Source organism: Pectobacterium versatile (assembly GCF_020166435.1).
Classification (GTDB): Bacteria; Pseudomonadota; Gammaproteobacteria; order Enterobacterales; family Enterobacteriaceae; genus Pectobacterium; species Pectobacterium versatile.
In genome coordinates this window covers 1-86,409 of the sequence record NZ_JAINZP010000016.1, presented here as the reverse complement: position 1 = coordinate 86,409, position 86,409 = coordinate 1, and the positions used below count along the sequence as shown (strand labels likewise).

General features: G+C 50.0%; 80 protein-coding genes and 4 pseudogenes. 37 read left to right on the top strand and 47 right to left on the bottom strand.

What is annotated here, in order from left to right:
- Positions 1 to 139 precede the first annotated feature (139 nt).
- Positions 140 to 1,060 (bottom strand): 5'-nucleotidase, encoded by a 921-nt coding sequence (locus tag K7X24_RS16500; protein WP_127157652.1) that lies wholly within the window; start codon positions 1,058 to 1,060, stop codon positions 140 to 142.
- Positions 1,061 to 1,356: 296 nt separating this feature from the next.
- The gene (locus K7X24_RS16495; protein WP_116165064.1) at positions 1,357 to 1,548 is read right to left on the bottom strand and encodes a YlcI/YnfO family protein; all 192 of its coding nucleotides are present in this window, start codon (positions 1,546 to 1,548) and stop codon (positions 1,357 to 1,359) included.
- A 185-nt stretch (positions 1,549 to 1,733) separates the two neighbouring features.
- Between K7X24_RS16495 and K7X24_RS16490 the strand changes: the two genes are divergently transcribed.
- The gene (locus tag K7X24_RS16490) at positions 1,734 to 2,075 is read left to right on the top strand and encodes a hypothetical protein (RefSeq protein WP_224555887.1); all 342 of its coding nucleotides are present in this window, start codon (positions 1,734 to 1,736) and stop codon (positions 2,073 to 2,075) included.
- Positions 2,076 to 2,530: 455 nt separating this feature from the next.
- Here K7X24_RS16490 and K7X24_RS16485 read toward each other — a convergent pair whose 3' ends face one another.
- On the bottom strand, positions 2,531 to 2,854 hold the full coding sequence (locus K7X24_RS16485) for a hypothetical protein (protein ID WP_224555885.1): 324 nt from the start codon (positions 2,852 to 2,854) through the stop codon (positions 2,531 to 2,533).
- A gap of 118 nt (positions 2,855 to 2,972) precedes the next feature.
- Between K7X24_RS16485 and mobC the strand changes: the two genes are divergently transcribed.
- From mobC to K7X24_RS16465, 4 genes are all read left to right on the top strand, one after another.
- On the top strand, positions 2,973 to 3,716 hold the full coding sequence (mobC, locus tag K7X24_RS16480; protein WP_224555884.1) for a MobC family replication-relaxation protein: 744 nt from the start codon (positions 2,973 to 2,975) through the stop codon (positions 3,714 to 3,716).
- 58 nt (positions 3,717 to 3,774) lie between these two features.
- Positions 3,775 to 3,993 (top strand): type II toxin-antitoxin system antitoxin CcdA, encoded by a 219-nt coding sequence (gene ccdA, locus K7X24_RS16475; RefSeq protein WP_224555882.1) that lies wholly within the window; start codon positions 3,775 to 3,777, stop codon positions 3,991 to 3,993.
- A 2-nt stretch (positions 3,994 to 3,995) separates the two neighbouring features.
- A complete protein-coding gene (gene ccdB, locus K7X24_RS16470) occupies positions 3,996 to 4,301 on the top strand; it encodes a type II toxin-antitoxin system toxin CcdB (protein ID WP_224555880.1) in 306 nt (101 codons plus the stop codon).
- Between the two features lie 650 nt (positions 4,302 to 4,951).
- Positions 4,952 to 6,418 (top strand): hypothetical protein, encoded by a 1,467-nt coding sequence (locus tag K7X24_RS16465; RefSeq protein ID WP_224555875.1) that lies wholly within the window; start codon positions 4,952 to 4,954, stop codon positions 6,416 to 6,418.
- Between the two features lie 325 nt (positions 6,419 to 6,743).
- Here K7X24_RS16465 and K7X24_RS16460 read toward each other — a convergent pair whose 3' ends face one another.
- The 3 genes from K7X24_RS16460 to K7X24_RS16450 all read right to left on the bottom strand — a co-directional run bounded on the left by K7X24_RS16460 (position 6,744) and on the right by K7X24_RS16450 (position 8,109).
- Positions 6,744 to 7,238 carry a GNAT family N-acetyltransferase gene (locus K7X24_RS16460; protein ID WP_224555873.1) on the bottom strand — a complete coding sequence of 165 codons (495 nt, stop codon included), beginning with the start codon at positions 7,236 to 7,238 and terminating at the stop codon, positions 6,744 to 6,746.
- Positions 7,235 to 7,528: a DUF1778 domain-containing protein gene (locus K7X24_RS16455; protein ID WP_100683471.1), complete on the bottom strand. Its 294-nt coding sequence runs from the start codon at positions 7,526 to 7,528 to the stop codon at positions 7,235 to 7,237. The genes K7X24_RS16460 and K7X24_RS16455 overlap by 4 nt, the downstream gene beginning before the upstream one ends.
- Before the next feature lie 338 nt (positions 7,529 to 7,866).
- The gene (locus K7X24_RS16450; RefSeq protein WP_224555871.1) at positions 7,867 to 8,109 is read right to left on the bottom strand and encodes a helix-turn-helix domain-containing protein; all 243 of its coding nucleotides are present in this window, start codon (positions 8,107 to 8,109) and stop codon (positions 7,867 to 7,869) included.
- 70 nt (positions 8,110 to 8,179) lie between these two features.
- Here K7X24_RS16450 and K7X24_RS16445 point away from each other — a divergent pair, with 70 nt between their 5' ends.
- The 3 genes from K7X24_RS16445 (at position 8,180) to ccdA (K7X24_RS16435) (ending at position 9,000) form a co-directional block, all read left to right on the top strand.
- A complete protein-coding gene (locus K7X24_RS16445) occupies positions 8,180 to 8,434 on the top strand; it encodes a helix-turn-helix domain-containing protein (protein WP_039497362.1) in 255 nt (84 codons plus the stop codon).
- A gap of 84 nt (positions 8,435 to 8,518) precedes the next feature.
- Complete coding sequence (locus tag K7X24_RS16440) at positions 8,519 to 8,767, top strand: helix-turn-helix domain-containing protein (RefSeq protein WP_010299606.1); 249 nt, start codon at positions 8,519 to 8,521, stop codon at positions 8,765 to 8,767.
- Positions 8,768 to 8,781: 14 nt separating this feature from the next.
- On the top strand, positions 8,782 to 9,000 hold the full coding sequence (ccdA, locus tag K7X24_RS16435) for a type II toxin-antitoxin system antitoxin CcdA (RefSeq protein WP_180744385.1): 219 nt from the start codon (positions 8,782 to 8,784) through the stop codon (positions 8,998 to 9,000).
- A 120-nt stretch (positions 9,001 to 9,120) separates the two neighbouring features.
- On the opposite strand, the pseudogene K7X24_RS16430 reads toward ccdA (K7X24_RS16435), so the two are convergent.
- The 13 genes and pseudogenes from K7X24_RS16430 to K7X24_RS16370 form a co-directional block, all read right to left on the bottom strand.
- A pseudogene (locus K7X24_RS16430) lies at positions 9,121 to 9,414 on the bottom strand (DUF1778 domain-containing protein).
- A gap of 206 nt (positions 9,415 to 9,620) precedes the next feature.
- A complete protein-coding gene (locus tag K7X24_RS16425; RefSeq protein ID WP_039461785.1) occupies positions 9,621 to 10,121 on the bottom strand; it encodes a serine acetyltransferase in 501 nt (166 codons plus the stop codon).
- Between the two features lie 26 nt (positions 10,122 to 10,147).
- Positions 10,148 to 11,542, bottom strand: a complete 1,395-nt coding sequence (locus K7X24_RS16420) for a DUF4832 domain-containing protein (RefSeq protein WP_224555869.1) — start codon at positions 11,540 to 11,542, stop codon at positions 10,148 to 10,150.
- Positions 11,543 to 11,580: 38 nt separating this feature from the next.
- A complete protein-coding gene (locus K7X24_RS16415) occupies positions 11,581 to 11,988 on the bottom strand; it encodes a hypothetical protein (RefSeq protein ID WP_039490298.1) in 408 nt (135 codons plus the stop codon).
- Positions 11,989 to 11,990: 2 nt separating this feature from the next.
- Positions 11,991 to 13,103, bottom strand: coding sequence for a glycosyltransferase family 4 protein (locus K7X24_RS16410; protein ID WP_180830153.1), 1,113 nt, complete (start codon positions 13,101 to 13,103; stop codon positions 11,991 to 11,993).
- A gap of 1 nt (position 13,104) precedes the next feature.
- Positions 13,105 to 14,316: a glycosyltransferase family 4 protein gene (locus K7X24_RS16405; protein WP_103861689.1), complete on the bottom strand. Its 1,212-nt coding sequence runs from the start codon at positions 14,314 to 14,316 to the stop codon at positions 13,105 to 13,107.
- Between the two features lie 9 nt (positions 14,317 to 14,325).
- Positions 14,326 to 15,315 (bottom strand): glycosyltransferase family 2 protein, encoded by a 990-nt coding sequence (locus K7X24_RS16400; RefSeq protein ID WP_109225477.1) that lies wholly within the window; start codon positions 15,313 to 15,315, stop codon positions 14,326 to 14,328.
- Entirely contained in the window at positions 15,308 to 16,690 is a 1,383-nt protein-coding gene (locus K7X24_RS16395; RefSeq protein ID WP_039490292.1) for a hypothetical protein, read from the bottom strand. Before K7X24_RS16395 ends, K7X24_RS16400 begins: the two co-directional genes overlap by 8 nt.
- Positions 16,687 to 17,898, bottom strand: a complete 1,212-nt coding sequence (locus tag K7X24_RS16390; RefSeq protein ID WP_224555866.1) for a lipopolysaccharide biosynthesis protein — start codon at positions 17,896 to 17,898, stop codon at positions 16,687 to 16,689. Before K7X24_RS16390 ends, K7X24_RS16395 begins: the two co-directional genes overlap by 4 nt.
- Before the next feature lie 13 nt (positions 17,899 to 17,911).
- Positions 17,912 to 20,044 (bottom strand): GumC family protein, encoded by a 2,133-nt coding sequence (locus K7X24_RS16385; RefSeq protein ID WP_224555865.1) that lies wholly within the window; start codon positions 20,042 to 20,044, stop codon positions 17,912 to 17,914.
- A gap of 2 nt (positions 20,045 to 20,046) precedes the next feature.
- Positions 20,047 to 20,604, bottom strand: a complete 558-nt coding sequence (locus tag K7X24_RS16380; protein WP_224555863.1) for a polysaccharide biosynthesis/export family protein — start codon at positions 20,602 to 20,604, stop codon at positions 20,047 to 20,049.
- Positions 20,605 to 21,891 carry an outer membrane beta-barrel protein gene (locus K7X24_RS16375; protein WP_224555861.1) on the bottom strand — a complete coding sequence of 429 codons (1,287 nt, stop codon included), beginning with the start codon at positions 21,889 to 21,891 and terminating at the stop codon, positions 20,605 to 20,607.
- Positions 21,881 to 23,287, bottom strand: coding sequence for an undecaprenyl-phosphate glucose phosphotransferase (locus K7X24_RS16370; RefSeq protein WP_411961350.1), 1,407 nt, complete (start codon positions 23,285 to 23,287; stop codon positions 21,881 to 21,883). The genes K7X24_RS16375 and K7X24_RS16370 overlap by 11 nt, the downstream gene beginning before the upstream one ends.
- A gap of 411 nt (positions 23,288 to 23,698) precedes the next feature.
- Here K7X24_RS16370 and K7X24_RS16365 point away from each other — a divergent pair.
- A pseudogene (locus K7X24_RS16365) lies at positions 23,699 to 23,842 on the top strand (Arm DNA-binding domain-containing protein); the annotation flags it as partial.
- A 196-nt stretch (positions 23,843 to 24,038) separates the two neighbouring features.
- Here K7X24_RS16365 and K7X24_RS16360 read toward each other — a convergent pair.
- The 6 genes and pseudogenes from K7X24_RS16360 to K7X24_RS16335 all read right to left on the bottom strand — a co-directional run.
- A pseudogene (locus K7X24_RS16360) lies at positions 24,039 to 24,638 on the bottom strand (transposase); the annotation flags it as partial.
- A gap of 341 nt (positions 24,639 to 24,979) precedes the next feature.
- Entirely contained in the window at positions 24,980 to 25,201 is a 222-nt protein-coding gene (locus K7X24_RS16355) for a DUF3820 family protein (protein ID WP_039465978.1), read from the bottom strand.
- 4 nt (positions 25,202 to 25,205) lie between these two features.
- A complete protein-coding gene (gene ligA, locus K7X24_RS16350) occupies positions 25,206 to 27,260 on the bottom strand; it encodes an NAD-dependent DNA ligase LigA (protein WP_224555859.1) in 2,055 nt (684 codons plus the stop codon).
- A 136-nt stretch (positions 27,261 to 27,396) separates the two neighbouring features.
- Positions 27,397 to 28,833 (bottom strand): bifunctional D-glycero-beta-D-manno-heptose-7-phosphate kinase/D-glycero-beta-D-manno-heptose 1-phosphate adenylyltransferase HldE, encoded by a 1,437-nt coding sequence (hldE, locus tag K7X24_RS16345; RefSeq protein WP_161529764.1) that lies wholly within the window; start codon positions 28,831 to 28,833, stop codon positions 27,397 to 27,399.
- A gap of 119 nt (positions 28,834 to 28,952) precedes the next feature.
- Positions 28,953 to 31,808, bottom strand: a complete 2,856-nt coding sequence (gene glnE, locus K7X24_RS16340) for a bifunctional [glutamate--ammonia ligase]-adenylyl-L-tyrosine phosphorylase/[glutamate--ammonia-ligase] adenylyltransferase (protein ID WP_116361683.1) — start codon at positions 31,806 to 31,808, stop codon at positions 28,953 to 28,955.
- Positions 31,809 to 31,860: 52 nt separating this feature from the next.
- Positions 31,861 to 33,198: an inorganic triphosphatase gene (locus K7X24_RS16335; protein WP_103971933.1), complete on the bottom strand. Its 1,338-nt coding sequence runs from the start codon at positions 33,196 to 33,198 to the stop codon at positions 31,861 to 31,863.
- A gap of 322 nt (positions 33,199 to 33,520) precedes the next feature.
- Between K7X24_RS16335 and K7X24_RS16330 the strand changes: the two genes are divergently transcribed.
- Together K7X24_RS16330 and K7X24_RS16325 are read left to right on the top strand one after the other, a co-directional pair.
- Positions 33,521 to 34,141, top strand: coding sequence for a TIGR04211 family SH3 domain-containing protein (locus K7X24_RS16330; RefSeq protein ID WP_161529767.1), 621 nt, complete (start codon positions 33,521 to 33,523; stop codon positions 34,139 to 34,141).
- 108 nt (positions 34,142 to 34,249) lie between these two features.
- On the top strand, positions 34,250 to 35,494 hold the full coding sequence (locus K7X24_RS16325) for a multifunctional CCA addition/repair protein (RefSeq protein ID WP_224555856.1): 1,245 nt from the start codon (positions 34,250 to 34,252) through the stop codon (positions 35,492 to 35,494).
- Positions 35,495 to 35,565: 71 nt separating this feature from the next.
- Here the strand turns inward: K7X24_RS16325 and bacA are convergent, their stop codons facing one another.
- Positions 35,566 to 36,384, bottom strand: coding sequence for an undecaprenyl-diphosphate phosphatase (gene bacA, locus K7X24_RS16320; protein ID WP_224555847.1), 819 nt, complete (start codon positions 36,382 to 36,384; stop codon positions 35,566 to 35,568).
- 351 nt (positions 36,385 to 36,735) lie between these two features.
- The gene (gene folB, locus K7X24_RS16315) at positions 36,736 to 37,089 is read right to left on the bottom strand and encodes a bifunctional dihydroneopterin aldolase/7,8-dihydroneopterin epimerase (protein ID WP_224555845.1); all 354 of its coding nucleotides are present in this window, start codon (positions 37,087 to 37,089) and stop codon (positions 36,736 to 36,738) included.
- Between the two features lie 128 nt (positions 37,090 to 37,217).
- Here folB and plsY point away from each other — a divergent pair, with 128 nt between their 5' ends.
- On the top strand, positions 37,218 to 37,853 hold the full coding sequence (gene plsY / locus K7X24_RS16310) for a glycerol-3-phosphate 1-O-acyltransferase PlsY (protein WP_224555843.1): 636 nt from the start codon (positions 37,218 to 37,220) through the stop codon (positions 37,851 to 37,853).
- A gap of 46 nt (positions 37,854 to 37,899) precedes the next feature.
- Here plsY and K7X24_RS16305 read toward each other — a convergent pair whose 3' ends face one another.
- Positions 37,900 to 39,486 (bottom strand): methyl-accepting chemotaxis protein, encoded by a 1,587-nt coding sequence (locus K7X24_RS16305; protein WP_224555832.1) that lies wholly within the window; start codon positions 39,484 to 39,486, stop codon positions 37,900 to 37,902.
- Positions 39,487 to 39,735: 249 nt separating this feature from the next.
- Between K7X24_RS16305 and ppa the strand changes: the two genes are divergently transcribed.
- Complete coding sequence (gene ppa / locus K7X24_RS16300; protein ID WP_224555829.1) at positions 39,736 to 40,266, top strand: inorganic diphosphatase; 531 nt, start codon at positions 39,736 to 39,738, stop codon at positions 40,264 to 40,266.
- Between the two features lie 115 nt (positions 40,267 to 40,381).
- Here ppa and K7X24_RS16295 read toward each other — a convergent pair whose 3' ends face one another.
- From K7X24_RS16295 to K7X24_RS16285, 3 genes are read right to left on the bottom strand one after another with little or no spacing between them, the layout of a single operon-like run.
- A complete protein-coding gene (locus K7X24_RS16295) occupies positions 40,382 to 40,741 on the bottom strand; it encodes a gamma-glutamylcyclotransferase (RefSeq protein ID WP_039470221.1) in 360 nt (119 codons plus the stop codon).
- A gap of 2 nt (positions 40,742 to 40,743) precedes the next feature.
- Positions 40,744 to 44,781 (bottom strand): translocation/assembly module TamB domain-containing protein, encoded by a 4,038-nt coding sequence (locus K7X24_RS16290; RefSeq protein WP_224555827.1) that lies wholly within the window; start codon positions 44,779 to 44,781, stop codon positions 40,744 to 40,746.
- Positions 44,778 to 46,493 (bottom strand): autotransporter assembly complex protein TamA, encoded by a 1,716-nt coding sequence (locus K7X24_RS16285; protein WP_224555902.1) that lies wholly within the window; start codon positions 46,491 to 46,493, stop codon positions 44,778 to 44,780. The genes K7X24_RS16290 and K7X24_RS16285 overlap by 4 nt, the downstream gene beginning before the upstream one ends.
- Before the next feature lie 458 nt (positions 46,494 to 46,951).
- Here K7X24_RS16285 and msrA point away from each other — a divergent pair, with 458 nt between their 5' ends.
- The gene (gene msrA, locus K7X24_RS16280; RefSeq protein ID WP_224555900.1) at positions 46,952 to 47,590 is read left to right on the top strand and encodes a peptide-methionine (S)-S-oxide reductase MsrA; all 639 of its coding nucleotides are present in this window, start codon (positions 46,952 to 46,954) and stop codon (positions 47,588 to 47,590) included.
- A gap of 171 nt (positions 47,591 to 47,761) precedes the next feature.
- Positions 47,762 to 49,087 carry a hemolysin family protein gene (locus K7X24_RS16275; protein WP_224555825.1) on the top strand — a complete coding sequence of 442 codons (1,326 nt, stop codon included), beginning with the start codon at positions 47,762 to 47,764 and terminating at the stop codon, positions 49,085 to 49,087.
- Positions 49,088 to 49,151: 64 nt separating this feature from the next.
- Here the strand turns inward: K7X24_RS16275 and K7X24_RS16270 are convergent, their stop codons facing one another.
- Entirely contained in the window at positions 49,152 to 49,358 is a 207-nt protein-coding gene (locus K7X24_RS16270; RefSeq protein ID WP_005974755.1) for a DUF1107 domain-containing protein, read from the bottom strand.
- 348 nt (positions 49,359 to 49,706) lie between these two features.
- Here K7X24_RS16270 and K7X24_RS16265 point away from each other — a divergent pair, with 348 nt between their 5' ends.
- Positions 49,707 to 50,276 carry a YtfJ family protein gene (locus tag K7X24_RS16265; protein ID WP_224555823.1) on the top strand — a complete coding sequence of 190 codons (570 nt, stop codon included), beginning with the start codon at positions 49,707 to 49,709 and terminating at the stop codon, positions 50,274 to 50,276.
- Between the two features lie 11 nt (positions 50,277 to 50,287).
- Here the strand turns inward: K7X24_RS16265 and cysQ are convergent, their stop codons facing one another.
- Entirely contained in the window at positions 50,288 to 51,028 is a 741-nt protein-coding gene (cysQ, locus tag K7X24_RS16260; protein WP_224555821.1) for a 3'(2'),5'-bisphosphate nucleotidase CysQ, read from the bottom strand.
- Between the two features lie 213 nt (positions 51,029 to 51,241).
- Here cysQ and K7X24_RS16255 point away from each other — a divergent pair, with 213 nt between their 5' ends.
- Entirely contained in the window at positions 51,242 to 53,194 is a 1,953-nt protein-coding gene (locus K7X24_RS16255; protein ID WP_224555820.1) for a bifunctional 2',3'-cyclic-nucleotide 2'-phosphodiesterase/3'-nucleotidase, read from the top strand.
- Positions 53,195 to 53,247: 53 nt separating this feature from the next.
- On the opposite strand, the gene K7X24_RS16250 is transcribed toward K7X24_RS16255, so the two are convergent.
- The gene (locus K7X24_RS16250) at positions 53,248 to 53,670 is read right to left on the bottom strand and encodes a DUF2502 domain-containing protein (RefSeq protein WP_318013145.1); all 423 of its coding nucleotides are present in this window, start codon (positions 53,668 to 53,670) and stop codon (positions 53,248 to 53,250) included.
- Between the two features lie 295 nt (positions 53,671 to 53,965).
- On the opposite strand from K7X24_RS16250, the gene K7X24_RS16245 reads away from it, so the two are divergent.
- From K7X24_RS16245 to ytfE, 4 genes and pseudogenes are all read left to right on the top strand, one after another.
- On the top strand, positions 53,966 to 54,103 hold the full coding sequence (locus K7X24_RS16245; protein WP_224555817.1) for a thiamine pyrophosphate-binding protein: 138 nt from the start codon (positions 53,966 to 53,968) through the stop codon (positions 54,101 to 54,103).
- Positions 54,104 to 54,152: 49 nt separating this feature from the next.
- A pseudogene (locus K7X24_RS16240) lies at positions 54,153 to 54,275 on the top strand (hypothetical protein); the annotation flags it as partial.
- Positions 54,276 to 54,388: 113 nt separating this feature from the next.
- Positions 54,389 to 54,667, top strand: a complete 279-nt coding sequence (locus tag K7X24_RS16235) for a hypothetical protein (RefSeq protein WP_224555906.1) — start codon at positions 54,389 to 54,391, stop codon at positions 54,665 to 54,667.
- 399 nt (positions 54,668 to 55,066) lie between these two features.
- Complete coding sequence (ytfE, locus tag K7X24_RS16230; protein WP_205540970.1) at positions 55,067 to 55,732, top strand: iron-sulfur cluster repair protein YtfE; 666 nt, start codon at positions 55,067 to 55,069, stop codon at positions 55,730 to 55,732.
- Between the two features lie 102 nt (positions 55,733 to 55,834).
- Here the strand turns inward: ytfE and fklB are convergent, their stop codons facing one another.
- Positions 55,835 to 56,455, bottom strand: a complete 621-nt coding sequence (gene fklB, locus K7X24_RS16225) for an FKBP-type peptidyl-prolyl cis-trans isomerase (protein ID WP_224555814.1) — start codon at positions 56,453 to 56,455, stop codon at positions 55,835 to 55,837.
- Positions 56,456 to 56,847: 392 nt separating this feature from the next.
- Here fklB and K7X24_RS16220 point away from each other — a divergent pair, with 392 nt between their 5' ends.
- The gene (locus tag K7X24_RS16220; RefSeq protein ID WP_224555812.1) at positions 56,848 to 57,561 is read left to right on the top strand and encodes a LysM-like peptidoglycan-binding domain-containing protein; all 714 of its coding nucleotides are present in this window, start codon (positions 56,848 to 56,850) and stop codon (positions 57,559 to 57,561) included.
- Here the strand turns inward: K7X24_RS16220 and K7X24_RS16215 are convergent.
- From K7X24_RS16215 to yjfP, 6 genes are all read right to left on the bottom strand, one after another.
- Entirely contained in the window at positions 57,558 to 57,920 is a 363-nt protein-coding gene (locus K7X24_RS16215) for a DUF488 domain-containing protein (protein WP_224555811.1), read from the bottom strand. The two genes, K7X24_RS16220 and K7X24_RS16215, sit on opposite strands and share 4 nt — an antisense overlap.
- Before the next feature lie 254 nt (positions 57,921 to 58,174).
- Complete coding sequence (rplI, locus tag K7X24_RS16210; protein ID WP_039486279.1) at positions 58,175 to 58,627, bottom strand: 50S ribosomal protein L9; 453 nt, start codon at positions 58,625 to 58,627, stop codon at positions 58,175 to 58,177.
- A gap of 41 nt (positions 58,628 to 58,668) precedes the next feature.
- Entirely contained in the window at positions 58,669 to 58,896 is a 228-nt protein-coding gene (gene rpsR, locus K7X24_RS16205) for a 30S ribosomal protein S18 (protein ID WP_005974788.1), read from the bottom strand.
- Positions 58,897 to 58,900: 4 nt separating this feature from the next.
- Positions 58,901 to 59,221 carry a primosomal replication protein N gene (gene priB, locus K7X24_RS16200; protein ID WP_015841576.1) on the bottom strand — a complete coding sequence of 107 codons (321 nt, stop codon included), beginning with the start codon at positions 59,219 to 59,221 and terminating at the stop codon, positions 58,901 to 58,903.
- Positions 59,222 to 59,226: 5 nt separating this feature from the next.
- Positions 59,227 to 59,619, bottom strand: a complete 393-nt coding sequence (rpsF, locus tag K7X24_RS16195) for a 30S ribosomal protein S6 (RefSeq protein ID WP_005974793.1) — start codon at positions 59,617 to 59,619, stop codon at positions 59,227 to 59,229.
- 181 nt (positions 59,620 to 59,800) lie between these two features.
- The gene (gene yjfP, locus K7X24_RS16190; protein ID WP_224555810.1) at positions 59,801 to 60,553 is read right to left on the bottom strand and encodes an esterase; all 753 of its coding nucleotides are present in this window, start codon (positions 60,551 to 60,553) and stop codon (positions 59,801 to 59,803) included.
- 295 nt (positions 60,554 to 60,848) lie between these two features.
- On the opposite strand from yjfP, the gene K7X24_RS16185 reads away from it, so the two are divergent.
- The 4 genes from K7X24_RS16185 to bsmA all read left to right on the top strand — a co-directional run bounded on the left by K7X24_RS16185 (position 60,849) and on the right by bsmA (position 65,315).
- Positions 60,849 to 62,789: a methyl-accepting chemotaxis protein gene (locus K7X24_RS16185; protein WP_224555809.1), complete on the top strand. Its 1,941-nt coding sequence runs from the start codon at positions 60,849 to 60,851 to the stop codon at positions 62,787 to 62,789.
- A 361-nt stretch (positions 62,790 to 63,150) separates the two neighbouring features.
- Positions 63,151 to 64,272 (top strand): RNA ligase RtcB family protein, encoded by a 1,122-nt coding sequence (locus K7X24_RS16180; protein ID WP_224555808.1) that lies wholly within the window; start codon positions 63,151 to 63,153, stop codon positions 64,270 to 64,272.
- Complete coding sequence (gene prfH / locus K7X24_RS16175) at positions 64,269 to 64,892, top strand: peptide chain release factor H (RefSeq protein WP_224555807.1); 624 nt, start codon at positions 64,269 to 64,271, stop codon at positions 64,890 to 64,892. The genes K7X24_RS16180 and prfH overlap by 4 nt, the downstream gene beginning before the upstream one ends.
- Positions 64,893 to 65,006: 114 nt before the next feature.
- Positions 65,007 to 65,315, top strand: a complete 309-nt coding sequence (gene bsmA, locus K7X24_RS16170; RefSeq protein ID WP_224555806.1) for a biofilm peroxide resistance protein BsmA — start codon at positions 65,007 to 65,009, stop codon at positions 65,313 to 65,315.
- A 63-nt stretch (positions 65,316 to 65,378) separates the two neighbouring features.
- On the opposite strand, the gene K7X24_RS16165 is transcribed toward bsmA, so the two are convergent.
- Both K7X24_RS16165 and K7X24_RS22020 read right to left on the bottom strand, forming a co-directional pair.
- On the bottom strand, positions 65,379 to 65,777 hold the full coding sequence (locus tag K7X24_RS16165; protein WP_040032595.1) for a DUF350 domain-containing protein: 399 nt from the start codon (positions 65,775 to 65,777) through the stop codon (positions 65,379 to 65,381).
- A 104-nt stretch (positions 65,778 to 65,881) separates the two neighbouring features.
- Positions 65,882 to 66,007, bottom strand: a complete 126-nt coding sequence (locus K7X24_RS22020; RefSeq protein ID WP_263485498.1) for a hypothetical protein — start codon at positions 66,005 to 66,007, stop codon at positions 65,882 to 65,884.
- 98 nt (positions 66,008 to 66,105) lie between these two features.
- Here K7X24_RS22020 and K7X24_RS16160 point away from each other — a divergent pair, with 98 nt between their 5' ends.
- Positions 66,106 to 67,641: a methyl-accepting chemotaxis protein gene (locus tag K7X24_RS16160; RefSeq protein ID WP_224555805.1), complete on the top strand. Its 1,536-nt coding sequence runs from the start codon at positions 66,106 to 66,108 to the stop codon at positions 67,639 to 67,641.
- A gap of 78 nt (positions 67,642 to 67,719) precedes the next feature.
- Here the strand turns inward: K7X24_RS16160 and rlmB are convergent, their stop codons facing one another.
- From rlmB to nsrR, 3 genes are all read right to left on the bottom strand, one after another.
- Positions 67,720 to 68,451, bottom strand: a complete 732-nt coding sequence (rlmB, locus tag K7X24_RS16155) for a 23S rRNA (guanosine(2251)-2'-O)-methyltransferase RlmB (protein ID WP_040032596.1) — start codon at positions 68,449 to 68,451, stop codon at positions 67,720 to 67,722.
- Between the two features lie 86 nt (positions 68,452 to 68,537).
- On the bottom strand, positions 68,538 to 70,994 hold the full coding sequence (rnr, locus tag K7X24_RS16150) for a ribonuclease R (RefSeq protein ID WP_224555804.1): 2,457 nt from the start codon (positions 70,992 to 70,994) through the stop codon (positions 68,538 to 68,540).
- A gap of 41 nt (positions 70,995 to 71,035) precedes the next feature.
- Positions 71,036 to 71,461 (bottom strand): nitric oxide-sensing transcriptional repressor NsrR, encoded by a 426-nt coding sequence (gene nsrR / locus K7X24_RS16145; protein WP_010279087.1) that lies wholly within the window; start codon positions 71,459 to 71,461, stop codon positions 71,036 to 71,038.
- 312 nt (positions 71,462 to 71,773) lie between these two features.
- Between nsrR and K7X24_RS16140 the strand changes: the two genes are divergently transcribed.
- Positions 71,774 to 73,345, top strand: a complete 1,572-nt coding sequence (locus tag K7X24_RS16140; RefSeq protein ID WP_224555802.1) for a methyl-accepting chemotaxis protein — start codon at positions 71,774 to 71,776, stop codon at positions 73,343 to 73,345.
- A gap of 534 nt (positions 73,346 to 73,879) precedes the next feature.
- Complete coding sequence (locus K7X24_RS16135) at positions 73,880 to 75,712, top strand: diguanylate cyclase (RefSeq protein WP_224555801.1); 1,833 nt, start codon at positions 73,880 to 73,882, stop codon at positions 75,710 to 75,712.
- Here K7X24_RS16135 and K7X24_RS16130 read toward each other — a convergent pair.
- Positions 75,681 to 76,697 (bottom strand): type IV pilus twitching motility protein PilT, encoded by a 1,017-nt coding sequence (locus K7X24_RS16130; protein ID WP_224555800.1) that lies wholly within the window; start codon positions 76,695 to 76,697, stop codon positions 75,681 to 75,683. The two genes, K7X24_RS16135 and K7X24_RS16130, sit on opposite strands and share 32 nt — an antisense overlap.
- 21 nt (positions 76,698 to 76,718) lie before the next feature.
- On the opposite strand from K7X24_RS16130, the gene K7X24_RS16125 reads away from it, so the two are divergent.
- From K7X24_RS16125 to K7X24_RS16090, 8 genes are all read left to right on the top strand, one after another.
- The gene (locus K7X24_RS16125; RefSeq protein ID WP_224555799.1) at positions 76,719 to 77,432 is read left to right on the top strand and encodes a YggS family pyridoxal phosphate-dependent enzyme; all 714 of its coding nucleotides are present in this window, start codon (positions 76,719 to 76,721) and stop codon (positions 77,430 to 77,432) included.
- A gap of 97 nt (positions 77,433 to 77,529) precedes the next feature.
- Positions 77,530 to 78,351, top strand: a complete 822-nt coding sequence (gene proC, locus K7X24_RS16120; RefSeq protein ID WP_224555894.1) for a pyrroline-5-carboxylate reductase — start codon at positions 77,530 to 77,532, stop codon at positions 78,349 to 78,351.
- A gap of 49 nt (positions 78,352 to 78,400) precedes the next feature.
- On the top strand, positions 78,401 to 78,955 hold the full coding sequence (locus tag K7X24_RS16115; RefSeq protein WP_010295003.1) for a YggT family protein: 555 nt from the start codon (positions 78,401 to 78,403) through the stop codon (positions 78,953 to 78,955).
- Positions 78,952 to 79,242, top strand: coding sequence for a DUF167 family protein YggU (gene yggU / locus K7X24_RS16110; protein WP_010295005.1), 291 nt, complete (start codon positions 78,952 to 78,954; stop codon positions 79,240 to 79,242). The genes K7X24_RS16115 and yggU overlap by 4 nt, the downstream gene beginning before the upstream one ends.
- Before the next feature lie 31 nt (positions 79,243 to 79,273).
- Positions 79,274 to 79,867, top strand: a complete 594-nt coding sequence (gene rdgB, locus K7X24_RS16105) for an RdgB/HAM1 family non-canonical purine NTP pyrophosphatase (protein ID WP_224555798.1) — start codon at positions 79,274 to 79,276, stop codon at positions 79,865 to 79,867.
- The gene (gene hemW / locus K7X24_RS16100) at positions 79,860 to 80,999 is read left to right on the top strand and encodes a radical SAM family heme chaperone HemW (RefSeq protein WP_224555797.1); all 1,140 of its coding nucleotides are present in this window, start codon (positions 79,860 to 79,862) and stop codon (positions 80,997 to 80,999) included. Before rdgB ends, hemW begins: the two co-directional genes overlap by 8 nt.
- Before the next feature lie 906 nt (positions 81,000 to 81,905).
- On the top strand, positions 81,906 to 84,176 hold the full coding sequence (locus tag K7X24_RS16095; protein ID WP_224555796.1) for a hypothetical protein: 2,271 nt from the start codon (positions 81,906 to 81,908) through the stop codon (positions 84,174 to 84,176).
- Between the two features lie 253 nt (positions 84,177 to 84,429).
- The coding region (locus tag K7X24_RS16090) for an inverse autotransporter beta domain-containing protein (RefSeq protein ID WP_224555795.1) at positions 84,430 to 86,409 on the top strand (1,980 nt) is incomplete at its 3' end.

Below are 86,409 nucleotides of genomic sequence, written 5' to 3'. Positions count from 1 at the left end.
TCGAGTATCTTTTAGCACCTAAGCATTCTGCCAAAGCCTTCTTATGAATCGAAGACGAGTTACCCAATTTTCTAGCAGAAAATATCATGATATTATGAAAAAAATTTTATATATCACGATTAAAATACGAAGATATATTTTATTGGTTCGTTATTCCAAATGGGATATGTACTGAAGGAACTACGGAACTAGCAAGTTGCAGATGGCTAGACTGATCATCGAAAAAAATATGAGGTTTTAAAATACTAAGCACCTTTCTCTTCTCTATTCCTCCTAAGAAAAATGCATCATTCGTCATAACTCCCCATTTCTTAAGTGTATTCAAAGCTCTTTCGTGTGAAGGAGCATTCCTTGCAGTTACTATAGATATTCTGAGGCGATTCTCATACTCTGGATGAGATATTTTATATTTCTCTTCCACAGATTGAATCTTTGAAACTCTGACCAAAAACTCCTTAAGGGGGCCAGGAGTATGAGGCTCCATAACATTTTTCACTTCATTAGCATGGAATTCATCAAGCCCCGATGCCTGCATAACAGATTCGGAAGCGTCATCAGCAAGAACACCATCAAAGTCGAATGCGATTCGAAGAGAGTTATCAGTCTCATCATCAATGAATTTTGAGTCAAGAACTCTGCCTGCTGGAAATCCTGATTTAATTGCAACATCAACATCTTCTTTATTTCCCGATAGAAATAAAGAAATATTTAATGCTGGTATATATTCATAGGGAGACTTGCCTTGCATAAATATCGCACGGGTTATATTTAAACCATAATGCTCAATTGTTTTCATGACCCTAAGACCTGTATCTGGATCATTTTTTGAAAGTAATACAACTTCAACTAAAGTGTCATCACTTAAATCATTTAAAGCAAGTAATCTCTTTATAAAAGGGTATGCAATTCCTGTTGGCAAAGGATTATTCAAATTTGATTCTTGAAATTTCCGATACTCTTCCTCCCCTTTACTTTTGAATACCTCGTCTGATTCGGTCAAATCAAATACTGCGCTGGATGCTACACCGATGACTAAGCGACTTTCAAGATCGTATGCCATAAACTCATTATCCTTAAAATAAATATTTATAACGCCAATGGGTTTTTCTATCAGATGAAAAAAATTCAACCGTGATCAATTTCACTATTCTTCAGAGGGACTATCAATTAAAAATAGTAGACCTATATATTCGATTCCCCCGATATTGGGAACTTGCTAATATTTACGCAGCCTGCACAGAGAGTGTAAACGAAGTTTTCGTCTCCGATTAATCTACACCGTAAGCTTTTCACTCACAAGATTCATCGCATCCTTCCTTTTCAATATCTTACAATGCAGATTAAAGATACAGACTATTATTTAATAGGCTTATCGCCTTTTAGCGCTGCCAACTTTCTGTTACAAGCATCCAGAACCCAGGCTGAAAAATTAGCATCGGGATCTTCCGCTTTCTCCTGCGCAACGCTGGCATTGATTTCTTCGATAAGCTCATGTGGGAAGCGAATTCCCTTTGTGGTTGAACGCTTGTTTTTAGAACCTGTAGGCATGCCATTTTCCTTTCTCGCTGAACGCACACTATACAAGGAAAAATATTTTTAAACACGTTGACGTGTATGTGCACCTAGCGTTAAGGTGTATGAACACCAAGAACGAATTCATGGTGAAAAACGAAACCCGGCAGTGCGCCAACACTAACCGGGCTTCTGACCACAACATTATGAGGACTAATGCTATGGCTGACACCGATAGTAACACGGGCGCGTCTTATCAATCACTGCCGGATTATGAGAACCATTACTCCGCCATGAGTGCCGCGCTGGCTCGTCTGGACTTTTCACACATGGACAATGACGAACTCTCGCGGGTCACTGAGTATTGCGTCGAAACGCAGGCCGGACTTTGCCATTGCCTGAATTTCATTGGCGATGCGCTGATTACTTTTGCCGATAATGACGTGTGCGAATCGACGCCAGAAAGCTTGTGCCAGTTGGGGCATGGGTTAACTGCAATTAGTTTACTCATCCCTGCCCTTTCCGATATGCACAAACGCGCACATTCACTCACCGCCAGATAGCCATCTGAATATGTTCTGCCCGATTAAAGCTCTGCCGTTAGGTCAGAGCTTTTTTGCTTTCGTGGCTGAATAATCATAATTCTTCCTAACCGATATTGAGTTGTTTGCAGGCAAAACCGCCCTTTCCCGATAGCCTTCCCTACTGGCTAATTCCAGCATGGGAGAATACATGCCAACACGTTTTATTTTCGCAACGCTGACCGCGCTCAACAGACCATCCAGCCACGACGCAGAACGCGACGGAGTTAGGCGGTTGAATGCCTGCGCCTCGCGGGCACTCAACCGTGGCGTGAGGCGAGTAAATTCAATTTCACAGAAATTGCTAATTTGCGTCGCCCGAACCCATCGGCGAGCGTTTCTCCCAGGGGAAACCGAGCAGGCTGGGGGGAGCCGAATAAATTTTGCCGCCCCAGCGAGCAAAAAGACGCGCCCACGCGTCGGTTTATTTGGGGGCTTCAGCCCCGCACACCGTCGCGGCTAAGTCTCCGGCCACAAGCCGGTAGCGAGGCGCGACTACCCGCTTTGAAGGCGTTTTCCCATTTTTTTGCTGACCGGAACGGGCAAAAGAAAAAGTGGGCTAAAAACGGCGTCTCAAAGGGGGTAGTCGCGCGTAGCGTGCGACGGTGTGCCGCTGTTGACGTTGGGGGTTTTGGCGTGGCGTCCAGCCGCGACATTACCCCCATGCGACAGGCAATAAGGGCGTCCAGCCCGCATGAACTGGCGCACGCCGTTTTGTGCCGGGAAATGTATTTTCCGGCGCATGGCTGCAAAGCTGCCACCGCATTCGCCTCATGCTGTCGGCACATCGCATGGGCGCATGTCATTCACGGAAATATGAGCCGAGGCCATGAGGCGAGAAAGGCGGAAAAAAAAGCAGCCAGAGACAAAGGAGGATCAATGCTAATTTCTGATTACCGTGAACGCCGCGAACGTCATTGCGAAAAGATCCAGATACTGCTCAACTTCCTGAAAGAAGAAACCTACAGCGACTTTAAAACGCTGATGCTGCTTTTTGATTATAAAAATCACAAGCCGCTTTATCTGCTGCTGGCAAAGGCCATCGACATGGGATTCATTCAAAAGCAGACGTTTTGCACAAGGATGGAGAAAATCTCACTGTGGGGGATCACCAACGACGGATTGGCCGCGGTAGTCACGCCAGATGATGACGGCTTTCCTGCACGCTTTGAGCCTGCCAAAATCACGGGCTGGACGCTGGAGCACCACCTTGATAACCAGCTCGCCCGGCTTATTCTGGAGAAGCAAGGCGCTTACGGGTGGCTTCACGGCAACCGCCCAACATTTCGCAGCCGTTATCAGGTAAAACACCGCCCGGATGGGGTGATAACGCTCCCGAACGGAACGGTCATCGCAGTAGAGACTGAGCGCCGTCTGAAAACCAAAGCCCGCTACCAGTCGATTATCACCAATCATTTACTGGCTCGCACTCAAAAACACTGGATGTACGCTTTCTATATCGTGCCGGATCCACAGAAAAAGCGAGCTATTGAACGGATGTTCAATAGTGTGAAATACGCCATCGTCAACCATCAGCACATCCCGCTGGAAGCGAAGCACCGCCATGTTTTTCGGGTTTATACGTTTGAGGAACTTAAACGGTTAGCATTAAATTTTGACTAATTGCTGAACAACAACGCGGAGTATATACTCAAAGTATGCACACGAGAGGATCACTATCATGAAACACCGCGTCAGCGTTACCGTGGACAAAGACAATTATCAGGTTCTGAGTGCTGCCGGAGTCAATATTTCCGGACTGGTGAATGACGCCATTGGCAAAGAAGCCCGCCGCATAAAGGCAGAGGAGTGGAAGAAGGATAACCGCGAAGGGATGGAAGAAGTCGCCCGATTTATCGCACAGCATGGCTCGTTCGCAGATGAAAACAGGAACTGGTGATCATGCAATTCATTGTTTATCAATACAAACGAGCCAGCCACTACAAAATGTTTGTCGATGTGCAGAGTGATATTGTCGAGACACCAAAGCGACGTATGGTCATTCCGCTTATCGAATCACATCACCTGTCTGAGAAAGTGAATAAAACGCTGTTCCCCCAGATCCGCATCGACGACGAAGATTATCGACTGATGACCACTGAACTATCGAGCGTTCCCGTTGAAGTCATTGGTGAAGTGATTGTGGATCTTGGCGACTACGCGGATGAGATCAAGGATGCTATCAATCTTATGTTTTGGGGGATTTAAGAGAGATTCAGTGTGTTCATATTGAGCCTTATAAATAACGTTCTTTAAGCTGAATAAAATCAGTATGCCAGAAATCTATGGAAGTGAATGGTTCGGTTTATCGGGATTATTACAAGTGGCCAAACTCATTAAACCACTATAATGTGATATATTAAAGGTCGGAGAGCGGTCATCTCCGACCTTAGCTATGTTTATATTATCAGTTCAGATAACGTATCAGCTCTAATAGCATAATTAACGCTCTGAGAGCGACGATTATTTTGTCAATCACCTGTTTACTCCATTAAAATAAAGCGAAGCCCCACGGCTTACTCTTAGGCTGCCTGTCCCCGTGGGTGTTCTGTATGTTAGATGCAGACTGCTTCACTCCAGCCAGAGCACTAAAACCGCTAGCACGCGTCATTTCAGTCAGGACTTAGGATTGGCCAATCCTTGTAGAACAGGTCGTTGATGCTTTTTCCTACTATCTAGACGTGCTGCATCGGATCTATAGTAGGTTGCCCTTAAGCAGCATGTCTCATGACAGCAAACGGCAGGTGTAGCTGTATTAGGTGTAGCTACTTAGCAAGAACTGGCTCACTGCTCTAGGTATCGATGCTAAAACAAGCCTGCGATCCAAAAAGCAGAAAAAATTAATAAGTGAGAATTTCATGAGTTCAACGAACAAAGAAAAGCTGTGTGTTACGAACAAAGATGAGTTACGTCGCAGACACAGTGGAAACTATCAACCTGTGGGAAACGGGGAAATCTATCTCTTACCATATGAAGTCTTATTACGCTCGAAACCCCAATCATTTTTTTCGTCCCTATCAGACTATGACTATCTAAAAACAGCTACTAAGGTTGGGCAGCTAAGTCTCAAAGAGCTTAGAAAAGAATTATGGCCACTGAATGAAGATAAAAATCAAAATGACTTTTGGAAGAACTTCAACGATTCAGCACTCAAAATGCACTTAAATACCATTTTGGGTACAACTAAGGAAATGAATCAGAATAAAGATTGGCGTAGAATCTATTTAAAGCAAGCCAAAGAAACAGATGTCGATAAACCGCACCACGAAGATATGCTCAAATGCCTTTATCTTCTAGCGCATTTACATAAAGCAAGTCCTACCTTTATTCGGCAATTGTCAACAGTCAATGATGCATGGTCTACCGATTTAAGAGTATATTACCCACGTAAAGGCTTTGCATTCAGTGACGAATACGGCAGCTATCTCGCGGAACTGTACAGCAACATTCTTTATCATCAACCTGAAGCCATTCGTAAAGTGGTAAAAAATCTTGACCTCTTAATTGATAAAATGGTCAAGTATCATAATGGGATGTTTGCTAGTATATTGGAACGACGTAGTGAAGATATTGATAGCCCCGGGCTCAAGATCCTAAAATACAACCAAATTGCGTCTATCACACATACTCAAGCTTTACAAAATATATTGATTGATAAAATCACAGGTTCTTTCCATGATGACTCTTTTATGCAACTGACAAAAAGAACACATCAAGGACTGGCGAATGCGGATCATTATTGGTTAGTGGCAGCTCAAAGCCTGAAGTTTAAAATTCAATCCCCCATGACCAAGAAAGGACAGTACTGGTACTTGGATAAAAAGAACTCTATATCGCAAAAGGAAGTGGATCAGCTCATTAATCTATACGCAAATGCATTGGCCGCTGATGCTTTAAACGGCTTAACATTCGAAAGTATAGGCTCTAAAAGCGGTCAAAAAGACACATCTCTGTCTGCTGCGATCAGACAAATGGCTGAGCAAAATCCACAAACAGTAGATAAGATCTTAGAGTCCCGCGCTCTGAATGTCGCGAATATCCCAGAACTCTATACCAAATATGTTCAATACCGAACCCAATATGCCGAATATTATTTAGATGGAAATCATGATAATTTACTCACGAGCATGAGAGATAATAAAAAAATAGAACGAGTACTTGATTATATTAGAGGCAACAACCTTGGTCAAATCCATGCTGACATCGATGAAATTGAGAGAGAAATAAAAATGATGAATCTTCTTGAAGGAAATATAGATAACATAGAAAATGTCACAATAGTTTTTGAGTATGGCATACATGAATTACCTATACGAAACAAATAGAAACATAGAAAACGTATATATTAACACTCCCAGTATTAGCTACATTTTTGTTATTTTTTCAGAAGCAGATAACGGCTCAGATCAAGTAGGGTAGTTAACGCTCCGAATGAGTGATTGTTTTGTTAATCATCCATTCGGAGCAAGATTCCATATGTCCCCGTGGATTTTCTGTATGTTAGATGCAGGCTGTCTCCTCTTGTCAGAATATTAAAATCGCTAGCACGTGTTACTTCAGCTAAGGCTTATAATTTATACCTGATACGATGTAAGCATCCAGCTACAACAAACTATTCATTTTTGATGATGCACAGGCAAAACATCAATTTCAAATTGATAAACTCCCCACCAAATCCCCCAACGTCACCATCAGCATCATCGGATCTATCGGTGAAGGCTCAAATCCCACACGCAGGTAAAACTCCCGCGCTTCATCAGACAGCGCATGAACCAACATCCCGCGAATGCCGATAGTATCAGCGACCTGAATCACCCGCAGCCCAGCATCCCGTACCAACGCCCGGCCAACGCCCTGACCATGTAATGATTTATCTACCACCAGACGACCCAGTACTACGACCGGAATAGGATCGGGCATATTGCGGCGAAAACGTCCGGGAGCGGCATTCGTTGCCACGGCGCTGGAAGCCAATGAGTAATACGCCAGCACTTTTGAATCATCGCAACTGACGAAAGTTCGTGATGCTCCAGTGACCTGATTTTTCATCGCCCGTAGTTTTAGCCAGTTATCCATAGACTCCACACCGCAACAGAACGAGGAAAGTGCATGTTCGGCGTGGAGTGGCTCAGGAGCAGAGATCATTTTTTCTGTTCCCACGGTGCAGGTGTTTGCATAGTTTTGCGCAACGCGGCATTCGGTGAAGGAGCCTGATCCAAACGAGCAAGAAATTCCTGATAAGCATCGGGATCTGCCATGATGATGCGTTGATCGATCAACGCTTCCTCAGCAGCGGCGCGGGCAGCCTCAAGAACAAAATCAGTGCGATTTTTCCCTCTAGCCTTCGCCGCACGGTCGATAAGGTCGCGTTCAGCTGGCTTGATGCGTAAATTCAATGTTTCACGTTTGACAGAAACGCTGTTCGTCACTGGCATGATGTTATCCTCCGACCTACTCTCTGGACACTAATCATACAGCAAGCGTAACGCTAATGTCATTACGATTTATAGACATCACAAGGAATCGAACCAAAGGAGCAAACCGAGAATTTTTTATCATCTGTGACCCATCATTCTGATCTATCTATAAAAACACGGGTCAACCTACGGGTCTTGACAACAGTCACGGTTAAAATTTATGCTGTATTTTAACTTAATAGAAAGCTGAATGATCCCGAGTCCGGGCACCACTAATTTAAAGAAACCAGCCTAACGGCTGGTTTCTTGCTTTTGGGGAATGGGTCCTGAATAGGGTTCGATTCTCTACAAGAGTGTTATCCCGCCTCCCCTTCCCCATGATTCATGCTCGTGCCTTGATAGCGTGACGGCCAGATCTCCTCCGGCAGCTTTCCTAATGCGCAGGCAATTAATCTCTCACCTTTGGGCCAATGTCTCGTTAAAGCATTAGCGAGTGTTGAAGACGCTAATCCTGATGCTCTTGATACCGCCGCCAACGTTGTTCCTTTCTTTCTTAAGCCAGCAATAATGTCTGCTGGATGCCAATCGTGCTTATCCATTTCTCTCACCTCTCCCTATGATAAACCAGCTCAATTATCCCATTTTGGGATATTAATCAAGGTCACCAAAATGGCATCGATTTATTCAGATGAATATCAATCAGTTATAAAAATCCTACGAGAGGCCAGAATCGAAAAAGGCATGACCCAAGAAAATTTGGCGAACGCTTTAGGTCGACCTCAGTCTTTTGTAGCCAAAATCGAGAATGGGGAACGTAGGCTGGATGTTGTTGAATTTGTCCACATCGCTCATCTGCTATCTGTAGATGCTTCCACAGTTTTAGAAAGAATAGCGCATAAAATACAGACAGATAGCATTAAATAATCAACACAAAAAACACCTTATCCCGTTTTGGGATAAAACAGTGTGCGACTGATATTTGATCCCAAATTTTATGGGGTTGAATCGATGGCTTCTGTTTACTCTGATGAATATCAAATCGTTATCAAGGCATTACGTGAAGCACGCATTGCCAAAGGGATCACGCAGGGAAACCTGGCACTAGCACTGGATCGTCCCCAATCGTTTATCGCCAAGGTTGAGAACGGAGAAAGAAGGTTAGACATCGTAGAATTTATCCATATCGCCCGTTTACTTTCTCTAGACCCCGCCAGCATTATTGCTAAGATCCCTGCAAAATATAAAGCGCTTGGTTAAAGAGGAATACGGCAATGAAAAACCGGACTAGTATTGCAGTAGACAAAGATGACTATCAGGTTCAGAGCGCTGCCGGAGTTAATATTTCTGGGCTGGTGAATGACGCTATTGGCAAAGAAGCCCGCCGTATAAAGTCTGAGGAATGGAAGAAAGAAAACCGCGAAGGGATGGAAAACGTCGCCAGATTTATCGCAAAGCATGGTTCTTTTGCTGATGAAAATAAGAACTGGTGATCGTGTAATTCGTTGTTGATCTGTAATACGCCAGCACATTGACATCATAGTAGTTAGACTCCACGCCACAACAGAATGAGGATAATGTATGTTTGACCTAGATAAGCTCTGGGGTGGAGATCATTTTTTCTGTTCCCACGGAGCGGGCGTTTGCATGGTTTTACGCAATGCAGCATTCGGTGAGGGGGCCTGATCCAAGCGGGCGAGGAATTTCTGATAAGTGTCAGGATCAGCCATGATGATGCGCAGCTCGATCAACGCTTCTTCTGCGGCAGCGCGGGTAGCCTCAAGAACAAAATCAGTGCGATTTTTTCCTCAGGCCTTCGCAGCTTGAGCGATAAGGTCGCGTTCGGCAGGCTTGATGCGTAAATTCAATGTTTCGCGTTTCGCTGAAACGCTGTTCGTCGCTAGCATGATGTTATCCTCTGGCACACGCTTTGGATATTAATCATATAGATAACGTAACGCTAATGTCATTACGACTTATCGATGTCGCAGGAAATTGCGACCGAAGGAACGAACCGAGTATTTCTTTATTGTATGTGGCCCATCATTTTAGTAGACAGCAAGAATGGCAACCCGCTGTCACATGACATTCGCATAGAAATGAGCATACACTCTCAATTCAATTCCCTGGTTCCATACCCCACGACCACCTTTCCGGCAGCAAGGCTTTTTGTTACCACGGTTCCGGCGCCGACTTTTACGTTATCACCTAATGTAATGTCGCCTAGCAGAATGGCATTGGCACCAAGCTCCACCTGATTACCCAGCACCGGGCTTTTGGTGACATGGCCTTCACGGTTTATCACGCTACCAATGGTGACTCCCTGCCGTAATGTACAGTTCGCCCCGATGATTACATCGGAATTCACCACAATACAGTGCGGATGATATATTTTCAGCCCAAAACCGATTTGAGTTCTGTGCGGAATTTCCACACAGAACAGCCACTCATTAATCACTTTATTCAGGACAACAAAAGGAACGCTGATAATTTTCAGCAGCGCATTTGATGACTGGTAAATGGTTGAAAGGCGAAACAGCAATATGACTAGTTTAGCTTTAATACTGCCCGCCGCTTTTATTTCACACCATACATGGCCTATATTTTTCAGCATATGAATATCTATTCTTAATTCCGTGCTCAGCGCACCGTTACCGTGGAAATTCGATACCAACCGTCAGCTTGCTTGCCCTCGTTGGCGAGATTAATTCGCGATACTCCCTTTGCGTCCAGCATCGCCATTTCAATATTATACTGCCCGGCTGGCAGCGTTTCCGGCATCGCCAATTGGTAGACGAAGGTATGCTGCCCTGGCAACCAAGTGCGGATGTCATCAGCCATTTTTCCCATACTCATTACGGTGTTGTCATTATTCACCACACGATAGGCCACATCATATTTCAGATAAATGGGCGCTACGCCGTCGTTAAACCACTGCTGGTTTAACGTCAGGCTCTGCCCTTGTGCCAGTTCAGACTCATGAGTTAGCGAGGCCAGGCGAAAACGATAGCCGAGTTTGGTCAGCGCGTTATCCACAATGTCCCGATATTCCGTCGGCACGCTGCGCGACTTCAGATTAATGGTGCTAGCATGCTGTGCCAGCGCCCAGTCAAAGGCCACCTGCACTTGCGCACGAGTATAGTGCTGCACGCTCTGCCACTCCGACATATGACCACAGATTTCCAGACTCACCGGCGCACGTTGCCACGCAGAGCTAAAATTTGGATAAAGCGCCTCCGCGTTTTGCAGTCGCTGCGGGTAATCATCTTGCATGTGGCTCCATGTGGTCGCAAAATTATGCCAGTCCCCCCAGCAATCCGCGCGCCATCCAGCACCTTGCTTCACTGCGCTGGCCAACGTGTCGCCGCCGTTAATGAGCATAATCTTTGGGCTGTTGGGAAACGCGGCAAAATACATTTCCATGTACTTATCCAACTGGGCTGATGTGTAGCGTTCAATCAGCGGCGTAATGGTCGGGAAATTGATGTTGTGCCACTCGCCCCATGACCCCACCAACCCAATATCGATATAAGCCAAATTCGAATTACCGTCATAGCGTAGCCCAAAAGCATTAAGCAAACGCTGGCTGTATTCGATAAACACCGGGTCGTCCAGATCCGGCACAAAGGTTTTTTTGTCCGGCGTCCATTCGCCCTTGATGCCTTTTTGGATCAGCCAGTCAGGAATCTTCGAACCACTGGCAGGCTCATCAAGCGCCATAAAGCGCAACCCCACGTTCATCGGCGGTTGATGCTGGCTAGCCAGTTCGAAAATAGCGTCCACGGCTTGAAAATTATATTGGCCTTCTGCTGGTTCGAGTTCATTCCAGTACAAACGATCATATTCAATGCCGGTGTCGGGATAATCAGCCAGCGACAACGTTGTACCATTACCCTTGTTAAAGCTGGCGACGCCAGTACCTGGGTTCGTTAGCGGGCCAGTTAGCCCTCTGGGGGTGGCGGTCGTCATCACGCCATTGGCCACACCCAATACAGAAAATAGCAAACCTCCTACAGCGATAATTTTACAATGCACTTATGACTCCTTATTTCCACATCAGCAGAAACCGGAGGTCAGTGATCCTTCAGGCTGAGCCACCAATCCCAAATTCCTAAGTGGAAATGTGGGAAAATATCAATACCCAAGGCAGACTTAATCATGTAAAGCATCAATAGCGCCGCAAGCATGCAGGAAAAGCCAGTAAACAGGATCAACGCAGTCAGCAGTATGCGAAATAGCGTTGACTCTTTGCGTGGACGCTTGCGGTGATCCAGACCGAACAAAAAAACGAAGTAATAGCGCTTGTTAAAAAAAGGGAAACTCTTACGCACGTCGACCCAATGCATTGAAGATGCCGTAATCGACAGCACCGCCTGCTCAACGGCCAGCCGCTGTTCCGAGGTCAGTTCTGTATCGGTTTTTCCATCAAGGGCTTCATAGAAGCGCTCAATGACTAACGGGCGTTTATTCGATTCATTCACTATTAACCTATTGATTTATTTATTGCGGTGTAAACGGCCATCGTTTGTTCCGCGATTTGTTGCCAATTATACCTTTGTAAATATTCAGAGTAATCAACAGATAACGATTTAGAACGCAACGTGATTTTTTCGGATAAATCCGCCACATCTCCTACATTGAAATAAGTTTCTGGCGCTAATTTCACCTCCAGATTGGCTGGGATATTGCTGACCACGGCAGGCAATGAGAATGACATAGCCTCCAGCAACGCAATGGGTAACCCTTCATGATATGACGACATCACAAAGAGTTTAGCCTGTGAGAAAACAGTTTGTAGTTCCTGGCCGTTTAAAAATCCGGTCAGGATCACATTCGGGGTTTCATGGGCTAACTGTTTTAATCGCATGCTATACGCAGTGGGGTGATCGGCATCGCCAACCAAAACCAGTGGCATCGTGACACCCGATTGCCGATAGGCCGCGATAAGATCATGCAGGCCTTTTTCTTCCACGAAACGGCCAACCGCAACCAAATAGTGTTGTGGCTGAAGAGAAAAACGCGCCAATATTTGATTGATAACGTCCGCAGTGAGTCGCTGGGGTAGATTCACACCGTTATAGATAAGATGGGCATCATCGCGGCCATATTTCTGCTTGATCATATTATTAATCACTTCGGAGATCACAATCACTTCATTGGCATATTTCACTGCGACCTTTTCACCCAGCATTAAAATCTTCTTTGCTAGGAATCCCCATTTATGGCGGTCATAGTCTGGGCCATGATGAGTAAAAACCACTTTTTTACCCAGCAAACGTAAAAGCGGCACCACCAGGCCCGGACCAATAGCGTGAACATGCACCACCGTGGACTGATCAAAGCAGGTGATAAATGCCGCCAGCACCGAATGAACGATAGCCTCTAATGAACGCTTTTTCGGCGACAGTAAAGCGCGAGTCATCACGCCTCGATATTGTGATTTTTTATAATTGACATAAGGCGAACGTGCGAGAACGCAAATATCTACGTCGAATTGCTGTTTAATCGTCGGATATAAATTTTGGCAATGTGTTTCCACACCACCCAACACGTTTGGAATACCACGTGTTCCCAGAACGGTAATTTTCGTAGTCATATTACTTTTCGATTAATATTTCCCGATAAAGCGCCAATAGAGATTCTGTGTGTTTACGTAATGAATATTTTTCGCGAAGACGTTGGCGCGCATTTAATCCCATTTCTCTGGCTTTTTGCGGATTCAACGTCAGGTCATCCAGCACATCGGCTAATGCCTGCACATTGCCGGGTTCGAATAAAATGCCGTCTATCTTATCGCGAATTTGTTCAGGTATACCGCCAATACGCCCACCTACCACCGGTTTAGCGAATGCCATCGACTCCAGCACCGACATTGAACAGTTTTCATAGTATTCGGAAGGAACCACCACCGCGCGTGCGTATTTAATCAGCCGGTTAAGTTCTTCGCCCTGCTGTTTATAACCCAGGAATTCCGCATGCGGAAATTGCGCGACCAAATCGTTATACAGCGGCCCGCTGCCCGCAATTTTTAACGGAATTTTATTCCGCATTTGCTGATGCGCCCTAGCAAGCGTAGCAACGCCTTTCTCCCTACTCAGGCGACCAATAAACAGCAAATAACCGTCGTCTTTAACATCCTCCGCCGGCAGGCTGTCATTAATGCCGTTCACAATCACGTCAATGCGAACATTCGGCAGCTTGCGCATTAATTGGTTACGCAGAAATTCGCTGGGCGAAACGATCACATCCAGTGCCTGATAGTTTTTGGCAATATTCTGCCAGGCACCTTCTAACGAAAGCAGCAGACTTTTCGATGTAGAACCTTGCTGGCACCGATATTTAAAAGCGTTAAATACCGAACCAGTTAAACAAGCGTCACAGACTTTGCCATCGCGCAGCATGGTGTACGAAGGGCAGATAATCTTGTAGTCATGAGCCGTTAACACGGTTTTACACCCAAATTGACGGGCAATTTTAATCAACGACGGCGTGAGTTGGTGGTAGATATTGTGAAAATGAACAATATCCGGTTTTTCTTTACGCAATAACACCAGCAATTTCTTACATGCCTCAGCATTATGAATAAAGTTAACCGCGGTTTTAATTGCCCCAATCGCACTGCTGTTTTGATGATAATCCACATTACCGACAAAATAGGGCGCGTAGTCTGACGGGAAGTTATTTTCATGCTGCATAGAGAAAGCGATAACGTCAACGCCAGCCTTTTTCAACATATCAATCTCTTGAAAATAAACCGTTTCAGCGCCGCCCTTAATATAGAAAAATTTATTGACCAATAAAACTTTCATCATACCTGCCTATTCATGAATAACCTTGCTGCTTGGTGGTGTCATAGGGTCGCGCACGGGTCTGGTTAATCCTTTTATCAATCCCGCAGAAAACACAGCCAGGTTCATCACACCCTGCACCCCGTTCAGCAGTGAACGGTTCTTAATCGTTTTTAATGCCACAAAAGCGAGTAACGGCAGCAACGCAGCACCAATAACAGTGGCGTTAAACGTCAATAAACTCATCAACAGCACCAGCAGATAAACCGCAAAAACTGCCTCGTTTTTAACGATATGCAATGCCTCACGGAAATAAGGCATCCCCCATGCGCTGCGTAAAAGCTCGCCCGGTGCCCAGAGAAAACCGTTCCGCCAACGATATTGCAGCATTTTATATGTTGGCATGGTGTACGACGTGTGACGGAAATAAGGCACATTAAGTCGATGTAATTTATAGTGGGCATAGCGCAGACGAATGCCTAATTCAGCCTCTTCATAACCATGCAAGCTGCGGTTGGTGAGATAACCTATTTTTTCAATTGCCGAGCGGCGGTATAAACCCCCACCACCTAAATGACCGCAGTCGCCCAACGGATATATTTTATGAAGGCGCTGTTTACGTGATATAAACTCATAGTTCGCCGCGCCATCCATCTCTACCGTTCCAGCCACGCCAGCGTAATCAGGGTGTGCGGTTAAAAATGCGATGCCCTGCTCAATAAAGCCATCTTCCAGCTCCATATCGCCGTCCATTAGCAGCAAATAATCCCCCTGACTGTACAGGTAACCAAGCTGATGCCCCACACCGCAGCAGCGTTCGGACGGTTCAGTCAGCGACACCACGGTAATGCCTTTGGCGCTGGCAAGCTGCTGAGTGTTGTCGGTTGATAAGCTATCGGCAACAATGATTTTATGGGGGTAATCCACAATATGGCGACGAATACTGTCGATGGTTTTTTCGATGCATTCCGCTTCATTGAATGTCTTAATACTCACTGAAATAAAAGGTTTATCACTCATACAGTTTTCCGATATAACGACGGACAGAATGGCGAATCACCAGACTTGAGCCCAGAGATAAATAAAATAGGAATTGCAACATGGGAATAATCATCAGGATCTGGCTATAAGGCAGACTCAACAGGCACCCAACCACAAAAACGTTAAAGGCCGGAGAAAAACTCAGCAGTTTCAGGTCCTGTTGGTCTAATTTATTACGATCTAGTCCCGGCTTTGGCTGCGTAATGACTAAGATATAAATAATTAGCCCGATGAAAAATAACGTTCCAACCACGCCGACTTCCCATAGCAGCACACTTAATGAGGTTGAATCGATGATCAGGTTATAGATAATATTCAAAAAACCGGGAGAGACAGCGCTGCCGCTATTTGTCGCATTTAATCCATAGCCAAACAACGTGCCGGAGATCCCCCACATATCGTGATTTTTCAGCCAGAAAAATAGCGTAGTAAGACGCCCAAGTTCACCGGATTCCATAATGTAGCTGGTATCAAAAATATAATTCAATGAATCCAGAAATACGCTCATCGCGCTTTTCGTCGGGTCGCCACCAAACGCCGAGGAGTAACCCGAGGCCAAAATGGTAATCGCCACGGTAATCAGCAACGCCATGCCAGTGAAAATCAGCAAAATTGCTTTCAGGTTTACGCTATTCATGCCTTTGATGTAGCTCGGCATTAACCAAACCCAGGCCAGTAATAATGGTGAAATCAGGATCACAAATTTCACTTCCCCCAGGATACACAAGCTAAATCCCAAAACGATATGCAGCGCCGTGGATTTAAACGACGTCAAACCATGTTTAAATTCCGAGACTTTCAGCAACATAATCAACAGGCAGAACAACCCCATCGCCGCGGTATTTCCCCCGCCCATCGGGTCGCCGCCGAAAGTGCCGACTACCGAGTCCCATTTTTCGTCTTCTCCCCGCAATGCTGCCCGCCGCGGTAAAACAAACAACACCTGATAAATCACCACCGGGAACTGCGCGTAGAACACCCAATACAAACTGCGGGTCACGCGATAAATCTGTGATTCGCGGCAAAATCCCAGCAGCAGGCAAAACATCATCAGCGATAATGCAACCTCGTTTTTAAACCCAACGATAGTGACGGTTATTCCGCCCTGTAACAGGGTAGATAATCCCGCCATCGCCAGAAAAGAGAGGTAAAGCGTGAGAACCATCAATTCCTGCGTATCCAAATGCAATCTATCGTAGCGAGTCTGCATAATCAGCAACCCCACCATGTTCAGCGCCAAAATAAATGGTAACCACAGTACCGCCAGAAAACCGGTGAAATACTGCGTCAGTCCGCAGAATACCAGCGTGATAACAACATAAATCTGTAGGTAAAGGCCGGTATTCAAGCTCATGATTCTGTCATCATATTTTTCAGTCCATTAGCACGTTTGTTTACTTTGAGATAAATAAACGCGTAGCGTACAAATGTAAGCACAGAAAAAAGAATCATTGATGTGGCATAGTGATTATAAAAAAAAGGCACAATCACAAATGCGATTAATACCACGCTCAACTGCTCTAATTGAATACGCAAAAAATAGCGATGAGAGCCAAATATTAATTCGATCACCGTCAGCGGACACACCGCCAGCGCCGGAAATAAATAAGGCAACATATAGCGAGAGGTTGGAATGGAGTTAATCCACTCCTCGCTAAAAAAAAGATGCATCACCAACGGATAGAAAATAAATATCCCTAGAGTGCAGATCACTCCCGATATCAATAATACCAGACGGACTTTTTTGAACTCATCATAGTTGAAACGTTTATTTCTGAAATCGGTAGACCAGGTTGAAAAAATAGAATGACGCACTGCATTGCCGATGATCACCACCGGAGACAAACAAAAACGGCTCACCACCGAGAAATACCCCGCTGTCAACGCGGAAAACCAAAAATTAATCAGCATAACCGGCAAATTACTATTAACCATCGCCAGTACTTCGGCGCTGCCAACGCGAGTGAGATGATGAGCATGCTGATGAAAGAAAGCCCTATTACGTTGCGGACTAAAATGTCCAAACGTAATGGTGTGAATATTGAACGAGAACAAAATACATCCGCTAATCAGCACCATCATGGCGCAGGCCCAGGACCAATAAAACGCGGTGGTATGTGAAGTGAACACCAGCGAAAGCACGACCACCACCGAGACGGCGAGTCGCTGAAAGGCCAGAAAACGGTAGTTACCCTCGCGCAGCGACAAATTCTCCGAGATCAGCACCAGCGCATAGGACAGCGTGAGCAGATAGAGAAAGAACACATTTCGCTGAAACAGCCATGCGGTCAACATCGCATAGGGCACAGCGGTAAGCAGGCTTTGCAGTGTGCTGAATACCACACTCTGCGCCAGTTCACCGTCTTGCTGTTTCGGAATCAGCAGTTGCGATGCAAAGGTACAGACCTGCGCCCCCACCAACACGATGCTGTAACTCAGCGCGTAGATCCCCACCTCGGCCATGTTGTATTTATGCGAAATCAGCCAGATAGACAGCGCGCCAATCAGTTGTGAAACCACCGATGAACCCGCAATGGTAGAAATGCTTTTTAGTAAACTCATCTTTTTCATAAACTCACAGGTGACCAGTACTGTCGATTAGCGCATTCATACGATGGTTCAGGGAACGTATCCCCTCTTTGGTTTCGAGGTTTTTATCCGCAACCCGATTCATTACCGCGCCAATCAGCACCGCGCGGTGGTGTTTAACTTTCTCAATGGCATTAAGCACATCACCCGTACGCCACTCGCCGGCTTTCAGCACAAAAACTACCCCGTCGATTACCCGGCTAATGAGTTGACTATCCTGCGTTTGATTCACTGCGGCCACATCAACGATTATTCTCTGATAGCGTGTTCTCAGCTCTGCCATCAACGTCACGACATGTTCGGACGACAGCATCAGTAAAGAAGACATCAAGGCATTGCCACGCGGCAGGAAGCTTAAATTTTCACTGATTGTCACCAGTGCGGCATCCAACGGTGATTGCCCTTGCAGCAGTTCCGCCACGCCGATAGCGGAAGGGGGCGCCAGGTCTTGCGTCAGCCCGCCGTCGTTAAAGAAATCCAGGTCGATAAGCAGCGTTTTTTGGTCAGCGCTGAAAGATGTCGCCAGCAAATGCGCCAGCAACGATCGCCCTTCGCCATGCTCTGCCGAGCTGATGGCAATGGCCTGGCAGGATGGATGCGATAACAAAATGTGGATTCGCATGCTGTGGACAGTATCGACGTACAGCGGCGCTTTGGTTATCAAATGCACAACCTGTGAGCGCTTCACGCCACTGGCGAAGATGCGAATTTCCCCCACCGGCGCCATATTCAGGCGCTTTTTCATCTGGCTGATACTGTTGATTGAATTATCCAGCGCGGCTCTCACGATGAAGTAAACCACCGAGAAAATCAGGGTTAGCATGACAACCATCACCAGCAGCATCACTTTATTGGGTTTCGACGGGTGGTCCGCCGGCACGGCAGGGTCGTAAAGTACCGCGTCCGGCTCTAAATAGTTACCTGCCAGCGTCTGCTCTTTGGTGCGCTGATAGAGCGCCTTATACAGCTCTTTTGTTTTATCCAACGCGGTGATCAGGTTATTGTATTCATCACGTTTAGACGCTAACGTTTGGAAATCCGCTTTCTGTTTCTCCAGCAGTTGCTGATAATATTTTTCATCCCTCAACGCCGCCTGATACTGCTTATTCAGCCCCGCTTCCAGTTCGAGTAACACGGTGTGGGTCTGCTCTTCAATCGCCTGAACCTGGGCTTCGGCTTCTAAAATTTTGGTATGCTTCAGCCCGTAGCGTTTCCGTAACTCGTATAAAGAACGCCGAGCCTGAATCAGCGCAATGCGCAAATCCTGAATTTGGGCATGATTAGAAATATCAGGCAGAGAAATGATGTTTTCCAGCGACGTACCCACGTTCAAACGCACGCTGTTGTAGTTCGTTTCCGCCCTGATGCGACGTTGGGTGGCATCCGCTAACTTGGTGGTGACGATCCCCAGTTGTTCAGTTTCGAAGCCATCCACGCCACGGAAAGTCAGCAGTCCTTCTTTCTTCAGAAATTGGTCGATGACGGCCTGTTGCTCGACGACTTGCTGCCACACCTCTTCCATCTGTTTTTGGTTCAATGTTTTGGCTTTCAGTGTCTTGAGGTGCTTTTGCCTGGCCGTATAGTCAATAAATGCCTGCGCCGCGCCGTTAGCGATGTCGGCCGCCAGCTCAGGCGACGCCGACTCGTATGAGATAGTGGCGAGGTGCGTGGTGCGAACGCCAGTGATAGTGAGGTTTGCCACTATCGAACCCAGTGCGTGATCGACCCGCTGTTGCTCATCGCCACGGTTATCCGCATTTTTGTCTATATCGCCGTTAAACGCTGGATTTTGGTCCAGCTTGATGTCCCGCACGGCTTGTTCCAGCACAATACGCGACTGCATCAACGCATACTGAGTTTCGTAATAGCCGCTACGGGTGGAATCATAACCATCGACCTGCGGCAAAGGCGAAACGTTATCCTGCTGTGCTTTAAGCAGTACCGTTGCGGTCGACACATATTTGGGCGTGATCATGCTAATCAGCGGGTAAGCCACTACCGCCACAATCAGGCCGGCCAGCATGATCTTCCAGCCGTTCTGTTTGATCTCTTGGGCAAATCTGGAGAAATCGATGATGCTTTCCAGTTTTCTGCCATTTTCCACGATAGATAGACTCATGGTCAGAAAAAGCTCATACCGACAATCACGGTATCGCCAGGATGAACGACACGTCTTACATCAACATTTTCAATCAGTTGATTGCTATTCGATAGACGAATACCCACATCCTTGCGGTCTGCGCGATCGGTAAATCCGCCGGCCAGCGCCAACGCTTTTTCAACGGTTAAGCCCGGCTCGTAGGCATACCCGTTCGGTTTCTCCACTTCACCAGTGATATAGAATTTCCGGAACTCGGCAATGCTGACCGTCACCATCGGATTTTGCAGATAGTCGCCGCGCAGGCGATTAGCCAACTCCTCGCCCACCTGCTCTGGCGTTTTCCCTTTCAACACCAGTTGACCAATGTAGGGGAAGGTAATCGCGCCGCTTTTATCCAGCATGAACTTCATCGTCATCTCCGGCTCGCCGTACACCAGAATATTTACAGCATCGCCTTCACCTAACTGATAACCAGTGGTTTCACTTTCAGGTTTGTCCCTCAGCGTCTGGCTCGGCGGGGAACATCCCGCTAGCCAGACGATGAGGGACAGAAAAATGCACAGTTTTATTATTTTCACTTAGATCTGTACCTTAGCCGTAAACATAATCAGAGAGTTATCACGGCCCAGCATTCTGACGACCTGGCGATCGCCGTTAGGGCCAATAAAGAAAGAATCGCTATCTTGATTGGAACGTAGCGTGTTCAGTTGATACTTTAATTCAACGTTAATAGAGGGTCTGAAGTTATAACTCATGGCGAATGTGAACACCCTGTTTCTGTCTTTACGATCTCGCGGGTAATTCTTGTAAACGTCCGTCAGGTATGAATAGTCAAACGTGGTGGAGAAACGATCGACGAGCCAAAAGTGCTGATAAGAGATGCCGTATTTAGAAACCAGGATATAGCCGCCAATTTCTGACGGGTCTTTGATATGCTGCGACGTATGTGCGGTAAAAACGGATTGTTTAAGTGGTTTCCACTCCGTCTGAATATCCCAGTTTATCCCGCTAAAACTCCTGGAATTCGGGTTATTATCGAATGTCTTGTATAGCCAGGACACATTGGCATCAATACCGGCTTTTCCCGTAAGTTGCGATTTAATGCCGAATTCCAGATAGTATTCATTATTATCTTTTTGCGAATCGATTTCATAACGCCGCTGATTACCAATAAAACGGTAGCGAAAGCGCGTTGCCGACGAGTATTGGTCAGATAATTCGGCGATTAAACCGTTCTCGTACCATTCCTGCCCAAGAACATAGTTATAAAAATCAATATCGGTATTTTTAATATCCTCCGTGCGGCCTAACCGCAGTTTTCTAAACAGCAGCGCGACGTCGGCTTTACCGCGCCCTTTCAGCGCGCCATAGCTATAACGCAATTCACTGTTGAAAAGCGCGGTACTCAACGGCGAATGAATACCGAAATCGCTGAACTGTTGTGGTCGAAAACCTTCGGTAATACCGCGCCCACGCACTTCGTGCCCAAGCGCCTCCTCAAGACTGAGCGTTAATCCATGCCTCAACCCGTAGCGCCATGCGCCATTAAAGCGAAAGAAATGGTCGGTGTAATTATCCGCCGGATCGCTGTCGTAACGACGATAATCACCGGAATACATCAACAGATATTGATCCTGATAACGCGCGCCAATGGCCTTAATCATTGGCCTGAGGCTCTGAAAATGAGAACTCACCGCATTCTGATCATCAGCCTGATAGGTCACGTTATTCTCATGCCCATAGTCCAGACCCACCTGGCTTTGAAAATCAATACCGGCGACACCGATATGCGATTTCGGCATCAAGTCGGCCCAAGATGAGAGGGGGGTTATCATTCCAGCGGCGATGACCAATTTAGTACGCATTTTCACCGATAAAACCTTTGAAAATGGTTCTAAAGATAATTTTGATATCCAACCAAAGGGACCAACTCTGAATATAGGCGATATCGTAGTGAACCCGTTTTTCCATTTTATCGAGGGTATCCACTTCGCCGCGATAACCATTAACCTGCGCCAAGCCTGAAATTCCAGGCTTCACTTTATGGCGGATCATGTAATTCTCGACTAACTGGCGATACTGCTCGTTATGCACGACGGCATGAGGACGTGGGCCAATAATCGACATCGTCCCTTGCAATACATTGAAAAATTGCGGCAGTTCATCCAGCGAAGTCCGGCGTAAAAATGCGCCAAAACGCGTAACGCGCGGATCGTTTTTAGTCGCCTGCGTCACGACGCCGGCGTTTTCCATCACGTGCATCGAGCGGAATTTCCACACTTTGATTTTATTGCCGCTCAGGCCGTAACGATCCTGCTTGAATAACACCGGCCCCCGTGACGTCAGTTTGATACCAATAGCAATCACCAGCAGCAATGGCGAAATCATCAGCGTAATAACGCCACCAATCACTAAATCCTCAACGCGCTTAATCACCGAGCCAATACCATCAAACGGCGATCTGAAAATACTGATGGTCTGAATGTTATTGATGGAGCGAAACTGCGATACGTATGAGCTGTAGGAATAAAGATCGGGAATGATATAGGTATCTACCGTCGTATCGGACATCATCGACAGAAAATAACGAATGCGTTGTAGCGCAACCATTGGCAGCGCAATATAAATCTCATCCACTCTGCCCGCTTTAGCCTCTTCAACCAGCTTGCTCACTTTGCCTTTAAATTGGCTCTTAAACAGATAGCCACAACGGGATGGGCTACGATCGTCGTAAAAAGCCAATTCTAACTGCATGTTGGCATACTCTTTAAGCAATGCTTTTTCCGCCGCTAACCCACCGGGCGTTAATCCCACAATAGCAATTCGGATCCGCTTTTTAGTCGTAAATTTAAACGTAATTAAACGCGTGATATAGAGGCTACATAGCGAAAGAATATACCAGTACAGCGTTGCGGAAAAATATATATTATCGAATTTATGCAATAGACCCAGCGAGTACAGCGTACCGGCATAATTCCTGACTAACTCCACAAAGATGACCGAAAATAATGCGGAACCCCACAGTCTTCTCTGCCCACCAAGCTGCATATTTTTAAGGCCATGGTGATATAGGCCAGTATATTCTCCAATAAGTAAAAAAGATGTTGAGAATAGCAGACTAATCATAATTACATCATCGAAAGCGCCCATCATAAATAGACTAGCGCTGACCATTAATGTCAAATTTATTGATAAAAAATCCATCAATTTAATAACAAAAAAATCATTTCTATAGGAAACATTCATCTGATTAGTAGACACTTTTTAATCTTAATCCATTAAGTTTTTATTATTAATTTTTTCCGTGCCGGATAATATATCACATAAAAAATTTTAGAATAACAATCAGATCAATCTTAAAGATTTTTTTAGCAAAACACACAAGCTGCTAGTACCCACAACCATAACAATTAACATATAAAATATAATTTCTCATATCAGTAATCTCTCTAAATAATTATTTGATTTTAAATATTTGTGTTTTATAATTATTTCAACGAGATGAATAAAGCATAAAATTTCGCCGTTCAGGCAAGTCTGCTCCTATGTTTTTTGATTCCATAAGTTGGTGTAAATATCTTTTCCGATACGCTTTGATTTATCCCTTCGTATTGGGGAATTTGTGGGTCAGATTGCGAGTCATTCAGTTCGATGAACGGGAGTGACCATCAAATGTTAACTGACAGCAAAGTCCGATCTGCGAAACCTCTCGCAAAATCTTACAAGCTCACCGATTCGCAAGGCCTGTACCTCACGGTATCCACCAGCGGCGCTAGGCTATGGTATTTCCGCTATCGCTTCGGCGGTAAGGAAAGCCTGGTCTGCATATCTTCCATTTCAGCTTCATGAACCCACCGTCTTATACGCCTCGGATCGCGTTTTGATGTGGTGCACCTTGACCGCTGACTACAATCGCGACAGGCAATATGGTTAAAGTACATTTGCAGTTCTAACCCATCTTCGACTACCATAAACCTGTTCTGAAGCTCGCTAAACGTTGTTGCAACCATGCCAGTTTCGTCGCTGTTAAATCTGTGATTATTTCAGGCTCAGCAGTCTTGTCAGCTTCATAGAGCTTATTCAGGTACAGAGCTATACTCTGCTCAACCCTTTCGATGTGACCTTTTGTTTTCTGTGGGGTGAAGTTATTCGATTTGCTGTTTACCGCCTTGAACTTGCTGCCGTCGATGGCAACAACCACATCGGTGAACATCTGCATCTGCCGACACAGATCAATAAAAGCCCGACAGGCATTTTTGATACCTTTACTATTGTTTTTTCTGAAGTCGGCAATAGTTTTAAAATCAGGTGTTAATCGCTCAAGTAACCACATCAGCTCCACGTTTCGATGGGATTCTCTTTCTAACCTGCGGGAAGACTGAATGCGGTTCAGGTATCCATAAATGTACAGCTTCAGCATAGTTGCCGGATGATATCCGGGTCGCCCTGTCTGCTTTGCATTAACCCTGTCGAAGCCAAGAGCATCAAGCTGTAATCCATCAACAAAGACATCAACGACTCTGACAGGATTATCTTCAGTGACAAAATCATCCAGCACTTCAGGGAGCAACGTCACCTGATGTCTGCCTTGACCTTTAATGTGGTGGGTCATATCCTCACCCGCAACATTTAATCTTATCCTTTTAATTTTATTAAATAAAATAGGTTTTCGCATGGGTTTATCAAGAATAGTTGATCATATAAAGCCACTGCTTAGACCAAAAACTGAACAGCAGTTTTCACACAGCCTGGGCACACAAGAGACATTCAGAACCATCACGATTGAATGCTAATGCCAATCGTTTAAGAACCGAGATATACGGAGCAACCACAAGGCGAGGTATCCCTGCGGGAGCCTCATTCGCGTGTTTCTCCTAAAATGAGGCTTAAGTGACCAGCTTTGCTTAATTGAAGCGACCTTTTTTCATCAGGGTTACGACAGGAAATGGATAATCAGGGACGGGGCCGTTTCAGCGGCGTGACCAACCCTTGAAGACCCTCTATCTTGATTGCCAGCGTAATCTGCATCAATTCCCCTAAGCGACCTTTAGGAAATTCATCCTTGCGGGAGAACCACAGCAGGTACTCTTCAGGTAAATCAATCAGCACTCGCCCTTTGTATTTACCAAACGGCATCTGCATCGTAGCAATGTCTATCAGGTCTTCTTTTTCCATCCGTTTACGCCCCCAATAGTCGGATCATTTCCGCCTCGTCGATCACTGGGATCTCCAATTCTTGCGCCTTCGCTAGCTTAGAGCCTGCGGCTTCACCAGCGATCACCATATCGGTTTTCTTCGAGACACTGCCGCTCACTTTTGCCCCTAATGCCGTTAGCCGATCTTTGGCTTCGTCGCGGGACAGAATACTCAGCGATCCGGTCAATACCACCGTTTTCCCCGCAAATGGGCTGTCGATCTCTTCCGCATTGACCACCTGAACCTCAGGCCAGTGAATGTTGATGCCAGCGGGATCGGTCAGCTCGCGGATCACGGTTTGGTTGTGCTCTTCCTCAAGGAAATGACGCACATGCGCGGCAACGACTTTACCGACATCTGGCACCTCCAGAAGCGCTTCTTCATCGGCAGCAAAAAGCGCTTCCAGCGAACCAAAATGGGCAGCCAGATTGGCCGCCGTCGATTCGCCAACGTCGCGGATCCCCAACGCATAGAGGAAGCGTGCCAGCGTGGTGCTTTTCGCCTTTTCTAACGCATTAACCAGATTCATCGCGGATTTCGGCCCCATGCGATCCAGCCCCGTCATGATCCCAGCGCTCAAGCGGAACAGATCGGCTGGCGTCTTGACGTACTCTTTTTCCACCAGTTGATCGATGATCTTATCGCCCATACCTTCCACATCCAATGCGCGACGAGAAACAAAATGCTTCAGTGCCTCTTTGCGCTGGGCACCGCAAATCAAGCCACCGGTACAGCGCGTGACGGCCTCGCCTTCTACACGTTCAACGTCAGATCCACACACGGGACAGGCCGCAGGGAAAACGATCGGACGCACCGTTTCTGGACGTTCAGATTCCACGATGCCGACGATCTGCGGGATCACGTCACCCGCTCGACGCACAATCACGCGATCGCCAATCTGCAAACCTAGCCGCTCAATTTCATCGGCATTATGTAGCGTAGCATTGCTGACGATCACGCCAGCCACGGCGACCGGTTCCAGACGTGCAACGGGCGTAATCGCCCCCGTCCGCCCAACCTGAAACTCAACGTCACGCACCCAGGTCAGTTGTTCCTGCGCAGGGAATTTAAACGCTACTGCCCAGCGGGGCGCACGGGCAACAAACCCTAATCGCTCCTGCAGCTCCAGCGAGTCAACTTTGACAACGACGCCATCGATATCAAAACCTAACGAGCCGCGAGTCTGTTCAATCTCACGATAAAAATCGAGTACCTCGGCCGGACCAGTGCATAGCCTAATTCTATTGCTAGCAGGCAGTCCCCACGCCTTGAACTGCATCAGGCGCTCCCAGTGGCTTGCGGGTAGCTCACCGCCTTCCAGCAGGCCGACGCCGTAACAGAAGAAGGTCAGCGGACGCGTAGCGGTAATGCGTGGATCGAGCTGGCGCAGCGATCCGGCAGCGGCGTTACGCGGGTTGGCAAAGACTTTGCTCCCCGTACGGCGAGCTTCTTCGTTCAATTTTTCAAAGCCGCTGTGCTTCATAAACACTTCGCCGCGCACTTCAACACGACGCGGAATATTGTCACCCTCAAGGCGCAGTGGAATCGCCGCAACGGTACGAATGTTACTGGTGATATTTTCCCCAGTCGTGCCATCCCCGCGCGTGGCCGCCTGTACCAAAACGCCCTCTTCATACAACAAGCTGACGGCTAACCCATCCAGTTTCAGTTCGCAGCAGAATGTCAGATCGTCACCGTTTTTCAGCCTGTCGCCAATTCGCTTGCTGAAGGCCAGATAACTCTCTTCATCAAATACGTTATCCAGCGATAACATTGGCACTTCATGACGAACCTGTTCAAATGCCGCCAGCGGTGCCGCGCCTACGCGCTGCGTCGGAGAATCGCTGGTCACCAGCTCGGGGTGATCCGCCTCTAACGATTTCAGTTCCTGCATGAGTTTGTCATATTCGACATCAGGAATTTCGGGCGCATCCTCAACGTGATATTTGTATTCGTGATGGCGTAAGACCCGGCGCAACTCAGCTACCCGCAGTGCGGCCGTATTCACTTCGGCTGGTTCTTTCTTCACTGGTTTCATACCTGTTTTATCTGACGTGTCGCCCTGTCGGCATCGTGATTGTTATGATTCTCGCCCGTGATGCGCCAGAGCGAGAATCATTAGCTTGCGGACTAACGGCGTCGAAACCTTTCGAGCACCGTCAGTTTTATTTCGTTTAAGATTTAGACGTGTTGGCTTTAATCGTGTTGATGATGTTCGTCGTGGAGCAACCATCCTCAAAGTTCAGGACTTTCACTTCACCGCCGTTGGCCCAGACTTCTTCACTACCGGCGATTTCATGTGGCTGGTAGTCGCCGCCTTTCACCAGAATGTCCGGCAGAATACTGGCAATCAAACGCTGCGGCGTATCTTCTTCAAACGGCACGACCCAATCGACAGCTTCCAACGCACCCAGCACGATCATCCGCTGCGGCAGCGGGTTGACGGGACGAGTCGGCCCCTTCAGACGCTTGGTTGAGGCATCGCTGTTTACCGCAACGATTAACCGGTCGCCAAGTTTGCGAGCGTTTGCCAGATAAGACACATGTCCGGCGTGCAGAATATCGAAGCAGCCGTTAGTCATCACAATCTTTTCGCCACGCTGACGCGCCAGTTCAACAGCATGTTTCAGCTGTTCTTCGGTCATCACACCAAATCCGGTGTCGGCACGGCCGCGGATCGCATTTTCCAACTCAATCGGCGTGACCGTTGATGTACCCAGCTTGCCAACGACGACGCCTGCGGCAGCATTCGCCAGGAAACAGGCTTCTTCCAGTGAGTTACCTGCCGCCAGCGCAGCGGCCAGAACACCAATCACCGTGTCGCCCGCCCCGGTCACGTCATACACTTCCTGCGCCTGCGTCGGCAAATGCAACGGTGCTTTGCCCGGCTGTAGCAGCGTCATCCCTTGCTCGGAACGGGTGATCAGCAACGCGGACAGATCGTAATCAGCCACCAGTTGCATACCGCGCTCGACCAGCTCTTCTTCCGTTTTGCAACGCCCTGCGACCGCTTCAAACTCAGACAGGTTCGGCGTCAACAATGTCGCGCCACGGTAGCGGGAAAAATCCGTGCCTTTCGGGTCGATCAGCACCGGAACGCCAGCCGCTTTTGCCGTCTGAATCATGGTTTGCACATGCGCTAATGCGCCTTTTGCATAGTCAGACAGCACCAGTGCGCCAATTTTTGGCAGCGCCAGTTGAATACGTTCGATAATCGGCTGAGGATCAATCCCCTCAAAGCCCTCTTCGAAATCCAGTCGGATCAACTGCTGATTGCGCGACAGCACGCGCAGCTTGGTGATCGTCGGGTGCGTAGGAACAGCGACAAAGTCACACTTCACATTCACTTCGCCAAGTTTGGCATTCAGTGCGCGAGCAGCATCGTCAATGCCCGTTAACCCCACCAGACGCGATCCCGCGCCCAATGCAGCGATGTTCATGGCGACGTTCGCTGCGCCGCCTGGGCGCTCTTCGATCGTATCAACCTTGACCACAGGCACGGGTGCCTCTGGTGAAATTCGGCTGGTCGGCCCATACCAGTAACGATCCAGCATGACATCACCCACCACTAACACACCCGCTTGACGGAAATCAGGCAGCGTCACTTTCATCCTCTACTCCAGGCTTATTTCGCATAATGCGCGTAATAATATCATAGGCACGTATCATACACGCCACTGCCGTGCGGCTCTAAACCGCACGGCACATTTGACCATTAGATAGGAGGAACTTACGCTCCCACTAACCACTTATTCCAACTCACCAGTACCTGCTCCCGCTCCGCAACAAACCGATCCTTGCTGACCCGACCGGACAGTTCCTGCAAAGCCAGATGGTGTAGTTCATTGCGCATGGTGACATAGGCCAGCTTGAGCGCGTTGGCTTCGCTCTCTTCCATCACGCCATATTGCGCCATCAGTTCCAGAATACGCACGTTGTCTGACCAACGGGTCAAACGCGGTTCCTGAGCGGCGTAACGCAGCATCAGATACTGGGCAATGAATTCGATATCCGTAATGCCGCCTGCATCCGTTTTGATGTCAAAGAGTGCTTTATCTTTGTTCGCCAGATGCTGGCGCATTTTTTCCCGCATTTCTCGCACTTCGGTTCGCAGAGTCTCCGCGTCACGCTCAGCGCACAGAATACTGCGGCGAATAGACTCAAATGTCTGCTGCACGCCACTTTCGCCGTACACCATACGCGCGCGCACCAGCGCCTGATGCTCCCACGTCCATGCCTCATTGCGCTGATAGTCATCAAACGCTTCTACCGTACTCACTAACATACCCGCCGCGCCCGATGGCCGCAGACGGGCATCCACTTCATACAAAATGCCTGATGACGTCCGAGTGCTAAATAGATGCATCACTCGCTGTGCGAGGCGCAGGTAGAACTGTCGGCCATCAATACTGCGTTCGCCATCCGTCATCACGTCCGATGGACAGTCCAGCAAGAACACCAAATCCAGATCGGAGCTGTATCCCAGCTCCCAGCCGCCGAGTTTGCCGTAGGCAATAACGGCAAACCCACGACCTTCACGATGCTGCAAATGCGACGGCTGGCCATAGCGCGCCACCATCTGCCCCCACGCTTGCTGAACCACTGCCGCGATAATCGCTTCCGCCAAATACGTTAAGTGATCGCTCACTTTCATCACAGGCAGTACGCCACCGATATCTCCTGCGGCGATACGCAGTTGCTGCGACTGCTTGAACTGGCGAACCGCTTCTAACTGCTGTTCTTCGTCATCCTCAGGGACGCGCATCAAATACTGACGTAGCTCATCGGCGTACGCACCCGGTGCCGTCGGCTGATACAGCGTTGACGCATCGAGCAATTCATCCAGCAACAGGGGATAGCGTGCCAGCTGGCTGGCAACCATCGGCGACGCCGCACACAGTCGAATCAATTGGGCGAGCGCAGCGCGAGACTCCAGCAGCAGTTCGAGATAGGTGGTTCGTGTGACGATCCCCAGCAGCAGCGGCGTCAGACGAGACAGCACCGTATCCGCTTCCTGACGAGCGCAGACTTCCGCCAACAAACACGGCATGAGCTGATCCAGTACGTCTCGCCCACGCGGCCCTATGGTGCGTTTCGCCACGTCGTGACGGAATTCCACAATCGTCCGCATCAGCTTTTCACGCACGCTTTCCGAGAGATGCGGCGTCAGCGGAGCCAGTTCGCCGTCGTCCAGCGTGTCCTGCCATAGGCTGCTATAGCTGCCATGTTCGGGGATATCATTATTGTCCGGCGCATCATCGCCAATCAGGTCATCAAAGACGTGTCGCACCGCCTGCATATGCTGTTCCAGCATGGATTGCAGCGCGTCCCAGTTGTCGAACCCCATTCCCCATGCCAGTCGCTGCTGATTCAGCTCATCACTCGGCAAGGTTTGCGTCTGCTCATCGGCAATGGCCTGCAACAGGTTCTCTAAACGACGCAGAAACAGGTAAGAGGTACTGAGGTCAAGCACCTGCTGCGGCGTTAATAATCCCAGTGCGCCTACATGCTGGAGCGTAGGCAGCAGAGAACGCCCTTGTAATCCCGGTTCACGTCCGCCACGAATCAGTTGGAAAACCTGCGTGATAAATTCGATTTCACGAATCCCACCCGCCCCCAGCTTGATGTTGTTACGCAGATCCCGGCGACGTACCTCACGGGCAATCATGCCCTTCATATTTCGCAGCGATTGGATCACACTGAAATCGATATAGCGACGGAATACAAAAGGCTTCAGCGTACTGCGCAATTCCTGACTGTAGGCATCGTCCATTCCCCCCATCAGGCGCGCTTTGACCATTGCATAGCGTTCCCAGTCTCGGCCCTGCTCCTGATAGTAATCTTCCATCGCCGCGAAGCTGAGCACCAGCGGACCACTGTCACCAAAGGGACGTAGCCGCATATCCACACGGTACACAAAACCATCGACGGTCGGCTGATCCAGCACCTTAATGAGCCGCTGCCCCAGACGCGTGAAGAACTGCGCGTTATCCAGCTCGCGCCGCCCGCCTTGCGTATGACCATTTTCGGGATAGACAAAAATCAGATCGATATCCGAAGAGAAGTTAAGTTCTCCCCCACCCAATTTTCCCATACCAAGAATCAGCAGAGGCTGAGCAACACCCTGTGCATTGCAAGGTGTGCCCCACTCGCGACAACAGGCCTGATATAGCCAGCTTCTGGCCGCCACAATCATTACCTCAGCCAGTTCACTAAGCTGACGTAGCGTGTGTTCCGTCGTACTGGTTTGCAGCGCCTGTGACCACGCAATTCGTGTCAACATATGTCGGCGAAACCGTCGCAATGCGGCCATCAAGGCATTTTCATCGTTAACATCGGCCAATGCATTGCTCAACCAGTCGGCGTAGTGCTGCCACTCTTCGGGCTGCGGCGGTTGCTGATGAATCCCTTGCCACCAGTCAGGATGCAGCGCAAGCGCATCGCTGACAAAATCGCTCAATGCCAGAACAGCAGAGTCACTGTCGGTTATCGGTTCATCAGGTGCGGCTTCCCGCAAACGTGACAGAGCACGCTGAGAGTGTTCCGTCAGAAGCACAGGTAAAGCGGGCAAAGGAAGTATCGACATGGGGGTTCCCTTGATGCGCCGCCTATCCTCACTGACAAGCGGCAGTTAACAGTTACTGTGATGGTCCGCCGCTATGTAGCCAGAACGGGGACAAGTTCAGCACCTCTTTACGGTAGGCTTCCAGATACGCAGAAGGAGCCTGCCCAGCAGCGAGCCGCTCAATTTCGTGCAGTAACGCCTGCCAGTGTTCAACGTAGGCTTCCACTTGCTCCGCCGGATAGGCACCGGATAAGAGAAGAAAAGCGTAGATATTACGTTGCAGGCGAGGAATCTGCTGTTCGTACTGTGCTTCCGTCAATTTAGAAGAAAAGGCACTTTTCAGCTCCGCAGTACTGCGGCTTAGCATAATGTCGGCAAAGCGTTTGAACGAGCCCTGTAACTTAATGCGATCTTTATTACCCATATGGTCACACCAGCCAGACTCGACCAACCAGGAAGTCAGTACTAACTTACTTTGCAGGTACTCAGCGCTGTAACACACATCCGCGCCATCAGGGCCTTGTAGCCGAGCCTCCAGAGTGGCGAGTGCAGAGCGAAAAAGCGTGGTGACCTTGCGTAACACGACGCCTCCCACCAGCACCAACATTTCGCGCATCAATGCACTGGCTTCTGGCAGAGCTTCGCGGGCAGAGGCATTCCCTCTGACCCACAGTTCTTCGTGGTATTGCCAGTGACTCAACCCCAGTTCCAGCGCCGCGCGGATGGCTTGATCGATATTGGTTTTTGGATCCACAATCAATCGATTGAGAGGCTGACACTCACGAACTGGATTACCTTTAGCCAGATGGTATCCGCGCGCTGCCTTACTCAGGCTGCCCTGTCGCATACCACCAAACTCCGCGATTTCCTTTGCCAGCTCTAACAGATGGGTGGTCTGCCCGACCTTAAGTTCCATCTCCAGTTCGCACAGCGGTTCACTCAGATCCCCGGCGCGAATCTCACCGCGATCTAAGGCAACCTCAATCACGCTTTGATAGTAAGTAAACACCCACTTTTCACGCGTAAAATCTGTACTAAACAGCGGATTTAGCGACGATTGCAGCTCCACAACATCACAATCCTCCGGCCAGACGTCCGCCGGAAACAGGCTGAGATCCAGCTCTGCTTTCTCCAGCTCAACGTTATATTCTGGGTGTTGATGCAGCCCGCCAATCACCTTGCCAGCCGTTTTCGCCGTCATTTCGTAGCGTTCATTTTCACCGCGAATACGCAGGCCGATGCCATTGCGGCGCAGGTAATTATCCGCCGTTTCATAATAGGTATTGCTCAGACGCTGAGCACGCATATGCTCATACTGACTGTAATCACTCTCCCAGTCAGTCAGTTGCGTCAGCAGCGATTCAACGCTGTCGGGATGAACAATAAACTTCAGCTCAATTTCTTCACTCATAGCATTCACAACACCAAGACCGCGTTCATTATTATGTCAGTAAATAACATTTTACCTTACCTGACTACTCTTACCGCACACACTCTTTTTCACCTGCGAACAAGCGCGCATTTCTTATGCAAACCTGTCATCAGCAGCACGGTTTTACCCCGCTTAAACACGCTGCACGCCGCCTTCTAAGAACCTATCCCAGTAGGCGCTATTGGGGCAAAATAGCCCTAATGGGACAGGTTCTAAGACTGTTCTCATTTCGGTTTATACATTGCCTCGTCAGACTTAAGCCTCTACTATCGGACCACCATTAACGCAACATGATGATCTTATGCAGAAATTAGGCTTACTCTGTTTTACTTTATTTTCTCTCACGCTGAGCTGGACCGCTCAGGCGGAAGAAAAACGCTACATTTCCGATGAGTTATTGACGTATGTCCACAGCGGGCCGGGCAATCAATATCGTATCGTCGGCACCGTGAATGCTGGCGCTGAAGTCACGCTACTCAGCGTTAATGAAAGCGCGGGCTATGCGCAGATCCGTGATGACAAAAATCGCACCACCTGGATTCCTCTCGACCAGCTTAGCAATACGCCGAGCCTGCGCACACGGGTACCGGAGCTGGAAAATCAGGTCAAAGACCTGACTGACAAACTAAATAATATCGATCAGACCTGGAACCAACGTACCGCAGATATGCAGCAGAAAGTCGCTGCCAGCGATAATATTATCAACGGATTACGTCAGGAAAATCAGGATCTGAAAAATCAGCTTATCGTCGCACAGAAGAAAGTCAGCGCGGCGAATGTCCAGCTTGATGATAAGCAGCGCACCATCATTCTACAGTGGTTTATGTATGGCGGCGGCGTTGCTGGCATCGGCTTGCTGCTGGGTCTGCTGTTGCCGCACATCATCCCGCGTAAAAAGAAAAATGACCGCTGGATGAGCTAATCGGAACACGTGCCTGCTTCTTGCAGGCATTTTTCTTTGCGGCCAACGCAGCGGCGCAAAGATGGTAGTATGTGGTGAAGTATTGGTTATTGATTCAGGAGCCCGACGTTGAAGATTTACCTTGTCGGCGGCGCTGTTCGGGACAGCCTGCTGGGTTTACCCGTCACCGAGAAAGATTGGGTGGTGGTCGGCGCGACGCCGGAGAACCTGCTCGCGCAGGGTTACCAGCAGGTTGGAAAGGATTTCCCCGTCTTCTTACACCCCGTTAGCCGTGATGAGTACGCCCTCGCGCGTACCGAACGCAAATCTGGCAAAGGCTATACCGGGTTTGTCTGCCATGCCGCCCCCGATGTCACGTTAGAGCAGGACTTGCTGCGCCGCGATTTGACCATCAATGCCATTGCCCGCACCGAACGGGGCGATCTGATCGATCCCTATCACGGTCGTCGCGATCTTGAGAATCGCGTACTGCGCCACGTTTCCGACGCATTTAGCGAAGATCCGTTACGGGTGCTGCGTGTCGCGCGTTTTGCCGCACGTTTTGCTCATCTCGGCTTCCAGATTGCAGAAGAAACCATGGCGCTGATGCAAAAAATGACGCATGAGGGCGAGCTGGCTTACCTGACGCCAGAGCGCGTCTGGAAAGAGACGGAAAAAGCGCTCGGCACATCGTCGCCAGATGTCTATTTTCAGGTGCTGCGAGACTGCGGCGCCTTGGCCGTGCTGTTCCCTGAAATCGATAATCTGTACGGCGTGCCCGCCCCCGCCAAATGGCATCCGGAAATTGATACCGGTATTCATACGATGATGACGGTGGCAATGGCTGCTCGTCTCAGCCCCGAAATTGACGTACGTTTTGCTACGCTGTGCCACGATTTAGGAAAAGGGCTGACGCCGCCTGAACTCTGGCCGCGTCATCTTGGCCACGGCCCAGCGGGTGTCAAACTGGTTGAAGCATTGTGCCAGCGCCTGCGCGTGCCGAATCCGATTCGCGATTTGGCAAAGCTGGTTGCGGAATATCATGACCTGGTTCATACCGTGCAGGTGCTGCAACCCAAAACCCTGCTGAAGTTATTTGATGCGATTGACGTCTGGCGCAAACCACAGCGTCTGGAGCAGTTAGCGCTCACGAGCGAAGCCGATGCCAGAGGCCGTGCCGGTTTTGAAGAGAACCCGTATCCACAAGGTGATTACCTGCGTGAAGCCTTTCGTGTCGCCAGCCAGGTCAGCAGTGCGGACGTCGTCGCCGATGGTTTTAAAGGCATTGACGTGCGTAACGAACTGGCACGTCGCCGCATTCATGCACTGGCAGACTGGAAAGCACAACAGCCGGATAGCTCGGGCACGTCCTGAAACAAAGAGGCCACGCTAATGCGTGGCCTCTTCTCTCTATAACGATCGACCTAAAATCTACGCACCCAGTCTTACATAAACACCATGTAAACCACACCCGCGACGATAAAACGGTAAATCGCAAACGGGATAAACGAGATGCGCTTGATGATTTTCAGGAAGGTTTTAATCGCAATTAGCGCCACGATAAATGCCGTCACGAAGCCCACGGCAAACATCGGCACATCGGCCAGCGACAAGAAGTGCCAGCTTTTATACAGATCCAGAACGGTCGCACCCATCATCATGGGAACCGCCAAAATAAAAGAGAACTCAGAAGCCGCATAGCGGCTGACGCCCATCAGCATCCCACCGGAAATGGTTGCCCCCGAACGTGAAAAACCGGGCCACAGCGCCAGACATTGAAAACAGCCAATCATAAATGCCTGACGGTGCGTGATATCATCCAGCCCGACAGCACGCGGCTGTTTTGGCTTGAACCATTCCGCCGCTAACAGCAGGAAGCCACCGATCACCAGCGCATACATCACGTTCTGCGGATAAAAAAGCGACTTGATGAAGTCATGAAAAATCAGGCCAAGCACCACTGCGGGAATCATTGCCAGCAAGATGTGCGTCAGTTTCAGACGCCCAGAGGTTTTCCCCTCGTGCGGAACTTCGCCGAAGTGAATCCCTATTAGACCAAAGAGGCGGCGCCAGAACATCACGACAACGGCCAGAATCGAGCCAAGCTGAATGATCACTTCAAATGTCTTGGCTTTCTCATCAGCAAACCCTAACCAATGACCAACAATAATCATATGCCCCGTAGACGATACGGGCAAAAACTCGGTCAGTCCTTCGACCACGCCAAGAATAAATGCGATTAGCAATGAATGCAGGTCAGTCATCTAAAAATCCTTGCCTCTAATATAAAAACGAAAATACAGCCCACAAAAAAGCGGCCGCGTACTTCCGCGAGCCGCTACACACCCTAAATAATTCGAGTTGCAGGCAGGCGGCAAGCGAACAAGTCCCGATGAGCTTACTCAAGTAAGTGATTCGGGTGAGCGACAAATCTGCCATAGGCCGATTTGAACGCTGCTTGCAGCGGCCCCAACGGGGCGAGGTCCACGTAAGTGGGCCGAGTAGCGCAGCCAACGCACATGCAGCTTGAAGTATGACGGGTATAACTGGCTTATAGACTATTTGGGTTACGATTTAGTTGCACGTAAATCAGTATTTATTCTGTTAAATCAGATTTATCGTGTACCGCGCTCAATAATGACGCCAACCTGACGCGCCTGCGCGACGGCGCCCGGCTTGCTGAGCTTGATCCGCAGCCAAGGAATCGAGAAGCGCTGCATCAGCATGTACGCGACTTCTTCAGCAACGCGTTCCACCAGCGCAAAACGCTGGTTTGCCACATGGGCAATCACCGCCTCGCTGACATCGGCATAGCTCAGGCAGTCATTAACATCGTCACTGGCGGCTGCCTGACGGTTATCCCAGCCCATTTCGATATCGAACACCAGTTTCTGCTGGATGGTCTGTTCCCAATCGTAAACACCAATAGTAGTGATTACAGTAAGTTCTTCAATAAATACGATATCCATCACGCCATTCTCTGTTTTTGTCGCTGTCGGATACCACTTCCGACGGAATGTGCGTATTATCCACAGATGAGAAGAGTAAAACGACCCTTATTAAACGTCTCTCTATACAAACTAAACGGAATAGCGTTATGAGTGTTACCGCGCTTGGTATGATGTTAATCGCGTATCTGTGTGGCTCTATTTCCAGTGCGATTTTGTTTTGCAGAATTGCTGGGCTACCCGATCCGCGCCAGCATGGTTCTGGGAACCCCGGGGCCACTAACGTATTGCGTATTGGCGGCAAAGCGGCCGCTGCAACCGTATTGGTGTTTGATATCCTGAAAGGCATGCTGCCTGTTTGGGCTGCTTACGCGCTAGGCGTTGCCCCACTGTATCTCGGGCTAACCGCCATCGCCGCCTGCCTCGGCCATATCTATCCGGTCTTTTTCCACTTTCGCGGCGGCAAAGGTGTGGCAACGGCTTTAGGCGCCATCGCCCCGATCGGCTGGGATCTAACAGGCCTGATGACCGGCACCTGGCTACTGACCGTGCTGCTAAGTGGCTATTCCTCGCTTGGCGCGATTGTCAGTGCGCTCATCGCGCCGTTTTATGTCTGGTGGTTCAAGCCACAGTTTACCTTCCCCGTCGCGATGCTCTCTTGCCTGATACTGATGCGTCATCATGACAATATCCAACGCCTCTGGCGCGGACAGGAAAGTAAAATCTGGAATAAGCTGCGTAGGAAGAAACAGCAGGAAGACGAACAAACCGCCCCCGAAGAGTAAGGCAAAAAAATTCCCGTTTTCACGGGAATTTTTTTATGAAATATGACTAGAATCGGCCGATGGCGGCAAACTCCTGCGACTGCACTTTAAACTGTGACATGCTTTCAGCCAGCAGTCGCGCCTGATCTTCCAGTGAGCGCGTGGCAGCGGCGGACTCTTCTACCAGAGACGCATTTTGCTGTGCGACCTCGTCCATCTGCGATACCGCCAGATTTACCTGCCCAATGCCATTACTCTGCTCACGCGTTGCCGTTGAGATCTCACGCATCAGGGACGTCACGCGCACCACAGCGTCAGAAACATCATTCATCGTTTCGCCCGCCATTTTCGCCATAACGGTGCCTTCACTGACGCGACTTTGAGATTCTTCCATCAGCATTTTTATCTCTTTGGCCGATTGCGCACTGCGCTGTGCCAGACTGCGAACTTCACCCGCAACCACCGCAAATCCACGCCCCTGCTCACCCGCACGTGCCGCTTCAACTGCCGCATTCAGCGCCAGAATATTGGTCTGGAACGCGATGCCGTCGATCACCGCCAGAATATCGCCAATGCGTGCTGAGCTGCTGGAGATCATCTGCATTTTCTCAATCATGCTCCCTACGGTTTCACTGCCTTTATTGGCAATATCGGACACATTTTGCGCCAGCGTATGCGCTTGTTCCGCACTCTCCGCGTTCAGCGTCACCGTAGCGGTCAACTGCTCCAGGCTGGCTGCGGTTTCTTCCAGCGAGGAGGCTGACTCTTCCGTACGCGCGGCTAAATGGGTATTGCCGGAAGACAGTTCGCGCGTACCGACGTCAATCTGCATACCGGCATCGCGAACACGGCCAACGGCGGTTGCCAGTGAAGACTGCATTGACTTCATGGCCTGAATCAGACGGCCAATTTCATTATCGCGACCATCGGCAATGCGCTGGGTTAGGTCGCCGCGGGCAATAAACTCCAACTGGCCGACCGTCTCCTCAAGCGGAGACAAAATGGAACGCTTCAGTGCGATCCAAGCAGCTAACACCAGCAGCAGAACGAATACACAGGCAATACCGATAATCGTCAAACGCTCGAACGCAAAGCTTTCAGCTTCTGCGAGCATGCTTTCCCCTACTTCAAGACCAAAGTCGCGGAATTCGTTCGCCACCTTATCCATCTTAACGCTGAGCGGCGGTAGCACATCCTGTAACAGCACGTAATAGGCAGCGATATCCCCACGTTTCAGCGCATCAACCATCGGCTGAACACCAAGATTCATGTATTGTTCGTAACTGGTTTTAACCTCTTCCGCCATTTTGGCACCACGTTCCGTTACGGTGCCATAAGAAATAAAACGCGCCATTTCTTTGTGGGAGAGCGCCGTATAAGCCTCTGCTCGTACTACAGACGCATTCGCGAGATCAGTCAGTCCGTTTTCCATCTGACGGGCAGCCAATGCCGATACCGTTCTTGCACGCAGCGAAGCGGTATAGCTCCCAGACAGTGCCGTGACTTCTTTCCCCTGAATCTTGTCAATGGTCGTAAGCGAAGTGATTCCCTGATTGATTGAAGTGATGCCGATTCCGCACACCAGTAGTAAGAGCAGTACCATCGTTCCTAACAAAGCAATCAAGCTCGTCTTGATGGTGATATTTCTTAACATTTTCGTTTCCCTGGAATTACAAATGATAAATAAATGCGGAGAAAAGCTCTGCATAACGTGATCTTGATCATGTTCCCTATCGGTAACAAACCTGCTTTCTTTAAAGAAACTTTAGTAACGAAAGTATTTTTACTTAAACGACTCACGGGAACCGTATAGCGCTTCGGTACGCTAAAAATCGGCGACATCAAACGCTTTTTGGCTATAATGACGGCCACGCTATTTCAGGTTTAAGAGAAGGAAACCGACATGAGTCTGATCAATGTCCCGGCGGGTAAAGATCTGCCGGAAGATATCTATGTAGTGATTGAAATTCCCGCGAACGCCGATCCGATCAAATATGAAATTGATAAAGATACCGGTGCGCTGTTTGTAGACCGTTTCATGTCTACAGCCATGTTCTACCCGTGCAACTACGGTTACATCAACCACACGCTGTCTCTGGATGGTGATCCGGTTGACGTTCTGGTTCCGACCCCGTATCCGTTGCAGCCGGGCTCAGTGATCCGTTGCCGTCCTGTTGGCGTGCTGAAAATGACTGACGAAGCGGGCGAAGATGCCAAGCTGGTTGCCGTTCCGCACAGCAAGCTGAGCAAAGAATACGATCACATTAAAGACGTTAACGACCTGCCTGAACTGCTGCGTGCACAGATCAGCCACTTCTTTGAACACTACAAAGATCTGGAAAAAGGCAAGTGGGTTAAAGTTGAAGGTTGGGATAACGCTGCTGCGGCAAAAGCCGAGATCGTTGCTTCCTTCGAGCGCGCGAAAAACAAATAAGCGCCACACGATATGCATTAAAGCCCTTACGGGCTCAAGATATCGCATGATCAAAAACACCGCCTTGCGCGGTGTTTTTATTTATGGCGACCATGACTTGATGGGCTACTCGGCCTCAAGCCTCTTCTTCATCTTCTTCGCTGCGCTTTAGCCAGTCACCGCTGGCAATACGCGTCAGCCCTACAACAGGGTGTTTGTACAGATAGATCCAGGCACTGCCCAGAGGCGTACGAATCAGCTCACGTTGGTATTCGTGGCCGTCTCGCTTCAAGGCATCCAGCTCTGTCAAAATCGACGAACTAATGCGATAGACCTCGCAATGGATTTCTCCATCACCAGGTACGACTGCCGGATAATGGCCGAGATCGTACAGCTCGAAACCCGCGAGCTGACAGTCCCCTAACCATTGCGCATTTGTCATCCAATGACTGTTTCCCTGTTTGCGTCGTAAACTGCCGTAAACAATAATTCGCATCGCTAGAACTCAAACTGATAGAGCACATCTAATGCCTGGCTAATTCCAGACACCGCTTCCAAGTATAGTTTTGGCATCAGGCGATAACGTAGCGTTAACGTTGCCAAAGAATCGAATATGCCAACACCATATTTTACTTGCAGACCCGGAAGGACGTAGCCGCTGACGACAACTTGAGAATTATCGCCAACACCCTGTGTATCCAGAGCTAAATTACTTACGCCAAAGGCCTCGCCGATTTTACCCACAACTTGACCACTTTGTGCAACCCCTAAACCGACTAACATTGAGGTCATTGCCGAGCTATCTGCTCCGCCGCTGTCCAAACCCTGCCCACGCAGCAGATAAGAGAGCGCTTCCTGCTGTGACATGGCCGGATCGGAGAAGACTTCCAGCTTCGGTGTTGCGGCCATGCCGGTGACGCGCACGCCGGCAATGACGTCATTCGCCGTGTTGTCTGGGTTACGAATGGCTTCGATATTCAGGATCGGCTGATCCGGTGGTCCGGAGAACAGAATCAACCCTTTGCGGACGATCAGATCCTGCCCATAGGCTTTAAAGCGACCAGACGGAATGTCGATCTGGCCGTTCAGCCCTAATCCACGCTCGTCCTGAACCATTTTCAAGTCACCCTGTAGGCGAGCAGCCAGCCCGAATGCATCCAGTTGCACATCATTACCGACGCGGATCGTCAGGTTGCTGTTAATCGGAATCGCGGCGCTGGTTTTCTTCAGTGGCTGACGCTGGGCATCCAGCATCACTTCATCCGATGATACCGCCACCGCACTTTCCGGCATGTCTTTAACGACAATGCGCGCCCACGGAATACTGACCGACCCGTTTAGCGCAAACAGCTGCGGCGTGGCCTCGAAGACAATATCCGGCGAGACATCCAGCCGCGCCATCGGCGGAATCGTCACTCGCAGCTTCTGGCCTTTCGCGGCAATTCGCGCACGCCAGGCATCTGGCCGCGACCAGTCTGCGTTCCCGCCGAGATTCAACTGCCCGTTATTCGTTTTCAGGAAGCCTTGCAGCGTTGACGACATCCCACTGAAATTCACCGCCAGCCGCCCGTTGGTCAGATCGATCGGCATCCAGTTGCCATCAATATCCAACCGCTCCAGCACCATCTGGCCGAAAAGCTGAGGACGCGCCGCATCCCCCGCCAGACGCAAGTTCGCATTCAGTATCCCCGCCGCTTTTTCTCCTTTACTCAACGCAGGGTTGAGCAACGCCAGCGAAATAGTGTTGATCGTGACGCTGCCGCCGAGATTGCGTCGGCCCTGTGGATCGGTCACCTGAATATCACCGCTGAAGCGTCCATTCTCTCGAATCGCCATCAGCCAGCCGAGCTGCGCCCGCCCGCGATCGAGCCCGGCATTCAGCGTAAAGGTATCGAAATCAATCGGCAGTGTGTTGCCCTGCATCTGCTGGCGAACGCTGACGCCGTTACCCACCAGCGATACTTTCGCCTGTGGTAAACCTTGCCCTGCCTGCCAGCTGATATCCGCACCACCGGTGAACGTCCCGGCTAGCACCGTATCCGCCGTCAGGAACGGTTTCAGCATGGCGAGATCGAAGCGATTCAGTCGAATGCTCGCCTGTCCACTCGGCCCAGCTTCAATTGCTTTTGGTACGCAAAGCTCTGCGTTCGGATTCCGCCAGCAGTGCGTGCCGATGGTGATCTTCTGCTGCGCATTCAGGTAATCCAACGCCATATCCTGCGTCAGACGCCATTCACCCACCGGCGTGTCGAAGCGGGTATTGTTCAGCGTGCCGCGCCAGCGCTGTTCCTGACGATCGAAACTGCCCGAAAGTGCCAGTTGCCCCGCAACCGGTTCGCCCTGCATATTCAGCCGGAGCTGGTGCTGTTTCTCGTTACCGCTGGCATCCAGGGTCAGCAGCGCAATATTCAGGCCTTCTTGCTTCAGTGCTTCGAGGCGTACAGTCAGCTTGCCCTGAATCTGCTGCTCGGAGCGTACATCGCCTTCCACCCTCACCTGACTAATCGTCATCGCCTGCCAACGTAGGCCAGACGCCGTGATATCCGCCAGCATCTGCGGTTCACGCAGATTGCCACGTAATTTAAGCGTGCCGATGGCGCGCCCTGCCAGACCGGGCAACATGCCGTCCAGCGACAGCGCATTGATGTCTGCATCTAACTGCCACTTATCGCTCAGGTCGCCTTTGACGTTCAACTGGTTGCGGCCTAACGCCAGATTCAGCGCTGGAATTGTCCACTGGCCCGCAGCATTACCGCGCAGTTCACCTCTGGCCGTGAGCTTATTCGCTTTCACGTTGCCGTCCAGACGCAATTCCGGCACCTGTAACTGCCAGCTACCGCCATAGACGCTGCCGCGCGTCGTAATCTTGCCGTCTACTTTCGCGGGCCATTCAGGCCACTGTTTCGCGGTGTTAATCCCGTTCAACACCAGCTCACTACGCCAGCTTATGGCTTTGCTCCAGTCGATAAGCGCACTCAGATCGGCATTACCCTGCAACGCCGCCAGCCGCAGGCGGCTCAGCGTAAACTGTTGCTCGTTGCCTTTACCATCGAGCAACAGCGTTGCGGGAGGAATATCCGCACCGCTCAGATCGCCGCGCAGCGACAGCGCATAGCCGGTCGCTTTGCCGTTAAAACGCAGCCTGACGTTATCAGCCTGATATTGCGTCGCGCCCGTCAACGGCCAACGAACGCGTTCGGTTTGCAGCGTCAACGCCAGCGGCAGCCCGGCTTCCGCCAGCTGAGTTTGCAGCTCCAACTGCGCACGCTGCGGCCCCGACAGGTTCAGCGCCACATTCAGCTGTTCGCGCAGGCCGCCATCAACCGTCAGTTTCAGCTTCTCGCCTTTGAGCGGATCAATGTTTAGCACGCCGTTTGCTGTCAGCGAGACAGGCCAGTTATCGCTCAGTGTCGCTTCACCGCGCACATTCAATCCACCCTGTGGCGATTGCACGATCAACTTGTCCAGACGCAAATGCTGTTGCAGGGTCGATGCCTGTACGAAAAGGTTATTAATCAAAATGTCCTGATCGCCCGTCAGTCGTAGCTGTTCACCGTGAATCTCGACAATATTCAGATCCAGCGGCAGCGTGAACTGCGGTAAATCAGGTAATAGCGGTTTGGAGAACAGCTCGCTCAGGCGTTCACCCAATGGCTGTTCAGGCACGGCAGGCTTGTCAGAGGCACTATCCGTTTTTGGTGTCGATGCTGTCGGTATCGGTGTCGTCGTCGTGGCAGTTGCTACCGTATTATTTGCCTCGAGTACTTTATCGATGTTAAGCGTTTGCGATGAGCCTTGCTCGGCCGCTTCACGCACGCTCTGCGCCGTTTCTTTGACGACAGACGCCATTTCCGCCGCCGTCACTTTGCGATCTTCCAGCACATCGACGGGGGTCTTCGGCAAAGCCACCAGCAGCGCGCTGATTTTGGTCGGTAGCAGCGTCAACGCGCGCCCTTCCCACTGCATGCCCGTGCGGAACTCGCCCAGTGAAATCGCCGTATCGTCCACGGTAACCTGAACGTTGCTGAGCGTTAGCTGGCGCAATGAAATCGGGAAGGGTGTTGAAATTTCCGTTACTGGCGTTGAAGGCGGCGGTGGCTCTGCCGCCATAGGCAAGGCTTTGGTATCCACAACCACATCGACACGGTTTGCCGACAGGTCATTGATGCACAGCTGACTTTTGCGCAGACAGCCCAGCGCGAGCGACAGATGAAATTCATCGATCTTTACCGTCACGCCCAGCATTTCGTAGCTGACGTTTTTCAGCGTTAAATCACGCCAGCCGCCGCTCACGCTGGCAATGTCCAGCCCCGGCACCACGCGTGCGGCGGTATTCAGCAACAGATGCAGGCCCGGTGTGGTTCCCACCAGCAACCCTAGCCCAACAACGAGAAGCAGTAAGAAGGCGACGATGCCAATACCGACTCTTTTCCACCAGCGCCCTTTCCGCGCGGGCGTCGTTGGCGCGTTGTTGTGCGCGACACTTTCTTCCGCCACCGAATCCTGGGCTTTTTTTTCGTTTTTATCATCCATCATAATTCAGGCCCCAGTGCGATATAGAACTGAACATCGTTCTTCTTCTCTGCATCGCCGATCGGCATAGCAACATCGAGCTTCACCGGGCCAATCGGCGAGGCCCAGCGTACGCCAACGCCCGTACCGGTCTTGAAGTTACTCCGTTTGATGTCATTCACTGCTTCACCTGAATCAACAAAAACCGCGCCCCACCATTTTCCCGTCACGTTGTATTGGTATTCGAGCGAGCCAGTCGCCAGCTTGGACGCCCCAGTCAGTTTGCCGTCGCTGTCGCGCGGCGAAATAGATTTGTACTTATACCCACGAATGCTGCGATCGCCACCGGCAAAGAAACGCAGTGAGGGTGGAACGCGGGAGAAATTATTAGTCTCAATCCAGCCCAGATTGCCACGTGCCACAAAGCGGTGTTTATCCGCCAGCGTACGAATCCAGACGTTTTGTGCCTGAACCACGGCAAAGTCGATATCCGATCCCCAGGTGGTGTCGGAAATATCGATAGAATAACGTTGCGTATCGCCCCACACTGGCATCAGCCCGCCGCGTTGGCGGGTTCGGTTAATGCTAACGCCTGGATAGATCAGCATCGTGGTATCCGTCACGCTTGCCTGCGTAAAGTGGTCGAGGCTCCAGCGCAGGTTAATCGCGCGTTGCCAGCCGCTGGAGAGATCCCAGTAGCGCGCCACGTTCAGCGTGGTGCCATCGGATTTGGTATCGTTGAGATCTTCGCGCTTGAAGCCGCCTTGTAGCAGGTAGTACTGCTCAAGCGGGTTCTTCAACAAGGGAATTTTGTAGCTAAAATCGAGCGATTGCTCCGGCGCAGACACGCTCAGGCTACTTTCCAGACTGTGTCCCCGAGAGTTTACCCAAGGCTTATTCCAGGTCGTTTTAAAGCGAGGGCCAACATCCGTGGCATAGCCGACCCCGGTTTCAATCCGGTTACGGGTTCGCGGCGTCACCACCGCTTCCAAAGGCAGCACCTTGGAGCTTTTCGACCGTTCGAAATCTGGCGACACCACCACAGAGTTAAACCATCCCGTCGCAGAAAGACGGCGGTTTAACTCACCGAGATCTTCACTGGTGTAAGCATCGCCTTCGTGAAACGGCACCAGATTTTGCAGATAATCATCGCGAATTTGTGCGCCCTGAAAGTGTACAGTGCCAAAGCGATAGCGCTCACCGCTATCAAAGTCGATATCCCAAAACGCTTCTCTCTCTTCCCGCATCACGCCGAGCTGGCTTTGCTGGAAGCGTGCATCGAAATAGCCTTTGCGTAATGACAAACCGTTCAGCCCGTTTTTAAAGCGATCGAAATCACCGTGGTTCAACACCGAACCGATTTCGGGGCGATCGTCTTTAACCAGCTGTTGATAGTCTTTATCGTCATGCGCACCGCCGCGCAGAGTGATGTTCACCCCAGCAATTTTTACCGGTTCACCGGGAGTGACGGTGGCAATCAATACGGGTCGTCCGCCATTAACGGCAGGCCGGAATTCGAAACCAATCTGTGGATCGTAGTAGCCGAGCGCGCGCAATCCCTGACGGATCGCGTCATCGACGCGTGAGCGGAAACGCCCGTCGGCATTAATCTCATCGACCGAAATGGTAGATAAGCGTGCCCGTACATTTTTTTGTAACTGCCCTTCCAGCCCCATGACTTGCAGACGCACATTCGCCGCTTGGCTCTCTGGGGCCAGCATCAGCAGCGCGCACATCAGGCCAAGAACCCAGTATCGTGGCGCACCGCAGCCAGCAAAGCTATTTTTTTGTCCTGCGATGCCTTTTTGCCCGGTAACGCTTTTTTTTCCAATGAAACTTTTCGTTGAGATGAAAATAGTCACTGAGCTCCCTGATAAATCTGTCTGTCGCCTAAAACCTATAGCATGGCTTTTATCACTTCGCCCACCGCATTGACGGCCGTCGTTGTACGCTTACCTGACAATCCGCCACGCAGCGCCGAAATCTCCTACCAACTTTGCATGATATTAGTGATAAATACTAATTTTTACCCTTAGAAATAGATATTAGCCTGCAATTATCACATTGCTGTGTCATAGATAAACATTATCTTAACAGTAAACACCGGTAAGATATAAAGACAGGTCAATGCTTCTTGGTTATGCTTTCAGCGAAAGAAGGTCATTCACCCAGTCTTGTTGGAGTCAATAACGTGATGAATTCTATTGATAAGATGCAGCGGATTACACAATCCGCTGCTTTACTGGGGCGTTCCACCCCCATGCCAGTCGCCAGGCTGCATGTCGTTCATGAACATTCCATGACGCATGTGCCGGAACCGATGTCTGTCGCTATTTTCGCGATGGGCTGTTTCTGGGGCGCTGAGCGTTTGTTCTGGCAACAGCCGGGCGTCTACAGCACCGCCGCAGGTTATATCGGTGGTTACACACCTAACCCAACCTACCGTGAAGTATGCAGCGGGCAAACCGACCACGCCGAAGCGGTGCGTGTCGTTTTCGATCCTGCGGTTATCAGCTATGAGCAATTGCTGCGACTGTTCTGGGAAAATCACGACCCCGCGCAGGGTATGCGTCAAGGTGGTGATATCGGCAGCCAATACCGCTCTGCTATCTATACGCTCACGCCTGAACAGGAAAAGGCGGCACAGGAAAGCCTTCAGCGCTTTCAGCAAGCAATGAGAGAGAACGGTGACAGCCGCGCCATCAGCACAGAAATCGAGCCTGCTGGCCCGTTCTATTATGCGGAAGACGATCACCAGCAATACCTGCACAAGAACCCAAACGGCTACTGTGGATTAGGAGGTATAGGCGTCTGTCTGCTACCTCCGCGTTGACCGCTGGCGGTAATTTCACCACTCCTGCTATAATGCCCCCGAACCGAGCTAATCCTCGCCCGGTTATGACCTTCAATAATGATCATAATGTGTTCACTTTTATGTGTTCACCTTTCTGAGGATCGCTGCGTCAATCTCGGCGCATGCGAAAACTTACCTAAAGTAAAAACTATGTTAAACAGTCTATTACTGATTCTTTTGCTCATTGCCATCAGTGCGTTTTTCTCACTTTCTGAGATCTCACTGGCGGCATCGCGTAAAATTAAACTCAAACTAATGGCCGATGAGGGGAACCTCAACGCCGATCTGGTGCTCAAATTTCAAGAAACACCAGGTATCTTTTTTACCGTAATTCAAATTGGCGTCAACGCTGTCGCAATTCTGGCTGGTATCATCGGCGATGCGGCATTTTCTCCTACCTTCGCTATGCTGTTTGAACGCTTCATGTCCCCCGAATCTGCGGATCAAATCAGCTTCATCTGCTCATTCGTACTGGTCACCAGCCTGTTTATTCTGTTTGCCGATCTCACCCCGAAACGCATTGGTATGATTGCGCCGGAAGCTGTAGCAGTCCGCATAATCAACCCCATGCGCTTCTGCCTGCTCCTCTTCCGCCCGCTGGTCTGGGTATTTAACGGGCTGGCTAACGTCATTTTTCGTATGCTCAAGCTGCCGATGGTGCGTAAAGATGACATCACGTCCGATGATATTTACGCCGTGGTAGAAGCCGGTGCACTGGCTGGCGTACTGCGTAAGCAAGAGCACGAACTGATCGAGAACGTGTTTGAGCTGGAATCCCGTACCGTACCGTCTTCGATGACCTCACGTGAAAGCGTGGTCTACTTCGATCTGCACGAGCAGGAAGACAGTATTAAGGAAAAGATCGCCCAGCAGCCACATTCCAAGTTTTTGGTTTGCGATGGCACGATTGATCAGATCGTCGGCTACGTGGATTCCAAAGACCTGCTGATTCGGGTGCTGGGAAACCAGAGCCTGACGCTGAGTAGCGGCGTGCAGATTCGTCCGGCGCTGATCGTGCCAGATACACTGACATTGTCCGAAGCATTGGAAAGTTTCAAAACGGCAGGCGAAGATTTCGCTGTCATTCTGAATGAATATGCCCTGATCGTCGGCATCATCACCCTTAACGACGTGATGACAACACTGATGGGCGATCTCGTCGGTCAGGGAATGGAAGAGCAGATTGTCGCGCGCGACGAGAATTCCTGGCTGGTTGAAGGCGGTACGCCAATAGAGGACGTGATGCGGGCGCTGAATATTGATGACTTCCCGCACTCGGGCAACTACGAAACCATCGGCGGCTTCATGATGTATACGCTGCGGAAAATCCCGAAACGTACCGATGCGGTGCGCTTCTCAGGCTATAAGTTTGAAGTGGTGGATATCGACAGCTACAAGATCGATCAGCTGTTGGTGACGCGTCTGGAAGACCGCCCGATTGTCTCATCAAGCGCGAAGATTGATAGCGACGATTAACCGCTAAAAGGCATGCATATCATAGAAAACCAGAACGGCCCGCTACGGGCCGTTTCTTTATCACTCATCCCATCTCGGCCTGAAGCCGGATGACCTGGCGATTGACTTCGGACATCACCAGAAGATGCTGCTTATCCTGTTTCTTTGGCAATAGAATTTTGCCGTAGTCGAACTCAAAAGCACCAACCCCTTTTATGTACAGCCGCCCACGAAACAGGGTTTTCACATACTTGGCGACTTTCAAAGGATTGTAACGTTCGAAGATCCTCATCGTTTTACTCTCCCGTTTTATTTTTCTACGCTCTCCCTTTCGCCAACATGGCTGAGGTTCTGGAGCGCTAATGAGATAACGGATACTGCTAATTAGTACCGTAAAACGGCATTTAGTTCCCCACTATTCAGTATTCTTAACTGCTTTTACAGATTTTTACAGAGTAGTGTTTAAGGAAACCCCTAGCCATCAGTATAAACCTTCAAAAATAAGGGTTTTGTGCACTCGGGCACAAAGCGTTTTATCGCGGAGCAGGACAGACCCGTTTCCTGAATCTACGCTTATTCCATAGCCTGATATTTTCCATCTCTGACATCGCATCGGGCCACCCACATTGAAGGACATACCATGATAAAAATACGCCACCTGCTCCTCGCGCTCTCTATCACGCCTCTGCTGGGGCTCCCAACCTTAGCCCATACGCTGGTACTCAACCAATTGGTTCCTCCCGTCGGCGTCGCAGACAAGGGAGAACTTCAGTACCTTAATAATCAGTTTAGTTATAAAAACTGGAACAGTGCGCAACTGCCCGGAAAAGTGCGGGTGATACAACATATCGCTGGCCGCACCTCAGCCAAAGAGATGAACGATCCGCTCATCTCCGCACTGAAGGCCGCTAACCTACCGCATGATTATTACCAAACGACGACAATCGTGAATACCGACGATGCCATCATCGGCACCAGCATGTTTGTCCGCAGTAGCCTTGAAGACAACAAGAAAGCCTTTCCGTGGTCGCAGTTTATTGTCGATAGCAATGGCAACGTGCGGAAAACCTGGCAGCTACAGCAAAATAGCTCGGCTATCGCGGTGCTGGATAAACAGGGGAGAGTCCGTTTCGTGAAGGATGGCGCGTTGAGCGGACAGGAAGTGCAGCAGGTGATGTCCCTGCTGCGCCAGTTACTGGAAGAGAAATAGCGCTAAAGCAGTTAAAACAGGGAGACGCGAAAACCGGGATTGAGGAAAGATTCACGCGGCGTGTAAGACAGAGTCTGCCCCTGCCAATCGTGAATCTGCGCCCCGGCCGCTACCGCCACCGCATGGCCCGCCGCCGTATCCCAAATGTTCGTCGGCCCAAAACGTGGGTAAAGCTGCGCTTCGCCTTCCGCCACCAGACAAAATTTTAGCGATGACCCAACCGCCACCGTCTGGTGTTCACCCAGTTGATTGAGATAGTCCTTTAATTCGCGATCGGCATGAGAGCGGCTAACCACTACCAGAGGAGGTCGAGCCTGTTTCACTGTAATTTGTCGACGCTGGCCGTTCTCTTCTTTCCAGGCTTTACCTTCCGCCGCGGAGTACATCACACCCGTAACTGGCACGTAAACCACGCCGAGTACGGCCTGACCGTTCTCGATCAGCGCAATATTCACCGTAAACTCGCCATTGCGGCTGAGGAACTCTTTGGTGCCATCCAGCGGATCGACCAGCCAATAGCGCTGCCAGTGCCGGCGGATTTCCCATTCAGGCGGATCTTCTTCTGACAGCAAAGGAATGTCAGGATACGCGACAGCCAGGCCATCCTTAATGACCCGATGCGCCGCAAGATCGGCGGCGGTTACTGGCGAATCATCTTTCTTGTGCGCGACATCTACGGGATGCTGCCCGTCATAAACCTGCATAATGGCAGCACCGGCATCACGGGCCAGTTGGCAAATAGGTTCTAGCATGATCTACCTCGTCGTTATCGGTTACGCGACGATAGCGTAACGCAGACTTCATCTCTGTCATTCATTATACATCTGTGAAGCAATCTACGATTATTGCCATTATTGATGTCATCCTCAGCATTTAGAGACGATAATCACTTTAACTTCATCATGATATGAAAAACACCCCCGATCGCCTCACGCGTCGACAATTACCTCACAAGGAGTTACGCAATGAAGCATTCACTGGCACTCAGCCTGCTTGCTACGCTGGTCGCCACGACCGTTCATGCCGCTACTGTTGATCTACGGGTATTGGAAACCACCGATCTGCACAGCAATATGATGGACTTCGACTATTACAAGGATACGCCAACAGATAAATTTGGTCTGGTGCGTACCGCCAGCCTGATTCACGCCGCACGCGAACAAGCCACCAACAGCGTGCTGGTGGATAACGGCGATTTGATCCAAGGCAGCCCGTTAGGGGATTACATGGCGGCGAAGGGGCTGAAGGCAGGCGATGTACATCCGGTTTATCAGGCGATGAACACGCTGGATTATTCCGTCGGCAATATCGGTAACCACGAATTCAACTATGGCCTGGACTATCTGCACAAGGCGCTGTCCGGCGCGAAATTCCCTTATGTGAACGCCAACGTGCTGGATGCGAAAACGGGTAAACCGCTGTTTACGCCTTACCACATTGAAAACAAGTCGGTCACCGACCGCGACGGCAAACAGCATACCCTGCGTATCGGCTATATTGGCTTCGTCCCGCCGCAGGTCATGGTATGGGATAAAGCTAATCTGACTGGAAAAGTCACCGTAGAAGACATCACCGCCAGCGCGAAAAAGTGGGTACCGGAAATGCGCAAGCAAGGTGCCGATCTGGTGATTGTGATCCCTCACTCCGGTCTTTCTGCCGAGCCGTACAAAGCGATGGCGGAAAACTCCGTTTACTACCTCAGCCAAATCCCTGGCGTTGACGCGATCATGTTCGGTCATGCTCATGCGGTTTTCCCCAGCAATGACTTTGCGAACATCAAGGGCGCCGACATCAAACAGGGAACGCTCAACGGCGTGCCTGCGGTAATGCCGGGGCAATGGGGTGACCACCTCGGCGTCGTCGATTTCACGCTGAATAACGACAGCGGCACATGGAAAGTGGAACAGGCGAAAGCGGAAGCCAGACCGATCTATGACAAAGCGCAGAAGAAATCACTGGCGGCGGAAGACGACAAGCTGGTGAAAGTACTGTCCGATGCTCACCAGAATACGCGCGAGTTTGTCAGCAAACCGATCGGCAAATCCGCAGACAACATGTATAGCTACCTGTCGCTGATTCAGGACGATCCGACCGTGCAGATCGTCAACAATGCTCAGCGCGCTTATGTAGAGCATTTTATTCAGGGCGATCCCGATCTGGCCGATATTCCGGTGCTCTCCGCCGCCGCACCGTTTAAAGCTGGTGGCCGTAAAAACGATCCGGCCAGCTATGTCGAAGTAGAAAAAGGCCAGCTCACCTTCCGTAACGCTGCCGATCTGTATCTCTACCCGAATACGCTGGTGGTAGTGAAAGTCAACGGGCAGCAGGTGCAGGAGTGGCTGGAGTGCTCTGCGGGTCAGTTCAAACAAATCGATACAAGCAAGCGTGAGCCGCAATCCCTGCTCAACTGGGACGGCTTCCGCACGTATAACTTCGACGTGATCGATGGTGTTAATTATCAGATTGATGTGACGCAGCCTGCCCGCTACGACAGCGAATGTGCGTTAATCAACGATAAATCACACCGTATCAAAGGGCTGACGTTTAACGGCAAACCGATCGATCCCAAAGCGACTTTCCTGATCGCCACCAATAACTATCGCGCCTACGGCGAGAAATTTGCCGGTACGGGTGAGAAGTATGTGGCCTTCGCGTCACCGGATGAAAACCGCTCCGTTCTGGCGGCCTACATCAGCGCGGAAACGCAAAAATCGGGAGAAGTGAAGCCGCAGGCAGATAACAACTGGCGTCTGACCCCTATCGTCAGCGATACGCCGCTGGATATCCGTTTTGAGACCTCACCGTCTGAGAAAGCTACGGCGTTTATCAAAGAGAAAGCGCAGTACCCGATGACGTCAGTCGGCAATGATGAAACGGGTTTTGCGGTTTATCGCCTTGACCTGCAACACGCTAAATAAAGACTGACAGCGATGTCATTCACAGGCTCCTGCTTCGGCAGGAGCCTGAACGGCTAGCCGCGAAACGATCCTCGCCCATTGCGATAGTAACTATTTCCCCGATCGTGTCCGCGCCTGCCCCACTCGCCGCGACGCGGCCCACGCTCGTCAACGTAGCGTGGCGGATCAAAACGACGGTTGTAATAATCACGTCTATCGCGCTGATTTCCATGCCACCAACGGGCATCGCGCCAGCGCCAGCCATCCCAATAGTAGCCGTGCCGATTACGTTCACCACGATGGTAACCCCGGTGCTCCTGCCACCAGCGCTCGCTGCGCCAGTCATAGCCATCCCAGTAATTACCTCGTCTGTCACGCTCGCCGATATTCAACGTGACGCCAGGCATCAGCTCGATGCTGGCACCTTTAGCCTCTGGTGCTGGCATAACCGCAAACATTCCCACAAACAGGGCACTGATGACGAGTGGATTAAACATAGGGGAACTCCTTGCTCACCGCGACTGCGGCCTGACAGAGATATACGGGGAATTCCTCTGCATCACTATCAGATAAATGCGCATTTTCCTGATTTTACCGTTCTTAACGTTTCGCTGACGCTCATACAGGTTGTTCATCAGCACCCATTGATTAATTAATAATTTTAATTAATAAAACATATAAAGGTACAAAAAACGTAAAAAAAGATTATCAATAGGGAATAAACATTAGAAAGATTTACCTAAAAGTTAATACTTAGTTTCAGTATATCCATCATTCACGGAGGGAATAGCTATGCGCGAAAATTATACGATAGGCGATTATTTACTGCATCGTCTGACACAGGTTGGTATTCAGCGTCTTTTCGGCGTGCCAGATGATTACAATTTACATTTTCTCGATCATGTCATCAGGCACTCAGATATCACCTAGGTGGGTTGTGCGAACGAATTAAACGCTGCTCCCCCATAACACCTTGCTGATGGGGAAAAGCACGCTAAACGAACAGCACCACAGTTTTACCGGCACCTACGCGGGTGGCGGCAGTCACGAAGCGATCCGGGCACACATCGAAGACGCGGATGTCATCATCAGCATTGGCGTGCGTTATACCGATACGATTACCGCTGGCTTCAGCCACCAGATTTCCAACGAAAAAACATCGATATCCAGCCAACGCTGGCGCGCGTTGGAGGTCAGGTTTTCTCGGCTGTTCCGATGTCAGACGCTATTGCCGCGCTGGAAAACATCACCGCGATGCTCTCGCCCCGTTGGGATCACCGTACCATTACGCCTCCGGCCTTACCGCAGTCAGAGCACACCGACACACTCAATCAGCGAGAGTTTTGGCAACAGATGCAGCGTTTCCTCCGCTCTGGCGATATTCTCGTGACCGACCAAAGCTCCTCCTGTTTTGGTGCCGCCACGCTCCGGTTACCAGCGGGCTGCCATTTCATCGTCCAACCGCTGTGGGTTCGATCATTCGGGATCGCCTGAACATGGTCATTGTGGTCCTGAATAACGAAGGCTACACCGTTGAACGCGCGATTCACGGCCCCGAACAGCGCTACAACGACATTGCAGCCCAGAACTGAACACAGCTTCCTACCGCGCTAGGGGCGAATGAAAACGAGATACTCTGAGAACAGGTATGTTCACCAGCCGCACTCGCGCAGGTGCTGGAGCAAGTGAACGCCGCCTCGCGCTTCTCACTCATTTTGAGATGGTATTGCCTCCCGCGCTCTTACACACACCATCACGCAGTCACTTGAGACCCGCAATACCGTGCAGTAGAACAGCATACTTTTTACCGCCTACCTCGTAAGCGGTATATTCAACGCTTAAAGATGCATTTAAAATGCAATTTACAAACTGCAGTCGTTGAGAGGCAACATCATGGCATACCGCGACCAATCCCTGGGTGAGTTGGCTATCGCTATTCCGCGCGCGACCAAACTCTTTCGTGAACTCAATCTGGATTTCTGCTGCGGCGGAAAGCAAACACTCAGCCGCGCGGCTGGCAAAAAAGATCTCAATATCGACGAGCTGGAAGCACAGCTAGAAAAACTGGCCGCGCAGCCTTCTGACGTGCGGGACTGGCGTGAAGCGCCGCTGGCTGACATTATCGCGTACATCATCCCTCGCTTTCACGATCGTCACCGCGAACAACTGCCAGAGCTGATTTTGATGGCGGAAAAAGTCGAGCGCGTGCATCACGATAAAGCCGACTGCCCGCACGGCCTCGCAAACCAGCTGACCGCCATCTATAACGAGCTGTCTCAGCATATGATGAAAGAAGAACGCATCCTCTTCCCAATGATTAGTCAGGGAATGGGTGCGAACGCTGCTGCACCGATTTCCGTGATGGAGCATGAGCACGATGACGCAGGGCGTGATGTGGAAGTGGTCAAAGAGCTGACCAACGGTGTCGTACCACCGGAAGGTGCCTGCAACACTTGGCGTGCGCTGTACTCCGGTATCAACGAGTTCATTACCGATCTGATGGAACACATCCATCTGGAAAACAATTTGCTGTTCCCACGCGCGCTGCGCGGTGAGTAATGTCGTTTCAATAAAAAATAAAGTAATTAAAAACAATTAAGTAAAAACCATTCAGTAAAAACAAGAAAGGCGCTCAGTGAGCGCCTTTCTTGTTTCTGGAGATTACAGAATTTCCAGCAGTTCCACTTCAAAAATCAGCGCGCTGAACGGCGGAATAGAAGCACCCGCGCCACGTTCACCATACGCCAGATTGTGCGGAATATAGAGTTCCCACTTGGAACCGACTGGCATCAGCGTCAACGCCTCAATCCAGCCTGGAATCACGCCGCTTACTGGGAATTCAGCAGGTTCACCACGCTGGACAGAGCTGTCGAACACGCTGCCGTCAATCAGACGACCAGTGTAATGCACACGTACGCGATCCTGACGAGCCGGGATCGAACCTTCACCCTGCGTCAACACGCGGAATTGCAGACCAGATTCCGTGCTGTTCACACCTTCTTTCTGCGCGTTTTCGGCCAAGAACTGCTGACCTTCTACCGCCAGCACCTGTTGGCGATCGCGACGTACTGCATCAGCACGTTCGTGAATTTCACGCAGCGCACGATGAACCACATCCACAGGCACCGCAGGCGCATTACCTTCCAGCGCGTCACGTAAACCAGCAAGCAGAGCTTCTGGGATCAGACCTTCAAGACCTGATTCCTGTAACTGTTGACCAACCTGTAAGCCGATGCCGTAACTTGCCTGCGCTTCGACGCTATCAAAAGAAGGAGTTGTCATGGATGTTCCTTTTAATCTGTAAAAAACTGAAAGTGCAGCATAACAGTGACGGGGATTGGGGTAAAATCCTGTGTGCAGGTAATCACGTTAACTGCACGCCAGCCAAGCCATTCTGGGAAGCTGGCCTATACTGGTAGTTCTGATGTTTCTATCACACTGGTTGCCTTAATCATCAACGCGTTAACTGGTCAGCCCATGCGGGTTATCGGTATACTGGATTGCGTTATCATCCTGATACTGTTTTTATGCCGACGCCGTCTGGCTAGTGATGTAGCTTAGTTACTGGCAAGTTTGTTTGGTTACTGGCATAGCGTTGTTAATGACATCATTTTTATATGATGCTGTTTTTATACTGATTGTTTTTATACTGAATTGTAGTAAGAGAGGTCACCATGGGCAGAATTGCGCCCAGGAAGCGGAAAACCACCTGGGATTATCAAACGCTAGTACGCTTCTGCCAGCGAATCATCCAGCGGCAGCCCTCACATGCTGTAGCCGTAGAAAACGACGGGGAACTCGAAGAGCAGGAACGGTTGCCCTCTCCTTCCCTGCGCGAGCGTCTTGGTGCCATACTGCAAAAAGTCTGGCATCTGCCCGACGGCTATCACTGGATGGAACCCTTGCCATTCCTCCATCGCCGCTGGATTTTAATCGCTATCGCACTGCTGCTCATCGTGTTGCTCTGGCCTTACAGCGCGCAACATCCGCAGCCTGCCCGTACCACGCCCGTCCCTCTTACGCAGGCAGATAATCAGGCTGCGATGCAGGCCGTGATTATTGAAAGCCAGCCTTCCATACCCCAGCAGCAGCCTGCGGCTACCGAGCCTCCAACGTCGTCATCAGCACCGTGGCGACAGTATGAGATCGCCTCGGGGCAAACACTGGCCCAGCTTTTTCGCGATAATAATCTGCCAGTCAGCGATGTGTTCGCGATGGCTCAGGTGGAAGGCAGGGATAAACCGCTCAGCAATTTACGGGCGGGTCAGGCAGTTAAATTACAGCTGAATGCGCAAGGTATGGTCGCAGAGCTGGAAATCGAAACCACGGCGAACCAGACGATTCGGTTCACCCGCGGTGCAGACGGTGCTTTTACTCGCACTCGCTAACGGGACAGCCTTTCCAAGAGAAAATCGCGCAGGACGATAGCATGGTTGTGGTGCGCATCTTTACTGCCATAAAGCAGCGTGATTGCCTGCTTCTGCTCAAGTAACGCTAGCAGCCTGTCGCACGCCGTACCCTGCGTTAACTCATTACGATAATAATCCACAAATTCCGCCCAGCGTTCAGGCTCGGCGTGAAACCATTTCCGCAACTCGCTGCTCGGCGCGATGTCTTTAAACCACTCAACGCCCTCCAGACGCGCTTTGCTGATGCCGCGCGGCCACAGACGATCAATCAGAAAAGTGGGGGAAGAAAAAGGCGCGTGCGCATCATAAACGCGGGTGAGATGAATCAAGTCAGACATGCAGCCTCCGGCCTCATTTTTAGGTATATACCCGTCATACTTCAAGCTGCTTGTGCGTTGGCCGCCCTTACTCACCCCAGTCACTTACCTGAGTAAGTTCCTGGGGATTCGTTCAGTTGCCGCCTTCACGCAACTCGAATTATTTAGGGTATAGGCAATGATAGATCATTTCCCGATCCCTAAAATGCAAAACGCTGGCACAAGGCCAGCGTTTCACATGTTAACTAAAGTGTTAATTCAACGATAAACGTGAATTACGCTCCAGCAACAACAACGACATTCAGTTCAGCAAAGACATCGCTGTGTACCTGGAAGCTCACTTCGTGCTCACCCACAGTACGCAGAACGCCGTTCGGCAGGCGAACTTCGCTCTTAGCAATATCAACACCAGCAGCCGTTACCGCATCAGCGATATCGCGAGTACCGATGGAACCGAACAGTTTACCTTCGTCGCCTGCTTTAGACGCGATGGTAACGCTACCCAGTTCTTTGATCTTAGCAGCGCGAGCTTCAGCAGCAGCCAGAACGTCAGCCAGTTTGGCTTCCAGTTCAGCACGGCGTGCTTCGAAGAACTCAACGTTTTTCTTGGTTGCTGGGACAGCTTTGCCCTGTGGAACCAGGAAGTTACGAGCATAGCCCGCTTTAACGTTTACCTGATCACCCAGGCTGCCCAGGTTTGCTACTTTATCAAGCAGAATAACTTGCATTACTTTATCCTCTCAAAGTCTCGTTAATGGACAGTGGCCGATTACTGATGACGGTCAGTGTACGGCAACAAAGACAAGTAACGCGCACGCTTGATAGCGCGGGCCAGCTGACGCTGGTATTTTGCACGAGTACCGGTGATACGGCTCGGAACAATCTTGCCGCTTTCAGTGATATAGTTTTTCAGCGTAGCGATATCTTTATAATCAATCTCTACAACGCCTTCCGCGGTGAAACGGCAGAATTTGCGACGACGGAAATAACGTGCCATGTGGCTAGTCTCCAGAATCTATCAATTCAATCTGCTCGGCATGTAACACTATCTTGCTCAAGCCATTGCGCCCTTGATGGCAGCTAATGAACCCGTGCACGGTAAGTTGCGTGCCGACCGTTATACTGTGGGTAACTGCTTGTGACGAGAGTCCGCTGACAATCACGGGCATACGACACCATGCTTGCCGACTCAACCCGGCTTCCTCTTGTGTCGAGCGGTGCTCAAGCACAAACTGACAGTGGGGAATGCCTGACGGGCTGACTTTACGAATGGGCGTCTTGCACACCGTGCCGGACAACACCAGACGGTTCACCGTCACCACAACAATTACTCTTCAGAATCCCCTGCATCCACATCATCGCCAGCTTCAGCGAAATCTTCACGACGCTCACGGCGTTCGTCTTTCGCTTTCACCATTGGAGATGCTTCAGTTACCGCGTGCTTAACGCGCATAACCATGCTGCGGATAACGGCATCGTTAAAGCGGAAGTTTGTTTCCAGCTCATCGATCGCTTCCTGCGGCGCTTCAACGTTCAGCAGAACGTAATGTGCCTTGTGCAGTTTGTTGATCGGGTAAGCCAGCTGACGGCGGCCCCAGTCTTCCAGACGGTGGATCGTGCCCTGCGCACCAGTGATAGTGGCAGTGTAGCGCTCGATCATGCCCGGAACCTGTTCGCTCTGGTCAGGATGAACCATAAATACGATTTCGTAATGACGCATCGAATTGCTCCTTACGGATTATTCAGCCTCCTGTCTGGGTCAACCGCGGCCCGTGGAGGCAAGGAACGTGTGTATGTGCGGCTGAAAAAATGACGCGTAAGTATAGTGCCCGACATTAAAGAACACAAGGAAGAAACACAGGAGTTTTCTGCGTGGCGATATTTAAACAGCCGGGCCAGAATTACAGCGTCCGCCGGAAGAAATCAGCACCCGCCTGCAGCGCCGTTGGCGTAATGCGATGGCCTACGCCCGGTTCGGTCAAATACGTCAGATTGGACAGCTTATCGCGTGCCTGTAATGCCTGATAGAGGCGTGTGCTTTCTGCCGCTGGCACAACATCATCCGCTTCACCGTGCCACATCAGCAGCGGCCGATCGGACAGCGCATCCAGACGCGTGGTGACATCATAATCAGCCAGTTTGGTCGCTAACGCCTGTAACACCGCCTGATTTTCCTCGCGATCGGCTGGAACCGGAGGAAATAGCGCTGGCGATAGCGTAGAGAAATAGCCCGATCCCATAAACGCCGCCACCGCGCTAATCCAGGGATAACGCGCCATACACCCAAGCGCACTCATTCCACCGAGCGACGCACCACAAACGCCAATCCGTGCCCCGTCGATCAGGCCACGCTGCCGATAGTCCGCGACATAATTGGGAAGTTCTTCAATATTCGATTGCAGGATATCCCAGAAATGGCGCAATCTCTGCGCTTCATCCCCGTTATAACGCGCGCCGTGCATGGCCGCATCGGCCAAAATCACCCGAAACCCAGCCTGAGCCAACGCATAGCCAAAATACGAATACACCTCTTTTGATGAGGAGTAACCATGAAAGAAGAAAATCGTCGGGAGGGGCTGATCTCTCTTTCCCGCAGGTACCGCGTGAATCGTTTCAATACCGCTACCGAGTTTATCCAGTGACATTTCGACCATATTTCCCTCGTTTTCCGTTCTGTCAGCCTATTTTTATGTAGCGAAATCGTATTTAGCAGACAGGGGACGACCTTTTACGATAACCCCACTCACAGCCACTTTCTTATCTCCGTGTCGTCCTTGATTCCGTTCGGGTTTAATTGGTGTATTTACGTAAATAAAAAAATCACATTGATCCAGATCAATAACTGAAACGAATGTTTACACTCCGTGATTAATTTTTTTCCATTTACTGCCGTTAACGCATGTGAAGCAAGACTAAAAAATAACCTTTTTTATTATAAGAGACACACGTATGTTGGGACTTTCCTTTAAACACTGGGGCCTGGGTATCAAGTTATCAGTCATCGCTTCATTGAGCGTGGCGATACTCTTCATTGCATTTACCCTATCCCTCACCCGCTCAGCAGGCAATCAGCTCAAAGCCCTGATTCTCAATGACATGCAAAGCCAGGTCAATGGCGTTACCGACATGATCAACATGTACGATGCCAGCCTACAAGCCGAGGTCAGCAACTATACGCGGCTGCTGGCAAGCTTTCTGCCAACGCGGTTTTCACTGGATACCGTTAACCGCACGCCTTTCGGCAGCACCTCTCACCCAACGCTTAAGGCTGGCGATACGGTATTGAACCTCAACACCGAAGTGCCGGACGACTTTCTAAGCCGTACCCACGCGATCTCAACGATTTTTGTCCGCGATGGCGAGGATTTTACGCGCATCACCACTTCACTGAAAAAAGAAGATGGATCGCGTGCGATGGGCACCAAGCTCGATCGTGAAAGCCCAGCCTATGCGCCCGTGATGAAAGGTGACACCTACAGTGGGTTAGCCACGCTGTTCGGCAAACAGTACATCACGCAGTATCAACCGATACGCGATAGTGAAAACAAGGTGATCGGTATTCTGTTCGTCGGTGTCGACATCACGAAGCAATTTACCGAGATGCAACAAACTATTCTGAACAAGAAAATCGGTGAAACTGGCCATTTCTTTGTCCTTAGCACGAAAAAAGGAAAGGATGCGGGTAACTATCTTTACCACCAAAGCAATGCCAATCAGCGCCCTGATTGGTCAGAAGGTGCGCTAGAGAACGTGCTGGCAACCGGTAATGGTACGATCGAATACGACAACAACACGATGACGGGCGAAGAAAGAACCCGAATCATGGTGTACCGCAGTATCCCGCAGTGGAACTGGATTGTTGCAGGCGCAGTGAGCAAAGAAAGCCTAATGGCAGAGGTTAATCACACCCGTAACCTGTTTTTAGGCGGGGGGATTATTCTGGTTCTGCTCTTCGCAGGATTCTTTGTCGTACTGACGCGCAAATGGCTGAGCCAGCCGCTGGTTGAAATCGTCAAAGTGGCGGAACAGTTTTCTGCCGGTAACCTGACAGCAACGCTCTCAAGCAACCGTTATGATGAAGTTGGCCGCCTGATCGATGCCATTAACGGCATTGGACAAGGGCTAACGACCATCGTATCGCAAGTGAGAAATTCATCCGAAGAAATCAGTGCCAGCACCGATGCGCTGGCTGCCGATAGCGAAAACATCAGCGAGCAGATTGCCCGTCAGGCCAGTAGCGTCGAAGAGACGTCTGCCAGCATGGAGCAACTCTCCGCCAGCGTGAAGCAGAACGCCGATAACGTCTCCGCCGCCAAAGATCTTGCAGAGCAGAGCGCCGTAGCAGCACGAAACGGCAGCCAGACCGTCACCGACTCCGTTTCGACGATGAGCGATATCAAAAACTCATCCCAGCGGATTGCCGATATCACGACGGTAATCGAATCTATCGCTTTCCAGACCAATATTCTGGCATTGAATGCTGCGGTAGAAGCCGCTCGAGCAGGCGAACATGGCAGAGGCTTCGCCGTAGTTGCTGCCGAAGTACGGGCACTGGCACAGCGCAGTTCTACCGCCGTGAAAGAGATTGAAACCCTGATTGATGAATCACTGGAGAAAATCGAAGCGGGTTATCATTTCTCAGAAAAAACGCAGGCGGTCATGGACGACTTGCGTAACCGTATCTTGCAGGTCAGTACCATCGTGAACGATATCGATATCGCCTCACGCGAGCAGTCCGCGGGTATCAGCCAGGTGAACATCGCGATTGTACAGATTGGTCAGGCAACACAGGAAAACGCCATTCTGGTCAACAATTCGGAAGACACCGCGCAGAGCCTGCGCCAGAAAGGCCACCACCTCAGCGAGTTGGTCAGCGTCTTCCGTATTTAAAACTCACACATATCCTAAATAATTCGAGTTGCAGGCAGGCGGCAAGAGAAGGCATCCCGATAAGCTTACTCAAGTAAGTGATTCGGGTGCCTAAGCGCAGCCAACACACCTGTGGCTTGAAGTATGACGGGTATAACAGAGATTGCGTCACGGCTATTGCGTGATGGCCGTCACTTGAGTATTATGCCGACGATTTTTCATCATCCCTCAACTGACAAAGGAGACAACATCATGACAACACTTATTCTGATTCTTTGCAGGACATCTCGGGACTAATTACCGCATTCTTTTCCGTTTTGCGTTATCCCCCCCAGCTGTAGCCTGCCTTACCCTATTTTTAAATTGATCAGCAGGATGATCTATGGGCAATGCTATTCGCTCTATTTCGGCGCGCGTCAGTGTGATCGCGACGGAAAACACTTGGATTGAAGGTAAAGCAATCCAACAACTTCAAACTACATCACAACTTCCTAATATGGTACGCGTGGCCGGCATGCCAGATTTGCATCCAGGCCGTGGTTACCCCATCGGAGCCGCCTTTTTTTCACAGCAGCGTTTCTACCCAGCACTGGTCGGGAATGATATCGGCTGCGGCATGGCGTTATGGCACACCGGCCTGAATGCTAAAAAGGTTTCTCTGGATAAGCTGGAGAAACAGCTTGGCAGTATTGATGGGCCACTGGAAGACGATATCGATATTCCACCGGCCTTGGCCGATTTCCGCTATTCGTTGGGCACTATCGGCGGTGGTAATCATTTTGCAGAATTGCAGCTGCTTGATGAGATTTATCAGCCAGATACGCTGCACGCTCTGCATATTGATCCGAAGCAGTTGCTGTTGCTTGTCCATAGCGGCTCGCGCGGATTAGGGCAATCCATACTGGAGGCTCATGTGCGGGAATTCGGCCATCATGGTCTTGAAGCCAACACGCCCGCTGCTGAAGCCTATCTGGAGCAGCATCAGTTCGCGCTAACATTTGCTACCAATAATCGGCGGCTGATCGCTCAACGAATGTTGGAGCGGTGGCATACGCAAGGAGAGGCCGCGCTGGACGTGAACCACAATCTGGTAACACCGGCAACTATTGAAGGCATTTCCGGCTGGCTGCACCGCAAAGGTGCGACACCTGCCGATTGCGGCCCAGTCATCATTCCCGGTTCACGCGGCGACTACAGCTACATCGTGCAGCCCATTCCTCACGCCGACAGCCTGTATTCTCTGGCACATGGCGCGGGCAGAAAGTGGATGCGAACGGAGTGTAAGGATCGACTATCTGCACGTTACAGCGTCCAGCAACTGGCGCGTACTCGTTTCGGTAGCCGTGTTATTTGTCAGGACAGGGAACTGATCTTTCAGGAAGCGCCAGAGGCTTACAAGCCGATAGACAGCGTGATTGGCGCGATGCAGCAGGCGGGGTTAATCACACTGATTGCCCGTCTGAAACCCGTACTCACCTACAAAACGCGCAGGAGGGATAAATGATATTGCTTCAGCTCTCCGCCGCGCAGGGGCCGGACGAATGCATGCTGGCAACCGCAAAGGCTTTGCAGGCTCTGACGCGAGATGCCACACGGCAAGGCATCGCATGCGAGATCATCGAAACGGAAGCGGGGAAACGTTCCGGTACGCTGCGTTCCGCCTTGGTTCTGTTAAACGGTGAACAGGCGGAACCGCTGGCTGCCAACTGGTGCGGTACGCTTCAGTGGACATGCAATAGCCCCTGGCGCAAAGGTGGCGGACGCAAGAACTGGTTTATCGGCGTCGCACGCTTTCATCAGGAACAGGCGTTTGCCGATAACGAGATTCGCTTTGAAGCCACCAAGTCTTCCGGTCCCGGCGGGCAGCATGTGAATAAAACCGAGTCTGCCGTCCGCGCCACGCATGTCGCCAGCGGCATCACGGTGAAGGTGCAGAGTGAACGTAGTCAGCACGCCAACAAGCGCCTGGCCTGTTATCTCATCGCCTATCGTCTGGAAGCGTTACAGCAACAGCAGAATGCTGAACTACGGGCACAGCGGCGCCTATTCCATCACCAGATAGAACGCGGCAATCCAGTAAAAGTCTTCAAAGGCGAAGATTTTACGCTGGTCGCGTCGCGTTAACCTCAACTCACGGGTGGCACCCACTGCCGCCCGTTATTTTCCCTGTTAAAGAGAATGCAATCGGCCCGATGATAGCGCTACACTCCCGCTATCTACTCCTATCAGGCTGAAACGATGAACATCGTGCGGATACTTTTCTTACCCTTAATACTGATGCTATCCGGCTGTCAGATCATACAAGGAAAGCCTGTCGCTGCACCGCCGCCTGCAGAGAGAGCACTCGAAATTCGCTATGCGCAAACTAGCAAGCTGGAAAAAATGGGGACGATCTCGGTTAACGTGCACGGAAACGCTGATGATGTGGATCGCGCCCTTCAACAAAAAGCCGATGCCTCCGGCGCACATTATTATGTGATTGTGCTGAAATCCGAGGCCGCAACGCCCCCCGAAATATGGTTCGCCCGCGCCGTGCTGTATCAATGAATCTAAGGGACATGCAGTAAAACAATACCGGTCAGATCCCCAGTATTGTCATGCCACGGCAAATTAATACGACATACACGCCGCATTCAGAATCCCGCCGCTAAGCGAAGCGGCACAGAGAAAGGCTCCAGTGGCGATATCGTTATTCTGGATATGCTGGCTGAGGCGCGGCATATACAGGCGCACAGCGAAATAAATCAGTAATTGCACCACCAGCGCGACCGCACCCCAGGTGATGTAATCCACCAGACTCACCGAATTAATCGCCGCACTGGAAAGCGGGATCACATAGCCAATTAACGCCCCACCAAACCCAATAGCAGCCGTACCGTTGTTCTCTTTAATCAGCGCCCACTCATCATGCGACGTGATGCGAGTGTAGATAAACAGAAAGGCCAGCACCATGGCAAACCCGATAAAGAAATAGGAAGCGAAAGCGAGTAGCGACGTAACAATAGGCATAGCGATATTCCTTTTAAATGACGGGTATAGATGATTCTTGCATAGCAAAATGTTTATGCATAACTTTACGTGATAAACAACGCAGGAATCCCCTGCAGAGCACTTTATCCCCCTGTCTTCATATCCGCACGAATCTCCTCACATTTTTTAAGAAAACGGATAAGCATTGCGCCTGAAATGCCGATAACTGATAAGGCATCTTTTATCAGTTGGATAGGAGTCTGTTTCACACTCATCACCTGCTTTTTTATGCAAACACACAACAACAACTAATCCGTTATTGGCCTGCGATGACGGTAGATAATTAATAAATGAAAGGAAGAGGTTTATGCTGCGCTGGATGTCATTTCAAAACCTGTCTGTAACACGAAAGTTATTGGTAGGATTTGGTTTATTGCTCGTCATGGGAGTCATTCTCTCTATGGTCGGCTTTTACGGATTACACAACAGCGACCAATCGTTAAAACGTATCAGCCGTCTTGGCGCCATTTATGACAAGACCGTTGTCGCCAGAGAAAATAACTTCGGTTATGCGCTGGAGCGAAAAGCACAGTATCTGGAACAACACGATAGTGCGATCGGTAATATCAACGAAGAGCTGTCTGCGCTGTTGAAAGCCATCGACACCGGCCATTGGCCAACGGAAGATAAAAGTGCGATTCAGGATATTAGCGCGTCACTCAACGCCTATATCTCACAGCGCCAGCAGGTTATGAGCCCAGATGTCAGCCAGCAACGGCTCAGTGAATTGAACGCACAGATGGCAGTCTTGCAGGAAAATATCAATAAGCTTTACTTCACGGAAGAAACCCGCGCGGGCCGTAACGTCATTAGCAGCGACATACAGTTGGGCGTGATTACGCTGATTGCCATCATACTCGGCCTGACCACAGCAATTGTTATCTCACGGCAGATCGTACGCCCGCTGCATCAGGCGTTACACGCCACCCGTGCGATTGCGGAAGGCGATCTCACCGTGCAACTTCACAACGATCGTCATGATGAATTAGGCCAGTTGATTTCAGCCATGGGGCAGATGAACAGCAATCTGCACAGCATGATTGATAAAATTCGCCTCAGCGCGAACCAGATTTCCTATGCCGCAGGGGAAATTTCTGCTGGTAACACCGATCTTTCTTCTCGCACGACGCAACAAGCCGCTGCGCTTGAAGAAACCGCCGCCAGTATGGAGCAACTGACGTCAACGGTGAAACAGAATGCTGATAACGCCCATCAGGCCAACCGACTGGTTATGGATGCTTCTGACACCGCGAATCAAGGGGGAGAACAGGTTTCTAAAGCCGTCAACACCATGCACGATATCGCGCAAAGCTCCCACCGCATCGCTGAAATTACCTCAATGATCAACAGTATCGCGTTTCAAACCAATATCCTGGCGCTCAATGCCGCGGTAGAGGCTGCGCGAGCGGGTGAACAAGGCCGCGGTTTCGCCGTCGTCGCCAGCGAAGTGCGTAGTCTGGCACAGCGCAGCGCACAGGCGGCCAAAGAAATCGATACACTGATTGCCGAGTCGGTTTCGCAGATTAATAACGGTGCAGCACTCGTTAACGGCGCAGGGAAAACGATGGAAGGGATTGTCCAGTCAGTGACGCAGGTCCACGACATCATGAAAGACATTACTACCGCGTCGGACGAACAGCATCGCGGCATTTCTCAGGTCGGTCAGGCCATTATAGAAATGGATCAGAACACCCAGCAAAACACCGTGCTGGTGGAGCAATCCTCATCTGCCGCTCAGTCTCTGGAACAGCAGGCGATCGTACTTTCTGATGCGGTGTCTGTTTTCAGGCTTTTACCGCCTTCGCAGCAAGACGTTCGCAGACTGGAGAGCCCTGCGGCATAAGCACAATTTAAAACGCTAGCTCCACCAAATTTAACGAGGTGCCTGATGGCACCTCGTTATTATTGATAGCTACAGCAATTACGCGCGTTGGCGAACAGCTTCAAATAGACACACGCCAGTGGCAACAGACACATTCAGCGAAGACACGCTGCCTGCCATCGGAATACTGATCAACTCATCACAGTGCTCGCGGGTCAGACGACGCATGCCTTCCCCTTCCGCCCCCATCACCAGCGCCAATGGTCCGGTCAGTTTACTTTGGTACAACGTATGATCCGCTTCACCTGCCGTGCCAACGATCCAGATATTACGCTCTTGCAACAGGCGCATCGTACGGGCAAGATTGGTCACGCTGATAACTGGTACGGTTTCCGCCGCACCACAGGCGACCTTCTTCACCGTCGCATTCAGTTGCGCGGAACGATCGCGTGGCACAATTACCGCATGCACGCCAGCCCCATCCGCATTACGCAGGCAAGCGCCCAGATTGTGTGGATCGGTCACGCCGTCCAATATCAGCAAGAAAGGCGTTTCCAAATTGTCTAACATCGCGGGCAGATCGTTTTCCTGATATTTCCGCCCTTCTTTGACTTTCGCTACGATCCCCTGATGAACCGCGTCTTCAGCCTGCTTATCCAGCCATTGGCGATTCGCCACTTGAATGACGATACCCTGCGCTTCCAGCTCCGTAATAACGGACTGAAGGCGACGATCGTCGCGTCCTTTCAGAATAAAGACTTCCAGAAAACGCTGTGGATCGCGCTCAAGCAGTGCCTTAACCGCGTGGATACCGTAAATAATTTCGCTCATTGATACTCTTCAAATTGTGTAAAGCGAGATAACATTCGTCTTGCGGGTTTGTAGAGACCGAAGCCTCTACAACGTCAAGCCGTTCGTTATTCCTCAGATTTCTTCTTTGCTCGTTTAGCCTTCGTCGCGGCGGCGATTTTACGCGTTTTTTCCACGTTCTTTTTCGCTTTATCGCGGTTCTTTTTCGGCTTGGCTTTTGGCTTATCCGATTTCGCGTTGCTATCGCCTTCTTTGCGGAATGCGGCATCCGGCTCAAAGTTTGCTGGCGCTTTGCTCGCGCTGCGACGACGTCGAGCTGGCTTGGCCTCACGCGACTCCGGCTTCTTCACACGGTCGCGCGCCGTTTTACCTTCGCCACGCACCTTGCGCGTACTGGAAATCAGCGCGAAATCAATGTTGCGCTCATCCATATGAACGGCTTCAACACGAATTTCGACTTCATCGCCCAGACGATAAACCTGCCCGCGCGATTCGCCGATCAGCCGCTGGCCGATATTATCGTAGCGGTAGTAATCATTATCCAGCGTAGAAACGTGCACCAGCCCATCGATAAACAGATCTTTCAGGCGCACGAAGAAGCCAAAACCGGTCACACTGGCGATAATCCCCGTAAAGACCTCACCCACGTGATCCTGCATAAAGTCGCATTTCAGCCAGTCCGCAACGTCACGCGTAGCTTCATCCGCACGGCGCTCCGTCATCGAGCAATGCATACCCAGCTGTAGCATTTCGTTAATGTCACTATGCCAGCCGCCCGTTGACGTCCAGCGCTCATGACGATCGCTCAGCAGATACTTAATCGCGCGGTGCAGCGACAGGTCTGGATAACGACGAATCGGTGACGTGAAATGGCCGTAAGATGTTAATGCCAGACCAAAGTGGCCTCGGTTTTCCGGGTCATAAATCGCCTGTTTCATCGAGCGCAGCAGCATGGTTTGCAGCATTTCCCGGTCGGGACGTTCAGTCAACTCATTCATCAATTCCGCGTAATCTTTCGGCTGTGGCTTCATTCCGCCTTTCAGCGTCAGCCCCAGCTCGCCCAGTACGCTACGCAGGGCTAAGACATGGTCTTCACTCGGCTGATCGTGCACGCGGAACAGCGCAGGTTCTTCGTTTTTCTCCACAAATTTCGCGGCGGAGATATTCGCCAGAATCATGCACTCTTCGATCAGTTTGTGCGCATCGTTACGCACCACAGCTTCCACACGATCGATACGGCGTTCAGCGTTGAAAATGAACTTCGCCTCTTCCGTTTCAAACGCGATGCCGCCACGCACTTCACGCGCATGTTCAAGCGCCTTGTACATACGGTGCAGCTCTTCCAATCCACCGACCAGCGGCTTGTAGTGCTCGCGCAGCTCGGCGTCACCTTGCAGAATATGCCACACTTTGGTGTAAGTCAGGCGCGCATGTGAACTCATCACCGCTTCATAGAACTTATAAGACGACAGCTTACCCTGCGCCGAGACGGTCATTTCACAGACCATACACAGACGATCGACCTGCGGGTTAAGCGAACAGAGTCCGTTTGACAGTACTTCCGGCAGCATCGGCACCACCTGCGACGGGAAGTACACCGAGGTGCCACGCGCCCGCGCTTCATGGTCGAGCGGCGTATTTGGCCGAACGTAATAGCTCACATCCGCAATCGCAACCCATAAGCGCCAGCCACCGCCACGTTTCGGTTCACAATGCACCGCGTCATCGAAATCGCGCGCATCTTCGCCGTCAATGGTGACCAGCGGCAACTTACGCAGATCCACACGGCCTTTTTTCGCGGCTTCCGGCACCTCTTCGGAGAGATCTTTCACCTGCTCTTCCACTTTAGGTGGCCAGGTGTGCGGAATATCATGGGTACGCAGGGCGATATCCACCGCCAGCCCGGTACCCATGTTGTCACCGAGAATCTCGACGATCTTACCCACCGCTTTCGTGCGGCGTGTGGCGCGTTGCGTCAGCTCAACCACCACCACGAAGCCCATACGGGCACCGTTAATTTCTTCTTTCGGGATCAGAATATCGAAGCTCAGGCGGCTGTCATCCGGCACCACGAACCCAACACCGGCATCGACAAAATAGCGGCCGACAATTTGTCCGGTACGCGGTTCCAGCACGCGCACAATGCGCCCTTCACGACGTCCTTTACGATCCGCACCCAGCGGCTGTGCCAACGCAACATCGCCGTGAATCGTCCGTTTCATTTCTTCAGCCGACAGATAAAGATCGTCTTTGCGGCCTTCCACGCGCAGGAAGCCAAAACCATCACGGTGACCAATGACCGTACCGCGCAGCAGATCGAGCTTTTCCGGCAACGCATAGCACTGGCGGCGGGTAAAAATAAGCTGACCATCACGCTCCATCGCACGCAGGCGACGGCGCAGCGCTTCGAGCGCTTCTTCTCCGGTTAATTGCAGATCGGCGGCTAATTCTTCTCGGCTAATCGGGGTATCGCGCTTGGCGATGTGCGCCAAAATATATTCACGACTGGGGATGGGGGATTCGTATTTTTCTGCTTCTCGTTCCAGGAATGGATCTTGTGACATTGCGGTTCCTCCGTTGTCATCAGCAGGAGGCTGAACAAAATTCATTCAACCAACAATAATTTATAAAGCGGCGGGTTTTCTTTGACCATATCAGCCAGCGTGTATTGATCCAGCTCATGCAGGAAATTTTGTACCGCCTGTTGAAGCACCTGCTTTAAGCGACAGGCTGGCGTAATGTGGCAAAATTCATGGCTACAGTTAACCAGCGTGAGCGGCTCCAATTCGCGCACGACATCGCCAATTCGGATGGTTTCTGCCGGTTTTCCAAGACGGATACCGCCATTCTTGCCGCGCACGGCCATCACCAACCCAGCACGACTAAGTTGATTGATAATTTTGACCATATGATTACGAGACACGCCATACACTTCCGTTACTTCCGAAATGCTGGTCATTTTCCCGCCCGGCAGCGATGCCATGTAAATCAGCGCTCGCAAACCATAATCCGTAAAACTTGTTAACTGCACATAAACCTCGGATACCTCTGGGTATCATTGACTGGCGTATTGAGTACGCCCCTGAAAAACCAACGCTATTAACAGATAATAAACCAGGCGTAAACGCTACGGCTAATTATTTATACCCTTTGTGTTGAGAGAAGCCTGTGTTGCGGGAAGCCTCTCGGCTACGCTCTTCTTGCCCAAGCCTTTTTACGCCTGCCATAGCTTTTTAATTTTATCTCACCGCAACACAGATAACGTATTCTCTCCCGTTGCACACACCACATCCAATGATGACTGGGTTATCACCCACGAAGGCGGCGTAAGGAAAAGGACACCATGGGGTTGAAAAATATTTCTATTCGTACCGGCTTATTAACGTTATTGCTGCTAACCACCCTGTTACTGCTTATCGTCAGCAGCATGGGCGTAGTCGCCATTAAGAAAGACAGGGAAACGCTGACAGCACAAAATCAGATTCAGGGCATTGAGCTGGGCAACCTGATGAGCGGCTATAACCAGACGCTCAGCGCGCGCGCCTCAGCAACGCTCGCCGTCAGGAAAATTGAAATCGGCCTGCTGGACGACGGTGCCAAGGAAACTGGAGTCGTAGAGAAACATCTGCGCCAATCGCAGGAAGACATTGAACGCGTGATCAAATCAGCCAATGCCGATCCCAAACAGCAAGCGCTGGCACAGGAGGTACTGAAAACCTATCAGGCCTATTTTCAGCAGGGAATGACCCCGATGCTGAGCGCGCTGCAAAAACAGTATACCGACGAATATTATGAAGCCCTGGAAAAACAGCTCGGCCCACTGAGTGAAGCCTTTGATTTATCGATCCAAAACTTCCGTCAGTATGCCCAACAGCTTTCTGAACAGGGTCTGGCACAGTCCGAACGTAATGAACGCATTATGCTGTTACTGATTGCGATTGCCTGCCTGCTCTCTATCACGCTGGTCGCATTAGCCTGGATCGCACTGCGACATATGCTACTCAAACCTCTCGATTATGCGATTGAACAGTTGGAACAGGTCGCTGCTGGGAATCTGACGCGTCGTTTGATTCAAGGTGGAGACAACGAACTAGGAAGGCTCAACGATGCCATTGGCCACATGCAGGGAGCGCTACTGGAGTCGGTGAGTCAGGTACGCGATGCCAGCACGCAAATCGATTTAGGCAGCCGCGAACTGTTTGAAGAGAACACACTGCTTTCCCAACGCACCGAAGAATCCGTTGCCGCACTGGAACAGACGGCAGCAAGCATGGAGCAATTGAGCGCGACAGTGAAACTCAATGCCGATCACGCGGAACTCGCGCATCAGCTCGCCAATAACGTCTCAAACACCAGCAGCCGCAGCAACGAGTCTGTCTGTTACGTCATTGAAAAAATGCAGGAGATCGCCACCAGCGCCAAGCGCATCAATGACATTCTCAGCGTCATTGACGGCATTGCGTTCCAGACCAACATCCTGGCACTGAATGCCTCTGTTGAGTCCGCTCGCGCAGGCGAACAAGGCAGAGGCTTTGCCGTCGTCGCCGGAGAAGTGCGTAATCTGGCGCAACATAGCGCACAGGCGGCGAAAGAGATCCGCGCATTGATTTTAGATTCCCAAACGCGCGTGTCCGAAGGGCTTGAGCTAGCGTCCAAGGCGGGCGAAACCATGGATGAAGTGACCGACGAAATCATCCGTATTACGCAACTGATGCGAGACATTTCCACCGCCACGCAAGAACAGCACCGTGGTATTGAGCAGGTTAACATCGCCTTCACACAGATCGACAAAGTCGCTCAGCACAACGCACAGCTCGTCAAAGCCTCATCAGTGACGACGCTGTCGTTAGAACAGCAGTCTCAGCAGCTAATGCGGTCCATGGCACTGTTTCAGGTAGAACCCCGCCTTTCTTAAACTAATTAATGCATTATACCGTCGGAGGTCAGCACCAATGCAGGCCGCCGACATTCCGAAGAATAGCCTCTGCTCTCTATTTACTCCGCACTGCGCCTAAAAAATCGAATAAATAATGAGAAAAGTCATGAACCCACTTATCTCTTAAAGCACCTATTTTATAGGTTATAGTTTCAGATAATTTGAGTATTATTTTTTACCGCTATTCTCTGTTTTTACATACAAGCGTATAAATAGGGTTTCAGCATAAAAAAAATAGCATTACAGCCTCAACACATTGAATAAAAAGACAATAAGACAAACTCCTTGTTGGTGATATTATTTATGCGTTTCAGTCTATTAATTATTAATAAAACATTTAGTCCATTAATTAATAGCACACTATTTTATTAATTCAGCCCATTGATTCCGCGTAAAGAAAAAGGGGGACTGCCAATCACCCGATAACACTGCAGACGGCATAATGATAAAACAAATACCTCTGATAACAGCGAATCAAGGGTAAAGACAGAAAAAATATAGGCAGAGATAAACATGAATAATCAGTCAGTTGATGTTGATTTCATTAAGAGGTTTGACAATGAAGCCAAACTGCACGCGCTTGATTCCATCTATGCCATCGCCGAATTCGACCTGGCAGGGAAACTGATTGAAGCCAATCCTCTTTTTTGCAAAATACTCGGCTATAAAAAAGAAGATATTATTCAGAAAAACCACACGCTTTTCCTGCCAGAAGCGCAGCGCCAAAAACATGACCATTTCTGGCACAGTGTACTCAAAGGGAATATCAAGGCAGGGGAATTCCAAAGAAAAACCCAAAAAGGGGATATCATTTGGCTCCATGCTGCCTATACACCAATTATTGATCGTTCAGGTCACCGCATTGGCGTCATAAAACTGGCGCTTGATATTACTCAGGAAAAACGCCTGATGTCGGAACATCGGGCACAGCTAGATGCAATTGAAAATGCGCAAGGCGTGATCGAATTTGATAAAGAAGGGTACATCACCCATGTCAATAAGCACTATCTGATGCTAACAGGCTATGAAGAAAAAGAAATTCTCGGTCAACATCATAAATTGCTCTGCGACCCTATTTATACCGAACAAGCCGACTACCAAATATTCTGGGAAACCTTGCATCGAGGCCACCCTATCAGCGGACGCTTCCATAGACTGGGCAAAGACAGCCATTCATTCTGGATACAGGCAACCTATAGCCCAGTCATGGACAGTGAAGGAAATGTGAGAAAAATCATCAAATATGCTCACAACATCACGCAAAACGTCGAAACCGAAAAGAAAGCCCATCAGCAAGGCATCATTCTCGATATCCTGCTGTCAGTCCACGACAGCTTTCTGCTCGACCACAATCTGCCTTCCGCCTGCGATAAAGTCTTTGAGCGACTGCTCAGCGTCACCAACAGTACCTTCGGCTTCATTGCCACATTGCAGGAAGATGAAGACGGCCAGTCGCTCTATCTTCCCGCGATTTCCAACCTGGCCTGGGATGAAGAAACCCTGAACTGGTACAGGCACCAGCGCAGAACGCATGGCGGCCTGAGACTCCGTAAACTGGATAATCTGTTTGGCCACGTGGTGACGCATAACACGGTGGTATGCACTAATAATCTATCAAGGCAAAAGGCTGGTCGAGATCTGCCTCCCGTGCATCCTGCACTGTATTCTCTACTTGGCATCCCCATCACTCATAGCGGCAAAGCGATCGGGATGATCGCACTAGCTAACCGGCGAGAAGGTTACGATCAAACGATGATCGATTTACTAGCACCGCTGGTGAAAACACTCGGTACCATCATTCATGCCCGTTCATTGGAAGATGAACGCACACAGATAGAAGCGTCTCTCCGCTTTAACGCAGGGCATGACTTTCTTACCGGCCTACCGAACCGCAGCAGCTTCTTCGAGCAGGCTAGCGCCTTTTTTCTGCTCAGGCAGCAAAACCAGCACACGGACAAAAGCTGTCTGGCAATTATTGATATCGATTTATTCAAAAACATCAATGACCAATACGGCCATCTGGCTGGTGATGCCGTCCTGAAAGAGCTGGCAATGTTCATGCGCATGTCGCTGCGTCAGGAAGATCTGGTCGCCCGCCTCGGAGGTGAAGAATTCATCATCCTGCTAAAAGATGTCTCGTATCAAACAGCGGTGATGACGATTGAACGTATTCGTAAAGATATCGAACAACATGCGTTGGAATACGATAACCAGAGCCTACATTTCACGATCAGCGCAGGAATTTCTACCTATCACGCCAATCTCACTTCTGTTGAAAATTGGATTCAGTTAGCCGATGAAAACCTTTATGCCGCTAAACGGCAAGGTCGCAACTGTGTGAAATAAGCCCATCCCGACAGCGCTGCTGGTAGCTTTGCTCAAACGTTTGCATTCCCGCAGCGGCTCCCGTCTGAATCAGGCCGGGGAGTTGGTGCGTTTTCCCTTCCCGAATCAGATTACTGACTGCCGCGGTGGCGGTCAGTACTTCATAAAGCGCGATTCGCCCCCCTTGCGCGGCAGGCAAAAGTGTTTGCGTCACCACCGCCTGCAAACAGGTAGCTAACTGGCTGCGAACATAGGCTTTCTCTTCACCAGGAAAGACGTCAACCAGACGATCGACCACCTGCGATGCGCTGCGGGTATGCAGCGTCGACAACACCAGATGGCCGGTTTCCGCCGCCGTCAGCGCCAGCCGAATCGTCTCCGTATCGCGCAGTTCTCCCAGCAGAATGACATCGGGATCCTCCCGCAATGCGGCCCGTAATGCCTGTGCAAACGACGCGCTATGCGCACCGATCTCCCGCTGTTGAATCAGGCAGCGTCGGCTGGTATGGATAAACTCGATCGGGTCCTCCAGCGTAATCACATGGCGATCGCAGCGATCGTTTAACGCCCCAAGCATGGCCGCTAGCGTCGTGGATTTGCCGCTCCCCGTCGCCCCAGTAATCAGGATCAGTCCGTTCGGTTTCTCCAGCAGCGTCGAGAAAACGGGTGGCGCGTGTAGCGCTTCCAATGAAGGCTGAGCGGATGGAATAACACGCAGCGCCGCAGACAGCCCCTCACGCTGGCGAAACACATTCACCCGCAGGCGTTGTCCATCGGGCAACATTAATGCCCCATCCACCTGACCAGCCTGCCGCAGTTGCTCGCGCTGAGCCGGTTCAAGCCAGGCATCGCACCATTGCGCCACCTGCTCCGGCGTTAAACGTGGTAAGGTATTTTCAGGCTGTAGCCGCCCGTCCACACGCAACACCGGCGGATGACCGCTACAAAGGTGCAGATCCGAGGCATTATGTTTTACACTACGCGCCATCCACTCATCCAATTCCATAGATTAACCTCCTGAATAACCATGACGACAATCCAGCAGAATCTACAGGACATCCGGCAGCAAATCGCCACCGCTGCGGCGCATTGCGCGCAGGCACCAGAAGAAATTACGCTACTTGCAGTCAGTAAAACCAAACCTGTGAGCGCGATCGAAGAAGCCATCGCGGCAGGGCAACGGGCGTTTGGCGAGAACTATGTTCAGGAAGGCGTGGAGAAGATCCATTATTTCCAGGAAAACCACCCGGACACGCCGTTGGAGTGGCACTTTATCGGCCCGCTACAGTCAAATAAAAGTCGGCTGGTGGCTGAGAATTTTGACTGGTTTCACACCGTGGATCGCCTGCGCATTGCGCAACGTCTGAGTGAACAACGTCCGGCCACCTTGCCGCCGTTAAACGTTCTGTTGCAGATTAATATCAGCGGTGAACCGAGCAAATCCGGCATTATGGTCGATGAACTCGCGGAACTCGCCGCCAGCGTCGTCGCACTGCCCAACCTGCGCCTGCGTGGCCTGATGGCAATTCCGGCACCGGAAACCGATTATGAGCAGCAGCTTGCTGTTTTCAAGCAAATGGCCGTGCTGTTCCAAACGTTGTCTGCAAATCATCCGCATATTGATACACTTTCTATGGGGATGACGGACGACATGCGTGCGGCGATTACCGCAGGCAGCACATTGGTGCGCATTGGTACGGCAATCTTTGGTGCGCGGGACTATTCAGCCAAAAGCGTATAAACAGTCAGTCAAAAGCGAATCAACAGCAGGGCACGCCCTGAACGGCACGTCATCTTTGACAGAATACAAACGGAACAGGTGATCAGCGATAATGCAGATGCAGCAACGTAAAATAGCGTTTATTGGTGCCGGGAATATGGCGCAGGCCATTATCGCCGGATTGGTCAACGGCGGTTATCCCGCTCAACACATCAGCGTCTGCGCGCCTTCGGGTAAGAACCGCGATGCGCTGGCTGCACAATATGGCGTCGTCAGCAGCGCGGACAATGTACGCTGCGCTCAGGAAGCCGACATCATTGTGCTGGCCGTCAAGCCGCAGATGATGGCAACGGTTTGCGAACCGCTACGTGAACAGGTCAACTTCAGCGGTAAACTGGTGCTTTCGATTGCAGCAGGCATCAACATCGTCCGTTTCCAAGCACTGCTGGGCGAGCCACTGAATATCGTGCGAATTATGCCAAACACGCCGTCTCTGGTCGGCAAAGGCATGAGCGGGATGTATGCCCCCGCCTCCGTCAGTCAGGCAGATAAAGACTTCACCGCACAGCTGATGCAAAGCGTCGGTAAAATTTGCTGGGTGGAGAGCGAACAAGGTATTAACGGCGTGATCGCCGCAGCGGGCAGCGCACCGGCCTATTTCTTCCTGTTTATGGAAGCGATGCAGCAGGAAGCCATTCGTCAGGGGTTCAGCCAGGAAACGGCTCGCCTACTGGTGCAACAGGCCGCGTCCGGCGCTGCCGCACTGGTTGAAGCCAATCCCGATACGCCGCTATCGACACTGCGGGAAAATGTGACGTCCAAGGGCGGTACCACAGCAGAAGCCTTACGGGTATTTAACGAACAGCAGTTGACGCAAACCGTGGCTGAAGCCATGCAGGCGGCAATTGCTCGCGCACAGGAAATGGAAACGCTTTTTTAACCAAAGCGGGTTCCCCGATTCTTTATCTTATTAAGGAAAAGACGTACTTATGCTCACCCTGACTTTTCTGGTCAAAACGCTGGTCGACCTCTATGTAATGGTCCTGCTGCTACGCATCTGGATGCAGTGGTCACGCAGCGATTTCTATAACCCGCTGTCGCAGTTTGTCGTCAAAATCACCCAGCCGATTGTCGGGCCGCTACGCCGCATTCTGCCGTCGTTAGGGCCGATTGACAGCGCCTCGCTGCTGCTGGCTTTTATTCTCACGACGATCAAATACCCGTTACTGCTGCTGATTCAGGTTGGCGCGATTTCCCTTAGCCCAATGAACCTGCTGGTCGGGCTCATTTCGCTGATTAAATCCGCGGGCTATTTGGTTTTCTGGGTCATCATCATCCGTTCGATTATGAGCTGGGTCAGTCAGGGCCGTAGCCCCATCGAATATCTGCTGCACCAGTTGACCGAACCGCTGATGGCGCCGCTCCGCCGCATTATTCCGGTTATGGGCGGCATCGATTTCTCCGCGATGGCGGTGATTCTGATTCTATATATGCTCAACTATCTGGGCATGGACCTATTCCCAGGGCTGTGGTTCCTGCTGTGAGTGCCATTACCCGCCACGGCGATGCGCTGGTGATTCGGCTGTATATTCAGCCGAAAGCCAGTCGGGACCAGATCGTGGGTTTGCATGGCGACGAACTGAAAGTCGCCATCACCGCTCCGCCGGTTGATGGGCAGGCCAATGCCCATCTGACCAAATTCCTCGCCAAACAGTTTCGAGTCGCCAAGAGTCTGGTCGTGATTGAAAAAGGCGAACTCGGACGGCATAAACAGATTAGAATTACCCATCCGCAACACATCCCGGCTGATGTCGCGGGCTTCATTGAATAAACACGATTGAATAAATACGCAGGACAAGACGATGCAAAAAGTGGTTTTGGCTACCGGAAACCCCGGTAAAGTGCGCGAGCTCGCCAGCTTGCTGGCCGATTTCGGTCTGGATATTGTGGCTCAGACTGAGCTAGGTGTGGATTCCGCCGAAGAAACTGGCCTGACCTTTATCGAAAACGCCATCCTGAAAGCACGTCATGCAGCACAAATCACAGGATTGCCGGCGATTGCCGATGATTCCGGTCTGGCTGTCGATGCGCTGGGCGGTGCACCAGGCATTTACTCGGCACGCTACGCGGATATGGGTGCCAGCGACCAGCAAAATCTGGATAAGCTGCTGCTGACACTAAAAGATGTGCCGGACGAACAGCGCCGCGCCAGCTTTCACTGCGTGCTGGTGTATCTGCGCCACGCTGAAGACCCGACGCCGATTGTCTGCCACGGTAGCTGGCAAGGTGTGCTGACGCATGAAGCCGCAGGTAGCGGTGGCTTCGGCTATGACCCGATCTTCTTCGTGCCAGAGCTGGGTAAAACGGCAGCGGAACTGACGCGTGAAGAGAAGAACGCACAGTCTCACCGCGGCCAGGCGCTGCGCCTGTTGCTGGATGCGCTACGCCATGCTTAAGCTTCCCCCGCTCAGCCTGTACATTCATATTCCGTGGTGCGTACAGAAATGCCCGTATTGCGACTTCAATTCTCACGCGCTGAAAGGCGACGTGCCGCATCAGGAATATGTCGATCATCTGCTGACGGATCTGGATGCTGATTTACCGCTAGCGAGCGGTCGTGAACTGCACTCGATCTTTATCGGCGGCGGCACGCCCAGCCTGCTAAGCGCGGAAGCAATGCAGGCGCTGCTCGACGGCGTTCGGGCAAGAATTCCGTTAACGCCGGATGCCGAAATTACGATGGAAGCCAATCCCGGTACGGTTGAAGCCGACCGTTTCAGCGGCTATCAGCGCGCGGGCATTAACCGTATCTCCATCGGCGTTCAGAGTTTCGATCCGCAAAAGCTGACACGCCTTGGTCGTATTCACGGCCCGGACGAGGCCAGACGCGCCGCGCAGCTGGCGACCGGTCTGGGATTACGCAGTTTTAATCTGGACCTGATGCACGGCTTGCCGGATCAATCGCTGGAAGAAGCGCTGGACGACCTGCGTCAGGCCATTGCGCTCAACCCGCCGCATCTGTCGTGGTATCAGCTCACCATCGAACCGAATACGCTGTTTAGCTCGCGCCCGCCTACACTGCCGGACGACGACGCGCTGTGGGACATCTACGAACAAGGCCATGCGCTACTGAGCGCCGCGGGATACCAGCAGTATGAAACTTCCGCCTATGCCAAGCCGGGCTACCAGTGCCAGCACAACCTGAACTACTGGCGCTTCGGTGACTATTTGGGGATTGGCTGTGGCGCACACGGCAAGCTGACCTTCAGCGACGGTCGTATTCTGCGCACGGTAAAAGTCCGCCATCCTCGTGGCTATATGCAGGGCACGTATCTGGATAAACAACACGATGTTGCTAACGACGATCGGCCTTTTGAGTTTTTCATGAACCGCTTTCGCCTGCTGGAAGCCGCTCCGCGCGAGGATTTCACGGCATATACCGGTCTGGAAGAACACAGCATCCGCCCGCAGTTGGATCAGGCGCTGGCGCAAGGCTACCTGACGGAAACCGCCGCGCACTGGCAAATAACCGAGCACGGTAAACTGTTTTTGAATTCCCTACTGGAGCTTTTTTTGTATGAAATATAACCATACGCTCGTTCATAATTTTTCTGTCAGAACATATGATTATGCCAGCTCAATTAAGAAATGAGATACCCGATATGAACATAAATGGAATGGTGTATTGCTGCAGCATCTCCAACCGAGCGAAGCATATGGCGGACTGAGGAATCCCCAGGAAAAGAGGCAGCTAGGTATAAAATTTTTGTGATCTACTCATTGTGCTAACAAATTTAATGAGATCACCTCTATGCCTGCCTGTAAAGTGCCCCAGCCTTTTTCTGCAACACTTAATCTCAATTCATCAATATTGGCAAATATGCGATTATTGATTCCACCTTTGCGCTAGTGCACAACGCTACCCTTTCTCTTACCAGTATAAAACGCTGTCTGCCGAGATCTGTCCGTATAAAGGATATATTGTGGCACGTCACCGCGGTGACACAACGGCCGTAAATAGTTACTTCCCAAATTCATTCATAATCAACAAAAAAAAAAATAACGTTCTATACTTTACCAGAGAATGTATTTAAATCATGATTTTTATAAAAAACGTCTATTATTAATAAAAAAACAATTAAACAAAAAACAATTAGCAGCACATACAAAAACACGATAACAAATAGAATGCTAACAATTAAAAGATAAACATAAATTCAATGTTTAATTAAAAAAATCAACCAATAACGCATTCAGGAGAAACCTTACCACAACTAATTTATTAAAATATCAATGAATTACAAAAATAATTCATAAAATAAATAATTCAATATTCAGGCAGACTCTAAGCTAAGGTCAATTTCGTCGAAAACGAAATCGATCAGCCTGTTTGCAAGCAATTGAAATATAAAAAGCACTCACCTTCTTCAAAAGGTGATTAAGACGTTGTTTTATTTTTTATAAACAGCAAATTACATACTGAAGGATAATACTATGACTACAGCTAAAGAAATCATTAAGACATTATCAAATGTAAGTGTAACGTTAGGCTGGGACGTTGTTGTCGCCTACGATAGAAATAAAATTAACACATTGCTTGAACAACAATATATAGAAAAAGTCCGAGATGAAGAGAATTTTTCACCAGTCAGTGGTAAGCGCGCAAATGTCCTGTTTGAAAATTTAGTACTGGGCCCACCATTGATTTCATTTGAAAATACGACGCTTAGTGATTCACGAGCAACAGCAACCATTGACTTTATTTCCGGTTCGATTATTGAACTGGACAGCGATGGACAAGTGAAGACCTACCAAAAAGTCGAACCTGGGCTTGGTTATTCCATGGTACTTGATATCAACTTAAAAGCAGGAAAAGGAAATATTGAAGAAGATGGAAAAGTGCTCATTAATTTTAGTGAAAGTGAGTTGACTATCCTAAACATCATCCAAGAACCACCTGCTGAAGTCATGGAGTTTTTCCGTAACTGGCTGCTTACCCAAGCAGTAACCTATGAATTAGGCCAGTTGATAATGAACGATACCCGAGGTCTAGCACCGCGACACTTCCGTATTTTTACCCAGCCCGCACCTAATTCTACTCAGCGTAGTGCTAAAAATTATGGTGATGGTGCAGTATTGCTATTTATCGCAACGGATTATAATCCTCTTGGTGGGGATTTACCCAGAGATTCGTTCCCGTGGTTAATTCCAGAAAACCACGACAGCACTTTGTTAATCAGTAGCCGAACACTATTTTCAGATATTATTGGACCAGTACTAAAAGAAAAATTCCCTAGTATAAAATTCAACGTGGAATATAACAAAGAAAATCAAAGACCTGCATCCTATTTACATGCACAATCAGGTGGGATTGATACACAGGATAATTATTACAGGAAGGTAAACGGTAGCGGTTTTGGATGGCACTCGAATGGCTATAGCGTGGTTGTCGATAGCTTAAATAATCCAAGAAAAACCGATCTCATTGCCAGCATTGAAGGTTGCTTCATGCGCCCGGCTGGCGATCACATTGAAATCGGGTGGGATAGGAATTATAGATGGGAGGCCTTTGTTGGCTCTTTCGGTACGATAGGTAGCGTAGGTGGATATTCAGAATACGGATATACTCGAACAATAGAATTTGAAACATTAAAAAGTGCATCAAAGGTATCTTTATCTCTTGATTCTAAAAATGAAATTATTTCATTTTCTTCAGTCAATCCTAAATATGATATCCGATCTTTGGATTACAATGGTCCATGGTGGTCAACAAGTGCCTCAGTAGCTGACATGGCAAAAGATCTAGAAAAACGTATCCCTCCAGTTATAGAAGAAAAATTTAACTTTGAAATCCCTGATATCAATGTCTTCGCAGCCAACCATTTGCTATTTCCCAACAATAACATCGTGTCGCTAAAAAGCGTTCATGTCCCTGGGGATATGGTGCTATTTGGCGATATCTCTCCCGTTTTAACTTCGTTTAGTATTACACCGTTAAAATCCACAATATCAGTAAATGATACGATTAAATTCAGTAAAAACACAGAAAAGCCTGTTGTTTGGGAAATATTTCCCAAAGATATCGGGAGTATTGATCACAATGGTCTGTATACAGCACCACCTATGCTCAATCGTGTTTCACAAACCGTAGTGGTAACGGCCAAAACCACCGATGGCAAAGTGGCTATGGCAGTTATAACAATCGTGCCTTCTTCTGTCGCAGTGACACCATCGTTAATAGTCATTAAAGAAGAGGAGGCTACGCCAATACAGCTTAAAGCCCATGTTGTTGGCAGTTCGACAAGCAGTATATCCTGGCGTATATCTTCTGATAGCGAGGTCTATGGCTCTATTAGTTCATCTGGCGTTTACACTCCGCCACGTGCCGGAGAAATGAAGAACGGTTACACGCTGGTGGTAGCAACAGCAAGCAATTTGCAAGGAGGGGAGGATTCTGTCTTAATTTGCTTGAAAAGTACCGAGACACGTATGGAATTTAAAGTTATTCCAGCTTTTTTTGCAGGGCTAAAAACTGGAGAATCTATTACATTGCATGCTTCCAGCACATTAGATTTCGAACCGGAGCTATGGAATTTCTACCCTGAACACGGCTCATTAGGCGAAGTGTCGCATAATGATAATATCTATTCAGTTAGCTATACGGCGCCGACATTTATTTCTCGCCCAACGCTGGTATTTATTCAAACAACGCCAAGAAGAAAGCCCCATCGAGTAGGATATACGATTATTGAAGTAACCCCTTAATTTTCAAGTTAAACAGTTCATTCTTTAACAAGAATGAACTGTTCCATAATTAAGAGAGAGTGGTTTTTTAATTTTAGAGGGTCGTACCAGGCCCTCTATTGATTCATTCATTTAATCTGATTAAAAAATAACAAAAAATTAATCATGATAACAAGGAGACAACCATTTCCATGAAAAACAACGCCATGGATAATTAAATAACGCACGCTTAAAATTAAGTTTCACTAACCCTAAAAGATATATTGGTGACAATATGAAAAGAAGTCCATTTCATTCTGGAACGGCATTTTTACGAAGAATTGCTTGGCTGAATATCGTTATTCAGCTTATATTTCCTGTGCTAAGTGTTTTCACACCAACCATGGCAAGTGTAAATCACAATCAAACACAATTAAATGAAACAGAGAAAAAATCAATCTCCACGGAAACTTACATCCTTAAAAAAGGAGAAACAGCGTTATCTGTCGCAAAAAAATATAATATGACAGTAGATGCACTGCGTCAGTTAAATCATCATCGCCTTTTTTCTCATTCTTTTGAACGTCTCCAAGCAGGAGATGAGATTGATGTCCCACGCAGAAAATCTCCGTTTTCAGTAGATAATATAAAGAAAGAAAATACAGATACGGCTTTAGAAAATAATCTAGCAAACCAAGCCTATACTAGTGCAACTGTATTATCTAATGGGAATGTTGCGAAATCTGGGGAACGGATGCTGCGTTCTGCCGCCAGTAATGAAATTAACAATTCTGTAGGGCAATGGTTAAACCAATTCGGCACTGCTCGCGTAAAATTAAACATAAATGAAAACAATAAACTAGATGGAAGTGCTACTGATATTTTCCTTCCACTTTATGATAATAAAGATGCAATTTTATTTACCCAACTTGGTGCTCGGAATAAAGACAGCCGCAACACCGTCAATATTGGTACCGGTTTTCGTACCTTCCATAACAACTGGATGTATGGCGCTAACACCTTCCTGGATAACGACATCACTGGTAAAAATCGACGAATCGGTCTGGGCGCTGAAGTCTGGACAGACTATCTGAAACTATCAGCCAATAACTATTTTGGTATGACAGATTGGCACCAGTCGAAAAATTTTACCGACCAAAATGAACGTCCTGCTGACGGTTATGACCTCCGTGTTGAAGCCTATCTCCCTTTTTACCCGCAGATTGGTGGAAAACTAACGTATGAAAAATATCGCGGTGAAAATGTTGCTCTGTTCGGTAAAGATAATCAGCAGAAGGATCCTTATGCTGTAACCATCGGCGTAAATTATACCCCAATCCCTTTATTAACAGCGGGAATGGAACACCGAGCAGGTAAAGGAGGGCAAAAAGATAGTAGTATTAACCTTCAGGTAAACTATCGCATAGGTGATTCTTGGGAATCTCATATCAGTCCAGAGTCCTCAGCCACAAATCGTACACTGGCTGACAACCGTTACAACTTGGTCGAGCGCAATAACCATATTATCCTTGATTATCAGAAACAGGATATGCTCCAACTCAGCTTACCAGAAAATATTCACAATTATGCGGGAGAAACCACGACAGTTACGGCTCAGGTCACCAGCAAATATGCGCTTGAGCATATTGAGTGGGATGCTGGCAGTTTAGTCGCGGCAGGAGGAAAGCTCAATCCAACATCGATCAATACCATTGCTATCACATTACCGCCTTATCAGCACACTGGCGATCATAATGCCAACCATTACCGATTAAATGCTTTCGCTTATGACATTAAAGGAAACAAGTCTAATCAGGCAATGACTGTTATAAAAGTGAATGAACAAGATATTAGCGCCATACATTCCATCACAACAGCAACACCAAACATGCTGATTGCAGATGGCTTGGAGACCAGTCTAATAGCAGTGACTTTGCGTGATCAGAACAATAGGCCTGTTAGCGGCGTTGCCAGCCAACTCATGCTGTCTAGCAGTTTTACTGCCGACACAACAACACTGCGACATCAAGCCGCCGCTAATAAAGATATCCATTTGGGCACTATCGTTGAATCATCTGCAGGAATATACCACGCGACACTAACCGCAGGTACTCAAGTGGGAGTGGTGACGATTACCCCTTCCATCAATGCTCAAAAGTTGCAATCAGTGAATGTCAATTTAATTGTTAATGCAAGCACGACTGCAGTAACTAGCCTGACGCCCGATGTCACCACCGCGCCGGCAGATGGCTCCACGCCGATCACCTTCAGCGCC

Excerpts from the sequence above, each read along its gene's own strand:
- rpsF (WP_005974793.1), bottom strand. The coding sequence starts at position 59,619 with ATGCGTCATTACGAAATCGTATTTATGGTTCATCCTGACCAGAGCGAA.
- K7X24_RS16140 (WP_224555802.1), top strand. The coding sequence starts at position 71,774 with ATGGGGTTGAAAAATATTTCTATTCGTACCGGCTTATTAACGTTATTG.
- K7X24_RS16215 (WP_224555811.1), bottom strand. The coding sequence starts at position 57,920 with ATGTCTGACTTGATTCATCTCACCCGCGTTTATGATGCGCACGCGCCT.
- K7X24_RS16125 (WP_224555799.1), top strand. The coding sequence starts at position 76,719 with ATGACGACAATCCAGCAGAATCTACAGGACATCCGGCAGCAAATCGCC.
- K7X24_RS16235 (WP_224555906.1), top strand. The coding sequence starts at position 54,389 with ATGTCAGACGCTATTGCCGCGCTGGAAAACATCACCGCGATGCTCTCG.
- cysQ (WP_224555821.1), bottom strand. The coding sequence starts at position 51,028 with ATGCTAGAACCTATTTGCCAACTGGCCCGTGATGCCGGTGCTGCCATT.
- glnE (WP_116361683.1), bottom strand. The coding sequence starts at position 31,808 with ATGTCGATACTTCCTTTGCCCGCTTTACCTGTGCTTCTGACGGAACAC.
- rlmB (WP_040032596.1), bottom strand. The coding sequence starts at position 68,451 with ATGAGCGAAATTATTTACGGTATCCACGCGGTTAAGGCACTGCTTGAG.
- K7X24_RS16495 (WP_116165064.1), bottom strand. The coding sequence starts at position 1,548 with ATGCCTACAGGTTCTAAAAACAAGCGTTCAACCACAAAGGGAATTCGC.
- ccdB (WP_224555880.1), top strand. The coding sequence starts at position 3,996 with ATGCAATTCATTGTTTATCAATACAAACGAGCCAGCCACTACAAAATG.
- K7X24_RS16460 (WP_224555873.1), bottom strand. The coding sequence starts at position 7,238 with ATGATCTCTGCTCCTGAGCCACTCCACGCCGAACATGCACTTTCCTCG.
- K7X24_RS16330 (WP_161529767.1), top strand. The coding sequence starts at position 33,521 with ATGCAGAAATTAGGCTTACTCTGTTTTACTTTATTTTCTCTCACGCTG.
- ppa (WP_224555829.1), top strand. The coding sequence starts at position 39,736 with ATGAGTCTGATCAATGTCCCGGCGGGTAAAGATCTGCCGGAAGATATC.
- K7X24_RS16390 (WP_224555866.1), bottom strand. The coding sequence starts at position 17,898 with ATGAGTTTACTAAAAAGCATTTCTACCATTGCGGGTTCATCGGTGGTT.
- K7X24_RS16220 (WP_224555812.1), top strand. The coding sequence starts at position 56,848 with ATGGGCAGAATTGCGCCCAGGAAGCGGAAAACCACCTGGGATTATCAA.
- K7X24_RS16490 (WP_224555887.1), top strand. The coding sequence starts at position 1,734 with ATGGCTGACACCGATAGTAACACGGGCGCGTCTTATCAATCACTGCCG.
- ytfE (WP_205540970.1), top strand. The coding sequence starts at position 55,067 with ATGGCATACCGCGACCAATCCCTGGGTGAGTTGGCTATCGCTATTCCG.
- K7X24_RS16130 (WP_224555800.1), bottom strand. The coding sequence starts at position 76,697 with ATGGAATTGGATGAGTGGATGGCGCGTAGTGTAAAACATAATGCCTCG.
- K7X24_RS16455 (WP_100683471.1), bottom strand. The coding sequence starts at position 7,528 with ATGCCAGTGACGAACAGCGTTTCTGTCAAACGTGAAACATTGAATTTA.
- bacA (WP_224555847.1), bottom strand. The coding sequence starts at position 36,384 with ATGACTGACCTGCATTCATTGCTAATCGCATTTATTCTTGGCGTGGTC.
- K7X24_RS16185 (WP_224555809.1), top strand. The coding sequence starts at position 60,849 with ATGTTGGGACTTTCCTTTAAACACTGGGGCCTGGGTATCAAGTTATCA.
- ccdA (WP_224555882.1), top strand. The coding sequence starts at position 3,775 with ATGAAACACCGCGTCAGCGTTACCGTGGACAAAGACAATTATCAGGTT.
- K7X24_RS16405 (WP_103861689.1), bottom strand. The coding sequence starts at position 14,316 with ATGAAAGTTTTATTGGTCAATAAATTTTTCTATATTAAGGGCGGCGCT.
- K7X24_RS16180 (WP_224555808.1), top strand. The coding sequence starts at position 63,151 with ATGGGCAATGCTATTCGCTCTATTTCGGCGCGCGTCAGTGTGATCGCG.
- K7X24_RS16270 (WP_005974755.1), bottom strand. The coding sequence starts at position 49,358 with ATGAGGATCTTCGAACGTTACAATCCTTTGAAAGTCGCCAAGTATGTG.
- mobC (WP_224555884.1), top strand. The coding sequence starts at position 2,973 with ATGCTAATTTCTGATTACCGTGAACGCCGCGAACGTCATTGCGAAAAG.
- K7X24_RS16295 (WP_039470221.1), bottom strand. The coding sequence starts at position 40,741 with ATGCGAATTATTGTTTACGGCAGTTTACGACGCAAACAGGGAAACAGT.
- proC (WP_224555894.1), top strand. The coding sequence starts at position 77,530 with ATGCAGCAACGTAAAATAGCGTTTATTGGTGCCGGGAATATGGCGCAG.
- K7X24_RS16160 (WP_224555805.1), top strand. The coding sequence starts at position 66,106 with ATGCTGCGCTGGATGTCATTTCAAAACCTGTCTGTAACACGAAAGTTA.
- prfH (WP_224555807.1), top strand. The coding sequence starts at position 64,269 with ATGATATTGCTTCAGCTCTCCGCCGCGCAGGGGCCGGACGAATGCATG.
- K7X24_RS16465 (WP_224555875.1), top strand. The coding sequence starts at position 4,952 with ATGAGTTCAACGAACAAAGAAAAGCTGTGTGTTACGAACAAAGATGAG.
- hemW (WP_224555797.1), top strand. The coding sequence starts at position 79,860 with ATGCTTAAGCTTCCCCCGCTCAGCCTGTACATTCATATTCCGTGGTGC.
- rplI (WP_039486279.1), bottom strand. The coding sequence starts at position 58,627 with ATGCAAGTTATTCTGCTTGATAAAGTAGCAAACCTGGGCAGCCTGGGT.
- plsY (WP_224555843.1), top strand. The coding sequence starts at position 37,218 with ATGAGTGTTACCGCGCTTGGTATGATGTTAATCGCGTATCTGTGTGGC.
- K7X24_RS16165 (WP_040032595.1), bottom strand. The coding sequence starts at position 65,777 with ATGCCTATTGTTACGTCGCTACTCGCTTTCGCTTCCTATTTCTTTATC.
- K7X24_RS16305 (WP_224555832.1), bottom strand. The coding sequence starts at position 39,486 with ATGTTAAGAAATATCACCATCAAGACGAGCTTGATTGCTTTGTTAGGA.
- K7X24_RS16275 (WP_224555825.1), top strand. The coding sequence starts at position 47,762 with ATGTTAAACAGTCTATTACTGATTCTTTTGCTCATTGCCATCAGTGCG.
- K7X24_RS16400 (WP_109225477.1), bottom strand. The coding sequence starts at position 15,315 with ATGAGTGATAAACCTTTTATTTCAGTGAGTATTAAGACATTCAATGAA.
- ccdA (WP_180744385.1), top strand. The coding sequence starts at position 8,782 with ATGAAAAACCGGACTAGTATTGCAGTAGACAAAGATGACTATCAGGTT.
- K7X24_RS16335 (WP_103971933.1), bottom strand. The coding sequence starts at position 33,198 with ATGAGTGAAGAAATTGAGCTGAAGTTTATTGTTCATCCCGACAGCGTT.
- msrA (WP_224555900.1), top strand. The coding sequence starts at position 46,952 with ATGAATTCTATTGATAAGATGCAGCGGATTACACAATCCGCTGCTTTA.
- rdgB (WP_224555798.1), top strand. The coding sequence starts at position 79,274 with ATGCAAAAAGTGGTTTTGGCTACCGGAAACCCCGGTAAAGTGCGCGAG.
- rnr (WP_224555804.1), bottom strand. The coding sequence starts at position 70,994 with ATGTCACAAGATCCATTCCTGGAACGAGAAGCAGAAAAATACGAATCC.
- K7X24_RS16255 (WP_224555820.1), top strand. The coding sequence starts at position 51,242 with ATGAAGCATTCACTGGCACTCAGCCTGCTTGCTACGCTGGTCGCCACG.
- folB (WP_224555845.1), bottom strand. The coding sequence starts at position 37,089 with ATGGATATCGTATTTATTGAAGAACTTACTGTAATCACTACTATTGGT.
- K7X24_RS16395 (WP_039490292.1), bottom strand. The coding sequence starts at position 16,690 with ATGAGCTTGAATACCGGCCTTTACCTACAGATTTATGTTGTTATCACG.
- K7X24_RS16425 (WP_039461785.1), bottom strand. The coding sequence starts at position 10,121 with ATGCTGAAAAATATAGGCCATGTATGGTGTGAAATAAAAGCGGCGGGC.
- K7X24_RS16445 (WP_039497362.1), top strand. The coding sequence starts at position 8,180 with ATGGCATCGATTTATTCAGATGAATATCAATCAGTTATAAAAATCCTA.
- K7X24_RS16410 (WP_180830153.1), bottom strand. The coding sequence starts at position 13,103 with ATGACTACGAAAATTACCGTTCTGGGAACACGTGGTATTCCAAACGTG.
- K7X24_RS16500 (WP_127157652.1), bottom strand. The coding sequence starts at position 1,060 with ATGGCATACGATCTTGAAAGTCGCTTAGTCATCGGTGTAGCATCCAGC.
- K7X24_RS16440 (WP_010299606.1), top strand. The coding sequence starts at position 8,519 with ATGGCTTCTGTTTACTCTGATGAATATCAAATCGTTATCAAGGCATTA.
- K7X24_RS16245 (WP_224555817.1), top strand. The coding sequence starts at position 53,966 with ATGCGCGAAAATTATACGATAGGCGATTATTTACTGCATCGTCTGACA.
- ligA (WP_224555859.1), bottom strand. The coding sequence starts at position 27,260 with ATGAAACCAGTGAAGAAAGAACCAGCCGAAGTGAATACGGCCGCACTG.
- bsmA (WP_224555806.1), top strand. The coding sequence starts at position 65,007 with ATGAACATCGTGCGGATACTTTTCTTACCCTTAATACTGATGCTATCC.
- K7X24_RS16375 (WP_224555861.1), bottom strand. The coding sequence starts at position 21,891 with ATGCGTACTAAATTGGTCATCGCCGCTGGAATGATAACCCCCCTCTCA.
- K7X24_RS16385 (WP_224555865.1), bottom strand. The coding sequence starts at position 20,044 with ATGAGTCTATCTATCGTGGAAAATGGCAGAAAACTGGAAAGCATCATC.
- K7X24_RS16450 (WP_224555871.1), bottom strand. The coding sequence starts at position 8,109 with ATGGATAAGCACGATTGGCATCCAGCAGACATTATTGCTGGCTTAAGA.
- K7X24_RS16265 (WP_224555823.1), top strand. The coding sequence starts at position 49,707 with ATGATAAAAATACGCCACCTGCTCCTCGCGCTCTCTATCACGCCTCTG.
- K7X24_RS16285 (WP_224555902.1), bottom strand. The coding sequence starts at position 46,493 with ATGTGCGCGCTGCTGATGCTGGCCCCAGAGAGCCAAGCGGCGAATGTG.
- rpsR (WP_005974788.1), bottom strand. The coding sequence starts at position 58,896 with ATGGCACGTTATTTCCGTCGTCGCAAATTCTGCCGTTTCACCGCGGAA.
- K7X24_RS16115 (WP_010295003.1), top strand. The coding sequence starts at position 78,401 with ATGCTCACCCTGACTTTTCTGGTCAAAACGCTGGTCGACCTCTATGTA.
- K7X24_RS16355 (WP_039465978.1), bottom strand. The coding sequence starts at position 25,201 with ATGGAAAAAGAAGACCTGATAGACATTGCTACGATGCAGATGCCGTTT.
- K7X24_RS16095 (WP_224555796.1), top strand. The coding sequence starts at position 81,906 with ATGACTACAGCTAAAGAAATCATTAAGACATTATCAAATGTAAGTGTA.
- fklB (WP_224555814.1), bottom strand. The coding sequence starts at position 56,455 with ATGACAACTCCTTCTTTTGATAGCGTCGAAGCGCAGGCAAGTTACGGC.
- K7X24_RS16290 (WP_224555827.1), bottom strand. The coding sequence starts at position 44,781 with ATGATGGATGATAAAAACGAAAAAAAAGCCCAGGATTCGGTGGCGGAA.
- yjfP (WP_224555810.1), bottom strand. The coding sequence starts at position 60,553 with ATGGTCGAAATGTCACTGGATAAACTCGGTAGCGGTATTGAAACGATT.
- hldE (WP_161529764.1), bottom strand. The coding sequence starts at position 28,833 with ATGAAAGTGACGCTGCCTGATTTCCGTCAAGCGGGTGTGTTAGTGGTG.
- K7X24_RS16135 (WP_224555801.1), top strand. The coding sequence starts at position 73,880 with ATGAATAATCAGTCAGTTGATGTTGATTTCATTAAGAGGTTTGACAAT.
- K7X24_RS16250 (WP_318013145.1), bottom strand. The coding sequence starts at position 53,670 with ATGTTTAATCCACTCGTCATCAGTGCCCTGTTTGTGGGAATGTTTGCG.